We start from the raw sequence: 115343 nt of genomic DNA, 5'->3' as shown, positions 1-115343 counted from the left end.
TGGGGAAATCACGTTTAATCCCCCTTCTCAGGAATGCGACAAGCTCATCCCTCCCCCCGTACCTGTAGGTCAGTATAATAGCAGCAAGAGTTGGCCCGAATGCCGCAGGGTTGTAGGGGCTCCTGAGAAATGACTGGATGGGTTCAGGGAATGTGAAACCTGCAGAGATCATTGCAACAGGTATCCATAATATCCACGAAAACAGGAACGTCACTATAAAAAATTCCGATAGGCGTTCACTCCTCACAAGAATCTCCTCCTGAAGACACGAAATCATCCATGAAAATAACAGGGTATCTTAAATCACCTTCCATCAAGACACACATTATAGGTTCCACTGATACCGCATTTATAGTTTTTCCAGTTAAAATAAACCTTAACCTGAAAACCGGTACAATAACCCTCCCATCCACATTCATGGCCTCAGCCGTGTATGTACAATCAACAATCCTCATAAATCCCACCGGTTCATGAAAATTCCCTTAGTCCCAGAACAAATTCCCTGAAGGGTCTCTTTAAAAGAAGCATGATAAACACCAGAACAGGTTTCAGGGGTCTTAAACTCAGTTCAAGTTCAAAGTTTCCATTCACATCCCCACTGAAGAAATCGGGGGCCGCATTTATTTCAATATTCCTTAAAGATGACGTTAATGCTGAAATGGCCCATAAGTATCCTGTTATGATTGCGGTATCTGAAGCCTCCCCAAGGCCCACTGAAACACTTATCCTGGCCCTCCTTATTGTGATGGATGACAGCAGGGCACCGATGAGATCCATTATACACCATCTGGCCTTTAACCCCAACAGTAAAACCTCTCTCAATGGCCTGGGCTTCGCTTCAACCATGGTTCCCTCCTTTATTTCGCTTTTAAACCTTTTACTTAAAAATTTCATCCCCCAGAGCATTAAACTTATCCTTAACTCGGTTCTTCCGGCATCTCTTACTCCGCTTAAAATAAGCCTGTAGGGCAATGCAAGGAGAACCAGGAGAAGTACCGCCAGAAAAATTAATGGCAGAACCAGAAGGAGCCCATTCATTGTCTATTCAGTCTCCACTCTCACCTTCAGGTTCACCCTTATCTGCAATCTCCTTTATTATGTCCGTGACAGTGGACCCAAGCTCCTGTATTATCCTCCCCGTGCTCCCGGCGCGGAGGTCAATGACCCTCACACCATCGGGGCCTTTAACTCCCCTGAGAAGGACTATCACCGCAACGGGCTCGGCTCCTGCAGCCGCACCTGCCCCGCTTCCAGAGCCTCCCTCAGACTCTGAGGAGGTCCCCTCACCCATACCAGCCCCAAAGCCAACCCCCATCTTCATGAGGGGTATCAGCACCTTATCCTCCGTCTCGATGGCCTCACCCACAAGGTTCTTAACGTCCAGGAGTCTGCGGAGCTCCTCAACGGTTGTTTTAATTGGTTCCTCAATTTTCATTTTAAATCACATTAAACTATGTGTATGTTCAACCATATCACAGTTTGCATCAAAACACTTATATGGTTGGATCCATACTTATTCAATCTGGAGGCGGTAAAGTGGATATGAAACCAGTGATTTTAATTGCGGTGATTCTCATTGCTGGAGTATCAGCAGGAGTCTACATTCTCACCGCAACAGATGGTAACGATAAAACGGAAGTGAAAAATTTAAACGGGAAAAATCAGACCACAGGCACGGCCAGGATTGTAGCAACCCAGAGGGGTCCTGAAACTGCAAGACCCGGCTCAAATATTACAGTGACGTGTAAGATAAAAAATGAGGGTAAAGGACCGGCTAAAAACGTTAAGGTATTGTCTCAGGACTTTGAAAGGTCCTTTGATGTCATAGAAGCGGGTGAAGAGGTGGAGTTTCAGGTCCAGATATACATACCGACCGAGGAGGAGGTTAAGGAGGACTTCGGGGAAAACGCCACACTATCGAACCCATTCTTCATAGGTGGTTTCAGCGTCACCTACACTGATTTAAGTGGAAAACACAGTTTAAATTCCAATTCTCTGGAGATACCCCTCCAGATCTAATTTATTTTACGAAAGAAAATAACTTGTATCCTCTAAAAAATTAAAAGGAAAGAATCAATCAGGTCTTCTGACGGGGAGTTGAACCTCCGTGAGAAGTTCAGATTCATCCACCTCCAGTGGACTGTTGAGGTAGACCTCGGTTATGGGACCTGCAATTTCATAGCCATTTTCAGTGGCATGATCGATGAGAGCATGGATGGCAGGGCCAACCTCAGTGTATGGTCCCTCATGAAGCGTTGCAAGGACCCTGTGAGCAGGTAAATCCTTTATCTTAATTTTTTCAGAGGGCTCCGCCTCACCTGCAATGGAGACACCTATCTCATAGACGAGGTCCTCCTCACTGACATCCTCTGGACTGTTGTAGTAGGTCCCGTATACACGTCCCGTCATCTGCAGCCCGTTCCCCATGACCCACTCTGCAACTTCAGCAATGTACCGGGGTATACGGTCATAGCTACCCCTGCAGTCCATATAGGCAACACGAACCCCCTCAACCATCTTCTCAGTTATCTCCATGAAAGACCTCCCCCTAAAGTTATATTATGTCTATATATCAATGATAAAGGTTTATCTAATTTGTTACTCCCCTTCAGATCCTGATAAGCACCACACCCCCAACCACCATGAGCAACCCGATGGCCTTTGCCACCGTTACCCTCTCACCCAGAAGAAATGCCGCAACTATCAGTGTGAACACCGGGAAGGCCGCAACCACAGGTACAACTATTGAAGCCTCCCCTGATTTTAGCGCATAATAATAGAATAGCTGCCCCAGAAGGGCTGCTGATATACCATCCAGTGCCAGGAAGAACCATCCCCTCGGATCCACATCTGAGAGAGCATCCAGTCCACCGCTTAACATGACCCATACGAGCATGACCATGGTTATGACAGAAGTTCTTATTGTAAGGGCGATCCCAGGGTTAACACCCTCAAGTCCCATCTTGCTGAAAACTGGGGCCAGACCAAACATCAACGCTGCAAGGAGCGCAAACACCAGATAGTTCAAGACATCACCTCAAATGATATAGGGATCAACGCTGCAAGGAGCGCGAAAACAAGGTAGTTCAAGACATCACCTCAAATGATATAGGGATCAACGCTGCAAGGAGCGCGAAAACAAGGTAGTTCAAGACATCACCTCTTGGATACGTATCATAACTATGGGATTTCCGATAAAAAAATTTTCAGGTAGGTAAGAGCATCAATGTTTATCTGCCTCCCAGACAGATAGAGAGATAGCTTAGTGTGTGGTGTTATAGATGATACTCATCGTTGGCGGAGCAGGTTATATCGGTTCACATGTCAACAAGTTCCTCTCAGAGAGGGGGTATGAAACCCTCATCCTGGATAACCTCACAAAGGGGCACAGGGAACATGTAAAATGGGGTGAACTCATTGAGGGTGACCTTGGTGACAGGAGACTTCTTAACAGGATCCTCACAGAATACGATGTTGAGGCAGTTATGCACTTCGCGGCTTTCACAGATGTCGGGGAATCAGTGCAGAAACCAGGGGACTACTACAGGAACAACGTGGTGAACACCATGAACCTCCTTGATTCCATGCTGGAGAATGGGGTCGGGAGGTTCGTATTCTCCTCAACATGTGCCGTCTACGGCAACCCATCAGAAATTCCAATAACCGAGGAACACCCACTCAACCCCATAAGCCCGTACGGGAGGTCCAAACTCATGGTTGAGGAGATACTGAGGGACTACAGTGATGCATATGACCTCAGCTATGTGTCACTCCGCTACTTCAACGCAGCGGGGGCTGACCCTGAAGTAGAGATCGGGGAACTTCACGAGCCAGAAACCCACCTCATACCCATAGTACTGGACGCTGCAATGGGCCTGAGGGACTCTGTGAGGATCTTCGGTACAGACTACCCCACTCCTGATGGGACATGCATAAGGGACTACATACACGTTATGGACCTTGCAGACGCCCACTGGAGGGCCCTTGAATACCTTGAGGGTGAAAGAAGTGGGGTGTTCAACCTGGGAAACGGGAACGGATTCTCTGTGATGGAGGTCATAGAAACCTGCAGAGAGGTTACAGGGGCCAGTATAAGGGTCGTGGAGGATCAAAGAAGGCCAGGAGACCCACCTGAACTTGTTGGAAGTTCAGAAAGGGCACGTGAAATCCTCGGGTGGAGCCCTGTTTTCACTGAACTGGAGGAGATCATTAAAACCGCATGGAACTGGCATAGAACCGCAAAAAATGATTGAACTCTCTTAAAATGGTGATGGAGATGAAAATTACCGTAACCGGGGATATAACGGTTGACTGGATCCAGTGGCCTGTGAGACAGGACTCTGAGGGATCAATGTTCAACTGGAAAACCCACCTTGGATTCAAGAGACGGGCGCTGGAGGGAGGCGCCCTGCTCACAGCAAGGATGCTTAAAAACCTTGCGGATGTCAACCACCCATCACTGTCGTGCCGACCTGAGAAAACAGACCCCTCCGAGTTCATACATTCATTTGCAGAGTTAAAACCCTCAGGTGATGGTTATCACGTGAAGAGGTTCATGGGCTACACAGGACCAGATGAGGGTCTCCCATCGATGCCATTCAAATTCAGGGACCAGGACGCAGATATTGTCGTTATAGATGATGCAGGGAATGGTTTCAGGGAAATGAAGGAGAGATGGCCCTCAGCCATAATTGATGGTGACCCCACCACGGTACTCAAGATGTCATCACCCCTATTCAGCGGCAGCCTCTGGGAGCACCTCCTGGAAAGGCAGCGTGAAAATCTTCTCCTCATAATAACCATGGAGGACCTCAGGGAGTACGGTGCCAATATAAGCAGGAGGCTCTCCTGGGAGAGAACAGCAGAGGACTTCATGTGGCAGATGAGAAACAACCCGACACTTAAGGACATCCAGGATCTCAGAATGATCGTTCGCGTGGGCCTGGAGGGCGCCATATACCATGATGGGGATGATGCCAGGTTATTCTACCACCCACAGATATTCGAGGGAAACCTCATCGAGAGGGCCCCTGGTAAAATGCAGGGGTGCGGCTGCGCATTCACGGCAGGACTCACAGCATCGCTGAGCAGGGGCCTTGAAATTGATGACTCAGTAAGGAGGGGGATGGCTGCTGCCGCTGAACTCCTTTCAATCGGGTTTTCCGAGGAACCCGACTACCCTGTAAGTGACATATTCCATTCAGGGGGTGAGAATATTGGGGCCGTTGACATACCCCTCCGCCCCAAGGGTTTCTGGACAATAGCTGACTCACCACCACTATTCGATATAGAGGCCGTGTCAAGGTACATCGTGATAAACGGGTACAGAAGAAGAAAGTGTCCGCTTCCTGTTGCACACTTTGGTAAACTCATAACAGCCGACCGGAGGGAAATTGAGGGCTATCAGAGCATAAGGAATCTCCTGATGGAATACATGAAAAATGAGAACCCTGAAAGACCCCTCTGCATTGGGGTTTTTGGTCCTCCAGGGGCCGGTAAGTCATTCGCCGTGAGCCAGCTGGCTGCAAGTGTGGATCCTGAGAGAATAAAACCCCTGAACTTCAACATATCCCAGTTCAGGGATGAGGATGACCTCATAGACGCCTTTCATCAGATAAGGGACGTGGTGCTTGAGGGTATGGTTCCCCAGGCATTCTTTGATGAATTCGACTCACCCATGATGGGTAAAAGGCTCGGATGGATCAGATACTTCCTGGCGCCCATGCAGGACGGGGAGTTCCGGGAGGGGGACAGCATGCACCCTCTGGGTAAATCCATACTTGTATTTGCCGGTGGTACAAGCAGCACATTCCAGGAGTTCGAGTCACAGGACCCTGAAATTCTGAGGGAAGCCAAGGTGAGGGACTTCATAAGCAGGCTCCGGGGCTATGTGAATATCATCGGTCCCGACCCACAGCACAGGCGAGACAAATTTTTTATGCTGAGGAGGGCAATACTCTTAAGGTCCATGTTTGAGAGGAAGACCCCACATCTCTTTGATGGTGATGGCCGCCTCAGAATCGATGATGGGGTGCTGGATGCATTCCTCAGAATCCCGGAGTACAGGCATGGTGTGAGGTCAATGGAGGCCATACTCGAGATGAGCATGCTACAGGACGTTAAGAAGTTTGAAAAGGCTTCCCTTCCATCAGCTGGGCAGCTGGACCTTCACGTTGATGGGGAACTATTCCAGAGGATGGTCATGAAAAATTAGGTGGTAACTTGGAGAGGCGAAGGATTCTCAGACCAGAGGATTACATTGACAGGATCAGGTACTTGAATCTAAAAGCTGAGGAGTATGCAGAGACAGGGGACGTGAAAAGAACCGCTGATACACTCTTCAAAATGGGGAGAGAATACCATAAACTTCAGAAGACTGATCTTGCCCTCGAGAGTTACAGAAACGCCCTTGAACTCTACAGGGAGGAGAACGATCCACGTGAGGCTGATGTATCATTCTGCATGGGTAAGATCTATGAGAGGAAGGGTAAGCTGAAACGGGCCCGATGGTTCTATAACCTTGCAGCATCAGGTTTCAGAAGGGTCAACGATCTCAAAAATGAATCAGAGGCTGTTCTTCACAGTGCAAGGATTCTTGAAAGGCTCGGGAAGCATGATGAGGCCATTGATGCATATAAACGCTATAATGAGATCTGTCTAAGGAACCAGGAGAAGGTCAAGGTGCTTGTTGCATATGCAAAGATGAAGGAGCTGGAGGATCAGCTCAGGGATGAGTTCCTGAGGTACAACACCTCCGTACTCCTCCTCTACCTCTCCATCCTTGTGATTGCCGAGTACACAACAACCTTTATAAGCATGAAGCTGGGCCTTGTGATTCACACAGTGCTTCTCTTTGCCCTCTTTATCCACTCATCACTCTCAAAGAAAAAGATGAAGGTTCTCCTTGCCGCCATGATGATGCTTCCCATTATAAGGATTGTTGGACTTTCAATGCCCCTCACAGTTGTAAAGCACCTCTACTGGTACATAATAATAGCGGTTCCGCTTTTTGCGGCATCAGCAGCCCTCATGAGAACCCAGAACCTCACAAGGGATGATGCAGGGCTGAACTTAAGGAAATTACGGTGGCAGGTTGCAGTTGCACTTACAGGTTTTCCAATGGGGTACATTGAATACCAGATACTCAGGCCAGAGGCCCTCATCCCCCATCTCTCATTTCAGAATTTTATTCTGGGCTTTGCTGTTATGATCATAGGGACTGGGCTTGCTGAAGAACTCCTCTTCAGGGGAATTGTTCAGAGAAACGCCGAAGATGTTATGGGAAAATTTCCGGGACTTCTCTATGCATCACTACTATTTACAGCACTTCACGTGGGCTGGAAATCCGGTTACGACCTTATATTCGTCTTCAGCGTTGCAATAGTCTATGGTCTTGTATTCCAGAGAACAAGGAGTATCGCTGGTATAACTGTATCCCACGGGATATCCAACTCCATACTCTTCCTCGTAATGCCTTTCTTATGACGGGATATCCAACTCCATACTCTTCCTCGTAATGCCTTTCTATGTAGAAAGACCTCAAAAAAAATGTAAACTCAGTACCTGGAGATGAGACCCCTCAGGTAATCAACCAGTTCCGGTCTTATCTCATCATCCCTCATGGCAAATTCAAGGGACGTTTTAAGCCAGTCCACCCTGTTACCTATATCATAGGTTTTACCCCTGAAAACACAGCCATAAACTGTTTTAAGTTCCCTCATGGCATCGGTCAGCTGGATCTCACCCCCGAATCCCGGGGGAACGTTCTCTATGTGATCAAATATTTCACTCTCAAGGACGTACCTTCCCATTATGGCGAGATTCGATGGAGCCTCACTGATAGGGGGTTTTTCGACCATATCATCTATGCTGTAGATACCCTCACTGACCTTCTTTCCGTCGATGATACCGTACCGTTCAACCTTATCCCTTGGGACCTCCTCAACGGCAATGGCAGAGGCACCGTACCTTTCATATATGTCCATGAGCTGACGGGTGCATGGGACATCAGATGAGGTTATTGTATCACCAAGGAGGACCGCGAAGGCGTCCTCACCATCTATGTGTTTTCTTGCACAGTATATTGCATCACCTAGGCCCTTCTGCTCCTTCTGCCTCACAAAGTATATGTCTGCAAGGTCCGAGATGGCCTCAACCTCGTCAAGGTACTCCTTTTTGTTGTTCTTCCTGAGGAAGTATTCAAGTTCAAATGACCTGTCAAAGTGGTCCTCGATTGACCTCTTACCCTTACCTGTTATTATGAGGATGTCGTCTATGCCTGAAGCCACAGCCTCCTCCACAACGTACTGGATTGTTGGTTTATCAAATACCGGTAACATCTCCTTGGGCTGTGCCTTGGTTGCAGGAAGAAAGCGGGTCCCAAGACCAGCTGCTGGTATAACTGCCTTCATGAAAAACCTCCATTTAATAAAAAAAAGAAAAAAGTTTTTTTAACCACCCGCTGCAAGTGTGCATAGAACCGGAGGCGCTAGCTGTGTTACTGTAACGGTTCCGTCCGCGTTTACTGTTATGAGAAGCTCAACATAAACTGACCTTATACCCTTGAGGAACTCAGCGCCCTTTGTGGGATCCTGTGTTACGTTAACCTGGTTTGATGTTATGCTGGATAATGGATAGAATACGTGTGAAGCTGTGAGGAGATAAGCGTTTGTCTCATCAGATATTTTATCCTCTGTACCCGCATTGACTGTCATATTGAGTGTTGCGTTTCCTGTTTTGTTTCCGTGCGGATCAAGCCACATCTTCATGGTGAATGTTGTTCCAGCGGGTAAGGATCCATTGTAGCCAAGTTCCTTGGATAGGTCCACTGAGACCTTTCCGCCAGGCTGGGTCCATGAGTCAATGTAAATGTTTGTAAGTGATCCATCAGCCTTTGATACGTTCTCCGCCACTGCCACGGCATGTACCTGGTGGTCAGTAGCGTGGTTGCTCATTGCAAGAAGTGTGTCGCCTGCTGCAGGGGGTGCCACCGTTGGATTCCTGGTCATAAGGGCTGCTGCGCCCACTATGACAAGAATAGCCACAATTACCAGTATTAAAGCGTTTCTGTTCATTTTAAACCCCCTAGACTATTGTTAGAACCCTGTATATTACGATAGCTGCGAATACTATGAGTAGAGGCAGGATTGCCACATTGGAGCCCGAAACCATTGCCTTTATTGTTTCATTTCCTGTTTCGTCCGCACTTAGGATTTCCCTGAGAGCCAGAAAACCGATCAGTGCAATCACTGCTATTATGCTGTATGTCATGACATCAGCGGTGGTTATGGTGGTGGTTGTTGTCGTTGTGACTGTAGAAATCATTTCTAACCTCCATTTACTTCTTTTTTTATGGTAATTAATAAAGTTTTCTATTTCTAACCTTAACTTCTCATTTTTTATGATAATATAATAAAGTTTTTCTATACAGTTAAAATCTTCAGTCTATGGAAAGATGAATCCAATTTTAGGTTTTTTTATATAAAGTTAACATCATCATGGAACTATAAGTCCAAATTTCTCTTCCAGAAGACCCCTAAATGTCTCAGCATCCATTCCATGGATCTTCAATGTTTTATGTCTGCTTTTATGACCTGATATTATGTCAGCCTTCGTGTTCAAGACAGTTGAAAACTCTTTTATTATCTCCCTGTTGGCTCTGCCTTTCTCTGGGGGTGCCCTGATCTTAACTTCAATTCTCTTCCTCCACTCATTGTAAGATCTGACCTCAAATCTACCTGAAGCAGGGGACACCTCAATATCCACAAGGAGATCATCCCCCACCTCTCTAAGACAGGACAAAATAATCACCTCCATTGATTCTGAAGCTGTATTCATAAAGGATTTCTTTCCGCCGCATCCTTAAAGAATGATCGCCTCTCTTTTACCCATCATACCGCAAAGTTTAAATAGTAAAACATAGATAATTTGTTCCACTCCCCGTTAAGCACTGATTTTTCCCATGCAGGGGTGGTCGAGCGGTCAAAGGCGCTAGGTTGAGGGCCTAGTGGGGGAGTCCCTTCGCGGGTTCGAATCCCGTCCCCTGCACTCTTATTTTCATGATTTACACTCTAAAATTTCATCTGAATTGCCATTAACTTTTTACTATTGAAAAAGTGGCAAAAGTATAAAAATCTAATCAGAATCATCATATTCAACTATTATTTCAACAGTGAGGTCCTTGCCCTCCATTAGATCCTTCACGAGCCTTCTGTCAAGGTCGCATGCAGCCTTATCAGCCCCTATCATGAGTGTTCTGCCACAGATGTAATTGCTCTTACGGCACACGATATCTGTTGGGTGATCCAGGGTGAGGTCAGGGTGCCCGTAACCAATTATTTCATCAAAACCATTTTCAGTGCGCAGAATGACCCTCACACGTGACGATTCCCCTGCTATGGCAGACCTCACCTCATCAGGGATTGTTGAAACAGAATCCGATGATGAAACACCTATGATACAGTCTGCGGTTTTACCTATTTCAGGGTCAGCTGTGACCTCAAATGTTGTCCTGTGCTCTGCAGTGACGTTGGGGTGGCCCCTCGCCCTCAGAGTGTACCTGACCTCAGCCATTCCACCACCACGTGAGCTTGAGGTCCCTGCAGGGCCCCGTAAAAAAAGTTCAAATGGCAAAATCTACTCTGCCTTGGTACCTCCCCATAGGGCTACAAGCCCAACGATAATTTTAAGGGCAGCGTGCCATACCGGGTCCTTGAGGGCCGGGTACGGGATCCCAAGGTAACCCAGTATACCCATGAGTACGAGTATTATACCAATTATGTAAAGCAACCATTTTGCCACTGCCATGGTATCACCCCCAATACCTGGGTGCCCTGCAGAAACCAGAATATAATTAAATTATGAAAAAATATAAATTTTACTAAAAATTTCTTGCAATGATAATAACAGGTGTATTTATTACTGGATCCTATGATGAGTGACGTTGATTGATAAAATAAATATTAAAATTATTATGAGGTCACATGAAGGGTACCTACTGTCTTATCATAAGGTGCAGCGGAACTGAAACCAGAATTGGAAGCCTTGGCAGGATAAGGTTTCCTCCAGGCTACTACGTGTATGTTGGATCAGGTTTTGGTTCACTTGAGGCCAGAATAAGAAGACATCTGAGGGCTGAAAAAAGGAGAAGATGGCACATAGACTACCTCCTGAGTGATGCAGAGGTTGTGGGGGTTCTCTACTCCACAGATAAGAGGAGGCTCGAATGTGCAGTTTCAGAAAAACTTGAGGGGGAAGACTCCATCAGGGGCTTCGGATGCTCCGACTGCAGATGCAAGTCACATCTCCACCACTTCAAAACCAGAGATGAAGCTGAGGAAGCCGTTGAAAGGGCATTCAGGGAGCTGGGTGCCGTCCCGGAAAAATGGGATGAAATCTAGGTCCTTAAAAGTTTAAATCCAGCGCCCACCATAAGGGCTCCGAATATGATTTTCAGGGCCGCATGCCACCCGGGTTCATATCCCATGGTGCTTGCAGGGTACAGTGCCCAGACTGCCATGAGAACTATCACAGCACCCACCATAAGGTGGAAGAGCCCAAGCTGCACATATCTCTCCATATCAATCATCTCCCCTGAAGTTTCTGAAGAACTCCTCAAACTCCTCAGGGTCCATGGGTTCAGGTACCACGAATTCCGTGTTAAGGTAAACCTCATCTGCCAGTTTCCTGTAAACCTCTGCCTGTTCAGATTCAGGGAACCTCTCAATCACGGTCTTTGCCTCAATCTCACTCTCCTGGACAAGGGGGCTTCTTGGAACCACACCAACAACACGTGAACCTATCCTTGAGGCGAATTCAGAGACAATGTCAACCTCATTTCTGATGCCACGGCAGTTACAGATGACACCGCCAAGTTTACCCCTAAGTTTCTTTATGCCCCTTGCAATGTTGTTTGCAGCGTAAAGGGACATGTACTCCCCTGAGGTTACTATATAGACCTCATCTGCAAATTCCTCACGGAGTGGCACCGCGAATCCCCCGCAGACCACGTCACCGAGTACATCGTATATGACCACATCAATCTCCTCCTCGAATACTCCGAGTTTTTCAAGGAGGTTCATTGCAACGATCACACCCCTCCCGGCGCATCCAACACCGGGTTCAGGGCCCCCTGACTCCACACACCTAACACCGCCAAAACCCTCATGGATAACCTGAGAGGCGTCAGGTTTACGGTTCTCCTTGAGGATATCAAGTACCGCAGGGAGCCTTTCACCGTAGAGTGTCCTGGTTGTATCCGCCTTTGGATCACAGCCTATAACGAGTACCCTGTGCTCAGAGGAATAGGCAGCAGCCATATTCGATACGATCGTGGACTTCCCTATACCACCCTTACCATAGATCGCTATCCGCTTCATTGAGACACCGGCTCAGATTTCATCACTTAACAAATGCGCCTATTATATCGCCCCTTGTTATGATGCCCACCAGTTCACCATCTTCAACCACAGGAAGCCTCTTTACATCATGCCGGTCCATGAGTTCCGCCGCATCAGAGATGGATGCATCAGGGTGCACCGTTACAACCCTATCACTCATTATCTCCTCCACCAGCATCATGGCCGCCTTCCTGATACCCTTTGCTATCTCATCGTATTCATGTTTCATCCTAACTGGAAGTTCAAGCAGGTCCAGGGGGGATGGCATGAGGAGGTTCAGACTGGGTGAATGGACTTCAATCAGCCTCATTATATCACCCTCACTGATAACACCCACGAGTTTACCCTCATCATCAACAACAGGGGCCCCGCTGATCCTGTTCTCCCTCAGTACCCTTGCAGCATCATGTATCTTACTGTTCCTCTTAACTGTTATGACATCGGTCTGCATGGCATCCTTTACCCTTATCATTAACTCACCCCTCTTTAATATGTGGAGCATCACTTTTAAAAATAACAGTTACCGGCGGATACCCTGGACATAACAGGATGCATAGAGCCATAACCCCGTTCCAGTTAGAGGAGTACATCAAAGACATTTAATGCACTGGACCAAACACCAGAACTACCACCCAAAGTCACGCACATCAGATAAATGTTTCCAGGCACTAACCTCAATCCCTTCTAACCCTGCGGTATACGAGGTCCCCGGGGCGGACCCTTTCCTCCACCAGTAGACCAGCCCTCCCAGATTCAACCCTTTCCACGGGATCGCCATCAACCTGAAGGGATTCAACACGCTGTATTAGGGCCCCCGTTGTTCTGCCCTGTATTATGATCTCATCCCCAACCTCAAGTGGCCTCCACAGCCTCACCTCAGCGGCCCCCACCTTCCTGTAGTAGTTAACAACCTCCCCCACATCCTGCTTCACATAACGGGATATGTTACCCCCACTACCGGTATCTGGCTCAGAGAAGTACAAACCTGTGCCAAAGCCCCGGTTAAAGACACCCTCGAGTCTTTCAAGCCAGCTGGAATCAAAGCTCCAGTCACCTGAAAGGTAAGTGTCAATGGCCTCCCTGTAAACAGATGTGACGGTTGCAACGTAATCAGCGGCCCTCCCACGGCCCTCTATTTTGAGGGCGTCAACACCGGCATCCAGGAGTTCAGGTATATGTTCAACCATGCACAGATCCCGGGGACTCAGGATGTAACTCCTTATATCACCGCCAGGGGTCACCTCAAGGTCAAATTCTCCGTCCTCAGATACCAGCTTCCACCTCTTCCTGCATGGCTGAAGGCAGTCCCCGCAGTTGGCACTTCTACCATAAAGGTATGAGCTGAGGTAGCATCTACCAGATATTGCTGTACAGAGGGCCCCATGGACAAAAACCTCGATTTCAATGGGTGATTCTGCCGCAATGTCTGAGATCTCAGGAAGGGAGAGCTCCCTTGATAGTATGGCCCTGGTGGCACCCATCTCCCCCAGTATCCTCAGCGTCCTTGTATTTGTAACATTCGCCTGTACACTGACATGGACGTCCAGGCCGCATTCAGATGCAAGCTCCACAGCCGCAAGGTCAGATGCTATCACCGCATCAACACCCGCCGAGTAAAGCTCAGGGAATAATTTCTCGAGTCTCTCAACATCAGAGTCCCTGAGGGCCGTGTTTGTGCATACATAGAGTCCCGCATCGTAGCCGTGGGTTATCTCCACTGCCTCAGCGACTTCACCGATGCTGAAATTACCGGCCCTTGCCCTCATGTTACAGCCCTCAAGGCCCACGTAAACCGCATCAGCACCCGACTTAAGGGCTGCCATCAGGGATGGGAAGTCACCTGCTGGTGATAGAAGCTCAGGCATTTAGATCACGTTGAAGGATTTATTGAAACAGAAAAAGTGAAATCAGACATCATGTTCACGTTAAATTTTTATGCTGAACTAGAGGCAGGGCCTCAGTGCCTCATATTCCTCTATATCCGAGGGGAGAGGTGTCGGGTAGTCCCCGTCCAGGCACCCTGTGCAGAGGAAACCCTTCTTGATACCTATGGATTCAACGAGTGACTCGATACTCAGGTAACCCAGGGAATCAACCCCTATTATTTTCCTTATCTCCTCAACATCCCTGCTTGATGCTATAAGCTCCTTCCTGGTTGCCATGGCTATACCATAGTAGCAGGGGGACTTTATGGGTGGGCATCCTATACGGAGGTGTATCTCCTCTGCCCCGGCATCCCTGATTATGTCGATGAGTGCCCTGGAGGTCGTGCCCCTCACTATGCTGTCATCGATGAGCACTATCCTCTTACCCTCAAGCTCTGACCTTATGGGGTTCATCTTGAGTTTAACCGCTGTTTCGCGTTCCTCCTGTGTGGGCATTATGAATGTGCGGCCAACGTACCTGTTCTTTATGAGCCCCTCACCGTAGGGTATCCCTGATGCGCGGGAGTAGCCTATGGCCGCCGGGATGGAGGAGTCAGGTACCGGTACAACCACGTCGGCATCGGCGGGGTGTTCACGGTAGAGGGCCTCCCCTATACTGAGCCTGACACTGTAGACGTTGCGTCCGTCTATGACACTGTCGGGTCTTGCAAAGTAGACGTACTCAAACATGCAGTGGGCCCTCCTGGTGTTGGGTGCGTTGGCAACCCAGCAGTAGGACTTGCCCCTGTTGAGGTGCAGTATCTCCCCTGGCTGAACATCCCTCACATGCTCGGCCCCTATAACATCAAAGGCAACGGTTTCAGAGGCAACCATCTGGGTGTTTCCCTTCCTTGCAAATGCCAGGGGCTTTATACCAACAGGGTCCCTTATGACGTAGAGGTCCCCATTGAAGAGGACCACGAGGGAGTAGGACCCCACAAGCTGCTCTGAAACCCTCTTTATTGCACCTATCATGTTGGGTTTTTTTTCGTATTCCCTGCTCAGAAGGTGGCATATCACCTCTGAATCGGTGGTTGATATGAATGAGTGGCCCTCATCCTCCAGTTCATCCCGAAGTTCCATTGAATTTATTATGTCGCCGTTGTGTGCTATGGCGATTTTACCTCCCTGGAATTCACTCCAGAATGGCTGGGAATTCTCAATCCTGGATTCACCGGTGGTTGAGTAACGGACATGACCTATGCCAACATTCCCCTCAAGTTCATCCAGTTTCTCAGGGTTGAAGACGTCACAGACAAGTCCCATCCCCCTGTGGGTCAGCATGTCACATCCGTTAAATGTTGAAATCCCTGCGGATTCCTGTCCCCTGTGCTGGAGTGCATAGAGTGCATAGTAGATCTGGGAGGCCACGCTGATGTTTTTATCCTGTGAGTAAATCCCTACAATACCACATTTGTCTCTCACTTCAGATTCTCCCAACAAGAAGGTTTTAAGTTCCCGGGTCTAAGATGATTCATCATCGGTTTCAGTGAACACCAGGGCCGATTTAACTATTCTAAGCCACTCAACAGCATCCTCCCTTGATGGTGCCGCGATGAAGCCCTGGCCAAGGATTATGCCTTCAGGTTTGATGTGATCAGTTACAAAATAAATCTTCTCAGGGTCATCTGGTTCCTCTCCAAAGGTTTCGCTCCAGAGTTCCCCTATTGAGAAGGTCTCAAGAAGTTCCTTATCTTTAATTTCAGAAAAACGAGTTTTGATCCGGGAATAATCCTCCTCGAGGACCTTTAATTTCTCCTCGAGGACCTTTATCTCCTCTTTGAGGGATTCTGCTTCCCTCTCACCATCCTCAACTTCACCGAGGAGTTTAATATTTTCATCCCTGAGGGCACTGTTTTCGGCTACCAGTTCATTAAGCCTCTCCTGACACTCTTCAAGGCTCTCCTTCATGTTCCTCAGATTTTTCACACTTGAGAGTGTCTGGAGTCCGGCCCTTATGATGGCGTTTTCTATTTCCTCCCTTATGAGGTCAGGGTCGAGGTACTCGACGTCATGACCATAGGGGAGTTTCATCCTCTCAATATGCCCAACGTGGCCCTTAAGGGCTTCGCGGAATTTATCAGCCAGTTCCCGTCCTGTCTGGTCAACGTCAGTGGCTATGAGGACAATATCCGCGCCCTCAACAGCCCTCATGGCTATTTCAAGGCTTGTTGTTGGCACTATGGATGATATGGTTATATGGTATTTGGCGCCGAGGGATACCCTCTGCAGTGCCCTTGAAACACTCTCAACGTCAGAGGCTCCCTCAACAATTATCCGCACATCAACAGGGCCCTTGTTATCCATTTATTTCAACCTTTGGCCTGTAATTTTTTTATTCTGCCAGCTGTAGCGCCTTATACGGCGTGATTTCCCGAAGCCGCATGCTGCACATACCTTCTTACGCACGTGGTATGAGTTCTTACCGCAGCGCCTGCACCTTATATGGAGATTCTTGTTACGCTTACCAAATGATGGAGTACCTTTCATGTTCTAATCCTCCTGAAAATCAGTTAAAACTTGTTAATTTAAATATATGCTTTCTTTATTCATATATAAATCAAAGCTGTATTCCCGGATCACCCTACGGGGATATGTAGACTATGTTATCTCCACGTATAAGGACGGTTCCGAGCCTCCTTGTAACCTCTCCGTCCTCCAGTTCCTCTGCATCATTCAGCACGAGGTTCATATGGAGATCAAAGCTTTTTAAAACTCCCCTGAATTCCCTGTCACCCTTAAGTTTGATGATCACAGGGGAATTCAGTGAATTGCCCAAAGCATCAAGTGGTCTCTGTACGTTAACTCTCTGTGAACTCACATCTATCACCTATCCTAGATTAAAATATGGTCAGATTATATTTAAATCTAACTAACAAGCCAGAATCTTCCAGTCAGATACTCCATTTTTCTATTTTACTAGTATATAAGTTTTCTCACAACGATAATGGCATAAATCTTACTCTTTAAATAAAGGTGATTGCAGATTAGAGGGTAAACTGGTTTAATGGATTAAACCATATAGATATGTAAGGTTCTCATGAAATTTCCAGGGTGTGAATGTGAAGATCAAAAAGAGGTACCATATAAAGAAAAAGAAGATGAAGGAGATTCTCGACCAGATAGGGGAATTCTCCCTGCTCATACCCAGAAAGGCCACCGTTGAGATAATAGAAACAGATGAAAACGACATAATACTCATCAATGGAGAGCCGCTCCTCATGTTCATGGATGAAAGGGTCGTTCCCACCCTGAGGGGAGCCATCCATATGAAGGATATAGAAAAGGGTTATGTGGTGGTTGATATGGGGGCCGTGAGGTTCCTTGCAAACGGGGCCGATGTGATGAGTCCAGGCATAGTTGATGCTGACCCTGAAATTGAAAGAGATGACATCGTTATCGTGGTGGACGAAAAACACCGAAAACCCCTTGCAGTGGGAATAAGCCTCATAAGCGGACCTGAAATGATAGAAAATGACTCTGGAAAGGCCATCAAAACCATACACCACATTGGAGATGCAATATGGAACCTAGAGGTGTGAAGGGTGGTTGAACTCAACCTTGATGCCGGTAACGTAATCTCAGGGGATGTTCACAGGGTGGGTATACTCGCCCTGGGGTCACACCTTGAGAACCACGGCCCGGCCCTCCCAATCGACACCGATGCCAAGATAGCATCATATGTGGCCCTGGAGGCGTCCCTCAGAACAGGGGCGAAGTTCCTGGGGGTAATCTACGGTGCAACCGAGTTTCCATACGTTAAGCACGGCATCCATATTGAAAGGGATGAACTTCTGGAAGGGGACCTGAAACCAGTCCTGAGAAAGGCCAGGAAACGCCTGAACATCGACGCAGCTGTTATCGTAAATGGTCATGGCGGAAACCAGCTTGAGGACTGCGTTGAGGATCTCATGGATGAACTTGACATGGAGATAATCTGGAATAACAGAATCGTTGAAATTGAGGGTCCCCACGCAGGAAGCGGTGAGGTGTCCGCTGGAATCATACTGGGCATAGCGGACCTCACGAGACTCGGGGAATGCAGACCAGAACTGTATCCCGAAATAGGAATGATAGGCCTCAGGGAGGCCAGAGAGGCCAATAAGGGGATTGATAGGGCCGCAAGAATCTGTGAAAAGGAGGGTATAAACCCTGACCCTGTTCTTGGCCAGAGAATACTTGATGATGCCATCGAGAGTGTCATATCCGATGTCAGGGAGCTCCTGGAGATGCTACCATAAATGGCTTCATATAACTCTTAATGATGATAAATTTAACAAAAACCGCCCTGAAGGTACTTGAGGAGAGGTACCTCCTGAAGAACGAAAGGGGTGAGGTTGTAGAGACCCCTGAGGAGATGTTCAGGAGGGTTGCCCGTGCAGTTGCATCTGCAGATGAGATGTATGGTTTCGACAGCTATGAGACAGAGGAACTCTTCTATTCGGTTATGCGGAATCTTGAGTTCCTCCCGAATTCACCCACCCTCATGAATGCAGGTACGCCCATAAACCAGCTCTCAGCATGTTTTGTCCTCCCTGTTGATGATTCAATTGAGAGCATATTCGAATCCCTCAGGAACATGGCAATAATCCACAAATCAGGGGGGGCGTTGGATTCTCATTTTCCAGACTCAGACCAAGGGGGGACACCGTTGCATCGACGATGGGCGTGGCCTCAGGTCCCGTGTCATTCATGAGGGTATTCGACGTTGCAGTTGAGGTTATAAAGCAGGGTGGACGGAGACGTGGGGCCAATATGGGGGTGCTCCATGTCAGCCACCCCGACATATTCGGATTCATAGAGGCCAAGACATCAGAGGGGCCCCTCAGAAACTTCAACCTCTCTGTTTCGGTCCCTGACAGGTTCATGGAGGACAGGAAGATTGACCTCATAAACCCCAGGACGGGTGAAACCGTTGACTCAGTACCATCCAGGGAGATATTCAGGAGGATTGTGAAGGCCGCCTGGAGGTCAGGGGACCCCGGAATGATATTCGAGGACAGGATAAACCGGCGCAACCCGACACCCTCCCTTGGAAGGATAGAGGCAACCAACCCATGCATATCCAGTGACACCCTGATAATGACCTCAGAGGGTCCCCTCCCGGTAAATGAACTTGAGGGCAGAGCATTCATGGCGGTTGTCAATGGCTCAGAGTATCCCTCCACTTCAGGGTTCTTTAAAACAGGTTACAGAGAGGTTTTTGAGCTTAAAACCAGGGAGGGTTACAGTTTAAAGTTGACCCATGATCACCCGGTGCTCGTAATGGAGGATAAACCAGTATGGAAGGCCGCCTGCGACCTTGAAAGGGGTGATATGCTTGTTATGGACTCGGGGAGCAGTTTTAACTCAGGGGAGAGGTTCTCCACATTTCTCTCCCTCAAAAGTAATGGTTATGAGGATGTCTATGATGCCTGTGTTGCAGGTGCAAATGCCTTCAATGCCAACGGTTTCATTGTCCACAACTGCGGTGAGCAGCCCCTACTCCCCTATGAGTCATGTAACCTCGGGTCAATCAACCTCTCATTAATGGTCTCAGCTTCAGGTGTGAACTGGGAAAGACTCAGAAGAACCGTCCATACAGCGGTGCACTTCCTTGACAACGTCATAGACGTCAACAGCTACCCGCTCCCTGAGGTCAGGGAGATGACGCTGAAGACAAGGAAGATCGGCCTTGGTGTAATGGGATTCGCTGATATGCTCATAAAGCTGGGTGTGCCCTACAATTCAGGGGAGGCTCTTGGGGTGGCTGAGCGGGTCATGTCCTTCATAGAGGGTGAAGCTAGGAGGGCCTCATCTGATCTTGCAGCTGAGAGGGGGTCGTTTCCGGAATTTTCAGGGAGCATGTGGGATAAAATGGGGTTCGAGGGGATGAGAAACGCCACACTGACAACCATTGCACCCACAGGTTCCCTCAGCATAATAGCAGGTACAAGCAGCGGGATCGAACCCCTCTTTGCGGTTTCATTCACAAGAAAAATTCTGGGCAGAAAATTCACCGAAAACAATCCCCTATTTGAAAGAATCGCAAGGGGGCGGCTGAAAAGGGATACATTTGAAATGATAATATCAAAGGGCACTCTGCATGGGGTGTCAGGGGTTCCAGGAAAAATCAGGAGGCTCTTCGTAACAGCCCATGAAATCGACCCTGTCTTTCATGTTAAGATGCAGGCTGCCTTCCAGCGCCATGTGGATAACGCCGTCTCAAAAACCGTTAATCTGCCGCCTGATGCATCCATAAATGACGCTGAGAGGGTATTCGGGGCAGCATATGAACTTGGATGCAAGGGCATAACCATCTACAGGTATGGAAGCAAAATGAATGAGGTCCTGAGGTTTCCTGAATATGCAGGGTCATGCCGGGATATGACCTGCCCCAATTGATGAGGAGGATTTCAAGGTGATAAAATGGACACTACAAACCCTAAATCCTCCCTATTTTGATCTAGTGGACAGTATATATAACCTTTCTCATTCAGCTAGACCACCCTGTAGACAACAAAGTCGCTGTTCTCATAAACCTTCTCAAGATAAGGGTATTTCAGGCTTGATACATCAACCTTTGATGGATTATAGAAGAGAAAACTGCTGGAAGCATCAAAAGTGAAATTTCCGTTCGCCCTAAGTCTTTTATCAAATACCAGAAAAACGATTCCATTTTTAGTCAGCTCATTCCTCTGAGGGATTTCAGGTTTCTCATATAATAAAGGATTCACGGGTCTGTTTGTATAAGCCATTATGAACCCTGCTGCGAAATAATTTGACATTGAAATGGTGCCCCCTTTATCCTGCTGGCTGAACCATTCTGCAAGTTCAACTTCTGAAGGTGTGGGAGGCGCGATCTTAATTCTTCCATGAGATGTCATAGCACCATAATCAACAACTTCTGTACTTGATAGGTTGCTGAACCCTTGGAAAACAGCAAATAAAAGTACAGCTGCCATTAAAATGCATGCAATATTTTTATTTTTAGTTTCAATGATTTCTGCAGTGTATCTTAACCCATGAGCCGCCAGAATGCTCATAGGAATCATTATGTAGATGAGTACCCTATAGGTTATGACATTAACCCCAAAGTAGTATGCCTTTGAGAGAAGGAACATCGAAATAACCCATAAAAGTATAAAACGATCTCTTAAACCGAATCTTTTAATGGAGGGTGTGAGACCAACAAGAGATAGTACTATAACAAGGTAACCCAAGAGATCAGGATATTTCATTATACTGAGGTTTCTTGAAGTCTGTAGTGATGTGCTTACACCACCAGGTCCACCAGTACTTTTAAGGTAAAATGCCGGTGCCCACCATACCGCTGCAATTAAGCCCGCAGTCATAATCAGGATCCCATAACCTTTCAAAGCCTTTTTTATGATACCGACATCTCTTTTAAAGTAGAGTTCAGTTATTATAATTCCGGCTGTGATGAAGGTAATTGCAAAGCCAAGGCAAAAGGTTGCAGCTGGGTGTATAAGTGCAACGATGCCCATTAAAACTCCTGATATGAATGAAGAGAGTAATTTATCCTCTTTAAAGAATTCATAGTAAAAGTAAATACTTAAAGGAAGGAATATAAGCGCCATATTCTCTGGCAATGGTGAAACAAGCCTCATTGCAATTGCTCCTGAGAAAAGTATTAAACCTGCAGCTAAACCCACGATTTTATCCTCATAGAACCTTGAGGCAACCAGAGTAACTGATAAAGCAACAAGACATGCCAAAAATGGCTGTATTATCCTTGCCACATCAAACATGTTCATTCTAAAGAGATATGCCAGTGCAAGAAGTGTCATGTGAAAAACTGGTGGGTAGTTAATAATAGCTCCCTCAGGTGCATTGTAAACAGGATCAAAAAATGTTAAACCCTTTAACATGTAAACCTTTGCCAGATGAATATGGTAGAATATATCCCACCCAACTGGCCATGGGTGCCTGAAAGTTACCATGAGAGCCATTAGGAATACTATGAATGACGGTACAAGGTATAGTACTCTCTGATTTGAATTTTCCATTTAATAATCCTCCTTCATAGGAAGTTGTGATCACGTTATATTTTAAATAAGGTCTATTACCGACGGCATTTAAGTTTTCTTCTTCAATGTGGAATTTGTTGTGCAAGCAGTTAATCGCAGATCAGGAGAAGTATGGCATATATCAATATGAAAATTAATCCACATCATAAGTTAAATAACCAGAAGGTTAATATTTACTCAACTCTAAATGTCTTCAACTGTAGCTGCAGACTCTTAAATTTCTGCAATTTACTGATAAGCAACTGCTAGAATACTGGAATGGGAGAGATAAAAAATGAAAATCGGTAAATTAACCGTGATCGATCTCGCAATCATTTTATTCCTCGCTTCACTTGTTTTATACGGATTTCTTAAAACCTCAGATATTGATTCAAACATACAGACATTCACCTTCGATTCTTCAGAAATGACCAAAGTCCAGATAAAGTACAACGATCTCTACAGTAAGGGAAAAATCATTAACAGTAAAATCAATGGTTATAACTCCTTAACACAGAAAAGAGGGGTAATACAGGGTGAGGTTCTATGGGTAGGAACCATCAATGGGAGGGTAGAAGTTCTCATGAATGTCAGTGGAAAAAAAATACTTGCAGGGGAATACCAGGACAAATTCGCAGATTATTACATAGACTCAATAACACTGGAAGCTACGGGAACCCGGAACGCCACTGATATTATCATAGAACCCATAAAAATCCGGAGAATGTCTGATCTGCTCCTTGATATTCCCTCAAAGTATGAAATGACAACAAACATACCCATAAGCAATGTGGATGTATCAAGATTTCAGGAGCTTTCAAGAGAACTGTACAGCAGAGAAAAACATGCGTCAATAACCCTAGACATCCAAAATGGTAGAATAGAGATCCTCCAGGCAACTCCCGAGGCCATAAAAATATCTGATGAAGTTCTAGGAAATCTAGATGGCCAGACAGATTTCATAACAATAAGAGTATACAATGCAGACAGTAATGTCCTAGAAAAAATAAAAAGCCGCTACAAGATCATCAAGGTAATTAATCTTAGCACATTATAAACTTTTAGCACAGTATAAACTTCGCAGGTATCTTTTATGAGTCATCTTTACAATACAGCAAGGAACCTATGCAGAAAGGTGGAATTTAACGTCAGGAAAGCATTGATATTCAAATTAATGCTGGGAGTCTTTCTAACTGTTGAAGAAATATGGTTAAAGAGCTTTTTCAGGAGGATATTCCCTTCAAGTAATTTTATGAATTTCCTCAAAAAGAGCAGAATACTTAGAAACCACATATTTTCACCTCCAGCTTTCATCGTGTTTTTCTCAGTATTCATGGGCCTCGCTGCCATTCCTGTCACAGGGCTCCTGCATGTTAACATAATAACTGGTTTTGTATGTTTCTTTGTTTTTTCAATGGTAATACCCGACAGAATTTTGAGGGGAAACAGATACTTGAAAGTTGACAGGGAAGATATAAGATCAATTGGCCTTACCCTCTTTCTTATTGGCTTCGCCTTTTTCGCCATAACCATCACATCCGTGAATGGCATTCCTCTCATGAAACCCGCCCTGAGATATCTCCTCAACCCCAGATTAACTATTCCCTCTTTTTTAATGATTCCTGGAACAGCACTGCTATCATCTTACATAATAGATGAAATGCAGAAGAAGCGTATAGAGAGACCAGCTGCTAGGTTTAGAGTCATGATTCTGAACATAATCTGCATTTTTCTCCTGGCTTTACTTGGGTACAGAACACCCCTTGTTGCAGTTATTCTCATAACTGTCATAATGGGCTATTACACAGAGTTATTTGAAGTATGGGAAGTCCTGGGTTTCTTGATGGTGACTTTACTTGTAATCATGGGTATAGGTTATTTCAGATCAGTCGAGGAGTATTCCTTAAGTAACTTGAGCGCTTTAACGTTTTTACAGATGCGGGCTGCCTTCACAATGGGTGTGCTCGACAGATTATCCACCCTTTCAGGGATGACTGGCGTTATGCATGGTAAATTAACCTTGAGTATGGTTCCCGGCCTTGGCAGTGGACCAAGAACACTAATCGGGAAACTGATCTGCTGGAGGACAGGAGTTACAATCACGCCCACAATATTTGGACAGATGATCGTGGAATTCGGCACAGCTGGTGTGGCAGCTGGAATGAGTTTGCTTGGCTTAATTTTAGGGTTGGGCTACAGAATAATGCAAAAAACAAGGGATTCCTTTTATGTCATGCTCTACTCCCTTATTATGGCCTACTGTCTCATCTCAGTTGAAACCGGAATCCTTGATCAGCTTGTGGTGATTTATATCCTATCTGCAGCTATCGTATACCTTTACAATATATATCTAAATTTATAATGTTCTAAATACGTTTACCCTTTTCGATGGCCCTCGCAATACCTGAACATTCCTTCAAAATAATTCTCTCTTTAAATGCAGAGGCAACCCTTCCAATGGACTCAACTGTTCTCACCATTTTGTCAAGCCAGCTGAAAACATCTCCAGGATACGCCTGAATCTGATATCTTGAGAGAAGCCCCTTACTTATATCCCTGGGGTCCCTGCCACTCATTCTCTCCCAAAGTATATATTCCGATAATTTTCGCTGAATACACCCACAGAAGGGTCTGTCCATGCATTCACAGGAAAGAAAATCCATCTGTATTCCAAGAACAGCCTCCTGTAGATTTTTATCAAGTTTTATGAGATTATCCCCATTGGATATTATATCAAGGGTTGAATCCGCTGTCAATCGGATTGAAACATTGGCGCCAACTGCCCTCGTTAATCCTCTATGCATTCTTCCTGAGAGATACGCGCCCTCAAATGGTTCAAGTTCAACCGCAATATCAAGAGGCTTTTTACTGGATTTGAGGTTCCTCCTTATGTACTCCGCATCCTCCACATTTAGAAATGATCTGGAGACGGCCATCCCATAATCAGTTGCCCTGAGTTCTCCTTTCCTGCTTATAAGATCAGATGACTCAAGGAAATCAAGCGCCATGTCTCCACCCATGGTCCATGGCACATCAGGGGTGATATCATGCTCTGATTCAATGGCCCCCGAGGTTATATCCGCCAGAAGATTTTCAAGAATGTTTTCATCTGTATGTTGAACCTCAACAGGTTCAGGACCGCTTTCAAGGAGCTCAAGGGCCACAGACTCCTCGGAATCACCATCAAATTCCATGCCAATTTCTGCAAGAACATAGACAACTCCCCGGTCATGGTAGGATGGTCTGCCTGCACGTCCAAGCATCTGTGAAAACTCATTGGGGGTGAGCCAGCGGTTACCCATGAGGAGAGTTTCAAATATAACCTGTGATGCCGGAAAGTCCACTCCCGCTGCAAGTGCCGCTGTGGTGACAACTGCGGCGAGTTTCTGGGATGCAAAGGCCTTCTCTATCCGCTGCCTTTCAGAGTAGGATAAACCTGCATGATATGCTGCTGCACTGACCCTGTTCCTTGTAAGGTACTCTGCAATGAGCCTGGTTTTCCTGCGGGAATTTGTGAATATTATTGTCTGTCCATGGAACCCCTTCCTTGACTTCAAGGAGAACTCACGTGCTGCAAGCCTCAGTATGATGTTCTTCTTTTCCTCACCGCTCCTTGAGAATATGAGGTGTCTTTCAAGTGGCACTGGCCTTTTATCGTATTCAACCAGCTTCAGTCCAAAATCTGATGCTATTTCCGCGGAGTTTTTGACTGTTGCAGAGAGTGCTATGACCTGGGCGTTCGGGAATAACCTTTTTATCCTCCATATCATCCCCTTGAGCCTTGCCCCCCTCTCCTCATCCTCAAGGGTGTGTATCTCATCAACCACGACCACACCCACATCGCCGAGGATACCTGCCTTCCCTGACCTCAGGATGTAGTCGATTCCCTCGTAGGTACCAACTATTATATCGGCGTCAGCCACATCGGTATCAGGAATCCGCAGCTCACCCTTTGCCTTTATCCTGCTCATACCAACCTTTATGGCTGTTTTAAGTCCAAGTGCAGAGTATCTCTTCTTAAAGTCCCTGTACTTCTGGTTTGCAAGGGCAACGAGTGGTGTGAGGTAGATGAACCTTTCACCCTTCATGGCCCGGGGGATGCCTGCAAGTTCACCCACAAGGGTCTTTCCACTTGCGGTTGCAGATACAACCATGAGACTAGCACCCTCAAGGAGACCAGCATCAACTGCAAGGACCTGCACTGGCCTCAGCACCCTGCTACCCTCCCTTCTGAGAATCCGCTTAAATTTCTCAGGAAGCTCAAGGCGGTCAAGGGGCACCTTTGGTGTTCTGTCTGCTGTTGCCGTCACCATATCATAGAGTGTCAGTTCCTGGTTCGCCAGTGGGTCGAACCTGGGTGACATCATCTCAAGGACCCTCTCAAGGCTTACACCCCTCCTGATCAGCCTCCTGAAGTTTCTGAATGCCGATTTATCCATGCCTGCCAGTTTGAGCTCCCTTCTTATTACCTCATCAACGCACCTTGAGCATATGATCTGGCCCTCATGCTTCGTTGATGCCTTTGAGCTCACAAGGGTCAGATAGCCCTCATGGAGGCAGTGCTGGCATACCCTTGCATACCTGTACCTGATACCGTGATTTTCAAGCAGTTCCTCAAGTTCTTCATCCCGCCCTGTTAGAAATACTGCCTGTTTCCTCAGGAGTTTTATGGCCTCTGAGGGTTTTCTAAGGGTTTCCCTTTCATCTTTCTCCACAGTGAACCTTGCTATTCTGGGGCCAGAGGAGGTTTTTTTGATTTTCAGCTTGCCCCAGTACCCTGGCTTTCTGCGGGTGTTGAGGACACCCCTGGGACTTCCGGCTGGTATAAAATCAACTGATCTTTTCCTTCGATTCAGGACTATCATTATATCTCTCAAAAAATTAAGGGTCAGGAGCCTTCCTTCCTCTTCTTGAGGAGTTCAACTGCCAGCTCCCTGAGTTTGAACTTCTGGACCTTTCCGCTTGCGGTGAGCGGGAACTCATCAACAAAGAAAACATGTTTCGGGACCTTGTACCTTGCTATCCTCTGGATTGCATAGTCCCTGACATCCTCCTCGAGTATATCTGCACCGTCCTCCCTGATCACAAAGGCACCGACTATTTCGCCGTACTTCTCATCGGGTATCCCCACAACCTGCACGTCCTTTATACCGGGCATTGTGTGGAGGAACTCCTCGATCTCCCTCGGGTAGATGTTCTCGCCTCCACGGATGATCATGTCCTTTATCCTTCCAACGATTGAGTAGTATCCGTCCTCATCCGTCACCGCAAGGTCGCCGCTGTGGAGCCACCCCTCCTCATCTATGGCCTCGGCTGTCATCTCAGGCATCTTGTAGTAGCCCTTCATGACGTTGTAGCCCCTGCAGCATATCTCGCCGGGTTCGCCGGGGCCCAGCTCCTCGCCGGTTTCAGGGTCCACTATCTTGACCTCAATGTGTGGCAGGGGAGTTCCAACGGTTTCGACACGCTTCTCGATGGGGTCATCCACACTTGTCTGTGTGAAGACCGGGGATGCCTCTGTGAGGCCGTAGGCTATGGTGACCTCCTTCATGTTCATGTCATTCATGACACGCTTCATTGCCTCTATGGGGCAGGGTGATCCTGCCATGATACCTGTTCTGAGGGATGAAAGGTCGAACATGTCAAACATTGGGTGTGTGAACTCTGCTATAAACATGGTTGGCACGCCGTAGAGTGCGGTGCACCTCTCCTTTTCCACCGCTGCAAGTACCAGGAGGGGGTCAAAGAGTTCTATCATGACAAGTGTCCCCCCATGTGTAAGGATAGCCAGCACCCCCAGAACTATTCCAAAGCAGTGGAATAGTGGTACCGGTAGACACAGACGGTCCTCCTCGGTGAATTTCTGTCTCTCACCGATGTAGTAGCCGTTGTTGAGTATGTTCCTGTGGGTGAGCATTACCCCCTTGGGGAAACCCGTGGTCCCTGAGGTGTACTGCATGTTTATGACATCGGTGTTCTTGAGGGTTGACATCACACTGCGGAGTTCACTGTCAGGGACGTGTTTACCCAGGAGCATCAGTTCATTGGTGTTGTACATCCCCCTGTGCTTCTGGGCCCCTATGTATATGACGCTTCGAAGTTCAGGGAACCTTTCACTCCTCAGGTGGCCCCTCTCCTGGGTTTTGAGTTCAGGTACCAGTTCATAGAGTGTCTGCACGTAGTCAACGTCCCTGAAACCGTCTATGATTGCTATTGCCTTCATGTCAGACTGTTTCATGACATATTCAAGTTCATGGCTCTTGTAGGCGGTGTTTACCGTTACAAGAACCGCCCCTATCTTTGCTGTTGCAAAGAGGAATGTCAGCCAGTCTGGTACGTTGGTGGCCCAGATACCCACGTGGTCACCCTTCTTTATCCCGATGGATAACAGGCCCTTTGCAAGGAGGTTGACCCTCTCATTGAACTCCCTGTAGGTGAACCTTAGATCCCTGTCAGGGTATACTATGAACTCCTTATCAGCGTACCTTTCAACCTGTTTCTCAAAGAATTCCCCTATTGTTTCCTCAGTGAAAACCATAAATCCACCCTTTATATGTTAATCCTCTTCCACAAGGTGTTCTTCAAGCTGTGACCTTATATCAGGGGGTATTGGCTTTTTCCTCTGTTCAATGAAATCGTAGTGGACCAGGACAGCCTTACCCTTTGCCTTTAGTTCACCGTCCTGCCATGCCTCGTGGCCTATGGTGAAGGATGAGTTTCCTATGTGTGTTATGTAGCTTCTTATCTCCACGTCACTCCCATAGTACATCTGTGCAAGGAAGTCGAATTCTGTCCTTACAAGGATGAGTTTCCACTTCTCATAGCTGAGGTCAAGGTCGGGTGTGAACATCCTGAAGATGGGGTTTCTGCCCTTCTCAAACCAGACCGCTAGGACAGTGTTGTTAACGTGTCTGAGACCATCTATATCCCCAAAACGTGGTGTCACCGTGATTTTGAACATCCTATCATCCACTAGAATGGTGTGTAGACAACTGCCAGTATCCTTGCATCATTTTCCCCTGCTGCGTGGAGGTGGTGGGGTACAACAGAGTCATAGTATATGCTGTCCCCTTCACCGAGCCTGTACTTCTCCTGTCCATAGATGACCTCTATTTCACCCTCCAGGACGTATATGAACTCCTCCCCCTCATGGGATGATAGTTCGAAGTCGTCGCTGTGGAGTTCAACGTCGATCAGGAACGGCTCCATGTGCCTGTCGCTTTTGCCGGCACCGAGGGAGTGGAAGTTGAGGTTGCTTGTATCTGCACTCTCCTCATAGCCTGAGAAGTGTATGACCCTCTGGGTTTTTCCCTTTCTGACTATAACCGGCTCATCCTGAACCCTGTCATCAAGGAGTGTGCCGAGCCTCACTCCAAGTGTCCTTGAGATCTTTATGAGGGGTGTAAGTGATGGTAGAATGTCTCCTTCCTCTATTTTCTTGATGAGTTCCCTATTAACTCCACTTCTTTCTGCAAGTTCCTCCAGTGTGATGTTCTGGTTATCCCTGAGCTGTTTTATTCTTTCTCCCACAGTGTTTGCTGGCACGTGATCACCTTAAAATATGGTCATATGTATCTATTTCTAAAATTTCAGTTTAAAAAAATTGCTGTTTAAAAATGTTCATGAACATAATCTGCCGGTGGATTACTGATCCTGGTTCTGGTCCCTGCTGGCCGTTGCTGTTCTGTTTGTTCTGTTATCAGTATAGAATGTGACCTCTGTTTCGTTTGTTGTGTTGTTGGTGACGTTCATTATGTGTTTCCTCAGGATTACCGGCTGAAAATCTGGGTTTCCCATGGGTTCTATCTTCTCATCGGAGGGAAGGATGTCTGTTGGAAATTCAACTGCAAAGGATGGTTTTATGAAGATACATACTGTGGATGAGAAGCCATATGCAACAAGAGCTATCATGAGCACTGCAAAGAGCCTTCCCTTTTTTGTTGAGTTCAATGAAACACCTCTTACTGTTTTTCTCATTTTTCTGATATTTTAATGTTGGCATGGTGCCCGGAAAAAGGTTACCGGCATCCTTATATAGTCTTGTTTATCATATGGATACCAAAAAAGGAGTGTGATAAGAAATGTTAAATTCCGGTGATACAGCCTGGATGCTGATATCAACTGCCCTGGTAATTCTGATGACTATACCCGGCGTTGCAATGTTCTATTCAGGCCTTACAAAAAGGGAAAATGTCCTTAATACAATTTTTCTATCATTTGTCTCCTTCGGAGTGGTCAGTCTGCTGTGGTTTTTATTTGGCTATGGCCTCATCTTTGGAGGGGACATTTCAGGGATATTAGGAACTCAGATTAGCAGCATAAGCCTTACATCCCTTAAATCAGCGTCAGAATATGCTCCAACAATTCCAGGGGGCCTTTTTGCAATTTTCCAGATGACATTTGCTGCCATAACCGTTGCGCTGATATCAGGTGCTGTGGTTGAGAGGATCAGGTTTTCGTCGTGGATCATCTTTATTCCGCTCTGGTTCACATTTGTTTACGTGCCCGTGGCCCACTGGGTATGGGGCGGTGGATTCCTGCAGAGCCTCGGTGTCTATGATTTCGCAGGTGGAATAGTGGTGCACCTCACAAGTGGTATTGCCGCACTTGCACTTGCACTGGTCATTGGCCCAAGGCACGACCAGAAGCTGATGCCGCACCATCTTGGATACTCTGTGATAGGCACCGGCCTTCTATGGTTTGGATGGTTCGGATTCAACGCAGGTTCAGCCCTTTCAGCGGGCAACCTTGCCACAGATGCCATGATTGTGACCAACACCTCTGCCGCCGCAGGGATGCTCGGCTGGATGCTGATGGACAGAATCAAAACCGGGAAGCCAACCCTCCTTGGGGCCCTTTCAGGTGCAGTTGCAGGTCTTGCATCAATAACCCCTGCAGCTGGCTTCGTGGATATAGGTGCATCGATTTTCATTGGGTTTCTGGCATCCATGATCTGTTACCTCGCTGTGTCCTGGCTCAAGCCCCTCCTGGGGTATGATGACGCCCTGGATGTTTTCGGAATTCATGGAGTCTCAGGTGTTATAGGAACGATAGGGGTGGGCCTATTTGCAATACCCGCACTTAACCCCGCCCTCAGTGGCAGTGGTCTCATAACAGGAAGCACCGCGCTCTTCACCAGTCAGGTTATCGGTGTTGTTACTGTGGTCATCTACACCTTCACAGTTACATACATTCTAGCAAGCCTGCTTAAGAAATGGAGAGGTCTCCGTGTTGAAAGGGAGGATGAGATTCAGGGACTTGACATAAACCTACACGAGGAAACCGGTTACAGACTGACATAATCAGTGATTTAAATAGGGGCAAGAGAATATACATAAAAGCTGTTCACAGAGAGAGGTGGAGACCAATGAAGAGGATCACAGCCATTATCAGAAGAGAAAAACTTGAGGATGTTAAGGATGCCCTGGAACTGGTGGGAATTCACGGAATGACCGTCACAGATGTGAGGGGAAGGGGCCAGCAGATGGGTATCCGTGAGAGTTACCGTGGTATGGATTACTGCGTTGACCTGATCCCAAAGGTCCAGATTGAGGTGGTGGTTGACTCAGGGGACCTTGAAAAGGTGATTGAAACAGTAACCGAAAACGCAAGAACAGGAGATATTGGGGACGGTAAAATCTTCATAACTGATGTGCTTGATGTTGTGAGGATAAGGACCGGTGAAAGGGGAAAAAAGGCCATATAATGGATCAAAAATCATATAAAACCCCTTTTTTAAGGATAATGACAGAAAAAAAGGGGGGAAAGGCTGTCCAGTGCCCAATTAATCCAGAACTCAGCCTCCCTGATCTCTATTTAACATTTTGCTGTAATTTACCTTTTAGCCCTGAACTTATTTTAGTTTAACCCACTTTACCTGAAATTTTAACCGAAATCTTTATATATGAGCATGATCTAAGTGATAGTGTCGGAAGTTGATTTCCGCCTTCCGGCATTGAAGTATAAGATTGTAAAAAACAGAATAATAACAACAGGTATATGGAGGATGACTCTGATGGACGCGGTTTTAAACTCCGGTGACACAGCCTGGATGCTGATATCAACGGCCCTCGTGATGCTCATGACGGTTCCAGGCGTGGCACTCTTCTATGGGGGTTTAACAAAAAAGGAGAACGTGCTCAACACGATGTTCCTGTCACTGATAGCCTTCGCAGTGACAAGCCTCATATGGGTACTCTACGGCTATCAGTTTGCATTTGGAGCAGATATAATGGGACTCATAGGAAGTCCGGCGAACCTATTCATGAACGGCATAGGTGTCGATAAACTCGCAGAACTCGCACCAACAATACCAGACTTCCTTTACATAGCATTCCAGCTAACATTCGCTGCAATAACAGTTGCACTCATATCAGGTGCGATAGTGGAGAGAATGAAATTCTCAGCATGGCTTGCATTCATTGCACTCTGGGTGAGCCTGGTATATGTACCGGTGGCCCACTGGGTATGGGGCGGCGGATTCCTTGCCCAGCTGGGTGCCCTTGACTTTGCAGGGGGTACAGTGGTCCACATAAACTCAGGTGTGGCTGCACTTGCACTGGTATACCTCCTTGGTAAGAGAAAGGATACAAGGCTGCTACCACACAACCTTGGGTACTCAGTGATAGGCGCTGCCCTCCTTTGGTTCGGCTGGTTCGGATTCAACGCAGGTTCAGCCCTCACAGCAGGTGGACTGGCAGCATCAGCCTTCCTTGTGACCAACACCGCTGCAGCAGCAGGTATGATCTCATGGGTGATAATAGACTACCTCAAAACAGGTAAACCCACAGTGCTCGGCGGCATATCAGGTGCCGTTGCAGGTCTTGTTGCAATAACACCTGCAGCAGGATTTGTAACGGTACCCGCAGCAATAATCATAGGCCTGGTCACAAGTGCCATATCATACCTTGCAATATCATACCTCAAACCAAGGATTGGATACGACGACGCCCTGGACGTGTTCGGAATACACGGGATGTCAGGTATATGGGGATCAGTGGCAACAGGTATCTTCGCAGCGCCATTCATAAATGAACTGGGAACAGGCCTCATCTACGGAAACCCTGGTCAGATGACGGCACAGGTAATAGCAGTTGTGATCGTCGCTGTCTACTCATTCATAGTTACACTGGTGATAGGAAAGCTCCTGGACCTCACGGTGGGCCTCAGGGTAACAGAGAAGGAGGAAATAGAGGGACTCGATACCCACCTCCACGAGGAGACAGGATACAGAATCTAGGGGTGATAGGATGAAAGAAGTGGTGGCCATCATAAGACCCGAGAAACTCGAGGAAGTTAAAAACGCCCTTGAAGAGGTAGGGTGCCATGGGATGACAGTGACAGAGGTCAAAGGGCGTGGGAGACAGCTCGGCATAACCGAAAGCTACCGTGGTAGGGATTACCGGATAGACCTGCTGCCAAAAACAAAGATCGAAATTGTGGTGAACGATGAGGACCTCGATAAGGTGGTTGACACCATAGTGAAAAGCGCACAGACAGGTGACATAGGAGACGGGAAGATATTCATCTCAGGAGTTGAAGAGGTTGTCAGGATAAGGACAGGTGAAAGCGGTAAAAAGGCCGTTTAACCCATAAACTTTATTTTTTCAGACTAACATACAACCCCCACCGATTTTAATCCCATAATTAAAACTTTATTTTTTCAGACTAACATACAACCCCCACCGATTTTAATCCCATAATTAAAACTTTATTTTTTCAGACTAACATACAACCCCCACCGATTTTAATCCCATAATTAAATAATCTAAGAAATTCCATACTTCGTATATAGAAAAAGGGGGCTGGGGGTTCTTGAAGGGTCAGATAATGCTCATTGCAGTTATCCTGTCAGTATTTTTCATGGGATGCACATCTGCAGAAGAAAATAACACCACAGCGAACATCACATCAGAAACCCAGCCATCAGTGGAACCACTTGCAACTGGCATTAATTTAAGCGTGGATCCCACAAGCCTCAACCTCGGAACTGTGGATCCGGATGGAATAGAAAGGGAATACTACACCGCAACAAATGTATCAATAATAACAAGGAGGGGGACCTTAGTGGTCTACCTGATGGCCAGCGGTGACCTTATAAGCATAAACAACAGTTCAAACACCATACCCCTTTCAAATCTGAAATACAGCATAAAATATGAGAGTCCCTATGGGCCGATCGAGGTCCCAAAAAGAAGTTTTACAACCAGTTACTATATGATATGGACCTACACAGGCCGTGTTAGTGTAGTGATCCCAGTTAATTACTACATAACTGTACCCCTCTACACGGACCCCGGCACATACACAGTCACCATAACCTACGTGGCAGTTTAAACTAAAAATTAATAATTGAGGGGGTCACCATCCCCTATCCTGCATTCTACCCTCTTCAGGGATCTCGCTGATTTCAAGGCCCCTCATGGCTGTGCCAAGGCCCCTTGAAACCTCCGCTATGACCTCAGGTTCGTCGTAGTGGGCTGTGGCCTCAACAATGGCCCTCGCATATCCCTCAGGGTTATCTGACTTGAATATTCCAGAACCCACAAAAACGCCATCGGCGCCAAGCTGCATCATGAGTGCTGCGTCTGCGGGTGTTGCAACCCCACCAGCTGCGAAGTTAACTACGGGGAGCTTTCCAAGGCGGGCTGTTTCCCTCACAAGTTCAAGGGGAGCCTCAATCTTCCTTGCGAATTCCCAGAGTTCCTCTTCCTCCTTGTTCTGGATCTCCCTGATCTCACCCATCATTATCCTCATGTGCCTAACGGCCTCAACGATGTTACCAGTTCCAGGTTCCCCCTTGGTCCTTATCATGGCTGCGCCCTCGTCTATCCTCCTGAGTGCCTCCCCAAGGTTTCTTGCACCGCACACAAATGGGACAGTGAACTTCTTCTTGTCTATGTGGAAGCGCTCATCTGCAGGGGTTAGGACCTCGCTCTCATCTATCATGTCAACCCCAAGGGCCTCAAGGACCTGGGCCTCCACGAAGTGTCCTATCCTGACCTTGGCCATCACAGGTATGGACACTGCGTCCATTATCTCCTGAACCTTATTGGGATCGGCCATCCTTGCAACTCCTCCAGAGGCCCTTATATCCGCGGGTACCTTCTCAAGGGCCATTACAGCGACTGCCCCTGAGTCCTCTGCAATTGCAGCCTGTTCAGCGTTGACAACGTCCATTATAACGCCGCCCTTGGTCATCTTTGCAAATCCCTTCTTGAGTACTTCTGTACCATGCAGCATGATCAATCTCCTCCTGTTAGAATAAACAGCACATTTATATCTGAAAACCAACTGTTAAATATCTTGCCCGGGTTGCTGCTCCCGAAAATATTTAAGATGAGGAATCATAACATAAGCAGAGGATGATGAATCATAGCTAAACCAGCAGGTTTTCCGTGATAAAAATGGTGGCAGGAACATTCACAGGGTCTGTGATTTACTCACATGCTGTACCCGCAATTCTTGGATTTACAGGACTGATACTCCTATGTAACGGTATGATGGATGATAAGAGGGACCAGGTGCTTGCAGGTCTCGGTTTATTCTTTGCAGCAGGGCTGCTTCCGTTCATCATACTGCCCCTGATCCTTGGTATCTGAAACCATTCCATTGGGAAGCGATTCACTTAAATTTTTCCCTCAAGCTTTCTTGTTGCCATGAGTGATGCAAAGTTTCCGGCAGCCTCAGGGTCAGAGGTCCTCCTCATATGGACATAGGCAGCCATGTATGTATCCCCCAGCCCTGTTGGGTCAAGTTCCCTTTCTGCAGTAACAGCCATTATCCTTATGAGGGACCCCTTATGGGATATCAGGGAGCCCCTGGGTCCACAGGTCACTATGACCTCACCGCAGTGTTCACTGAGTATCCCAATAGCCCCCATGATGTCACTGGAAACTGCTCGAAGTTCGTTGATATCAAGAAAAGCACCACTCCCCGCCTCCAGGACCCGAGGGATTTTCTTCCTGAATTTCAGTCTGACCATGTCTCCCGCAGGGTATCTCAGGTAGCCCTGAAGTCCTGTGTAGAGCCTGTGCCTTTTTCCCAGAAACTCCAGGGTCTCCAGGGGTATGTCTGAGGGCAGAAGAGGCCCTGCAAGGACGGCGGTCCACTCCTCCCTTGCAATTGTTTCAATATCCCCAATTTCAATTGGGTTACTGGCAAAATTGGACCTCTGGATCCTCCTCGAGGTATCCCCGTTATCATAGATATTCTCAAACTCAACCGTTGAGTCCCTGTAAAGGGGTATTATGTTTGTATTGGACGGGAATTCACCGAGAAGGCGCCTGTCAGCCTCTGACAGGGTTACAACTGCCGTGTGGTCAACCCCAAGGTGTGAGAGTAGCCGGGAATAGTAGTAAACGGCGCCCCCCACCCTGGACTCTGTGGAGTTCCTCCTCACTATCCGGTCCATGCTAACAGGACCAATAAGGAGGTACCTTTCTTTGTTCACCCGGGCCTCACCATCCCCTCATGGAGAGCCCTTCCAACAAGAACCTTCCTCACACCCATGGCCTCAAATTCAGGTATCTCGTTGGGTAGAACACCGCCACCGGGTATCACCCTCCTGATGATTGGCCTGAAGAGTTCAAGGAGGTCCCTGTTGAACCCTGAGGATGTGCCAACTGCCCCCAGGTCAAGGAGTATAACGTCAGACTCATAGCCGAGGAGGAGGTCCCTGAATTCTTCAAGTTCAAGGTCAATGTTCTCTGAGTGGAGTTTCATGTCCTTAACATCCACGCTTACAACGGTCCTCTCTGGGGGATATGTTTTAAGGATGTATTCAAGTTCCTCTGTACTCTCAAGGGTCTCTGTTGCGGCAACAACCCGTGATGCAAACTGGAGCATGAATCTGAATGTCTCCCTGTTTTTTACCCCTGCGTCGAGGGTTACCGGCAGCACATGGTTAACCCTTCCTACGCTATCAAGATTGGATCCTGTGCCCTCGATGGCGTCAAGGTCGGCTATGTAGATTGACCGTGCCCCGGCTGCCCTGAGGGAGAGTGCTATATTCACAGGGTCGGGGGCTGACGAGAACACAGTCTCGAGGGGTCTGTAATTTTCACGTTCACCTGATTTGCCGGCTACCGCTATACCTCCCCTCAGATCAATAACAGGTATGACTTCAATCATATGGATACCTCTAAGAAGAAGTGAAATATCAGAACTCATTTTGGGTTTGGGATATTTAAAGTTTTCAGAGAAAATGGGAATGGTAAGCCACATGAACCATATCATCTGAAGTTTTCAGAAAAACTAAAAAATGGGAACGGGTAAACTACCCCTGAACCATTACCATCAAACTTTCCAGAAAAAAACTAAAAATTAGAATGGTAAGCTACCCCTGAACCATTATAAGCTTACCTGTCTTGGGGTCCCTGTAAACTGTTCCCATCTCAACGTATCCCTGACCAGACCCCGAACTGGTCTCGGGAGTGTTGTTGAGCTCCTGGCCCTTCTGAACCTCAACTGCCTTCTTCATTGCCTCCATGGTTTCCTGACGCTCCTGTGGAGTCATGTCAGCGAATACGACATTCTGCATGTTCCAGGAGAGCACCAGGAATATGAGGAAGCCCACAGACAGGACCAGCATGGCATCAACCAGGTTTGCGCTTCCGGCCATCGGGTCCTCTTCATTTTGATCCGACAGGAGCCTTCGCCGGCGTCTGAGCGGCATTATCCATCACCTCCAGCACTGCCTCGGCCATGGTCTCAAGGTTTGAGAGGTACTCCTCATACCATCTGCGCCTGACCTTTGAGATTACGTAGGCTATACCCCCTGATGCCAGGCCCACGACTGTTGTGTCAAAGGCTATGATGATGGCCTGGGCCAGTGTATTTATATCCCCTGCACCGAGGGCTGCCAGGCCGGGCCCCATGGGTATGAGTGTCCCCATAAGACCAAGGGTTGGTCCGAGCCTTGTCACGATGTCCGTCTTCTCGAGGCTCTTTGCAGCCTTGAGCTCCTCGTTCTCTATGAGTTTCCTTGCAAGGGCCTCCCTTGATTTGGGTCCCAGTTCTGAAGTCTCCGCAATATTTGTAAGGACCTCCTTCTGGCTCTGTGGTATCTCCATTGAATTTACAACCTCAATTATCCTCTCAGGGGTTCCTGGATTGGAAATTGATTTTATAGCGGATTCCAGTTCCCTGATGTCAGTCCTTATTCTTCCAGAGTACTCTGACATTAGCCCGCCAAGAGTTATTATTGCATAGACCATGAATAACAGGAGCCCTGCTATAACAGGTATGAGGAGACTCTGGGAGACAACGTGTAGTGCGCCGCTCAGTATTTCACTGCCGGGTACTGCAACCATATCCTATCACCTCTCCTTATTCTATGAAAGTGCTCTTTCTCTTGTTAAGGTAAATTCCAAGTCCCATGAGCGCCAGTGTCCCCAGCACAACATATATTATGGTGTTTATGCCTGGAACCGTCAGTGGCGTCATTTTCATGCTCATGGCGCTGTTCACATTTGGAAGCACAATGGCAGCTGTCAGGAAGTAGAGACCGGCAAAAAGCATGAAGTTGCCCAGCAGAACAGGGTAGGGTTTATTGATTGCTGATGCGACTCCATTGGCAAATAAATAGAAGAACGCTATGAAGGCTACCAGAATTATTCCGGAATATTTGCCGAGTGTGATTGCTGATACACCGAGTATGGGTGATACAAGTATTATGCTGACGATCACCGCCCCGAAACAGCAGGGGCAGGGCGCCACCATTGCAACGCACGCAGTCTTTGCTGTGTCCCTCCTGTGTTCCTTCCACTCACGGAGGGTGTGCACACCGGCAAATATCAGAATGGATGCCATTATGATTGTTATCAGTGAACTGTAGGTGTTGAAGAAGCCCTGAATCGAGTTCATGTAGGCATTTGCAAGGGCTGCAAGACCATATATGCCAAGACCGTAACCCGCCGTTATTAGGGCGGCCATCTTCCTTGATAGCCCCGCGAAACCCATTGCCAGTCCAATCTTCACGCCGAATATCAGTAAAACCGATAGGATTCCCGCCTGCCAAAGTAGGTTTGCCATGTCCATGTTCCACACCTTCTCTTTTCAACTTTATAATAATTACTATATAAATTAAATTATTACTATTTCGCAGGATTAAAGCAGTATTTTAATACCATATTTCTTATTACTATTAGGCCCTAATGAGTAATAACTCATTCAAACAATTTTTATTAGAATTAAAGTAAATCTGATATTTAATGTTTTCTAAAAAATAAATTATGGTGGGCCTACCTCCTTCCAGGTCCAAGGAAGTATCCCACACCCACAAGTACCAGTATGGCTGCTATACCTGCCACTCCATATAACGGGAACTCTGTTCTCTGATTGACCGCTGAATGAGTTTCTTTCACCTCATAGGATTTCTGCTGACCTGCCTCTTCACCGGCTGAATCCTGTGAAGAATCTGAAACAACTGCCTGTGAAGCCGCGGAGGTTCTTCCAGCAGAACCATCAGCGGAAGTTCTTCCAGAGGATCCGCCACCTGTGGCTGAAGGGCCTGTTGTGGGTCCTGTGGATGGATTCTCACCTGGATTCACATCACCGGATGGTTCAGGTGCAAACACCGACGCCCCTGTTGCCGCATAGAGTGCTGCAGTGAATTTCTTCCTGAGATCAGAGGACATGTACTGGCTGATCCACTTCATCAGTTCCCTGTCACCGCAGACCGATCCTGAACATGAAACACCATTCTCGGCAACGTAATTTCCAAGGCACTCTGCAATGAATGCAAGCTGCTCACTCCTGGCATTCCACTGGCCCCTGTTTGCCATCTCGGCAAAATGTGCCAGTATGTCCATTGCGGCGTAGGGGTTCTTTGAATAGGCTGTCTTCAGTCCAAGATTGTATTTATCTGCAACCACAGCGTCATAGTACTCATCCCAGAAGCCACTGTCAAGGAGTTCAGGCACCGTGTATTCCCATCCCACCAAGTGGGATGTGTACTTGGCTATGGTCCTTGGCCCCTGATACCCCTCATTAATGATTGCCTTGATCCACTCGGGATTCAGGTACCTTGTTCTGTATTCAATGGCTATAAACTGCTTCAGTGACATGACCCGGGGATTGCCTGGGTTTGCATATCTCAGTACGTAGAGTTCCGGGGCCCTTCCATTGTTCATCATCTCGATAGCCATTGAAAGGCCGCCGAAGTAGTCGAAGTAGTCGTCGTTATCAACAACCCCATACAGGTTGGTGTTTCTGCTGTGGTATGCCGTTTGAATACCCTTGAGGAGTTCCTTGAAGGTTTCGGGCATTGAAACGCCCCAGGAACGTTCACTGTATGCATGGCTCATCCTGTTGAAGTAGATGTCTGCAAGTTCGCTTCTGTCGTTCCAGGTCCATGACACCTCTGTACCCTTACTGACACCGGCACCGTAATCACCAACAGGCGGTGCGAAGATCCTTGTGATGGCGATTTCACCTGCATCAGTGGCGTTAAGACCCGCCTGCATGTACCTCAGGGTATCATTGATCCAGTGGAGTGCAATGTAGTTGGTGCGCAGAGGCTCGCTTCCCCTGAAGTTTGTATACTTGGCATCAACAAGTGTCTGCAGCACATGGTCAAGTGATGTTTTAAGTGACGGATAGGCCGCGACTATCTCACTGTATGAAGCGGCAAGGGCAACCCTGTATGCCCTGTCCATGTTGATGAGGAGCCTCGGGAACAGGTCCCTGAAGAGTCCGCTTGTTGTTACGATTGGATCCACCCTGGGCCTTTCTGTGAAGTTTGAAAGTCCAGATGCGGACCTTACTGAATTGATATCTGCGAGTAACTGTGAGAGTGGTGTCGCCTTAAGGTTGGAAGCTGACCCCGTGGATGACCAGGTGGGCTCCACACCCATAAGCCTCAGGACAAATGAGACCATGGTACCGTCGTCACGCACCGTCTCAACACACCAGACAACCGCAGCCACCTTCTCAGGGATCCTGTCAAACTGTGCAAGTGCCATGTCAGCCAGGCGTTTACCCAGATTCCATGCTGTCTTTGTTGGCATCAGGTTTTCTGAGACCGCATAGAAGTTGCTGCCTGTTGGAAGCGCTGAGGGGTTCCTTACAGGGTCATTTCCTGGTCTTGGTGTTATAAATCCTCCGTTCAGTGCATCGAGAAGTGAGTCCATCTCTGAACTGAAGCTCTGGCTTATCAGTGCTGCGTACTCACGTGCCCTGTTGAGAAGCTCAATCACCTGTGAATTGTTTGTAAGGTCCGCTGGTGGTGTGCCACCCATGACCTGCAGTATCCAGCTTATGGTGATATTGTTGAGCTCCTCTGCCTGCAGTGCCGTGAGGTTGTCAAAATTCCATCCCTTCAGAGATGCTATGAGCCTCTGCAGTGAGGGACTTGATGGTCCGCCATCAGAGGATACCATTGCAGCTGCAAGGAGGGCTATCTCCTCATCGGTCCACCTTAACCCAAAGGTATGGAGACCGACAGGCATGAGTGTCTGCTGGAGCACCACAAGGTAATCCTCAACCCTTTCAATGTCCTCTGCAGTGAAGTTATCTGGACTGATACCAATCTCTGCTGCTATGTTGAGCTTTATGACTAGGTTCCTTATTGAATTGAAGTACTCCTGTTTGAGTGGGCTTGCATCGGGTGTCTTTGTATAATCGTCAATGAGGGCTCTGAGTTCTGAGAGGTCCCCGTAGAGCTGTGTTGTCTTCATTGGGGGTGTGAGGTGGTCCACTATAACCGCATAGCCCCTCCTCTTGGACTGTATGCCCTCACCAACACCGTCCATGATGTAGATGTAGACTGAGGGCTTTGTACCGGCACATATCTGTGAGAAGTCAAAGTTGCTGAGTGCGACCTGCTTTCTGGGGAGCCACTCGTATGTTGCATGTCTGCCTATGTGGACCTGGGCATCCGCATTGAACACCGTGTTAACCCATGCATACCATGCAAGGTACTGGTGTGGTGGTGCCACGACCGTGCTGTGGTAGAGTTTATCAACGTCTGCCTCCCATCCCCTCTGGGGTTCAGGGCCAATGAATACGTTGCCAAACATTATACCTGGTATGACGATGTACTTTCTGCCGTTTCTCTCCACTGTCATGACATTACCTGGCGGGGCACCCCATCCATTGAATCCGGGAACTGCAAGGGACTGGAATTCATTTTTGAAGTTATAGAACATGCTCCACGGTGCATCTGTGCTCTGACCTGTCCTTGCATTGTTGAGAACTGATTTCAGTGCTTCTGTCATGTTCCTTATGAGAACTGATGCCTGCTGTGCCTTCTCAGGATAGGTGTTTGCAAGTGATATCATCTCAGAGGACCACTTATCAAGGGTATTCATGGCTGCGGTGTATGCGGTGTCACTGGAGACGTAGCTGAGCGCGAGCTTAACCATCTCCTCAATGTAACCCACAGGACCCTCCACGACCTGTTTTCTTGCAATCGGGTTCAGGGTCTGGAACCATGCATAGTATTCCTCCGCATCCCAGAGGATGATGGAGGTTTTATTTGCAAGTTTCTCGAGTTCCCCTGGTGCCCATGTTGCAACGTTTATTCCCCTCTCAGTGAGGAGCTTCACAAGGTCGTCTGCACTCTGAGGAAAACCTGAAACATTGTACCCTGAGCTCTGGAGTGCCCTTAGTATTTCAACGAGAGTTTCAGGTACGTTGAGGTAACTGGCACCTATGTTACCCTTACCTGGAGGGTAATTGTAGTAGATGAGTGCTATTCTTTTCTGGGAGTTTGCCAGGTATCTGAGCCTGACCCAGTTGCTGATTCGCTGCACCAGGTAGTTCATCTGCTCATCTATCGGCGTGTATGCGACTATTTCAACCCCTGTTACACTGTCAATACTCTTTGCCGGTGCGGCAACGAATATGGGCTCTATTATACCCTGGGTCTCTGGAATGGCTATCTGGTAATAGGTGTCACTCCAGAGAAGCCCGTCCTCTGATACTAACCATTCGCCCTCTTCCCTCTTTGTTGATATCATCGCCCTGAATACAGGCACATTCATTCTCTCAAGAAGAGCTGCGGTCTGATTCACGAAGCCAGAACCCAGTGTGAATGTTGTGAAACTCACAAGGGCATCTATCCTGTACCTGTAGGCTGAGGGGTTGGCCTCATACTCCGCTGCTGTGACCACACGTGATGGGTTTGCAGGGTCATAGACGAAGAACTTTACCATTGCCGAATAGATGTTGAGTGGCTGTGTACCGTTAACACCAGAATATGCCCCAACAACGGGTATCACGTTCATTCCACTGGCTGTGAGCCTGGCTATTATGCTGTCAAAGTGGGCCATATCCCCTGAAAGGAGCACGCTATCAAGGCCAGCTATTCCAACAGTGGGTCGTGATGAGTTGAGTGGGTATGCTGCAAGGTAATCAGCGAGGCTGGTAAAGACCCTACCGTCACGGTAGAGCATCTCCGCTGGAATGGTTATGGGTGCTGCAGGTTCCCATTCAGATGGCCATGTTCCTCCATTCATCACCGTGAAGTTCTTAAGAAGCAGCTTGAACTGGTTTTCATAGTTCACGGTTCCCTTCTTTGCATAGTAGAGACCGTAGGTCACCCAGGGTGCAAGCTGAGGGTACGTATTAACATAGGCCCTCAGACGTGCCTCGTTGGAGTTTTTGAGGTCATAGAGGATTGTGTTCTTTGTATCGGTGTTACCAATCACCGAGGCATCTATACCCTGGAATATGCGTACACCATTGATCTGTGACATGTTTGTGAGGTCCGGGTCACTTTCAAGGACCAGGAATATCTTGTTTGGCCTGTTAGCTGCGATTTCAGGGTAGTCCCTCATAACATTCCTGAAGTTACCTGAGTCAAAGAGCCACTCTGCAATAACGATATCAGCAGACTCGATGAGGCTTTTAAGTTCAGAGGAGTTCATCCTTGATATCTGTGTGGTGGTTCTCACCTCAAACCTGACCGTCCATGTTGACCTGTTCTGGGGGTTGTACCCTGGCTGTGAAGGGTTTATGAGGTCCATGACCTTCTTTGCCGCGTCGTTGGTCATCTTGGAACTGGTTGAAGAGTGTATGACAAGTACGACAGGATCTCTGATTTCATGCGTGCTGTTCACTGTTAGGTTTCCTGAATCACCTCCTGCGGTGCTGTTATCTGCAGCTGCCACTGTCTGGCAGAATATAACCATGAAGAGAACTGCTATCAGTGTAAGTAGCTGTTTTCTCATGACTTTTCACCTCCCTTTATTTTTTTTAAATTTACGGTAACCCCTCTGAGTTATGTCATTAAAATAAATTATTATTACATTATACAGAATACTTTAAAAATAAATTATTATTTAACCTAAAATATTACTTAATTTAAATATCAATCAAGAAAAAGTAATAATCCTCTGGATAAAAAAATAAATAATTGGGGTGTTTATTTTCCTGCTCCGCCCCTGAGGAATCCGAAGGCCACAAGACCAGCAGCCACAAGGACACCCACGATACCATAGACGTACCATGACCCATCACTGCCAGAAGTTGAGGTTGCATTGGTAACCTCATAGGCCCTCTTACCCTCAGCTGTCGCAGGTTCCTCTGAAACCTCTGATGCTGCACTCACATCAGCCGGTGAAGCACTGTACTCCACACCTGGTGTGTAACCTGCATGACCTGCGGTACCATGGGAACCTGAGGGTAAACCACCGGTTGAACCACCCGTGGAGCCACCGGTTGAACCACCAGGTATACCGCCCTGGTTTCCGTTCTGGCTTCCGCCATTGTTCACCGGGATGAGGTCCTCAAGTGTCCTGTTTGCAGGGAGCCCCTTCACATAGGCTATTGGCTGACCACTGGCGCCTGAGAGGATCATCTGAAGTTCACTCTCAGTGATGTACCTCTCAGCGTCATAGGTTACAACCGGCCCTGAGATCATATAGCTTGGTGTTTCACCCTTGTAGAGGCTTATGAAACCTGCTATCTGTTTTTCCCTCTTCGCATCGCTGGTGACGCAGTCGCTCACATCGAAGGTCGGCCATTTGAAGTCCAGGACCACTGCCTTTCCAACCTTGTTCTTGTTGTCCCATATCACAAGGATTCCCTCAATGCTACCGCCGTATGCATACTCATTCTCAGGGTCGTTATCTGATCCAGGTACGCGCAGGTTGAAGTAGGTTCCCTGTCCAGGTGAGACCCCGAGGCGGTATACGATGGCGTCGTCCTTGCAGTAGATGGTGTTACCAAGGTAGATGTAGTTCTCGTTTTCCTTGAGGGGGTAGTTCTTGAATATGTACTCTGTTATCAGGTAACCAGGTGATACACCGGGACATGCGTGGTCGTGGAAGAGGAATGTCAGTATCTGGTCGTATGGTGGATCATTTCTCCATGCGTTTGCTATGCTCTGTATGTTGAACCAGCCATCCTTTGCAAAGACCTTTGAGACCTTGTTGCTGAGCTGTGTGCTGTTCAGGGTTCTTGGTCCGATGTCATTCACAAATTTACCGTCTGATGCATTGCTTGCGATTAGCTGACCGGTTGTTGGGTCATAGTAGATGTAGACTGCATCCATTGTCACCCCATCGTAGCCCCTCAGGACGAATGTGAACCAGAGTGGTTTCCAGAGCGGCCTGTGAACCGGGAGAAGTGTTGCCCTGCTGAGCCTTGAGCCGAGAACATCAAATACTCCGTCCCAGGCGGCACTCATATCCTGACCGTTAACCCTTGAGTAACCGGCTGATGTGAGTACCACGAGGTCCCTGTCGTCCTTTTCAAGGTTTATACCCTTCTCTGTGAGGAATAGCTGTTTTGCAAGGTTGGCTGCGTCAGCACCGATTTTCCTGATCTGCTCGTATGTCAGGTTACCCCATGTGAAGGTATTGCTTTCACGGGTTGCATTTGGAAGTCCAAGGCTGTCTATGTAGGCCATGTCAAGTCCATGGGCGACCTGTGGTGGAATCTGGTAGGTTATGTTGTTGACCTTATCTGTCACGTTGGCACCGCTTTCGCTTCCCAGGAGATAGTAGTAGTGGGTCGCATTGAGGCCCTTAAGTTCCCTTACTATGGTCACAAGGGACGTTGGGTCCTGTTTCACCTTGGATATGAGCCATGCGTTGAATTCAAGTTCTGTTTTTTTGCCTGTCTGCTGCTGGAACTGTTTCCTGAGTGCCTCCTTGTCGAACTTCATCACTATGAGGTCACCCTTGAGGGTGTTGGGGTTCCATCTTATGAAGCCAACCAGGTTTGTGTCGGCACCTGTGGCCGTGGTGTTGAATCCGCTGTAGGATCCTCCCTTACCTGGTGTGGTGTCAAGGAACATGAGCAGTGAATCGTCATCTGAGTCCCCTGGGACACCCACTGTCACGTAACTTGTTATCTCACCTGGTGAGCCAGGGTTGGTGAAGTCCATGACCGGTGGGTAGTACTTTAATAGTGTGAGACTCATTGCATAACCGCTGATGGTACCGAGGCACATGTGACCATGGAATGCTGCAGCCCTGAGGAGATCAGATGGTGCGCCCTGCATCCATGCGTTTGAAAGGCTTGCAACCGGAAACGCGTAGTTTCCGTATTTGCTTACCAGAAGGTTCCAGTTTGCCTCAGTCATGTTCTTCAGAAGGTCGATTGTGTAAACTGGTTTTCCGTTGACTGTTTTGATTACAACCGGTGATGTGCTTGCATTCTTGAAGTAAACACCCACCAGTGTGCTGCCCCTCTGTAGTATGAAGAACGTGTCCAGGGGGTCAACAGGTGACTTCCTTATTACAAGCAGGTTCCCCTTACCATAGGTTACACGGCCACCTGCTTGGTTAAGTATTCCCTCAATGACGTCCTCTGTGGTATCGTTCCTGTACTTAACAATACCGGCAGTTGTTATGACGAGCACGTTTCCCTTCGAGAAGTTCAGGATCTGATCTGCCCTCCTGGTGATCTCCCTTCCCAGTTTGTAGGCGTCTGTAGCGTTCATTTTAAGTGAAAGCAGTGCGTAGTATTTGGTATCCAGTGGATTCGCCGGGTTGGTTGATAGGGTGAATTCATGTACTAGGTCCCTGTAGCCCGGTGCTGTTACCTTTATCCGGAATTTCGTGGTGTTTGTGACGTTCTGGTAATTGAAGATGATCTTTGTCCTGTTGGCTGCCGGGTCAAAGGTCTTTGTGAAGTTGATCTTTGATCCGTTTGCATCGGTGATACAGTTTATGTCAGGGTTGATGCGGGGGTTGTCGTCTGCAAATTCGTACTTTACATCCACCCCCACCTCACATGCTGTGTCTACTGCGCTCACTGAACCCGTCAGTGCGACAGCAACGAGAAGAACCATGAAAACCATGAAATACTGTCTTCTCATAACATTTTTCACCTCCTTTAAGTTCTGTAATGTTTAATAATGTACAGAATGAGTAGGAGTAATAACATATATAATTATTTTGTTAATACTTTAGAGGCTGATAAAAGGCAAAATGTAATACTTAGTTTCAGTTAAAAAAGAGGGGATTCATGGGAAGGTCCCATGAACTGATTGCTGGAGGGAAAATTTATTATTAAACACCATGATGGTGTTATAGTTAAAATTGCAAACCAAACATATTTAATATTTTCTATTTTAATATTCATAATAATTATCGGGCCTAGACTGCCGGAATGGTAATAAAGAGATAATGTGATCTTTAAAAAAGTTCAAATGTTCCTGATTTGATCATACAGAAACATCACGGGCACTTAAAAACAAGCACTGAGGTATTGTTAACCTTACCTGAAGGCAGCACAATCCCCGCCCTTCTGAATCCCGCCACATCCTCATCAGTCACGGGGGCGTAGAGAATCGCCCTCATTCCCGTGTAAGTCCTGTATATAACCCTGGTATCAGGGTTCACATACCTGTGTATATTCCTGAAAACCCTCCTCTTGGGTTCTGCAAGGGCAGCCACCATAACAACGTCAAAGTCGAGATCCGCCAGTGCGGTCTCATCACCAGTGATCACATCCACATCTCCAGGTTCAAGTCTTTCTATCACTCCACGGGAGATATCAGCTATCTCAGGTTCAATCTCAACAACATGGACCCTCATACCATAGATATCTGCAAGGAGTATCCCTGTGAGTGGTAGTGGCCCTCCCCCAATGAATACAGCGCGCTCCCCACTCCTGAATCTACCAAGGGCAGCCTCATTTTTGAGGAGCTGGATGTACCTTGGGTAGAAATAGAATGATTTCAGGGTCTCCCATGGAGAATCTGAGTCTTTAACCTCCGCCGCCTTCTCCAGTTCAAGTCTCATGCCAAGGTTAACATAGAAGGTTCTTATGACCCTGAGGGCATGGTTCATATCAGCATCGTCAAGTATGTGCCTGGCTGATTCAAAGTCAATGGATGAATCATGGGCTATCTCCTCGATCTCGTCAAGGAGGGGTATGACCCTGAATGTGTCCATCCTGTCGAAGTGGTGGTCCATCCCCTCAAGCATGGATGCGATCCTCTTTATCTTATTCCAGTAGATGTAGCAGCTCATGTGGGGTTCTCCATGATGGTAATTAATTAAACAGCAGTCTTTATAAGACTTCACAGCATATATAATATGTGTACGAAATCAGGTATTACTATGGAGCATATATGCCCTTAAAAATTAATACTGAATGGTGGTTGATATTATTCTGATTACCATTCCCCAAACAGAAAGTGAAATTGAATCCATAAGAAGATTCCTGTTTGATATGATCAGGCGGGAATTTGGCTACGGGTACATACCCGACTACCACCGGGACATCATGGAATTCAGGGAACACTACCTAAATCCACCAGGTAATACCTTCATCTCTGCCTCTCTGGGTAGAAAAGTAATCGGGACCCTGGGACTCCGTGCCTATGACCGTGAATTTGAGGGCTTCAGTTATGATCCTGAGACAACAGCAGGTCTGTGGAGGGTCTTTGTGCATGAGGACCACAGGAGACGGGGGATCGCGTCACTCCTTGTTGGTATCGCAGAGGCCCATGCAGCCAGAATGGGATACAGGAGGATGTACCTCCATACGCACAAACATGTGCGGGGTGCACTTGAATTCTGGCTCTCAATGGGTTACCGGGTGACCCTTGACACCGGCAACGAACTCAACACGGTCCACATGGAAAAACCCCTTAAACCTGTTGGAAGCCCAGATAAACTCAGCACAATCCACATGCAGAAACCCTTTAAAACCCGCAAAGTACTTCAATACTGATTTCTGGAGTGGATATCAGGGAAATCTTATTTTGACTAGAAAAGAGGAGGAACAGGGCATCAGATGACATTTTTTTGAGCGAAAGGATTGTAGCTGGATGCCCTGTTGAGCTGGCTTACTCTGGTAAGCTAGGAGGAATTCATGCTCATATGATGGTTGGCACAGGATATATAAATACTTTTTGAAATAAAATTATTACTTATATTTAAATGATCCAGATCTCAGTATTAATTAATCAGCCTAAATAATTATGAAAAGCCCGTAGTCTAATCATTCCCTGTACCCTTCAAGGAATGACTCCAGTGCCTCGTAAGCAGCGTCCACTGCCTCGTCAACAATTCGGGGGTCTACATCTGAGAGTTCGTCGAGATGAAGCTCAGCGGTGATATCAACATCCAGCCTGTCGGTGTATTCAGCACTCACCGTTATCTCAATATCAACTATCTCCTTTGATGAGACCCTTTCAAGTATAAAATCAGAAATGGTGTTATAAAGGAAACTGGATATCTCATCCAGATCCCTGTCACTGAGTTTTTTAAGGCTCAATTAGTTACCCATCCCTGGATTGATCCCGGCGCCCTTCATGGCTTCCTGGATGTTAACCTGCATCTCCTGCAGCTTTTTCATCACACGTTCTTCCTGTCGCTGGATGGTTTTCTCCCTTAACTGGAGAGTTTCAAGTTTTTCCTCAAGTTCAGCTGTGATTTCACCCTTATCTACCTTTATAAGGATGTTTCCTGAACTCTTAAATACCTCAGCGTCATCTGCAGCCTTTGAGAGTTCATCAAGGGCCTTCTGTGTTTCATTGATCTGCATTTCAACCGTCTGTTTCTGCACAGATATTGCCTGTGCCTGCTGCTGCAGCTGCTGGAACTGGGCCAGCTGGTGCTGTACATTCTGTGGAAGTTCCATACTATCACCTTTCATTAATTCAATCATGAATCCTGTTTATCTGGAGGAATGAGTTCCATCATATCCATTGAGAGCCTCACCCAGCGGAGCGATGAGTTTAGGGCTGCCCTGAATGATGCCGGGTCCCGGGCACTGATTTTTATTGTTATCCTGTCATCCTCAAGGTCCACTGAAACTGAAGACCTTCCAGATGGAGAATCCATGAACTCTGGCTTAACTGCCCTGTAAACCACTGAAGCGGATTCAGGGTTTCCCGTGGATATGTCAATGAATCCCTGAATTCTCTTAAGACCCACATCACTCACCGGCCTTAAAGTCCCTTATCAGCAGTTTGAACCCTGCAGGCTCGCCAGTGGCATCAAAAAGCTCCATAACCCACGGGTAATCATCACCCTCCCTGAGTTCCCAGACGCTCCCGGATGCCTCGGGATCAACCTCAAGACCCATGAGCCTGCAGATACCTTTAAGCTCAGGGGGGCATGATCTTATCCCTGCAGCAGGAGAATCCCGCTCTGATCCCCTGATGTCAAAGGATGGGTTGAAAAGGATGTATCCCCTCTCGTCCCCCCTATCACCAAGGAACGTTATCCTGGAGGGGTTTCCGTGTCTTTCAGATACAAGAGCCACGGGTCCGGATGCCTCGATGAGCACGTCCCTGATACTCATCTTGCCCCTGTTGACATACCTCCAGCCCATTATCCTGGAGAGCCTCTGGGAAAACGACCTTGTTCGCTGGGAGGGCTTCCTGGATGTTGTAAGAAGCATCCTACCGTGCCCTTATGGTCCTCTTAACAGGAGGCACCTCCTTGAAGAGGATCCTGTACCTGCACCTCGGGCACTTATTCTCCATGTACTTCTTGGGGTCGATCAGGGTTCCGCACTGGGCGCAGCGGTACAATCTACTTACCTCCAACTATCCTCTTGATGTTACGGGCTGCTGTCTTACCCATCGGGGTCACAGGCAGGTACGCGCCGCCTGTGAATACAGCGCCACACTTTCTGCACTTCCATATGCCCCTGCTCTCCCTTTTAACACCTGGCCTGTCACAGCTGGGGCATACGTGCTTCCTCTTCATCTCTTCTTCAATCTTCTTGACAGCTCTTTTAGCTTTACGACCGTAACGTGGACCGAAACGTCCTGTAATACCAACTTTCTTTGTTCTTGCCATTTTATCACTCCAGTAAATATGATGTTATAGGTATTGTAAGGCGAGTATTTAAGATTTGGGGAGCCACCAGAATATGGTGACCTCCGATTCCTCCCAACCATAACTCCTCATGAGCAGAGCCACTGGAATATGGTGACCTCTGATTCCTCCAGGGGATTCATGGTGCCATTGACTTATCAAGGTACTCAATGAGCTGTGGCACCTTCTCCCTTGCAATGGAAACTGCCCTCAGGACATCATCCCTTGTGAGGGCCCCCTCACCACCCTTCTGCATGGCGCATATGGAGCCATCCTCTGTCACCCCTATGGACAGCCTTGCGGTGAGTATGTCCTCCTCCTCAAGGCAGGGGTCCAGTATTATCTCATCACCAATCTTTGCAAAGGTGCACATGAGTGCCTTTCTGTTGATGGGGAGTGGCTGCATGTTTTCCCTGTCAACCAGGACCTCACCATCCTCAACCTCCGCTTTGGGTATCCTTGTATCCAGGAGCGCTGCCACAGTTGCAAGTACCGCGGCATCAAAGAGGTTGCCATCGTAGTCGATTATGTGGAGGTCCAGGAAGAGCATCCAGACCTTGCTGCCCTCTATTATACAGAGTTTTTCAAGGTCTATCATCTGACTTTCCCTTATGCAGCGGTCAACAACCCTTGAGAGTTCAACCGAACGCTCATCGGGGGGTCCCGGCTCAAAGGTTGGTGATGCCATGGGTAGTAGTTCAGAGTTTGTGAGTATCACTCCCATCTCAGGGGTGTCAGGGAATGGTTCGCCTATCTGCGGCTTGACACCAACTATTATCTGTGTGTTGCCGAGTTTGACCCTTGAGGAACCCTCAGCCTTGGATATCACCCCTGTTTCAATGGATATGTCCCTGAACTCATGGAGTGACCTTCCATCAATTCTCTCCTTGTTATTTATAAGGTCTGTTATGCTTTTTCTTGTAATTTCAGGTATTATATCCATTTTATTCACCATACCTCTTTCTGAGGGCCTCTTTCTGAACCTCATGTATTCTGAGACAACCCTCCACTGCCAGGTCAAGGGCCCTTTCAAATTCATCCTCTGACAGGTTTCCATCGCTCTGGAGAAGTGTGATCTCACGCGTCCTTGGTAGGATTGCAACCGGTACATCTGCCTGTCCGGCCTTGTCCTCCTCCTCAGAGAGGTCAAGGACGACCTGGTCGTTAACCTTACCTGCGGCGCAGGCGACAACCATGTCCCTCATGGGTATCCCGGCATCTGCAAGGGCCACGGATGCTGCTGTGATACCCGCACACCTTGTACCGCCCTCTGCCTCAAGAACCTCTATGAAGACGTCTATGACGGACCTTGGAAACTTTTCAAGTATCAGTGCAGGCCTAAGGGCCTCTGCGGTTATCTTGGAAATCTCAACAGAGCGCCTGTCGGGACCCGGCCTCTTTCTCTCCTCAACAGAGAATGGTGCCATGTTGTACCTGCACCTTATAACTGCCCTGTCAGGTCGCTGCAGCTTCCTTATCTGTGCCTCTCTTGGCCCGTAAACAGCTACAAGTATCTTGTTACCTCCAAATTCAAGGTAGGATGAACCGTCAGCCCTTTCAAGTATTCCGGCCTCAATTTTCAGGGGCCTGAGTTCATCAAATGCCCTTCCATCCTCCCTGATACTGGGGGAGGTTTTCAGCTGATCCTGTGTGATGATACCAATCACCTCGGTTCTTCGGAATTATTTTCATCCTTAACTTCTTCATGCCCTGATTCTTCGCCCTCGGATAATTCCTCTTCATCTTCTTCTAGGTCATCAGGGTTTTCTGTTTCTTCTTCCAGCTCTTCAGCATCCTCAACTGGGGCTTCTGCTTCAACCGCTTCAGACCCATCATCCTCATCCATTGTTGTGGGTTCCGTGCCTGTTAGTCTGTCCAGAAGTTCCCTTACGCGGTCTGTGAGTCCTGATGTGTGGGCCTCACGGTCTATCATCAATATAACCCTCTCGGCTATCCGCTCCATGTCGGGTTCGCCCTTTATCCAGACGACTCCATTCTGGCCCACAACGATATCACAGTGGGTCTTCTCCTTGACCATGTTTATCATGGATCCCCTTTTGCCTATGAGCCTTGGAACCTTTGTTGGTGTTATGTATACCAGAATTCCGTCCCTGAACTTTCCAAGCCCGCGGCCCTTAAGGCCCAGTTTAACCTTTTTGACCTCGTCCACATCAACTACCCTTAAAAGGAGCACGTCGCCTATGTCAAAGACGTTCTCAAGTTCCCTTTTCTCCTTGCCGAAAACCTCTGACGCCGGCAGGAGCCCGCTGTAGGGGGAGTTTATATCCAGGCCCCACATTGAGAACCTTATATCCGTGATCTCACCGATCACCACATCTCCCCTCTTGGGGATGTACTTGCTCTGAAGTGGTATCACATTTATCTTCTTATTTCTAACAGAAACAAGTCCAACAAATGATGAACATATTTTTTTACCCTCTTTGAAGGTCCCCCTGCCCGGGTAGTAATCATTTTCTGCCAGAACCTGACCTGGGACAACCAGGTCCTTTTCATTTACGAGTAACACATTATGCCTCCCTGTTTTTTGAAGGCGAAAAAGGAGATGAGGGTTTACTTGATAATCCTGGTCTCAACGTTACCGCCGGTGAGTTCATTGATTTTCTGGTAGAAACTATCCTGAAGACCCCCTGGTATCTCAACCACCGCTATCCATGACCCATCACTCTGCCATTCCTCATTCTTTATTTTCCCGAAATTGGATATCACACCGTAGGCTGGGCCGGCCCTGTCGCCTGGTATCTTTATGGCAACGGTGACCTTCTCGAATTTTATGGGTATCTTGGTCCTTATGGCCTTCAGGACAATGTTGACCTGCTCATCAACTGTTTTGAATGGATCAACGTGAACCCTTGCTTCCTCCATTGCCTTTTCAATCCTCTTTGGAGGGTGAGGAAGTCCGTTCTGGGGATTTATAGCTTCACATGCAATCTTACTGATGATTTTTTTGCGTTTATCCTCTATCATCTGTCTTCTCTGTTCTGCAGTGAGCTGTATTGTCCCCCTCTGAAGTATTATGGGTGTTACCTCAAGAGGATCCGCTGTTTCAAAGACCTTCCTCATGGCCTCCTCAGATGCCTTATCACCCTTTCTGGCGTCCCTGAAGACCTCCTGGACCGCCAGAACATCCTCAACACTGACCTCTGAATCCTCCCTCCGGAATTCAGCTGCAAGGTCAGGGTCCACTAGAACTTCGAATCGCTCGCCATGGGATTCGAGCCGGGCGATAACCGCATCTTCAAGGCTGACCATTTTTTACTCCTCTTCCTCCTTTTCCTTCCTGATCAGGAGTTCCTCAACATGGTCCCTGATCTCATCATCAGGAAGCCTTCTGTACTTCTTATCTGCGGCTTCTATAACAGCTATCTCAACACTTTCAGGTGTTGTTTTACCCTCTGTTGCCTCATAGACCGCATCGAGGGCCAGTTCTATTGCCTGGTTCAGGTTCATATCATCAGTGTATTTCTTCTCAAATTCCTCCATGGCCGCTGGCCTACCGGCCCCTATGGCTGTGGCCTTGTACTCTATGAGGGCCCCGCTGGGATCTGTTTCAAAGAGCCTGCAGCCCTTCCCGTTTACACCACCTATTATGAGGGCCGTTCCAAAGGGCCTGACACCTCCATGCTGGGTGTACATCTGTTTCATGTCACATATCTTCTTGGCAAGGCTTTCAACCCTTATGGGTTCATTGTAGGTTATCCTGTTTATCTGGGCCTCGAGTCTTGCCTTTTCAATTATGGCCCTTGCATCTGCCACCAGCCCAGATGTTGCGGCCCCTATGTGTTCATCTATCTGGAATATCTTTTCTATGGATTTTGGCTCAACCAGTTTACTTGTGGGCCTTTTGTCCACAACAAGAACTATTCCTTCCTTTGATTTTACTCCAAGAGAAGTGGTTCCTCTCTTAACTGCTTCCCTTGCATACTCCACCTGGAATAGCCTGCCATCCGGGCTGAATACCGTAATGGCCCTATCGTATCCTGCACTTTGAAGTGGTTGCATTTTTCTAACCTCTCTTTATTGATGGATAAATCTGGTAATCATGAAACATGTGATACAAATCAGTCAGTATTTATCTTTCTTGGAAGGTTTAATAAACTTTTGTGTTGCAGAGCGCACCGTCCCGGAGAGTCCCAGTATATGGAATACCACCCTTGCCCCGCTGTTGTGGTGTGCCGCTGTGAGGGCAGCCATGACCTTTCCCTCGTAACCCCTCTGGCACTGAAGCACACCCCTCATCCTTACTGCATCCGGGAAATCACATCGCCAGAGTTTCATGAGCCATAGACGGAAATTCGATGTCTCACATTCACCGTGGAGTTTGAGGCAGCTGTCCCATATCAGGGATACGATTTCATCCCTTGAAAGCTCCCTCTCAGATATCAGTTCAAAGGCGATGTACCTCTTTGGGTTCCTGAGGGTGGGGGGTAGTATCTTCATCCTCATGTCTTCACCGGGGTTCAGTCCTGTTCTTCGTCATCCACAAGCCTTTTCTTCCTATTCCAGTTCTTCCGTTGGCTGTTTTCAGTCCTCTTCCTCATCATCCACAAGCCTCACACCATCTGCAATCATAAGGGGGCGTTTGCGTGAGTATTCGATTATGGAGGATGGTGTTGATGATAGTGCCCTTCCGGCCTCCTGGGTACTCATGCCAAAGCACCCTGCCAGGTTCATGAGGTCACGGGGTGTGCGGAGGTCATATATTGATGATGCCCTGCTTGAGAGTAAGAGTGGAAAATCGAATTTTCTGTGGAGTTTAAGGATGTCCCTGAAGTACTCAAGAACCCTCGCCCTTACCTTGAGCCATGAGCCCATGATATCAGTGGTGACAAGTTCAACTGCAACCCTGTTCCTTGCAGCCTCCCTTGCGAGGACATGGTTCATGCCAGCGTCTCTCCTTGAGGAGTAGGGTGCAGAGAGGACATCCACCCGGGGGTTCTCACAGGCGGCGCGGTTCACCTTCAGGTCACCCCCTGAAACGTATACAACGTCGGCCTTCCTCCTGAAACGGTTAACCTTGCGCCTCATATCCTGGGGGTTCGAGGCGTTTATCATAACACCGGCTGCCACCTCAAGGCCACTGATTGCAGGGTTATCCCTCAGGAGTTCAATCTCTGGCTGGAGCCTGCTGTAGGTCTCATCGGAACAGACCAGGACAGCCCCCTGGTAACCAAGACGGGAAGCCTCAGCAAGAAGTCTCAGACTGAAATCATGGTCACCTGCCTGAATATGGAAGTCAAAGAATTTCATCTGCCTAGATGACCCACTTATTCGAGCATCCTCCTTGAAGTCAAAGAATTTCATCTGCCTAGATGACCCACTTATTCGAGCATCCTCCTTGAAGTCAAAGAATTTCATCTGCCTAGATGACCCACTTATTCGAGCATCCTCCTTGAAGTCAAAGAATTTCATCTGAACCCGCTGAAATCGGTTATTTGAGCATCCTAATGGAAGTTAAAGAATTCATCTGGCTGGATGACCCACTTATTCAAGTAATTTCCTTATATTCTCAGCTGCAACATCCCTCTTTGCAGGGTAGGCCTCCACCTTGATCTTGAGGTGTATTGCATCACCATGCCTTACAGGTTTCCAGATCCCCTCAAGGGCCTCCTGTTTATCCAGTCGGATGAACAGGTTACCGTTTTCATCGAACCTGCCCTCGAGTTCATCCATTCTGCCCCTGAAGACCTCAATGAATTTTTCCATGAATTCTCTGAGAGCCCTTCTGCGGTCCACCCTGCCCCTTAAAACTGTGATGGGGTTTCCATGGTAGCCCTCTGCCATTTCCCTTTCAGGTGCTGCGCCGGGTATTATGTTCCTGAGGGCCTCAAGGACCTTTCCCTCGTCCTCGGTACCGTAAACCATCAGGCGGTAGGAGATGTTGTGTATCATTTTCCTCTAAAAATTAATTAAGTGGGGCTTTACCTTACCTTTTCAGCCCCTTTACCCCTGTTTCGGAGGCCCCTGTTCTTCTTACCTTCACTTGTGAGGCCCCTGAACACACGTCCCCTGTGCTGCTTTTCACAGATCCAGTTTATTTTGGGGTCATTCTTTATTGCTGGGTGGTTTGGATCAACGAGGATGACCTCATAGAACTTGTATTTTCCGTCCTCCCAGACCCAGTAGGAGTTGAGGACCTCCATGTTGGGGTATTTCCTTGCAACCCTTTCCTCTGCGATCCTCTTTATGCTCTTTGCAGTTGTGATTTTCTTAACACCCATTCTTTTGGGTCTTCTACCTGCCTTGAACCTGGTTTTTCTCTGGCTACCGCGCCTCACACGTGTCCTCACGATTATGTATCCAGGTTTTGCCTTGTAACCAAGTGATCTTGCACGGTCTATTCTTGTTGGCCTTTCAATCCTTTTAATTACAGGGTCCCTTCTCCATTTTGGGGCCCTTTCCCACATAAGCTCCATTACATAGGAGTCCTTTGGATTTTTCCATGCGTCTTTAACATATTTGTACATTGTTTACACCTCTATTCTGTTCGGCTTTACGCCACATCCATGGGATCGTATCCCTTAAAAATAGCGGTTTATGTACTACTACATTTGATGTGGTCACTTAAAAAGTTTACTGTTGGTTCCATGAATAAATCTGTTTATGCACGATTTTAGTGTCATTAACCATTTGTGTATGTCTGAATTTAAGTCCATTAAGCTAGATTAAGCTGGAATTTGATATCCGGTAAACATGATGCAGATAATCCAAATCAGAAAATCATGATATCATCACATATCTTACCGGCTATTGATTTTAGTATAATCTATATCTAAATGGAGGTAGATATTAATATAATATTTGTTTCGGGGGGTTGAATGTGAAGTACGTCAAATTTTGCTCTTTGCTGGCTGTGGCTTTTTTGTTTGTTTTGTTTTTTTCTGGAACTTCAGCAGCTGTTTCACGGAATGAAAGAACTGGAAAAATTTATATGACCATCCAGGAGGCTATAGACGATAGTGAAGTTCAGGATACTATAGTGGTGGATGCTGGAACTTATGAAGAAAACATAGTTATAAACAGAGAAAATTTAACTCTGAAAGCAAACGGAACAGTAATAATAGATGGATGGCGTGACAGAGAACCTGTAATAAATATAACGGCCAATGGGTCAAAAATAAACGGTTTTACGCTGATCAATGGTACTCATGGAATATATTCATCTGCTGGCTGGTGTAACCTGACAAAGAACGTCATAAGACACAACGATATAGCAATCTGGCTAATGGACTCCGATAACAGCGTGATCCAGGAAAATGAAATAACTGATAATACTGGTGGAATAGTTCTAATATCATCAAACAGGAACATTATATCCAGAAATAATATAAGCAGTGAGGGATCCGGAATTTCTCTTGAATCCTCAGCTGAAAACACAATTTCCAGTAACATTATAAGAAACTGTCTCAACGGAATCGAAGCTGGGTTCTCACCTTCAAATGTAATCAGAGAAAACAGGATAGAGGACATAACAGAGAATGCTATTTGCCTTCTGACCTCACTCAACAGTGTCTTAAGGAGTAACTCCATCATCAACGCATCTAGAGCCATTAAAATTGGGGGAGGGGACAACTCAGTTGGCCATTTTATCCAGAACATAGATACCTCAAATACCATTGACGGTAAACCAGTCTATTATCTCACTGGAATCTCCAACAGGGTCTACAATGGAATCCAAATGGGCTACCTTGCACTTGTGGGCTGCAGGAATGTAACCATAAAAAACGTTGCCCTCTCAAAATGTGGTAATGGAATAATACTTGCAAATACAAACAGTTCAAGGATCGAAAACTGCAACATAAGCGATGATGACTATGGTATCTTCCTGTTGCAGTCCAGTAAAAACACCATTCAGAGTAACAGGGTACACATGGCCAGATATGATGGTATTTTTATACACTATTCCAGTAACAACACCATTCTGGGAAATAAAATAAGCTTTAGCGGCAATAGGGGCATACATGTCACGGGTTCATTCAATACAATCTATGGTAATCTTTTATTGAACAATTCAGTGGGATTACTTATATCAGTTACAGCAAGGGCAACAGGGTCTATGGAAACAGCTTCATAAACAATGGTATTCAGGCGGAAAATGAAGGTGGTTTAACCAATGTTTTCAATCTCACGCGGCCCACTGGAGGTAACTACTGGAGCGACTACACCGGGGAGGATAAAAATGGGGATAACTTCGGGGACACTCCCTACACCTTTAGCGGTGGAGCCGACAGCCTTCCGCTCATCAGAGATCCTCTGCAGAAACTTAAAGTGGTATCCATGGATCCGCCAAACGGTTCCATGAGCGTTTCAAGGACAAAAAGCCTTGTAATAACCTTCAGCTCCATTATCATAGCCGGAACTAAATATTACAGTATAACAGTCAGAAAATCTACAGGTGCTCTAAAATCAATCATCCAGAGTATAAGCGGCAACAGGCTCATCATAACACCCGTTGGAGGCTGGGATCCCGGTGTCAAGTTCACAGTCAGAATACCTGTGAATGCCATAGAAAATATTGCAGGAACCACCCTATCAGTGGACTTCACATCAAATTTCACGTCTGCCATTGCAGTAACAGCCATTGATCCCAGAAGTGGTGCAACAGGTGTTTCAAGGACCAAAGTAATTGTCATAACATTCAGTAACAGCATACTTGCCGGCCCCAGCTACAGATCAATAACTGTAAAAACATCTGCCGGCCGGCTGAAGCCCATCAGTAAGAGAATAAGTGGCAACAGGCTCTACATAAAACCAGTTGGAAGCTGGAGTGCCCGTACAAGGTACATCATCACTGTTCCAAGGACTGCAGTTAAGACCAGCACAGGTAACATGATGGCAGTAGATTTCAAATCAACATTCACAACAAGATAAATAAAAAAATACTTCTTTTCTATTTTTAAATTTTAAGAATATTTATCTAATTTTTGCAAAAGGTGATTTTCAAGAGCTGATTAATAAAAAACTGAATACCTTAATTTAAAAAAGAATTTAATCAGTCCCCAAGGACCTCATAAAGAATCCTCATTGCCTTCACAAAGGGTGGATTACCTGATGTGAGGAGAACAACACGGAGAACGTCAACAATCTCATCCCTTGTAACCCCAAATTCATTTATGGCACTCTGTATCTGCTTTTTAACCGCACGGTCATCTGAGTTTGCAGCTGTTATCCCGAGGGCTATGAGTTTCTGTGTCTTGTAGTCAAGAACCTTCCCTGTGTAGGCGGCCTCGTTGAGTTTAACAACTGCCTCGTAGATGTCAGGATAGTCCTCCTTCACATGGACCATGCCCTTTCCATAGAAAACATCCTCTTTCATACCTTACACCTCCCGAATCTTATTATGTTCAGCTTGATATTTATAACTAACACCAGCTAAAAATAAAAGGTGATTATTCACTGTTTTTCCTGAAATTCTGGGGATGCTGGTTTTTTCTCTGCTTCTGATGGCTCAGATTTTTTCGATGTTTTTTCAGATGCCCTTGAGGGGTCAGAGAGCATCTCTGAGATCCCTGCAATTGAACCCAGAATACCTGTGGCCTCCACAGGGAGAAGTATCTTTGTGGCCCTTCCATCGGCAACCTTCTCAAGGGCCTCAAGGTATTTGAGTGCTATTATATCATTCGTCGGGTCCCCCTCGTGCATTGCCCTGAAAACCGAGAGTATGGCCTTGGCCTGACCCTCTGCTATGGCTATCTCCCGGTACTTGTTGGCGTCTGCAACCTTCTTTATGGCCTCGGCCTTACCCTCTGCCTCAAGGATGGCTGCCTGTTTATCACCCTCAGCCCTCTTTATCTCTGACTGCTTGTAACCCTCTGCCTCGAGGATGGCCGCCCTCTTCATACGTTCGGCCTTCATCTGCTTTGACATGGCCTCAACTATGTCTCCGGGTGGTTCTATGCGCTGTATCTCCACACGGACAACCCTGGTACCCCACTTGTCTGTGGCCTCATCCAGGACCTCGCGGAGCTGGGTGTTTATCATCTCCCTTGATGTGAGGGTCTGGTCCAGTTCAAGGTCCCCTATTATGTTCCTGAGGTTTGTCTGGGCCAGCTTGGTTATGGCCTGGTAGAAGTCAACCACGTTGTAGACCGCATTGAAGGGGTCAACCACCTCATAGAATATGACGCAGTCCACAACAACGACTGTGTTGTCCTTGGTTATGACCTCCTGTGGTGGTACATCAACCACCTGCTCCCTCATGTCAACCTTCTTTATGGCCTCTATGAACGGGATTATAACAACGAGGCCGCTTTCGACTGTCCTCTGATATTTACCGAGCCTTTCAACAACACCCTTCTCGTAGGGTCTGAGTATTTTCAGGCTCTTGAATGCCAGTACAAGGAGTACAAGTACAATTATTATTTCAAGAAGCATCTTTCATTCCTCCAGTTTTTCAACAACGAGTTTAACTCCCTCAATTGCCTTAACCTTCACCATATCTCCCTCTTTAAGATCCATGTCTGACCTTGCCCTCCAGGTTTCACCGTCGATCTTCACAAGACCAGAGCTCCGGGGCGTGATTGCCTCAGTAACAGTTCCCTCTTTTCCTATGAGTCTATCTGCAACCGCTCTCTTTGATGGCTCCCCCGTTATGCGTGCTGCGAATTGTCTTGAAATAGCAAGGAGAATAACTGAAACAAGGACGAACGTAACAAACTGTACCGTTGTATCGAATCCGAGGTATCCAAGTGCCGCTGCTACCAGTGCCCCGACGGCGAACCAGAGAAGAAAGAATCCCGCGGTCAGCATTTCGCCTATGAGGCATATGGCAGCTATTATCACCCATGACTCAGGTCCCATGATCCCACCACCAGTTAATAATCTACTCCATGTTTATATTATTTACTGTTACCCAGTGTTATTCAACTATTAAATATTGTCACAGTCATGGATATAATCATTTATAATATAATATTTTGAAATTTATTATTACGTTTATCGGATTAATTGAAATTTTAATAATAATTTTTTATAAAAAAGTATTTATAGTGGTGTCCCATAATAAATTCAACGGAGGTGGAAATCGTGAGTGGCGAAGATGAACTGAAATTTCTTGTGCTGGGTTACAGGATCAGTGAAGGTAAAACCCAGAGGGAACTTGCAGATGAACTCGGTGCCCATGTGGACATTGTAATAGCAATGGAGAACGGCACCTACAGGCACCCCACAAGGAGGCTTCTTAACAGAATCCATGAACTCACCGGGGAATATGAGGTGAAAAGAAGGTACTTCATAAACATTGGAAAGGGTTACAGGTTGAGGGAAAGGCTTGGACCCCAGTTCAGGTACTTTATCCGTGGCCTTGATAAAATGAAGTACATAAGCCAGGAGGAACTTGAGAAGATGCCTGAGGCCGAATGTTACAGCACAATCGGAGCTGTGGACATGGACGCATTTGAGGTCCTTAAGGCCGGGAAAATGTCCTGAACCCCACAATTTTATTTTTTTAAGATTATGCCAGTCAGTATTATTAGGGCCCAGATCCATATACCTACACATGAGGTTCATAACACTCGTTCTGAAGAATCCATTCAGAAGCCGCGCAAGGAGTCTCCTTGCAATTACAGGTATCGCAATTGGAATCGCGACCATTGTAACCCTCGGCGTGATAACCGAGGGTCTGAAGACGTCAACAGAGAACACCCTCAAGGCGGGTGGAGCGGACTTCACGATTGTGGAGTCCAATGTTTCAGACATGTTCTTCAGCAAGATAGACGAGGAATACGTGAATGGGGTGCGGAATGTAAGCGGTGTTGAGGATGCCGTTGGGATACTGATGGCTGTACAGCCCCTTGACGAGAACCCCTACTTTGTACTGATAGGTATAGATCCTGCGAAGATAAACATGAGCCAGATAAAAATAACAGATGGGAGGACCCTCACGGATCCAGATGCAGATGAGGTCATAATCGGTAAGGTCGCCTCAGAGAACCATGGCAAGGGCGTTGGTGATACAATAAAGATAAAGAACCGCGATTACAGGATCGTAGGGATATTTGAATCAGGTGACATGCAGCAGGACTCAGGTGCATTTATATCACTCAAAAAGCTCCAGAAGATAGAGGATAAGGAGGGGAAGGTCACCATGATCTATGTTAAGATGACCCGGAATTCAAGGGTTGAGGACGTCACAGACCGCATCGAGAAACGTTACAGTGACCTCACGACCATAGCATCACTTGAGGACCTCCAGAGCGTTGATCAGGGCCTGCAGACCATCGACACTGCGACCTGGGCCATATCACTCCTGGCCATAATAATAGGTGGAATTGGGGTTATAAATACCATGATAATGTCCGTATTTGAGAGGACAAGGGAGATTGGAGTCCTGAAGGCCGTCGGCTGGAGGGACCGCAGGATTCTCATCATGATACTCGGAGAATCTGTGGTGCTGACAGTTATTGCGGGTATTGTGGGTTCAGTTCTTGGTGTTGCAGCCATACAGGTGCTCCTTGAACTTGGGATGAGGGGATTCATAGAACCCGTATACAGTCCAGAGATCTTCATCAGGGCCTTTGCAGTCGCCCTGAGCGTGGGTGTGCTCGGCGGACTTTACCCCGCCTACAGGGCATCAAGGCTCGCCCCCACAGAAGCTCTGAGGTACGAGTAGGTGGTTCCATGAAGGCGATAGAGGTAAGAAACCTTAAGAAGAGCTTTGATGGGGGTAAGATAAGGGCCCTTAATGGTGTTGACCTTGAAGTTGATATGGGTGAGTTCATCTCAATCATGGGGCCATCAGGTTCAGGTAAATCCACCCTCCTCAACATGATAGGCGCCCTTGATGTCCCTGATTCAGGTACTGTCAGGGTCGCTGGAAGGGATCTCTCAGAGGAGAAGGACCTGAGCCGTCTGAGGGCTGAGGAGATAGGCTTCGTGTTCCAGCTCCACAACCTCATACCCAGCCTTACAGCCCTTGAGAACGTTGAGATACCCATGTTTGCTGTGAAGCACGGCAACATGGAGGAGCGTGCAATGGGGCTCCTTGAACAGGTTGGCCTCAGGGATAAGGCTGACAGAAAACCCACTGAACTCTCTGGTGGTGAACGTCAGAGGGTTGCAATTGCCCGGGCCCTTGCCAATAACCCGTCAATAATCCTTGCAGATGAACCTACAGGGGCGCTTGACTCAAAGACAAGCAGAAATATACTCCAGATACTTCAGAAGCTCCAGGAGGAGGGTGTTACCCTTGTTGTTGTCACCCACGAGCCCCATGTGGCCGAGATGGCCTCAAGAACCATCAGTATCCTTGACGGTGTCATTGTAGACTGATGTCCCTGAAGGTAACCGTGAATAATCATAGGTGGCAGGTGCAGTAAATCATAGCACCCCGATGGGCCTCAGTTACCCTGTGACCGACATTAATCATCTTCACCACAGAAGTGAAGGCTCCGGTGTCCGGTGGTCTATGTTCTTTGAATTTGGGATACATAATACAGCCTTTCTGGAATGTTCCAGCCAGTACAACCCATACGCGGGATTACATAATACAGCCTTTCTGGAATGTTCCAGCCAGTACAACCCATGCGTCTCAAGTGAAATTGCAGATGTGTCTCTGTATAGAATCTGAAAGATCTGCAGATAAACAGGTCCACCATGCAACTAAAAAAGGAATGAGGGGATCCCCTGCGGGAGGTGTCATCAGGTTATGCTGGAGTGGTGCTCCAGAACATTTTTTGATAGGGAGGTGACAAACTGGTCCGGACACCACTTCCTGGGGGTCCTTAGAAGAATTTCAGTGCCTTCCCCTCCCGCATGTCGATATAATCTAAAATGAATACTAATATTTTTTCCAGAATTATTCCATGGTCCCGCCCAAATCATGCCATGTTCCAGATCTTTAAGCCCAAATTTGATTAATAAGTTCCAACATATTATGATTCATGACTGAAAAACTGACTGTTGCCTGGTGTATAACCGGGGCCGGGGAGAAACTGACTGAAACCTACGGAATAATGAAGGATATTAAAAAGATCTATGGGGACCGTATTAAAATCGACGTCTTCATATCCAAGGCAGGTGACCAGGTTGTCAAGTACTATGGCCTGTACAGGGACCTTGAGACCAGCTTCGACAGGAAGTGGGTTGAGATAAACGCCAATTCACCATTCCTTGCAGGTCAGGTCCAGCTTGGTAAGTATGACTTCATACTTGTGGCTCCCTGCACCTCCAACAGCACAGCCAAGATATCCCTGAGGATAGGGGATACCCTGGTTACAAATGCCGTTATAATGGCCCAGAAGGCATCTGTCCCTGTCTACATCATGCCATCGGATTACAGTGAGGGGAAGGTTATCACGACACTTCCCAACGGTAAAAAACTGGAACTCAAAATAACCAGGGAGGATGTTGAACACGTGAAGAGGATATCAGGGATGGATAAAACAGAGGTTTTCAGTGACCCCAGCAGGATCTACAAGATCTTTGAGGAGTGGACATACCCCAAGGACCAGTGACCTGGATAAAAAAAGGATTAAAATTAGTTACTCATGCAGTTCCTGGATGGTCACACCATAGGTGTAGACCGTCATTCCCTCCTCTTCAGTCTGACTGAAGGGTGCTGTCCCCTTGAAGTAGGCCTTAACCTCACCTGTATCTGCTATGTTCATTGTGAGAGGTTCCATATCGGTCATTGATTCAAAGAAGGCCATAGCAGCCTCTATGTCCCCCTTATCCGGACTTTCAAAGGTTATTGAGAGTGTACCTTTCTGTTTTTCCTTCATCCGGACCCTGTTCTGGTTTATTTCCAGGACATTTTCATCCTTATTCTTGTTTCCGCTCTCCTTAACAAAAACCACTGTATCTGACATTTAAACAACCCCCATATTATTATTGGGCCTGCTGTTTAATATATTTTGACCCCTCCCCGATTATGTGACCCCACTAAAACTTGTATCCGATAATGCGGAGGAACCTCTTTCTCTCAGCGATATCCTCTTCATCCTCTATACCCTCAGGTCTGCTGCCATCTATGACCCCCAGAATTCCCCTTCCCTGCTCTGTCTCTGCAACGATGACCTCAACAGGGTTTGCGGTGGCGCAGTAGATGTTAACAACCTCCGGGACGTCCTTTATCCGCTGAAGTACGTTTATGGGGAAGGCGTCCCTGAGGAACACTATGAACGAGTGTCCGGCTCCAATTTCAAGCATGGTCTCTGCTGCAAGTTCCTCCAGTTCCTCATCATTTCCGGCATGCCTCACAAGGCAGTCCCCGGATGCCTCGGCAAATGCCACCCCAAATTTTGCCTGGGGAACCGTGTTCACCACGGCCTCATATATGTCCTCAACAGTCTTTATGAAGTGACTCTGCCCGAGTATCAGGTTCAGGTCCTCCTGGGGCTCTATTCTGACCGTCTTTATCTCCATGAAAAGACCTCCTTTCAATATATTTTTATTATGTGTAACTTAAATCATTAAAGGAGGAGAAATGTATTTAAGGCAGAAGACATTTATCATTAATAATCATTATTATTTTTTTCTGGCACTGATGAGGTGTAACCATGAAAGAGAAAAGTAAGGAGATTGGTTCCCGTGTAAGGGAACTGAGGGAACTCTCAGAAATCACGGAAGATGAAATGGCCAGTTACCTGAACATTGACGTGGATACCTACCGCCGCTATGAGACCGGAGAGGAGGACATCCCGGCAAGCATACTCTTTGAGATAGCCCACAAGATGGGCGTTGACATGGGACTTCTGCTCACAGGTGAGGAGACAAGGATGCACATCTTCACAGTCACCCGCAGGGGCAAGGGGGTGGAGGTTGAGAGGAGGAAACAGTACCGCTACGAGAACCTGGCAGAGAAGTTCATACACAAGAAGGCCGAACCATTCATAGTTACAGTGGAGCCCCGGGACGAAAAACCGAAGACCAACAGCCACCCCGGACAGGAATTCAACTACGTCCTTGAGGGGCGCATAAGGTTCTACATACACGACAATGAGATAATACTGAATGAGGGTGACTCCATATTCTTTGACTCATCCTATGAACATGCCATGGAGGCCCTGGACGGTAAAAGGGCCAGGTTCCTTGCAATAATAATGTAGAGGTGTGCCAATGACTGCTCTCATACATGAATTCGTTAACCGTGTTGAATTTGACTCCTACGAGGATTTCCGTGATAATTTCCAGATAAAGATACCTGAAAACTTCAACTTTGCATACGACGTGGTTGACCGCTACGCAGAGATTGAACCCGACAAGACAGCCATCGTCTGGTGCAATGACAGTGGAGATGAAAGGAGGGTAACCTTCGGTGAACTCAAGGAACTATCAGACAGGGCGGCCAGCTTCTTCAGCAGGGAGGGTATAGAGAAGGGTGACACTGTCATGCTGACCCTCAAGGCAAGGTACGACTTCTGGTACTCCCTCCTTGGACTTCACAAGATAGGCGCCATTGCAATACCAGCCACACACATGCTCAAGGAGAAGGACATCGTCTACCGTATAGGGGAAGCCAACATAAAGATGGTTGTCTGCATAGCAGAGGACGGTGTGCCTGATGTATTCGACCGCGCCATTGATGAACTGGGGGCCGACATAAAAAGGGTCATCGTCGGTGACGTGGAAAGGGAAGGCTGGATAAACCTCAGGGAGGAACTCAGAAACATTCAGGGGGAGTTTCAGGCCCCTGAAGACCGCCCCGGAGGAGAGGATACACTGCTTGTGTACTTCTCATCAGGTACAACCGGGATGCCCAAGATGATAGAACACGACCACACCTACCCCCTCGGCCACATAATAACCGCAAAGTACTGGCAGAACGTCAGGGAGGACGGTCTCCACTACACTGTCGCAGACACAGGCTGGGCCAAGGCCATGTGGGGACAGATCTATGGACAGTGGATAGCTGGAAGCGCCGTCTTTGTCTACGACTACGACCGCTTTGACCCGGAGAAGATGCTTGAGAAGCTTGAAAAGTATGACATAACAACCTTCTGCGCCCCCCCAACCATCTACAGGTTCCTCATAAAGGAGGACCTCTCACGCTACGACCTATCAGGCATAGAATATGCGGTGACAGCAGGGGAACCCCTCAACCCCGAGGTCTTTGAGAGGTTCAAGGAGCACACAGGCCTTGAGCTCATGGAGGGCTTCGGCCAGACAGAGTGTGTTGTGTGCATAGCAAACTTCCCATGGATGAAACCAAAGCCGGGTTCAATGGGCAAACCATCACCGGGCTACCATGTTGAACTTGTGGACAGGAACGGTGAACCCGTGGATGTTGGTGAAGAGGGTGAGATAGTTATTAAAACAGAGGATGGTAAACCGATAGGGCTCTTCAACGGCTACTACAGAAACCCCGATAAGACATCAGAGGTATGGCACGACGGTTACTACCACACAGGGGACACAGCCTGGATGGATGAGGATGGATACATGTGGTTTGTCGGGAGAACCGACGACATAATAAAGAGTTCAGGTTACCGTATAGGACCCTTTGAGGTTGAAAGCGCCATCATATCCCACCCATCGGTCCTTGAATGTGCAGTTACAGGATACCCCGACCCAATAAGGGGACAGGTTGTCAAGGCAACCGTGGTGCTTGCAAGGGGATATGAACCATCAGAGGAACTGAAGAAGGAGATACAGGACCATGTGAAAAGGGTGACCGCGCCCTACAAGTACCCCCGGATAGTTGAATTTGTTGATGAACTGCCCAAGACCATAAGCGGTAAGATAAGGCGTGTTGAGATCAGAGAACATGACCTTGAAGGAGACGGTGAAAACCAATGAAGAAGGCCTACCCGGTAATAAACAGGGTCGAATGCAAGGCATGTGAGCGGTGTATAATCGCATGCCCCCGGAAAGTGCTTTACATGAGCAATAAGATCAACGAGAGAGGTTACCACTACGTTGAGTACCGTGGCGAGGGATGCAACGGCTGCGGGAACTGCTACTACACCTGCCCCGAGATCAACGCAATAGAGGTCCACATAGAGAGGTGTGAAGATGGCGACACAGATGGTTAAGGGTAACACCGCCGTGATAATAGGGGCCATGTATGCTGGCTGTGACTGCTACTTCGGATACCCGATAACACCAGCAAGTGAGATACTCCACGAGGCCTCAAGGTACTTCCCCATGGTGGGGAGGAAGTTTGTGCAGGCAGAATCAGAGGAGGCAGCCATAAATATGGTCTACGGTGCAGCCGCAGCAGGCCACAGGGTCATGACAGCATCCTCAGGGCCAGGTATGAGCCTCAAACAGGAGGGAATATCCTTCCTTGCAGGTGCTGAGCTTCCTGCGGTCATCGTGGATGTCATGAGGGCCGGTCCTGGACTCGGGAACATCGGGCCGGAGCAGGCAGACTACAACCAGCTGGTGAAGGGCGGTGGACATGGAAACTACAGGAATATCGTCCTTGCACCCAACAGTGTACAGGAGATGTGCGACCTCACAATGGATGCCTTTGAACTGGCAGACAAATACAGGAACCCAGTTATAATACTTGCAGACGCCGTCCTGGGGCAGATGGCAGAACCCCTCCGCTTCCCTGAAAGGGCCGTGGAGCACAGGCCGGACACATCCTGGGCTGTATGCGGCAGCAGGGAAACCATGAAGAACCTCGTAACCTCCATATTCCTTGACTTCGATGAACTCGAGGAGTTCAACTTCTACCTCCAGGAGAAATACGCGGCGGTGGAGGAGAACGAGGTGAGATACGAGGAATACATGGTTGAGGATGCTGACATTGTACTCGTGGCGTATGGTATAAGCAGCAGGGTTGCGAAGAGCGCGGTTGACACAGCAAGGGCAGATGGCATAAATGTGGGACTTCTGAGGCCCATAACGCTATTCCCATTCCCATCAGAAAGAATCAGGGAACTTGCAGAGGGTGGCTGCACCTTCATATCGGTTGAGATGAGCAGCGGCCAGATGAGGGAGGATATAAAGATGGCCTCAGGCTGCAGGGATGTTGAACTCGTAAACAGGATGGGTGGAAACCTCATAGAACTGAGGGACATCCTCAGGAAAATCAGAGAAATCGCGGGGGAATCCAATGACTAAAAAGGTGATCAGGAAACCAGATTCACTCCACGAGGTATTCGAGAGGAAGGGTGGAAGCGCCCCCACAGCCACACACTACTGTGCAGGCTGCGGCCATGGAATACTCCACAAGCTCATAGGCGAGGCCATTGATGAACTGGGTATACAGGAGCGTTCAGTAATGATAAGCCCGGTTGGCTGTGCGGTTTTCGCCTACTACTACTTTGACTGCGGAAACGTCCAGGTGGCCCATGGAAGGGCCCCTGCAGTGGGGACAGGGATATCACGTGCAGAGGACGATGCCGTGGTCATACTCTACCAGGGTGACGGGGACCTTGCATCCATCGGCCTCAATGAGACGATACAGGCCGCAAACCGTGGTGAGAAAATGGCGGTCTTCTTTGTCAACAACACCGTCTACGGTATGACAGGCGGTCAGATGGCGCCAACAACCCTCATAGGTGAAGTGACAGTCACATGTCCCGGTGGGAGGGACCCCCGATATGCAGGTTACCCGCTACATATGTGTGAACTCCTCGACAACCTCCAGGCCCCGGTTTTCATAGAGAGGGTCTCCCTTGCAGACCCAAAAAGCATAAGGAAGGCCAAAAGAGCTGTTAAAAGAGCCCTTGAAATCCAGAGGGATGGGAAGGGCTACGCATTTGTTGAGGTACTATCACCATGTCCCACAAACCTCAGGCAGGACGCCGAGGGTGCTGAAAGGTTCCTGAAGGAGGAAATGGAAAGGGAATTCCCCGTGAAGAACTTCAGGGACCGCTCATCCGAGACAGAACCCCTCATAAGATCAGAGAGTGACTTCTCAAGGGAGAGCCTGGACCACATATTCCAGATAAAGGAGGACTCGGTGCCAGACCCTGTGGATGACCCGGAATTCCATGAGGTACGGGTGAAGATTGCAGGCTTTGGTGGCCAGGGAGTCCTCAGTATGGGGCTGACACTGGCACAGGCAGCCTGCAGTGAGGGAAGACACACATCATGGTACCCTGCCTATGGGCCCGAACAGAGGGGTGGTACATCAAGCTGCGGAGTAGTTATATCAGGTGAAAGGGTGGGCTCACCGGCGGTTGACACGCCAGATGTCCTCGTGGCCTTCAACCAGCCATCCCTAGATGAATTTGCAGGTGATGTCAGGGAGGGTGGTATTGTCCTCTACGACACTGCCACCGCAGATTTCAGTAAAAAAGAGAATCTCAGGGCCATAGGTGTGCCAGCCCTTGAAATAGCAAAGGAACACGGTACAGGGAGAGCTGCCAACACCGCCATGCTGGGTGTCATGATGGCCCTTGGAATCACCGGCCTCGATGAGGAATCCTTCAGGGAGGCAATAAGCTTCACCTTCTCTGGTAAGGATAAGATAATAGACATCAACCTTAAAATACTCGAGGCAGGGGAAGAGTGGGCCAGGAAGAACCTTGAGGGGGAATTTTAATGACATACCATGGATCAGCCAGGAAATTCCTTGAATCAGCCTCCATAGATGTGGGGGACACCGTTAGGGTGGAGAAACCCGATGTGACCTATGAGGGTATGGTGCTGGACCGTGCAGATGATGCAGATGACCGGCACATCGTCCTGAAACTCAAAAACGGATACAACATTGGGGTTGAAATAAGTGAAGCAAAAATAGAACTCATTGAGAGGGGTTCAGAACCAAAAATAGAGCTACCCCCGGTTGATGTGAGTGAGGACCCCAACCTGCCAGATGTGTCCATAATATCAACGGGAGGTACCGTTGCGTCAATAATAGACTACCGTACAGGGGCAGTGCACCCGGCCTTCACCGCAGACGACCTCCTCCGGGCCAACCCCGAACTCCTGGACATGGCAAACATAAGGGGTAAGGCCGTCCTGAACATCCTCAGTGAGAACATGAAACCCGAATACTGGGTTGAAACTGCAAGGGCCGTATACCGGGAGATAGATGATGGTGCAGATGGCGTTGTTGTCGCACATGGAACCGACACCATGCACTACACATCCGCCGCCCTGAGTTTCATGCTCAAAACTCCAGTCCCTATAGTTCTTACAGGCGCCCAGAGGAGTTCAGACAGGCCATCATCGGATGCAAGCCTCAACATACAGTGCTCGGTGAGGGCCGCCACCTCTGATATAGCTGAGGTCACGGTCTGCATGCATGCAACCATGGATGACCTCACCTGCCACCTCCACAGGGGCGTGAAGGTGAGGAAGATGCACACCTCAAGGAGGGACACCTTCAGGAGCATAAACGCCCTCCCCCTCGCAGAGGTAACACCAGGGGACATCAAAATACTTGACGCTGACTACAGGAAGAGGGGTTCAGCTGAACTGGAACTCCATGACAGAGTTGAGGAGAGGGTTGCCCTCATAAAGAGTTACCCTGGTATGTCTCCTGATATCATAGAATGGCACCTGGAGAGGGGCTACAAGGGACTGGTCATGGAGGGTACAGGTCTCGGGCACTGCCCCGACACACTGATACCGGTACTCAGGGAGGCCCATGATATGGGGGTCCCTGTTGCCATGACATCCCAGTGCCTAAACGGAAGGGTCAACATGAACGTCTACAGCACAGGAAGGAGGCTCCTCCAGGCGGGTGTCATACCCTGCGCAGATATGCTCCCGGAGGTCGCCTACGTCAAGATGTGCTGGGTCCTGGGACAGACATCTGAACCAGGAAGGGTGCGTGAAATGATGATGGATAACATTGCAGGGGAAATCAAGGATAGGACATCAATAGCATACTTCAGGGGTTGATCAGATGAACTGGGATGAGATAGGACTCAAAATGGGCCTCGAGATACACCAGCAGCTTGATACAGAGAGCAAACTCTTCTGCCCTTGCAGAACAGAACTTATCGATTCAGAACCTGACCACGACATAGTGAGGAACCTCAGGCCAACCCAGAGCGAACTCGGGAAATTTGACAGGGCAGCCTTTGAGGAGGCCATGAGGAAGCTCCACTTCCACTACGAGAACTACGATGATGGAACATGCCTGGTTGAGGCAGATGAGGAGCCACCCCACCCCCTCAACAGGGAGGCCCTTGAACTTGCAGTTACAATCGCACTCCTCCTCAACATGAGGGTTGTGGATGAATTCCACACCATGAGGAAGCAGGTCATCGATGGCAGCAACACCGGGGGCTTCCAGAGGACGGGCCTTGTTGCAACCGACGGCCACCTTGAAACACCACAGGGGACTGTTAAAATAGAGAACCTCTGCCTTGAGGAGGACGCCGCAAGGAGGATCAGGGAGACAGAGGATGGTGTTGTATTCAGACTGGACCGCCTGGGCATACCCCTCGTTGAGATAACCACAGACCCATCCATCAGTGACCCCCAGCAGCTCAGGGATGTCGCATACCAGATAGGCCAGGTGCTCAGGAGCACCCGTGTTAAGAGGGGCCTCGGGACCATAAGGCAGGACCTCAACATATCCATACGTGAGGGGGCCAGGGTCGAGGTGAAGGGTGTCCAGGACCTTGACCTCATCCCGGAGATAGTTGAGAGGGAGGTCATGAGGCAGCTGAAACTGGTTGAGATAAGAAACACCCTCAGGAAGAGGGGAGCCTCGGTTGATGGGGATCTGGTTGATGTCTCAGAGGTCTTCAGGGATACGGCCTCCAGGATAATATCCTCGGCAGAGTCAGTACTCGCTGTTAAACTGATGGGCTTCCATGGACTGATAGGAACTGAAATACAGCCCGGAAGACGTTTAGGTACAGAGATGGCTGACTATGCAAAGAAGAGGGGCGTTAAGGGGATATTCCACACCGATGAACTCCCTGCCTACGGTATAACCCCCGAGGAGGTTAAAGCCCTCAGGGATGCTGTTGATGCCTCAGAGGATGATGCGGTGGTCCTGGTGGCCCATGATAGGGAGACAGCAGAGAATGCCCTCAGGGAGGTCACTAAACGTGCCAGGATGGCCATTGATGGCGTTCCAGAGGAGACCCGGAAGGCCCTCCCCGACGGAAACACCCAGTACCTCAGGCCACTTCCAACCTCAAGCAGGATGTACCTTGAAACAGACATACCGCTCTTCAGCATAGAAGAGGAATTCATCGCCGGGATCCGGGAGAACCTCCCTGAGCTTCCATCAGAGAAGAGGGAGAGGCTCATGGGGGAGTATGGCCTCAGTGGGGACCTTGCATCCCAGCTTGTTAAGAGAAACCTTGTTGAGGAATTCGAGGCCCTCGCAGAGTTCAGGGTTGATGTGACCGTGATAGCATCACTCCTCGCCTACACCCTCAGGGAGCTTGGAAGGGAGGGCCATGATATGGACGTTATTGGCATTGATGAACTCAGAGACGCCATAAGACTCCTTGAGGAGGGTAAGGTGTCAAAGGATGCCCTCAGGGACATAGTTGCCTGCATGGCCGATGATGGTGTAACAGCAGGTGAGGCTGCAGAGAAACTGGACCTCCTGCTCCTCACAGAGGATGAGGTTGAGGCTGTGATAGATGAGATCATTGAGCTTAACCATGAAATGATCCAGGAGAGGGGTATGGGTGCAATGGGACCCCTGATGGGTCAGGCCATGGGTAGGCTGCGTGGTAGAGCCGATGGTAAGATTGTAAACAGGATACTGAACTCAAAAATCCGGGAAAGACTCTAGAAACCTCATTTTACATTTTTAGTTCACAAAAATATATTACCTTTTTCAATGCAAACTTAAATCCAGCTTAGTCCCCTTAAACAACCTCATAATCACAATATACCATTAATTTTTTTAATGTAGATAGGTCATTTACTTAAATCTTTATCTCAATCAAAAACCAAGATAAAACCTGAAGGTGGTATGATGACTGATTACGACATAATAGTTATAGGGGCTGGCCCCGCAGGACTAACAGCAGGTATCTACGGTGGAAGGCAGGGAAGTCGTGTTCTCATGCTGGATAAGGGCCCTGCAGGTGGACTGGGCCTTGAGGTCCCCATGATGGAGAATTACCCTGGATTTGAAATGATAGCCGGGATGAGCCTTGTCACCAAAATGAAGAAACAGGCCACGAAGGTGGCTGAGCTCAGGGAAATGGAGGAAGTGAAGGAGATAGAGAAGGATGACGTGTTCACAGTCAGGACCTCAAGGGACACCTACACGGCCTCCGCACTGATCTTTGCAACAGGAAGCAGGCACAGGCAGCTGGGTGTGCCAGGCGAGAACGAACTCCTTGGAAGGGGTGTGTGTTACTGTGCAACCTGTGACGGCCCACTCTACAGGGGCAGGAAGGTCCTCATGGTTGGTGGAGGAAACAGCGCAGCCCAGGAGGCAGTGTTCCTCAAAAACATAGGGTGTGACGTCAGCATAGTCCACAGGAGGGATGAACTGAGGGCCGACAGGTACCTTCAGGAAAAGCTGAAGGAAATGAACATCCCTGTGATATGGAACTCTGTTGTAACCGAGATAAGGGGTGATGATAGGGTTGAGGAGGTCATGATACACAACCGTGTAACAGGTGAGGATGAGGCCCTGAAGGTTGATGGGATATTCATATCCATAGGTGAAGAGCCCCTCAATCAGCTCGCAGTTGAACTGGGTGTTGAGGTGGATGATGGCGGCTACATCATAACAGATAAAAGGCAGAGGACAAACATCCCCCTTGTATACGCGGCGGGGGATATCACCGGGGGCCTGAACCAGTGGGTAACAGCATGTGCAGAGGGGGCAATTGCAGCAACCTATGCCTACAGTGAAATACAGAGACTCTGAAGGGATTCTCCTCATTCAGAAAAATAATCATTATCAATCTTTTTAACAGAATAGGAGGCCACCTCAGTTACACCCACACCATGTTCAATCATATAGTTCGCCATCTGCATCCCATCAACAAGCACTATCCTGCTATCAATTTTGGAAACGTATTCTCTTGCACCTTCCGTAAAATTCGATGTGGTTATGAATATGCCCTTCGCTGCCCTCTTACCCTGCAGTGCACCCGCAAATTTCTGGATCTCGGGACGGGACACTGAACTGTTCCACCTTTTAGCCTGTATGTAGATAACCTCAAGTCCCAGTCTGTCCTCCTTTATTATTCCGTCGACTCCACCGTCCCCCTGCCTGCCAATGGCACTCCCTGCATCCTCCCTGGATCCTCCATAACCCATCCTCACAAGTAGATCCACAACAAGTCGTTCAAAGAATTCAGGTGAGCTGTTCCTGACCATATCCAGGATTTCGGCTGCGAGGCCCTTCCTGAGTTCATCATAGGCCCTTTCAAGTCTCTCCTCAGGGGTGAGCCTCTCCCTACTCGAATTGGTCCTTTTTTGAAGCTTTTTACGGGTCTTCCTTGGTTTCCCTGATCCCCCACGAAACTCTGCAAATTCAGGGAACTGCATCAGAAAATCAACGTCAATGGCATGCGGATCCCCCTTAAGAATCTCCAATCCGCGCTCTGTGATATTAAAAAATCCCCTTTTCCTTGATTCAAGAAGACCCGCCTTCTTGAGGTATGTCTTGGCCCATGAAACCCTGCCTTTGAATTTTGGCGAGCCACTCGGCATAAGTTCGTTTAAATCGTCCTGGGATAACTGGAACTCCTCTGCAAGTTTTTCTATGGACCCATTTAAACTCTGCTCTCCCTCAGCTGCCAGCCTCAGGATGGGTAACATTATATCCTGAAAATCAGGGACCGCCATATGCACCCCTCCGGTGTCATCTTCCCTCTCTGAGGAAGACATATATCACATAGGCGATTATAAGAACCACTATAACCGGCAGCAGCCAGACAAGAACATAGAATGCCACAACCGCAAGTACAAGTGCAACCAGAATGTAAATTATATCCATGGCCTCCATAATATTTAATTATCCAATGAAATATAAATAGATTTTCAGAATCAGACAGGGAGAATGTTTATGATACTCATCATCAATAATCACGGCCAGTACAACCACAGAATACACAGGACACTCCGGTATCTCCAGATACCATCCAGTCTCGTGCCCAACACAACACCGCTGGATGAGATCATCTCAATGGAACCAGATGGCCTCATACTCGGTGGCGGCCCATCACTTGAGATGGCAGGTAACTGTGTTGAGTACATCCAGAAACTCGATATTCCGATACTGGGTATCTGCCTGGGCCACCAGCTCATAGCCATGGCCTACGGTGGGGAGGTTGCAACCGCCGAGGCAGAGAGCTACGCCCAGATAGAACTGGAGATACTGGACGAGGATGACATCTTCAGGGGCCTCGGCCCCAGGATGAGCGTATGGGCCTCCCACAAGGATGAGGTTAAGAGGCTCCCCGAGGACTTCAATGTTCTTGCAACCTCAAGCATATGTGAGGTGGAGGCCATGAAACACCATGAAAGGCCAGTATACGGTATACAGTTCCACCCTGAGGTACACCATACACAGGATGGTCACCGGGTCTTCGAAAACTTCCATGAGGTCTGTGAAAACCTCCAATAGAAACACCTTCAAAAAAAACCTCTGAAAACTTCCATGAAGTCCGCAGAAACATCTAATATAAAGGTTTCATAAGAGACACCCAACATCAGGCAAAGATTTCATGGAAAAGGCTGACCTTAACATTAAATAGGAGCCACACAAATAATTAAACCAATCATTTTTATCCGGTGATATTAATGCTGAATCCATCTGATTTTATCCAGAAAGCTGTGGAAGAGATAAGAAATACCGTGGGTGATGAAAAGGCAATAATAGCACTCTCAGGAGGAGTTGACAGTTCAGTGGCCTCTGTACTTGCAGGTAAGGCCATAGGTGATAACCTGACAGCGGTCTTCGTTGACCATGGACTCCTCAGGGAGGGCGAGGCAGAATACGTGAAGAAAACCTTCAGTGATAGGCTTAACTTCCGATACATTGATGCATCAGACGAGTTCCTGGGGGAACTTGAGGGTGTGACGGACCCTGAGGAGAAACGCAAGATAATCGGGAGGGTCTTCATTGAGGTCTTTGAACGCGTTGCAGAGGAGATAGGCGCGAGGTACCTGGTGCAGGGTACCATAGCCCCCGACTGGATCGAGAGTGAGGGTAAGATAAAATCCCACCACAACGTTGCACTCCCCCATGGACTGGTGCTTGAGATAGTGGAACCAATAAGGGAACTGTACAAGGATGAGGTGCGGGAAATTGGCCTTGAACTCGGCCTTCCCCGTGAGATGATCCAGAGGCAGCCATTCCCTGGTCCTGGACTTGCGGTGAGGATCGTGGGTGAGATAACCAGGGAGAAAATAGAGATATGCAGGAGGGCCAACGCCATCGTGGAGGAGGAGGTCCTTGAAAGCGGACTCCATGAGAGCCTCTGGCAGTACTTTGCTGTGCTCACAGACACCATGGTGACCGGTGTTAAGGGTGATGTGAGGGACTTCGGCTACCTCGTGGTCATAAGGATGGTTGAATCCCTTGATGCAATGACCGCCAGTGTCCCTGAACTCCCCTGGGACCTTGTGAAGAGGATATCAAAGCGTATAACCTCCGAGATACCTGAGGTTACACATGTGGCGCTTTCTGTGAGCGATAAGCCGCCAAGCACCATTGAATTTGCCTGAATTAGATTTGAAATTTGAGACATCCTCCATTATTCTTTCCATTATCACCATCCCGGTGAGTTTCCCGCAAATACCATCTTTTTATCATCTATCATGTCTGAATGGGGAGTTCCATTGTCTTTTAAATGACACGCAGACGATCCCTTATCATCCATCATTGGACGGTCATGAAACACTGCAGTCATGGATCTGAGATCCCTCTAAAAAGATGAATGATTATAATATAATCTAATATACATTTAAGAACATATTTCCACTCATGAGTGAAAAAATACCCATATTCTCCGCTGCAGGTGGAAATGTTGAGATGGTTGAAAAGATCGAATTAACCGTTGAGGAGTGGCGGGAGATACTCGAACCCGAGGCCTTCCGTGTTGCAAGGTGCGGAGGCACAGAACCTCCATTCACAGGCGAATACCATGACTTCCATGGTGACGGTATATACCGCTGCGTATGCTGCGGCACAGACCTTTTTGACTCAGAAACCAAATTTGATTCAGGCACAGGATGGCCAAGCTTCTATGACACCATATCAGAGTACAATGTGGAACTCAGGGAGGACCGGAGCCTTGGAATGGTGCGCTGTGAGGTCCTCTGTGCGAGGTGCGGCGCCCATCTTGGCCATGTATTCGATGACGGCCCCCTGCCAACAGGTAAGAGGTACTGTATGAACTCAGCGGCACTTAAATTCATCCCAAGGAGCCAGATACGCTGAGGTTCAAATATAGAGGCCTGGAGGCATTTAATGGCTGAGGACTTTGGAAGGTACTGGGTGGCCGGACTCATAATGGCCGTTGCCGGTGGTATGCTGAACACCCTCACCTACATCATAGGAACCTGGAGGCCGGAACAGTATCCCGAGTGGCTACTGGGAATACTCACAGGTGCCATAGGTATCACCATGTTCATCCTGGTACCCTGGATCTACGGGAGGCTAGTGGAGTTCATATACATGAGGTTCATAGCCAGGAGCTGAAGAAAAACCCTAGCTAAACACCCCTGAGTAAGGCCACCCCTCAAGAGATAGAAGAAACAGAGCTGAAGAAAAACCCTAGCTAAACACCCCTGAGTAAGGCCACCCCTCAAGAGATAGAAGAAACAGAGCTGAAGAAAAACCCTGGCTAGACACCCATCATTGAAGCTGCCTCGTTGAGGAGCTCATTGGCCTCATTTATCATGAGACCCGCATGGACAAAGTGGTCATCATCACCATCATCATAGAACCTCATGAACTCCCTCAGAGAATCCCTGTAAATCCCCGCCGCCCTGAGGATCGTGCTGTGCGCACCCTCCAGTCCAGGATCCGGGACTTCAACCCTTATATCATTGAATATTTCACTTAAGGAACGTTCGATATCCATAAATTCCTCTTTGAGTTCCTCAGGATTCTTCCCGCCCTTCAGAAGGAGAAGGTTACCCCTGAATCGGTTCACATTGTACCCTATCCTCTGGACATGCCTCTGCATACTTTCAGTGTACATAGGACCTCCCCATTTCAATCTAAGTGTCCTTCTGAAAAATAGATTTCCATTTATTCCCTATATTCAAGTGTACCATGTTCCTGCAGTAGTATCATACGGATGACGTGTATGAGAAGGAGGATATGTTGTGCCGTTCAATCTTATCCCCATCATTTATTTTTTTTGATCCATATGAGTGTTATGGCGATTATTGTGCCGAACCATACAGCTGCAGGCACTATAGGCTATAAGGCCTGATAAATCCATCTCATTTTTAGGTATGTGAGGAAGGCGAGTGTTCCTGCGAAAACCATCACTGGAATCATTATGTCTATGATTTCATCGTCTGGGTCGCTTAGAACCGCCATCTTATCTAGCAGCCTATTATGATATCTGTCTGTTCTTCTCTGATACTGCAGAAAACTTGTACATGTTCTATACAAGAATATAACGAAATAAAATACACCTGAAAAACCAACTCCATAACTCACATGTCAGTAATGGCCGTTATACCCGCCCACCCGTCCAATAGTATAGTCTGCGTCCTCTGCTCCGGGCGCGGGATTTTCATCTATAAAGAGTATCTTATGTAACTTTGTATTTGTCATAAAATGATTCTTGTTTACATAATGATTCTTGAGGAGTTTATTTTGTCATGCTTGAAAATAAAATATGTGGAGGCCGAGAAGAAAACTTTGATAGTCGCTTTTTTGGGAACCTGATATCCCCTTTTGGGTTTGTGTAGTGTGGTGTTTGATCCACTTTCAGGTTATCTGGGAATGGGGGATGAGATTGGAGGCTGCTATTTGGAGGCTAGAAATGCCCTGAACCTCTTTATTTTGGTATTGGCTTGTTGGTTTGTTGTTGGGTTTAACGCTCCTCAAATATATGGCATAGAAAGGAGAAGTACACCTACTAGGAGCATTATAACAAAAAGTGTTTCGAGCACACCTTTTTCCTCGCCTCTAAACACCTTCTTCGACAGAAAATAGATTATCAAAAACATATTTCCCAGTAAAAGACACGTTAACAATATAATAGGTAGTTTAGGCCTAGTATGCAGTAAAGCCAACCTACTACACGTAAACAGTAAAACCAAGAAAATTGTAAAACACGATAACGACCCCAAAAACTGAAAAAGCTTAGATGTATACTGCATCCTCCCACCTCAAACTACCATCAGGATTCTTCGGTATTTCAATATAGTGTATACAATGATCCTCACCAACATAACTTCTCAACTCATAACCATAAATCCAGGTACGATGAATCGAAATATACTTCCAATATTCTTGGGGAAGATAATGATCTCTAAATGTAAGTATGCCATCACCTATCCGCATACACCATCCAATTGGTTGAAATATTTCACCACCATACCTTACTAACACATATGCCAAAACCTGGATCAAACAGTGAGCAGTATCTTCTGAGATGTATGTTTGGTGTTCTATGATGAATTTTTTGATATCGTCTGTGATGTTTAGGAGGCCTGTGTAGGCTATTATTGTTGCATATGCTGCCATGTTGAGTCCTATAAATCCCTCCACAAGAGCATAATTGAGGATATCAACAAAAGCCATCGGACCTTCCAGGGCAATGTACATGGAGATTACAAGGCCAATATAAGCCTTCTTAATACTATCATCTAAACCTTCAAGGTTTACTGTGCCATTACCATCCAAGAGCGAATCTAACTTTTCAGAGAATATTATAGTCTGGCCAAGTTCCCGAGCCCATTCTGTCTGTTGGTGGTAGTAGCAGTATGCTCCCATGAAAGCATAGATCATGTCCCTTACTATCCCTGTTACATGGTCTATGATGAGGTATCTTCCCTGCCCGTCACTGATAAGCGTGTAATTCTCGCTTTCGAGGATGTTTAGTGACCCGCCGTTGAGGAGTGTTAGGCCTATTCCTGTTGTGTGGAGGTTTTGATCCTGGGATTTGGGTTTATGGTTGATTTTTTTGGATGGTGAGTTCTTTCAGGGCTTTTTTGGCTTTTTTGTATTCTGGGTCTATTTTCAGGGATTTTTCGTAGCATTTTAGTGCTTCTTTGTGTTTGCCGAGTTTTTGTAGTGTTTTTCCTTGCATGTACCATAGTGTTTTGTTTTGCGGGTTTAGTTTGAGGGCTTTCTTGTAGCATTTCAGGGATTCCTCTGGTTCTTTGAGGTCTTCTAGGATTATGCCTTTCCATTTCCATGCATCAGCGAATTCTGGGTTTATTTCAAGGGCTTTTTGAAAGCATTCCAGCGCATCCTCATATTTTCCAAGTTCTTCGAGGACTAGTCCTTTGTTGTTCCATGTTTTGTCGTCTTCTGGATCTATTTCCAGGGCTTTTTCATAGCATTCCAGTGCCTCCTCATATCTCCCAAGTTCACTGAGGACTACTCCTTTATTGTTCCATGCTTCTGCAAGTTTGGGGTTTATCTGTAATGCTTTTTCATAGCATTCTAGTGACTCATCATATCTCCCAAGTTCATTGAAAACTAGTCCTTTGTTGTTCCAAGCTTTATCATCTTGTGGATTTAATTGGAGAACTTTGTCATAACATTTTAATGCTTCTTCATATATCTTAAGGTTATGTAATGTTATTCCTTTAGTTCCCCAAGCTCTATAATTTTTTGGATTTAGCTCTATGGCTTTTTCGAAACATTTTAGTGCCTTTTTGTATTTTTTAAGGTAAATTAGAACGGAGCCTTTATTGTACCATGCATCTGCAAGTTTGGGGTTTATCTGTAATGCTTTTTCATAGCATTCTAGTGCCTCATCATATCTCCCAAGTTCTTTGAGGACTAGTGCTTTATTGTTCCATGCTCCTGCATACTTTGGATTTATTTTTAGTGCTTTTTCATAGCATTCTAGTGCCTCATCATATCTCCCAAGTTCTTTGAGGACTAGTCCTTTGTTGTTCCATGCTTCTGCAAGTTTTGGATTGTTTTTGAGGATTTTTTCATAGCATTCTAAGGCTTTCTCTGGTCTTTTGAGTTTTAGTAGTGTTATTGCATTGTAGTGGAGGATTTCTGGGTTGTTTGGTCTTGCTTTGAGGGCTTTCCTGAATTCTTTGAGGGCTTCTTTGTATTTTCCCTGTTTTAGGCTTGATCGGCCCCCAGCAAGGTGCCATCCAGCCTTTCCCTCGGCTATCCAATCCTTTATTTTCTTAAGGGGGTTCATCCTCCAGCCTCTCTCAACTTCTTTTCTAGGTAGTTTTTGAATCCTAGTATGCAGGCTTCTATTGCTTCACGATTCTCATAGGCCAATAGGCTTCCAATAGCCATCCCAGTGCCTATTATAGTGCCTCCATGTTTTATGGCGCCCACAACATCCCCATCCTTTAAAGCCTCCTTGAACAGATCCCATTCATCCATCATGAGTTTACCTAAATTATTTATAGCCCTTCCTATATCGTCGGGATCGCCACCAACACCACCACTGCTAATCACCCTTAGAGTATCTACGGCTTCTCTATACTCATTTATCGCTTGACTCCATTCGTCAGACTGTCTTGATAGTATTTCAAGATAGTTTTGTATTGGTTGTGTGTCTCCTGTTAGTAGTGTGTAGGCGATGAATGTTGGCAGACCAGCGGGTGAGAGTAACATCATGGCATCTTCGATGTATGGGAGCCACTCAGGATGTTCGATGAGGATATAAGCGACTATTGCAACAACTATTCCTATGCCAGCTGTCGCCGGCGCTGACAAGGCTCCTGCTTCGAGGATGGCGACTTCAGCTCCTCCTTCGAAGCCGACGACTTCAGCTCCTGAAACACCAGCAAATCCAATGAACTTCCACAAACCGGTCTCATTCAGTAGTTCTTTTGCGAGGTTGGCTGCCCATTCTGTCTGCAGGTGGCTGAAACAATATGCCCCCATAACATTCTTAAAGATATTGACATCCCTCACTATCCCTGTTGCAGTGTCGATGATCAGGTAGTCATTATCATAGTTTATTATGGTGTAGTTCCCAGCTTTTGTAATATTTAGTTTTTCTCCGTTCAGGAGCCTGTATGCTATGCTTGTGATCGCAGCACCTTCCATGATATCCCCTATATTGTCGAGGCTTCCATTGTATGGGAATAGGCGTTGCATTGAACTCTGAGGGGTTTGATGTCCCGACAATAATTAAATAGCCCTGTTATACCCCTGGAGATGCAATTAAACCCACTATAAGGAGCATTACCATCATCCATCTTATTTCATACTCTTTTTCCTTCAACTCGTAGTAGAGCCAGCATAAAAGGAGAAGAGTGAACAAGCCTAAAGGGGCTGCTATTAGGGACAAAACAACACAATGATACTTAAGCGCAAGAATACATAGGAACATAACTATGCAGATAAGAGGATAAGCCCTCTTATACCAAGATTCATAATCCAATAAGATCCCCTCCACTTTAGATATATACTGCTTCATCCCACCTCAAACTACCATCAGGATTTTCCGGTATTTCAATATAGTGTATACAATGATCCTCACCAACATAACTTCTCAACTCATAACCATAAATCCAGGTACGATGAATCGAAATATACTTCCAATATTCTTGGGGAAGATAATGAGTCCGTATCCTTAAAATCAAATCACCTTCAGCCACTATCACACTTATAAAACCCAAAGGACCCATAACAGCAGTGACACCGGCAACAGTTGCAATATCTAATACCATGGAAAACATCCTCTGGAATGTATGTCTGGTGCTCTAATATGAATTCTTTGATATCGTCTGTGATGTTTAGGAGGCTTGTGTAGGCTATTGTTGTTGCATATGCTGCCATGTTGAGTCCTATAAATCCCTCCACAAGAGCATAATTGAGGATATCCTGGAATGTAAATCCACATAGACTTCAACATTATCATGAGTTGTGATATTTTTTATAGGTTTTTTCTAAGATTTTCCAGTTTTTTTGGGCGTGGGGGGCTGCTTTTCTTTTATGCAAGGCCAAAGAAGCCTATAATTACAAGCAAGCCTCCAAGTGCTCTGACAGTTTCATTTTCAGTTTTTCCCAACTCATCCTTGCCTAATAGGTAAATTAAGAGAAACATGTTCACTATGTAAATGGAATAGACAATTAATTTGCTGATAATATAGGGGAAACGGAGACTAACCACAACCAATGCAGCAGTAAAATAAGAAAGGAAATAACTAAAATAAAAAATGTACTTTACCATCATATCATCCTCCTAATCAGATATACACTGCTTCATCCCATCTTAAAGTACCATCTGGGTTCTTTGGGATTTCAATGTAGTGTATGCAATGGTCTTCGCCAACATAAATTTTAAGTTCATAACCATGCCGCCAAGTTCTATGGTAAGAAACATATTTCCAATATTCAGTTGGAAGATAATTCGTTCTTACATTCACAATTAAATCACCTTCTGCTAATAGTAGAGAAGCAATCGAAAAAATACCACTTGCCAAGGTGACACCTTCACTACTAAGCTCTTTTAAACTCCATATAAAAAGAATCCCATCTATAATGTCCCCTCCAATGCATGTTTGGTGTTCTATGATGAATTTTTTGATATCGTCTGTGATGTTTAGGAGGCCTGTGTAGGCTATTATTGTTGCATATGCTGCCATGTTGAGTCCTATAAGTCCCTGACCCACAAGAGCATAATTGAGGATATCAACGAAAGCCATTGGACCTTCCAGGGCAATGTACATGGAGATTACAAGGCCAATATAGGCCTTCTTGATACTATCATCTAAACCTTCAAGGTTTACTGTGCCATTACCATCCAAGAGCGAATCTAACTTTTCAGAGAATATTATGGCTTGGCCAAGTTCCCGGGCCCATTCTGTTTGTTGGTGGTAGTAGCAGTATGCTCCCATGAAAGCATAGATCATGTCCCTTACTATCCCTGTTGCATGGTCTATGATGAGGTATCTTCCCTGCCCGTCACTGATAAGCGTGTAATTCCCGCTTTCGAGGATGTTTAGTGACCCGCCGTTGAGGAGTGTTAGGCCTATTCCTGTTGTGGGCGCGCTTGTGGGGTCTGATCCTGGGAAGAGGGCCTCCATCACATAGTATTCTATTGGATTTATAGCTGATGTTCTCGCATAATTGAATGCTTTAATGTTTTCAGGTGTGCCTTCTGCTTTCACGGCCATGTTGTGGTTGCATTCGAGGCTTATCCATGTCCCTGGGCTGTGGTCTCCTGCTGAGACCATCACTGGCATGGTCCTGGTCCATGTTACATTATAGCGCGTGGCTGCTTCTTCTGCGATGAGATCGTGGAGGTATATTACTTCAAGGCCTGTTAGGAATGTTCCGTAGGCTGCCTTTAATGGTCCGGGCTCGTATGTCCTGTTTAGCCACTTTTGTAATGTCTGGTTTGTTATCTTCCCTGTGGCGAGGGTGTAGGTTATGATGGCGTCGTAGTTGCTAGCCTCCCAGATGAGAGTGTCGTTTATTATGATATTGGGTCCTGTTTCTCCTGGTGGGTGTATGTATTGGCCGTTTGTGTAGAGTAGGAGGAGTGTTCTTGTTGATTTGTTCCCTGGGAATGTTATATTGGCTATTGTCACCTTTTCCTCGCCGGGATACTCCACACTGACCTGTAAAGGGTCTATGCACTTGTTATAGTTTGTGAGTATGAATGTCTTTTCTGCCTGGGTTAAATTGAAGTTGTTGAGATATTCATTCACTTGAGGTTCTGCTCCGAGTTTTGTGTAAATTTCTATGAGTCTGTTCAGGCCAGCTATGACTTGCCAGACTATTTCTCTTTGACTCTGGCTGTTAGCCTGGTAGAATGGGTTAGTGACCTCGGCTAGTTTGTATGCTATGCCATCCTCCACAAGGAATATTGTTTCATTGAATAGGCCCGAAGATATAGCCCCTATACTAATCCATTTAACCGTGTCATTGAGCGGAATTTTAAATGTTAAATTTAGGGGCTTCCCAGAGGATGTTGCCGTGGAATTAACATGGACCGTTGCAAGCATAACCTCCAATGTAATAGTCTTCGTGTCTGTTATGCCATAGGCTTGGACTGTTAGGGTTGCTTTGTAGGTTCCTGGTTTGTAGGCGTGTACTGGATTCTTCTGGGTGCTTGTGCTTTGGTCTCCGAAGTCCCATTTGTAGTATTGTATTGTCCCTGTACTTTTATCCTGGAACTGGACATTATAGCCTTGTATTGTGTAGGTGTAGTCTGCCCTTGGCCTTGTCAGGGTTCCGGCCTTACCTGTAACATATTTTACTGTTACATGGTTTGGTAGTCTTCCTGTGCTGTTGTAGAAGTTTATTATCCTTGCATTGGCATATATTAGGCTTTCTGGGCGGATTTGTCCGATGGCTGTGCTGGCATAATTCGGCGACCTCCCATAGGATTCCATGAAAGCCTTAACATTCTTTGCCACCTGCAGGTATCCTGCTTTTTGGAGTGTTCCTGTTCCTGTTCCACTTGGACTGGGCGGGGAGGCCATACTATTGAATGACAAGCCAACTCTCCTAGCCTGATCGAGGTTTATGATGGTTGTGGATGAGGCGTAGAGGTAGTCGTCTGCCGACACATTCTTACCGTTAATCACAACCTGTGATGGTATTTTTTCATGTTGTGCGGTGTAATTTCCGATCAGCTTTGAAGCGTCACAAATCTCATTATAGGATAAACTCACAGCTGAAGAACTGCCCAGAAAACAGAAAAAGGACAGGATCGCCAGAAAAAACAACAACCTCCTCACAGCCACCACCATAATATGATAACACATTATAGTATAAAAAGATTACTATCTCTTTTAGGGGCGAAAAATATAAAAGGTGGGATTTAAGACAAGAGCATGAATCCCATCATTACAAGCTTAAACAGGAAAAATAGGCACTTACCATCCCCCCCAGATGGGCAAAGAGAAACCTCATTTCTTTACATAATGATTCTTCTAAGGGAATACAGAATTTTTCCTGCTCCCCCATTCTTAGGTGTTCCTACAATATGCAATGGAGAAGTATGAAGTAGGAAGGAAAACACAGGGTAAAAAGATATTATTGGTGAAACCGTGAAAAACACCTATACAAAAATATACTATAAACGATATTGTACATGAGATCAGAAGAAAAAACAAAAACAGGGAAATACTCATTATCTTTAACGAAGTACAGCAGATGTCAAAAAGCACAATGCGAATTTTCTTGATATAAAGAATAAGTTTCAGTGAGGTGTCATAAAAACAATAAACCCAGTCCCTCCAATGGGATATGATGACGGGTCAGGTGTACCATAAAAACAATAAATATCCAGAAACAGAGCTTTAACAATGATACGGTCAAAGTACGCCTTCCTCAAGAGGCTCACCAGGGACCTCAAAATGAGGTCCGTGGAGGTGGGAGAGGAGTTTGAGGGGGCCACACCCCCATCGGTATTCATAGGGAGCTGGAACTACCCCAGGGTCTACGCTGGACCCATGATAGCACCCATCCAGGGTGAGGTCGAGATATTTGACTCCCCTGAGAGATGGATACCCGAGAGTAAAACACAGGAGGAAATCATAGACTACCGCCTCAACCTCATAAGGGGCAAGCAGCTAGTGGGAGTCAGGGACCTTGATAACCATCTCGTGGAGAAGCTCCAGGAAATATCCCTCTCATCAGGGGCCATTGAAAGCGAGGCCCAGTTCAGGAGAAAACCAAGAGGCCTGTTTTTCAGTGAGGAGCAGACACCCCACGGCCCCAGCGCAGTCCTTGAAAACTTTGAGATAGAGAACGTCAAATGGGACCGTGAACTTGAAAGGGCCCACTACGACACCGACCTCAGGGCAGATGAGGCAATAGTGGAACTCCACAGAAAGGGAACCCCATTCTCTGCCATCCAGAAGGCCCTCTCGGTGGGTGCACTTGGTGATGCCAGGAAAAGGAGGCTTGTCCCCACAAGGTGGTCAATAACAGCCTGCGACAGCACCCTGGCGGACCACTTCCACAGGAGGGTTCTTGAATATGATATCCTGGACATCTACAGGGTCCATGAATTTGAAAGCCTCAAAAACAGATACCTCATACTCCTCACACCCTCAGAGTGGCAGTATGAATGGATGGAGGCCTTTATAAAGCGTGACGGGCGTGCAATGATATTCTCAGACCATGAAACACTGAAGGGTAAGAGGGAGTACTCAAGGGTTGGTGGCTGCTACTACAGCGCCAGGATGGCTGTCCTTGAGGCCCTTGACAGGGAAGAGAAACAGGCAGGTGCAATCATACTCAGGGAGGCCTACCCGGGCTATGTGCCCCTGGGTGTCTTCAACGTCAGGGAGAACGTTAAAAACGCCATGAATGTAAGGCCACATGAGTTCAACGGCCTTAAAGAGGCCCTTGAATTCATGGACAGCAAACTTAAACTTGGACTTGATGCATTCAGAAGGAGGAGTAACCTGCTGCGGGACATCAGTTCTTCAAGGCAGACAACCCTGGACTCCTTCTTCAGGTGATATCATGAATTCAGAAACCCCAGCAGAGATGATGGAGGATCTTGAACCCCTTAGACTCAGATTCAGAGAACCATCACCTGAAACAAAAAGAGCCATCTGCAAAGCCGCACTCTACAGGGAAATACCAGACCCTGAAAAGAAAATCAGGAGGATCACAGGACACAGATACGCAAGACTCCTCAGCAGCGGGAATGCCGCAATCCTCCTCACTGTATCCCGGCTCGATGGTCCCATCCTCGTGCCTGACCAGGGCGGATGGCGGGGCTTTAAGAGGATACCTGAGATCCTTGGCAGGGAGGTTTTCACGGTCAAGACAGAGATAGGAATCATTGACCCTGAAGTCCTGGAATCACGTCTTGAAGATACAGGGGCCAGGGCAGTTTTTGTCACAAGCTTCGCCGGTTATACAGCGGAGCAACCCATCGCAGAACTCTCAGATATCTGCAGATCCCATGATGCAATCCTGGTTGAGGACGCATCCGGGAGCGTCTCTGACCCCCTTGAAAGGTTATGCAATGGTAAAAAAAGTCACATTATAATTGCATCCACTGGCTCTCCAAAAACCGTTAACGCGGGTGGTGGCGGGTTCATCTCAACCTCCATTCCAGAGTTTGTGCAGCAGGACATGCTACTATCCGCCCTCAAGGCGGATCCATATGTGAGGGCTGCCGTTGCCGCCGAACTTGATGTCGCCAGGAGGAACCTCACAGAGACCCTCAGGGCATGCAGTTACCTCAAAGAAAAACTTGAGGGGGCATTCCACCCTGAAAAAAGAGGTATAAATGTTATAATCCCATCCAGCACCCCCAGGGAGGATGTTAAAACTCTGAGAAAACTTATAACAGCAGATGGCAGGAGCATATTCACAGCATGCCCCTCACCTGACAGGATACTTGAGAGTGCAGTTGCAGTGGAGGTTAAGAACCTGGATGTGGGATGCCTCACCCATGAGAACCTTGAGAGGATGGCGGAGATCATCTCCTCTGTTATATGAAGGTGGAGTATCCTCAAATCCCCATCATAAACTATAAAACCTGGAGCATCGTCGTCCTCTCTATGAGTGCATTCTCAACTCCAACTGTTTTTACCTCCTCCCCAAGACCATAGAGGCTTCTGAGATAATCCTCATCTGGTTCAAGGACCCTGTCATCCCTCTGGAACCGGGAATCAAGGAATTCCTGGACATCAGTCTCGCAGTCCACAAGGATCGCGCAGATCTCCATTTCACCCTTCCTGACACCTAAAAGTTCAAGGGCCCGGCTTATCTGCCTGATACCTGCAATACGTAGGCATATCTCAATTCCAGGGTCGCTGGAAATATTCTGACCCCTCTCAAAGGCCCTGAGGGCGTGGAGTGCACCATGGAGTGCATGGTCACTCCCTGCAACGGCCCTGGCATCAACAAGCTGGAGTGTGCATGGGAACCCTCTTATCTCATTCAGGAGTTCATCCAGGTCTTCAATGGTTCCACGGTATCCCCTGATATCTATATTCACCTAACCACCCTTCTGATTCTGAGCTGCCTCATTTGCCAGCAGCCTGTTAACACCGCTGAGGAAGGCCTCCACACTGGCCATGATGATGTCAGGCTGGGTGCTCCTGGCACTTATTATCCTGTCACCGTGCCTCAGCTTTATAACAACATCGATGAGGGCATCTGTACCCCCTGTTATGGCGTCCACATGGTACTCCTCAAGGGTGATATCTGCAAAGTCCTCAAGGCTCTTCTTTATGGCAACTATGGCAGCATCCACCGGACCAACCCCTATACCTGCCTCAAGGACCTCATTACCATCCACCCTAAGTTTGACCGATGCTGTGGGTGTCACCCGGTTACCTGAGACTATGGTGACCTCCTCAAGGTCCACAACCTTGTCCTCCATGACCCCGAGAACATCCTCTGCTATGGCCTGGAGGTCCACGTCGGTGACACATTTACCCATATCCCCCAGTGCCTTGACCCTCCTGAATATCTTCATCAGCTTATCCTCATCGACCTTCATTCCAAGCTCATCAAGCCTCTGTCTGAGGGCATGGGTCCCTATGTGTTTGCCCATGACGAACCTTCTCCTGTGGCCAACCATCTCAGGTGTTATTGGTTCATAGGTTTCCGCCTTCTTGAGGACTCCATCTGCATGTATCCCCGATTCATGGGCGAATGCGTTTTCACCGACTATTGCCTTGTTTGGCTGCAGGTATACCCCGGTCATCCTTGCGACCATTCTGGAGGTCTCATAGAGCATCTCGATGTTGATGTTTGTATCAACATCATAGAGTGATTTGAGTGCAACCACAACCTCCTCAAGGGCTGCGTTACCTGCACGTTCACCTATGCCATTGATGGTTGCGTGGACCTCGGATGCTCCTGCCCTTAAACCGGCGAGGGAGTTTGCAACTGCCAGTCCAAAGTCGTTGTGGCAGTGGACACTCAGCGGGACCCCAAGTTCTGAGAGTTCACCGTAGAATTCATAGGAGCGTTCAGGTGTGAGCATCCCCACGGTGTCACAGGCGCATATCCTCTCTGCCCCTGCAGCTATACCCTCAGTGAATACCCTCCTGAGGAATTCCATGTCGCTACGTGTTGAGTCCTCTGCTGAGAGTTCAACCAGGAGGCCATGGTCAACTGCGTACTCTGTGCAGTCCACCGCCTGTTCAAGGACCTCCTCCCTTGTTTTTCTTAGCTTGTGTTCAAGGTGCAGGTCAGAGGTGGGCACAACCAGGTGCACACTGTCAACTTCACATGAGAGCGCGGCGTCTATGTCATCCCTGACAGCCCTTGAAAAGCTGCAGATCTCAGCGTTCAGACCCTCTGATGTGATTCTCCTGATACCTTCTCTTTCACCCTCTGATGTGATTGCTGAGCCGGCCTCGATGATGTCAGCCCCCAGATCATCGATTTTTAGTGCTATTCTGAGTTTCTCCTCCGGGGTAAGGGAAACCCCTGGTGTCTGTTCTCCATCCCTCAGTGTGGTGTCAAGTACTCTAACCTGCAAATTAATCCCTCTTTCAGGTGCTCAGAAAATAGTTATTTTAGATTTTAGTTCCGACACTTATATATGGTTAAGTGTTCAGTTCTGTGCAAAGGATGACTATGGTTAAGTGTTCAGTTCTGTGCAAAGGATGACTATGGTTAAGCGTTCAGTCCTCTGCGGTGGAGGGCGCCAACCCGCACCTGTTCACTTCATAAAATGTGTTGATACCGTTACACGGTTTCAATAACCCTTATAATCCTTGTGAGGCTCCTGTGCATCCTCATGGAGTATTTTTCTCTTACTGTGAACCTATCATCGATGAGTCCCTCAAGGTCAATGTAGTGGGGTGCTGCCATGCATATCACACCATCCTCTTTAAGATTTGAGTATGCTGAGTTCAGGAACTCCCTGTAGAGTTTCTCGCTCCTCTCACCTGCAGTTGATGCTGATATTCCATATGGGGGGTCTGTCACTATTGCATCCACCCCTCCCTCAAGCCTCAGATCCCTGGCATCGGATCTTATAACCTCAAAATCAGTTATACCATAGTGCTGAAGGTTTTTCCGTGTGCCCTCAACCATCCTCCAGTCTATATCCGCACCCATCACCCTCACACCCATGAGGCCTGCCTCTATGAGTATCCCCCCTGTACCGCAGAATGGGTCTAGGAGTCTGTCACCGGACCTCACACCTGCGAGGTTCACCATACACCTTGCAAGTTTCGGACTCATCGAGCCCGGATAGAAGAATGGTCTTCTGTGTGGTTTGGCCTTGTTGAAGTGATCCTTACTTATCTCTGCAAGGCGCAGTGTGAGGATGAATCTGTCGTCAATGAGTACCGGCCTTACAAGGGTCCAGGGATTCTCAAGATCAACCCTTGCTCCTGTCTTATTTTTTATGATGGCCCCAAGTTCTCTCTCAAGTTCCCTTGCATCAACCTCGCCCCTGAGCTTTTTTATCCTCACCGCAAAGCTACCCTTAATATGACTCTTCCAGTCAATTTTCTCTGCAGTCCCTTGAACCTCACCGGTGGTGGAATATCCGGCGACCCGGCAGATTTCATGGGCGTATGCAAGCCTCCCCTTAAGGATTTTCCATGCAGATGGGGGGGCATCCAGAATCACATATCCCATTCCATCCTCAACCAAACTGAATTCTATACCCTCTGACCTCAGAACAGATTTGAGTTCAGCAGAGGGGAGTTCAGGGTGTTCCTGTGAGAGTATAACCATCATTTCCATATGCTGGCCACCTTCCTTGAGAGGATGGATGGTATTATCCTGAAGAGCAGGCCCCTCTTAAGGAATTCCCTTATGAGTGGTGTCTGTATGTCCATGTCCCCGTACCTCGATATTATCTCCTCTGCACCGTACTCCCTCATCTTGAGGAAGATATGGTCGAGGTCCTCATCAGACAGTATCCTGAAGGTCCTCTGCACCCTCATCTGGTTCTTCATCTCACCCATATAGAGCTTCCTGCAGGCTTCCTGGTAGTTCTCAAGTAGCCCCATGTCATCCTCGAGGGCCATCTGGATGACCTCCGCCGCCACGTGGGCAGCCCTGGATGCAAGAACTATGCCTCCGCCGGTTGTGGGTTTAACCTGTCCTGCGGCATCACCTATCCTGATGCATCTTCCCCCTACAAGTTCCATATCAGGGTCTGGTTCCGGTATGAATCCATGGTGGCTCTCCATGATCCTGAAATCTGTGCTGAGATCTGAAATGAATCCCTTAATAAGATCCTTGAGATTTTTATGGTGTCCGAATGCACCCACACGGGCTGTTTTCTCATCAAGGGGTATTCTCCAGAGGAAACCTGGTGAGAGGCGTGAGTCGACCCTGAGGTCAACAAAGTCTGTGTCCATTTCCTGGTCCCTGAACCTCACAAGGAACTGCCTTGCCGGGTACTTGTCGCGGATAGCGACCTGACCCCTTGCATCCACAAGCACACTGGCCCTAAGAGTTCTTCCATTTACCTCAACCTCGCCTGTGGCCTCACTGAAGTCCCTAACGGCTGTTCCTGTTCTCAGCTCAGCACCTGCTTCGCATGCAAGGTCTGCAAGGTACTGGTCATAGGCTGTCCTGTCAATCACATGTGCCTCGGGCCTCTTCCTGGAAACCCTGAGTTTTATGCCTGATGGTGAATGCAGCACCGCACCCCTTACACTGTTCAGTATTAAGTTGTCCGGGAGTACATTTGCCTCGGTTATCCTATGGGATATGAGTCCTGCACACTGGAGGGGAACACCCAGTATTTTTTTCCTGTCAAGGACGCCCACCCTGAATCCCATGCTGGCAGTGAGCCTTGCAATCGTTGAACCCGCCGGCCCGGCTCCCATGATGATGACATCGTATTCAGTCATTCTCACCCTCCTCTCTGGACCTCCTGAATTTCCGTGAATGCCTCTCCATTACAGACTCTTCACTGCCTCCCATTTCATGGGGGGATTCTTCAGGAGTGTTTTCATCAAATTCATCTGTATCCTCCCAGAACTTGGGGTCTGCGAATCCCCGCCCTTTCTGTCTTTCTGATGATAGTTCCCTGAGTATCTCCTCTGCCTCATCAACTGATCGGTGTTCTGTGAAGCGGTTAATGTGGTACTCGATCCTGGCCGGGAATGGGGCATCCTCAAGGATTATGTGGGTATCCTCATGGCCGCCGCGGATCTCTATATCCGCAGAGTCCAGGAGCCTCTCCATGATACCCTGTGAGAAGGATATGTCCACTATCTTGCTGTGGTTCATGTAGAACCTCCTCTTCCTTAAAACTCCACTCTCAACTATAACCCTGTGGTCGGTGATTATGTAGCGCCTGCTCCTCCATGAGATCACATCCCAGAGCACACTGAGCACCAGCAGGATAAAAGCAGCAGTTAAAATCCAGACAACCTTATCTGCAACCGTGAACCCGTACCTCATAATGAGAAGGTTATCAAGGTCCCCTGCAAATTTAACCGCCGCCGGGAAGATGTATATGATGAGTGCAAGGAACAGGATTTTTATGATGGATGACTTTGAGTTGAGGATGAACCTTGGCCGTGTTTCATATAGAACCCTTTCACCTGGATATAACCTCTCCCTGCCAAACATGTTATCACAGTGAACTTACATAGATTAAAAGGAGTTAACTTCACTGTACATAATTGTTTGCATGTGTTTTTATATCTAATGGTTGGTTCAGAAAAGAACTTCAGGAATTGAGCATAGAAGAGGGGCACTGATTAAATGACAGCGGAGAATATAAACATCGGGGAAACCCATATAAGGCTCAGAACCGATATCGAGGACCATGGAGTTGCTGGTTTCATTTTGGGGGAGAGAATGAAACTCATAGGTCATATACAGAGAAATCACGAGTTTTTAACATCCCTTGAACCCATCCATGTGAGTGAGGGGCCCCTTATAGTGAGAATGATGTCCCGTGCATCAGGGAAGGCTGATGTGGGACCAATGGCTGCTGTGGCGGGAACAATAGCCCAGCTATCCCTCATGCACCTCATGGGCCTAGGCTCCAGGTGCAGTATAGTGGACAATGGCGGGGACATCGCCCTCGTGAACAACCGTAAGGTTACCGTGGGACTTTATGCCGGTTCATCATCACTTTCAGGGACCGTGGGTTTTCTCCTGAAGCCAGGTTCCCCCAGGGGTATATGCACGTCCTCTGGTACAGTGGGTCACTCCATAAGCTTTGGCAGGGCCGACTCTGTGACGGTATTCGCATCTGAGGCCAGCACCGCAGATGCCCTTGCAACCTCAATAGCCAACAGTGCGGATGGCCCCGATGATAGATCCGCGGTTGAGAGCGCGCTTGAGAGGGCTGATGACTTTCGTGAGCACTTCAGAGGGGTTATGATTGTGGTGGGTGAGCATGCAGGCACGGTGGGGAAGATACCGAAACTCGTAATGACCGATAGAAAAGCCGTGCTTTCAGACCTCTGGGAGGAAGTCTAACTGAAGATCCTAAAACTAAGCCTTACTCTGGAAGAAATCCAGTTGATAATCAATTAATCTCAGAAAAAAATAATAGGATTACAGCCTCAGATCGCCCATCATTCATCACCTATTCAGAGCTCATAGGGTTCATCACAGGCTGCGGTGTGTTTAGCCGAACATCACGCCGGTTTCCTGCTTGTATTCCTCTTCCTTCTCAACACCCATTATCTTATCAACGGCGTCCATGAAGTCATTCATTGTGACCTCATCACGTTCCTCCCTTATGGCGAACATACCTGCCTCTGTACATATCGCCTTGAGGTCCGCGCCGGATGCACCGTCTGTGATCCTTGCAAGGAGTTCAATGTCAACTTCCTCTGCAAGGGCCATTCCAGATGTGTGTATCTTGAGGATCTCCCTCCTGCCGTCCTCATTTGGCAGTGGAACCTCAATGAACCTGTCAAATCTTCCAGGGCGGAGAAGTGCAGGATCCAGGATGTCAGGCCTGTTGGTTGCAGCGACTATACCAACATTACCCCTGGATTCAAAGCCATCAAGCTCTGCAAGGAGCTGCATCAGTGTCCTCTGAACCTCCCTGTCCCCGCTTGTTGAACTCTTAAGTCTCTTGGCTGCCACAGCGTCAATTTCATCTATGAATATTATGCTGGGGGCCTTCTCCTTGGCCAGCTCAAAGACTCCCCTCACCAGCCTTGCACCTTCACCTATGTACTTTCTGACGAACTCTGATGCAACTATCTTTATGAAGGTGGCGTTGGTTTCATGTGCAACGGCCTTTGCAAGGAGTGTTTTACCTGTACCCGGGGGTCCGTAGAGCAGTACACCCTTTGGTGGTTCTATACCTATCTTCTCAAATAGTTCAGGTTTTTTAAGTGGTAATTCCACTGTCTCCTTGACCTCACGTACCTGTTCCTCGAGGCCACCTATCTGCTCATAGGAGACGTCCGGTTTTTCTTCAACTTCCATACCCGTTACCACGGGGTCCTTCTCTGATGGAAGCACATCCACTATGCTGAATGTCTGCTGGTTGAGTGCAACCCTGGCACCTGGCTCCAGCTGCTTCTTATCAATGAATCTTGAATAGTTTATTACGAAGTGAGGGCCTGTGCTGCTCTTAACTGCGACCCTGTGATCATCAAGAACCTCTGTGATGGTGGCTATGACCAGTGGCGGGGTTCTGAATCTTTCAATCTCACCACGGAGAGATTTAACCTCCCTGTCAAGCCTTGTCTTCTCATTTTCAATTAAAAGTTTATCCTTCTCAAGCTTTCTGATCTTCCACATCAGATTCCTTTTTGTCTTTGAATTCTCCTCTTTAAGCATTCTAATTTCTTTTTTGAGGTCCTCAATCTTTTTTAATACATTCTGGGAGTTATTTTCCATGATTTTAGAACACTCCTATTTAAATTTTGTTGTATACTATCTTGTTTCTAGTAATATTTAAATATTGGGGTGGGATAAAACTAGTATAAAATAAAAAGGGATCTTCATGAGATGCGAGATTTGCGGCAAAAAGATTGTTGGAAAACCTGTGAAGACCAAAATCGACAGTTCAGTGATGGATGTATGCAGAGAATGCTCTAAGTTCGGTAAAATCATCAGGGAACCTTCCAGACCAAGACCCACCAAGGCGGGTGTTAGGAGAGCCCCTAAGAGGTCAAGGAGGCCAATGGAAACCCTATATGAGGTTGTTGAGGGTTACGGTGAGATCATAAGGGCTGAGAGAGAGTCCCGGGGATGGTCAAGGGAGGATCTCGCAGAGAGAATCAATGAGAAGGTCTCAGTCATAAACAGGATTGAATCTGAGAGAATGGAACCCGACATCAAACTTGCAAGGAAACTCGAGAAGCTCCTTAAAATAAAGATCCTGGAGAAATTCGAGGCCGGTGAAGAGGAAAGGATTGAGGTTGGAGGGTTCCGCGGAGCAACCATAGGTGATATAGCAAGAATAAAAAGGGGTTGAATGATTCCCCCTGTGGACACTCACCTCTTTTTATATGAATAATAACCCTTGAGGACCTTTAGAGTGCCAAACATTTCCCTGAGGTCCTCATATTCATCATATTCGCTGCTCACAACAATTATGTGGGCCGGTGGATGTATCCTCCTCACAGCCATTATGGTCTCTGTATCACCCTCCTCCACCTCAACTGCAGCTGCAACCGTGGACCTGGTCCGGAGGTTACCTCCAAGAATGGATGCTGCCATTTTATCTGCGATTTCAGGTTTCATTATGCGGGGCCTGCCCCTGACCCTCATACCAGCATGTCTTTCAAGATCCGCGAGGGCATTCAGGATCTTATCCCTGCTATCAGCCCTTAAGATTACTAGAGACACATTAACCACTTCTTTTAAGGATTTAATCCCTTCTGAATGAACTTATCAGGCTGCTCCTGAAGAGTACCAGGAGTACCATTACAAATCCCAGGGCGGTCTGTATGTTGCCCAGGAGATCCAGGAGATCTGAACTTACAGGCAGCTCCATGGGGGGTGCTGTCCGATCATCTGGTAGTGGTGTGTAGTAGACACCAACAGCCCTTGAACTTGGTTTGACGTTTATATCCTTGGGTTCAACATAGTTCACGCCCACAAGGAAGCCGTTCTTTATTGCCCTGTTTATGGACCTTGCTATGGCCTCTGCACTGTAACCATTCTTTCTGACCGATGCCCTCACAATCTCCTGGGTGGTCTGCACAACACCTGCCTCCTCTGTTCCGTACACCGAAACTGAAACAGAGCCGTTGGTCACTGTTATGGCGTCCTTGAGGGCCTCATAGGCGTATATCACCTTGAGTTTACTCCCATCAACCGGGCAGACCTGATAGCTTTCGGCTGCGGGGTAACCTATACTCCATCCGCACTCCTCGCATACCTTGACGTAGGGCTCATCCATTGGATAACCCGTCTCATTGAGGTTTTCAGGGGTGAACATGTCCCCGGTGGATACCCCTGAGGCAAGGTTCACTGCACCACCACCGTATTTTTCACCTGCGTCCTTTGCAACCTCCTCGAAGACCTTACCAACTATGTAGGTGGCTGAGTAACCATCCCTTATCATCTTACCGATGTTCACCGCTGTCTCCTGGCGCACCCTTGTTGCGGTACCGTACTTGGGGTTACCATGGGTGTTCCTGAGGTGTATTATTGCACCCTTCTTCCCTGGTGGGAGGACAGCGAGCCCCCCTGAGTAGGGTGTCACTGTTATTGTACCGTCATCCTCCACTATAACCACGTAGGCATCGAAGGATCCGCCAACAGCCGCACCTATACCCGGGCCTCCGCACATGACCCTGATCCCAGGGTAACTGTTGGCTGCTGATGCGGCCTCTGCAGCTGTGGCCCCATTCTCAAGGCGGTTTATAACATCCATTATCGCCATGAGCCTTGGTATGGACTCACCTTCACCCCCTGAGAGGACAGCGAATCGTTTCTCCTTGGACATGAGAAATGTGGACTGGAACATGTTCTGTGCAAATGACATACTCCCTGCTGCTGCGCCGTTGGGATCTGCGCCGTTGGGGTCCGTGATTACGATGACGTTCATCGTGGCGGATACAGGACCTATGAGAAGGTTGAATATGAATATAAGGGCGATTAGCCTTGAAATTTTATGCACCGGTTACCCTCCTGTTCTGTTAGTGATTTTAACTGTTGAAAAGTCCTCAATGACATTGACAGTCACTATACCCGTTCTGGTGTCCACCTTCACATCTGCAGCCGCTATTGGCGTGACACGTGTACCTGGAATTGTTGTTCTTTTAACAAATTTCTCCGCGTTTTCTATTGCCTCGCTCAGCGGAACCTTCCTCTTGGATGTTACGAGTATATCCCCCTTTATGTAGCTCCCCGGTCTGAATCCAGCAGCATACACGTTGGTCTTTATGGATGAGAGTGGGACTATATCGTTACCCTTCACTATGACACCAGATATTGGAACTCCCCCCTCATCCTCCATCGATGAGGCATAGGCAAGGTATGTCATCACGCGCCCCGACAGGATGAGTATGAATGCCAGGAGGAGTATCACAAGCGTGTCCCTTCTGATCTTTATGAGCATTACACTTCACCTTTAAACTGCAGTTTCTTACAGTTACTGAATATTAATTCTTGGCTCAAGGTTTATAAAGATTGAGCAACGGCGAGTAACCACCATCAAGTACAAACTGCAAGGCAGCCATGTAAGGGTTTATAAAGATTGAGCAGCAGGAGATGGTGCTGATTGAGATGCTGACAAAATATCCAGCGCCCCTGAAAAGTTAATTCAGGAGCTTTTACGGGTTAAATCTCCTATAACATCCGCTGCAGGGTCCATTCCCTGGGCACCAAGGAGGAGAACCGTGTCAGAGGGTTCTGCATTTTCCAGGACTCTTCTGAGTGCGTCCCTCAGATTTTCAATATGGGTATACCCTATCCCGTTCTCATCCAGGACATGCAGGAAGACCCTCCTCTCGTTTTCAAGTACCCTGTTCTGCTCATCAACAAGGTCGCTGCTTGATGTTACTATGAGCTCCACATCAAGGTCCTTCAGTGACTCTGCCAGGGCCTCCGCATTCATGATGTTGATGTCCTCTCCCCTGGATCCCCTGATGGCATTCACGACCCACAGTCTCCCCTTGAGGTCACAGGCTGCGCTTCTGACCGTTGCCCTTATGCCGTCTGGGTTGTGGGCGAAGTCATCGATGACCCTGGGATTATCCATGAGATGGGTGAATCTCCTTTTAAGTGCCCTGTAAGTTTCAACACCCCTCCTCACATCCTCATATGAGAATCCCAGTTCCAGTGCTGCTGTGATCGCTGCAAGGGTGTTCTGTATGAAGTGTTCACCTGTGAATGGGAGTTCATCTGTCTGAATTATAAGATCATCTCCGCAGTGGATCCCATTCCCAGTGTACCTCACAGGTCCATGGGATCCATAGAAGACCGTCCTGAGGAGGGGGTTGATATCTGCCATTGCCCTGACCCTCTCATCATCAGAGTTCAGTACAGCAACCCCTGAATCCATCGCCCTGAGGGCTCCTGAAACCTCCCTGAAGACGTCATCCACCGATTCAACCAGTCCTATGTGGTCCATAGCAACGTTGGTTATGACAACCATCTCTGGCTGTATTGCTGAGGTCATGAGTTGGGCGTGGTCCCTCATAACCCTTCCAAGCCAGCCCTGAACCTCTGAAACCTCGATGACCATGAATTCCAGCTGCTCCCTGCTGGCGGCCTCTGCTATATGCTGCGCGACTACAGGGTCGATGAGGGTGTTGAACTCGGACCTTGAATCTGTATTGGTGTAGGATGACCTGCCGGCTGTGGTTATGATGTGGTTGATCATGTGGGTGGTGGTTGATTTCCCGTTGGTACCTGTTACAGCTATCCTCCTGGAGGAAGATGCAAACCTGTTTATCGTCCATGATAGTGCAAGGGCATTTGCGATTTCAATACGATCCACAAGGATGATGGGGACATCAAGAACCTTTGAGGCATCGGACCTCAAATCCTGGGTTATTATGGCTGCAACACCCCTTTCTGAGGCAATCTGGATCCCCCTATCGTCAATCCAGTGCCTTATAACAATGTCACCTTCCTCTGCAGCCCCCAGGGTTGTGAATTTACCCCTGAACTCCCCGCCATTTCCCAGGAGTTTTCCTGAAATCCTTCCTGCGATTTCCTCGATGTCCATCCTATCCACCATCCTCTGAGATTTCTGATGAGGGGGACAGCAATCTTGAGAGTTCCACAATGTCCACCCCATACACCATCAGAACGTGAACCCCTGAGAGTTCCACAATGTCCACCCCATACACCATCAGAACGTGAACCCACTGAGGTAGAGTCCAAGTCCGCAGACCGCTGCGGTTATCAGCCAGTATAGTAGCACGATTATCCTTTCAGACATTCCACGGTAGTGGAGTGTGTGGTGCAGTGGCTCCACCGGCAGTCTGATGACCCCTGCACGATGAAGGAGGCTGATTATAACTGAGACCACAGGTACAGCTATGGCAAGAACACCGAAGTAAACCGTATCTGTGAGCATCACCGCGGTTGCATAACCTGCCCCCAGGGCAAATGAACCTGTGTCCCCCATGAATATGCTGGCTGGGTGCCTGTTGAATACAAGAAAGCCTGCAGAGATTCCTGCAAGAACCAGAAACGGAAGAGCGGCTGCAGATAATCCCAGGAGCAGTGCACAGGATAGGGAGGCTATGAGCATTATCCCCGAGGCCATCCCATCCATACCATCTATCAGGTTGACGGCGTTGATCGCACCCACCATCCCCCCAATAACAATGGGTGCCGCTGCAATACCCAGATTAAATCCTCCAAGTTTGGTGAATGATCCTCCAAGAACCAGGAACACCCCTATCATGAGCTGGGCAAGTATCTTCTCACCCTCACTCACCTCGCTCTTTATGGGTGCCTCACCCACCACCTCAACAAGACCACTCTCCAGTAGCTCCTCAACATCCCTTTTTGCCTTATCTGTGGCTGCCCTTGCCTCTTCCCCTGGCTTCAGCACCAGCTGCCCCACCTCAAGGGGACTTTCAGATACGTTCCTGATTATCCTCTGGACCTCCCTGACCTTAAGCCCAATGAGGTCATCCAGGAGTCCCACAATGGCTGCTGTGAGGATTATGAGTGCTGTGAGGACAAGGTAGGGGTTGTTGCGGTAGATAATGGTCACAAGAAGCACTGCGAGGAGCATGCCAAGGCCCCCCATTGTGGGTGTACCTGCCTTGTGGCTGTGCTCTGTAACTATTGGCCTGTCCCCGATACCTGCACTTCTCAGAACGTTCCTTATAAAGAGTGTGAAAGCCGCCGAAGCAGCCGCACTTACAATGAATGCTGTTAACCCAATCTCCATCATATCACCCTGAGTCTCTTCATGATCAGATCAAGCTTCTCCCTATTCGCAGCCCCTGCTGTGAGCCTCACATGATTCTGAGGCCCGTGCAGCAGCCAATTTACCCCATCAGGCATTAGGGATTCAATATTCCCCGGATTGCCCAGAGGTATCTCCACCGCATTGTAATCCTCTCTTTTAAGTTTATGGGGATTCCAGTCCCCGGTTGCCATGTCCACAAGGCTGTGCATTGGATTTATACCTGTGGCGGCCTCAGAGATGTACCTTGTCCCACTGGGCCTTGTGTTAACCTCTATGGCATAAAGGATACCGTCATCGGAGAGTATCATGTCAACATCCGTGTTCCCCTCAGCTCCAAGGAGTTCAGTTATTCTGGAGGCCATTTTAAGGGCCTCATCTCCATTGAAACCCTCAATGACTGCAGGGGCCCTCTTCACCTTTCCCAGGGGGTGCAGTCCATCCATACTTGTGGGGCCCTTGTCCACAGCCACAAGGGGGAAGGTTTTCCCATCCCAGCGGAGGACCTCCACTGAGATCTCAACTCCCTGTATGTATTTCTCCATGATTGCGGAGTCATGGGAGCTGAGGTATTCCTCCACATCAGCACCTGAAGATGCAACCTTTATATTTGAGCCTCCCTGTCCTTCCCTCTGCTTAAGGACCGTGGGAAACCCCTTTACTTCATCTGCAGTCCCTATCAGACCATAGGCCGGTGTGTTTATAGCGTTTTCAGTGAAGAACTCCTTGGTTTTGAGTTTATCTGTGGAGATCTCCGCCGCCCTTTCGCCAGAGGCAACCACTGGAATCCCATAACTCTCCTCAAGTTCCATCTTAAGCCTGGCAACGTCCCTCAGGGGACCGTCGACACCTATGAGGGGTACAACCGCGTCAACATCCTCCCTCAGTGCAATTTCCATTGGTGCCTCCATGCCACGGGGCACTATGAAGTATGAGTCTGCGAGTTCAAGGTTGGGTGCCTCCGGGTTTGACTCTGAGAGTATGGTGGTAATTCCCCTTGATGAGGCATAGTCTGCAACGTCATTGAACAGCCTTGAGCCAATGAATAGGATTCTCATGTTATCACTTAAAGAATCAAGAACTGATTTACTGTTTGGGAAGCTATTATAAATAATTTAATACCCCTTAACGGGGGAGGTTATGAGCCCGGATCTTGTTTAAAATAGGGGGTCTTCCCGCAGCATACCTCATCGATTGCCGAGAGGAGTAAATCTCTGAGTTCATATGCAGCCCCCCTGACCCCTTCAGATAGTTCCATTCCAAACTCAAGGTTTTCTGGCTGAACCCCTATCAGGGTTATCCTGCAGTCGCCCTGCTCCTCAAGGTACCTCACCAGGAATGAAAGGGGCATGGCATGGGTGGATATGCTGTAATCTGATATTCTATCCCTATCAATCAGCATGATGGTCCCTGGCTCTTTACCCATCTCCACCGCGTCGACTATGATTATGTGGCTGGGCTTCTCTGACCTTATCATTCCTGTGAAATTTTCAGGGACGGTGCCTGCATTTATGAGTAGATGGCCCCTTTCCATCACATCCCTGGATATTATTGATGCAAGGTATGGTCCGAATCCATCGTCGGACCTCATTTCATTTCCAACTGTAAGTATAAGGAGCCTGCTGCAGCCCTTCAGAAAGTCACTTAAGCTCTGCTTTAACTGAATCAAGACCACCGCCCATTTTGTATGAGAGCTTCACCCTGAAATAGCCAGCTTCAAGGGTATCCCCCAGGGGCAGGATGAGTGGAGGGTTCATCATGGGTGTTGGGCCACAGATTATATTCTCTGCGGGGACTGTGAAGGAGGTTATCCTTATGGCGTTGAAGGAGTCTGATGCCAAAAGTTTCAGGGTTCCTCTGAATTTTTCAGGTATCCTCCCCCTGAAATCAACCCTGTCATAGACACATAGAGGGCCCGATGAGGGGGCTCTGATGTTTTCATCATATGATATGCTTCCACCCTTAATCATCACAGGCTCCGCCGCATTTATAACCGCGGCGGGTATGACGTTACCTCCATCCTTAAGGAATCTGAGGGCCCTCCTCAAAACCGGGACCTGCTCCTCATCTATCAGTGCAGTGTCCAGCATTTCGCAGATGATTGTATCTGCCCTCTCCTTGAATTCATACTCCAGGGCATCCTCATTCACGACCGTGACATTCTCAAGACCCGAGAGATTCTCCCATGCACATGCCGCTATTCTTGGGTCCCTTTCAATTGCAATGACATGATCCGCGTATTCTGATGCAAAGAATGAGAGGACGCCGCTTCCAGCGCCAAGATCATATGTGAGTCCATGGGCAGCGGAGGCTATTGCCTCATAAAATGCTGAAAGGCGTTCATGGTCCCGCAGGAGGTGCTGGTGGTACGCTGTGACCCTGAATTTCATCCGACCCTTGCCTAGTGTTCATGCTCCACTTTCTGTTCGGTTGATGTGCTTGTGAGCCTTACGTGTTCAACACCCTTGAGCCTCATCATCTTCTCTGTGAGTTCACGGATCTTTGAAACGTCACCCTTGACAACGATCACCTCAAGGCAGTGCTTCTCTGTCATGTGCACATGCATAACCGCATTGATGTATTCACGGTAGTCGTGCTGGATATCCGCAAGATCCTCCATGACCCCGGTGTAGTGGTGGTCATAGATAACTGCAATTATACCGATTCGCTCTCCTTCCATTTCATTCATCCACTGGTACCTGACAATGTAGTCCTTCAGGGCATCCCTTATACCCTTGGACCTTGACTGGTAACCACGATCCCTTAAAACTTCATCAAACTCATTCAGGAGCTTTTTTGGTAGAGACATGCTTATTCTCATCATGGCTATTACCCCACAGGTAATTTTATATGAATTTATTATAGTATTAATCTAAAGTCATATTTAAACTTTTTTTAAGGCATGCAGTATTGTCTGTATGGAACAATCAGTTATTACATGAATAATTAACCTGAATATTTAAATGCATCGGAATGAAGGTCCGGTGCAGCGTCAACTCCAAGGGGCATGCATGGTATCCCGCCACCGGACAGTGCCAATGGAACAACAAAACATAAAAAGATGCCCCATCATAATATTATCCAGTGGAGTTTTTTGAGGGATTATCAATGAAAGTTAAAGAAGCAATGAACCCCGAAATAATAACGGTGAGCCCCGAGACAAGGCCCCTTGAAGCCTTTGAAAAGATGTACAAACACGGTGTCAGAAGACTCTTTGTGCTTGACGATGACGGTAAACCTGTTGGCGTTGTATCCTACACAGACCTCATAGGGGTCCTCGGATCAATAAAACCCGACAGCGAACACCCTGAGAGGGACCTCAAGGTGAGTAACATCATGGTGGATGAGGTTATAACCATCTCAGCCGACGACAACATAGAGGACGCCGCCAACCTCATGCTGAGGGCCGATATTTCAGGCCTCCTTGTGATGGATGACGATAAACCTGTGGGTGTGATAACAAAAACAGATATCTGCCGGCTGGTTGCGGCGGAGATACTGGTACCCTCCTGATTCAGAGGTACAGCAGAGGTTAATACACGATTCCCCTTTCATGATCGGAGATAATCCATACAGAGAATGGTGTGGACACTCCACACATCCATCCCCCTCTGATCAGAGATAATCCATACAGAGGAGGTAACCCTTGAAGATTATAACCAGAAAGGAGAACATGGTCTACAGGGAAATAAGGTACATGCAGCTTGATCTCAACGCCCCTGTATCAGAGGAGATGCTTAAGAGGAACCTTGACCTCCCTGAACACGAGTATCATGACATAGTAGTAAGCCTTGAGAAAAAGGGACTCATATCAAGAAAAAACGGGAGGATAACTGCCGGGAACCCTGGTGAAGATGTGAAGGTAATGGAAAATCAGGACGAAGTCAGGGAAGCTGAGCTGAACCAGATAGAGGAGGAAACCCTGAGGACCATTAAGGAACTCGGAGGCGGAGGACCGGTTCCCCGTTACCTCCTTGAGGGCCACCTTCTCTATGGTCCCCTCAGGCTCAGCACAAGGCGCATGTACAACGTACTCCTTTCACTTGAAAATAAAAAGCTCATAGAGATGGTGGTGCTGGATCAAGGTGAATATTACCGCCCCTCAGCCCCCCATGATTCCTGAACACCTTCTGAACCATCATTTTCTCTGCAGATCTAAACCATGATTCCTGAACACCTTCTGAACCATCATTTTCTCTGCAGATCTAAAGTTTCAGATCATCCGTCACCGGAAGGCCCCTGAGCCAGCCAAGGTCGCTCTGGTAGAGCATCCTTATATCCTTTATATCAAATCTTATCATTGCAAGCCTCTCGATACCCAGACCAAAGGCAGCCACAGGGACCTCAACACCAAGCGGTTCGAGGACTTCAGGCCTGAACATACCTGCCCCTCCAAGTTCTATCCAGCTCTTCTTCTCAGGGAGGTATATTTCACATTCTGTTGAGAGGTAGGTGTAGGGGAAGTAAGCCGGCCTGAACCTCACCTCAAATCCCAGTTTTCTGTAAAACTCCCTCAGTATACCCAGGAGGTTTCTGAAGTTAACATCCTCCCCTGCGACGATACCCTCAACCTGGTGGAACTCTGGCAGATGCTTGTAGGTTATGGTCTCCCTCCTGAAAACCCTCCCAACAGAGAACATCTTGAGGGGTGGTTCATTCTCCCTCAGGAACCTGGCGGATACACAGGTTGTGTGGGTCCTGAGTACGCTCTGCATTGCAACGTCCCTGTCCCATTCATACTGCCAGCCCTCTGATCCAGTGGAGCCCCCTGTTTCATGGGCACTCTGCACAGCCCTCACAAGATCCTCATCCGGGAGTTCAGTTACCGGGGGATTTTTAACGTAGAAAGTGTCCTGCATCTCCCTTGCAGCGTGGTCCTGGGGCTGGAAGAGACAGTCAAAGTTCCAGAAGGCTGATTCAAGAAGGGGGCCCCTGGACTCCGTAAACCCCAGTTTAAGGAATATGAGCCTTATCTCATCAATTATGCGCCTCAGCGGGTGCATCTTACCCGGGTAAACCACAGGGTACTCTGCATCAATGTTGTAGCCCCTGTAGTGAAGCCTCCTCCAGGAGCCTGTCTTCAGGTGCTCGTGGGTGACCTGGGTAGCCTCCTCAGCGATCTCCACACCCCTCTCAAGGAGTCTCCTGCCCCCGGGTGTGAGTTCAATCCTGTGCTTCCTGACCTTTTTAATATCAACAATACCCTTTCTTCCTGCAAGGTCCTTAAGGGCCCCCTTCAGGTGTTCAGGAAGTTCCACGACCCTTATGGACCCTTTATCCAGGAGCATTTTAAGGAGTTTCTCATCATCTCCAGTTTCAGGGGGCCTCTCCTGGATGGCGGAAACCTTCCCGTCGGCTATCCTTGCCCATCCCTTTCTCACAAGCCAGCCTATTGCTATCCCTGATTCAGCCTTGTCAAGACCCGCCCTTCTGGAGATTTCGGACATTTCAAGTTCCCCCTCCCTGGAGAGAATATCCATGACCCTCCTCTCTGGAAGACCCTCAATTGCATAAACTTTCCCGTCATCTGTGAGTGATACTGCTTCCTCTACCTCCTTGATGACCCTCACAAATCCCCTTGATTCAAGGGCGCCCGCTGCACTCATCACGGATTTGATATCCATCTTCTGTGACTCTGCTATCTCCTCTGGTTTAAGTGGTTTATCTGAATCCTCAAATGCCTTCAGGACCTTTTTTTCGTAAATGTGAAGCTGATCGATTATTCTGTCAGGATCCATATTGATTCCTCCCTAATCCTCTTAATCCGGGTTTCATCTTTCTGAATAATAATCAAGAAGACCCACCATTATCGATGATGCCGTAAGATCCGCTGTTGTACCCGGGTTTAAACCGCTGCTGTGGAGTTTTCTGTCAAACCTTTCAGCACGTTTAAGCCCGGCCTCTGTGAGCACACCTCCTCTATCAACAATTTCAGCGGCCTCCTCTGAAACCTCCTCTGCTATTTTTTCATCATATTTCCTTGCTATGAGGGTGTCAGGGAACCTTGCAAGTATTGTGAGGAATGTCTGGACAACCGCCCTGTTCATTCCATGCTCCCCCACAGTGGCCTTGAAGACCGGAAACCCGACATTGAATGTGACTGGCATTCCTGATGTCAGCTCCCTTGCGATGAGGTCCCACTTGGAGGATATCTTCAGTGTATCAAAGAGTGTTATTTTCTCATCAAGTATCCTCTGCTGTGATCCGGGGTCATTGACATCGAGGCTTTCGTGTTCACCCATACCCCCTGGATTCGCAACAGAAATGGCTCTGTAAAGATTAACAGCATCATCAGGTGTTGTCTGAAGTATCAACCTGTTCACCTGTTCTCTTAACCCCTGCAGATCCCCCTCATCAACCATCCCTGCAGCTGCAGAGAGTGGTGCAAGGAGCATGACTATACCAAGGTTTGTGTTGGTGGAAACCCATTTCCCGGTATCCTCCACAGCCCTCAGTATCAGTTCCCCCAGTCCAATGGATGAGAGATCCAGGCTATCCCTCAGCTCGGTCCCCCTTCTGGCGGCGATGCGCATTGTATCCCCTATAACTATCCCGCTCACCAGAAAGTCCTCATAGACCATGTCATCAAAGTCACGGGTTCTGTGGACGTTACCTGGTTTCGGATAGCCGCTAACCTCCAGTACAGATGCTATCTGGGCTATCCTTGAAACATAGAGGGGATCCACTAGATCACCCCCAGAAGTTCCGGTGCGAAGTGTGAGATTATAAGGTCAGCACCCGCACGTTTTATTGATAGGATAGACTCATATATCGCCTCTTCAGTGAGGTAACCGCTGTTTATGGCTGCCATGAGCATTGAATACTCCCCGCTCACATTGTAGGCTGCAAGGGGGACCCTGAACCTGTCCTTCACAGCCCCTATCACATCCAGGTATGCCAGGGCGGGCTTCACCATCAGTATATCGGCGCCCTCCTCAAGGTCGAGTTCCGCCTCCATGAGGGCCTCGCTGACATTTGCAGGGTCCATCTGATATGATCTGCGGTCACCGAAGGAGGGGGCTGAAGAAACCGCATCACGGAATGGTGCGTAGAATGCAGATGCATACTTGATGGCATAGGACATTATCAGCGTGTCACTGAAACCTGAATCATCCAGGGCCCGCCTTATAGCTGCAACACGCCCATCCATCATATCTGAGGGGGCAACCACATCTGCACCGGCCTCTGCATGGGAGAGGGCTATCCTTGCAAGGACATCCAGGGTCTCATCATTGACCACCTCCCCCTCCACGACGATGCCACAGTGTCCGTGGGTTGTGTACTGGCAGAGGCAGACATCTGTCATGACAACGAGTTCAGTCTCCTCCTTCAGCCTCCTCACGGTCCTCTGCACAGCGCCATCAGGGTCATATGCTGATGAGGCAAGCTCATCCTTGGCGGAGGGCATGCCAAATAAGAGGACAGATGAAAGCCCCTCATCCTCAAGTCTGGATGCCTCAGAGACCGCATCATCCACAGAGTACCTGTACTGTCCAGGCATTGTATCTATGGGCTCAGGTTTACCCCCTTCAAGTTTTTCACTCACAAAGATGGGGTAGATGAGGTCCGATGGGTGCAGCCGTGTTTCTCGGAGAATTTCACGTATCTGTGGACTCTTCCGCAATCTTCGCATCCTTTTTGTGGGAAACTCCATAATATCACTCACTGGTAACTCTTAAAAGATTGAAGAGGATGATATTTATTACATTTTCACCGCTAAAAAACATAACGCCCTGATGCTGTACTGACCTGAAGAATGCTTCATTTGGCATCACGATTCCACATCCACCAGGACCTCAACCCTCCTTACCGCCTCATCAACAGCATCGGGGTCCATAACTATTTTCAGAGCACCTCTGGGGCACCTCTCAGCGCATCTTCCGCATATGAGGCACCTCCCGGTATCATGCTGTGCTGTGTCTCCACTGATGGCACCTGTAAAACATGCCTCCCCACAGCGACCGCAAAGAACACACCTTTCAGGGCCCCTTACCATAGTGACCCCCTCCATTGGTGTTATGGAGGACGCTATGTCCTCAGAAAGAAAAGGTGTCATCCTCCAGAGACAGCAGCATTCACAGCAGTTGCAGATAGAAAGTAATTCATCATGTGGACCTGAATTGAGCCAGACAGAGTCTATCCTGTTTCTACCTATTATGTGAACCAGACCTGCCTCCCTGCACCTTTCAATGTGATCAAGGGCCTCCTCCTTTGATATGAGGCCTCCAACCTTATCCGATATCCTCAGTGCCCCGGGGCCCAGGAAGAGACAGCCGAGATCATGGGGATAGTCACTGCAACCGGATGAAACCCTGCATATACAGAAGTCCATCCTGAATATGTGCTTTGAGCGAAGTATCATCCTCCTTAAAACATCTGATGGCAGCACGGTACTCTCCGGTGGCTGAAAACTCCTATTTACTTCAACCGACGCGTCCCTGGGTATGACCTGTATATCGTCCCCCTCAAAGAACAGTCTCCTGACAATTTTCCTGAAGGTATCTGACCTTTTGGTGATCCTTGCAAGTTCAAATCTCCTCTGGAACGTTCTTTTTATTATTGCAATACTCAGATCAGTGAAATCAATCACCCAAATCACCATAGAGTTTCCCTGGGAGAGGATCCCCCTCACCATGAACCCGCCCCCTGTAATACAGTTTTCCGTGTCTCACAATGAGGGCATGGTACTCCTGAAAGACCCTGAAATCAGGTTCAAGGTTTTCTTCAAAGATCCCCTTTATCACCGAATAGCCCTCATCCCCCTCTATAATGCCGGTATGGGATAACATCCTCCTTGTGTACGCATCAACCACGAATTCAGGTTTTCTGTATCCATAGAGGAGGATGGAATCCGCGGTCTCATATCCAACACCCCTTACCCCCAGGAGCTCCTTCCTGGATGGGCTGGTGCCCTCAAGGGAGATGAAGAACTCTGAAATCCCCCTCAGGTATGATGCCTTCTGTCTGTAGAAACCGGCACATCTGATGGCACCCTCAAGTTCATCGTCATCAGCTGCAAGTATATCCTCAGGGTCAAGGGCACCCATTGATGCGAGGTTGCGGAGTGCAGCTGCAGCTGAGTCCCATGACGTGTTCTGGGTGAGTATTGTCCCCGCCATCACCTCAAAGATTTCGGTCTCAGATGATGGTGGAGTGTAGTCGCCAGGGTGGTACCTGAGTTTGAGGGTATCCCTATCAAGGAGCGGCCACCACCCCTGGGGACCATAGAGTTCCATGAGCACCCTGTAGATATCCATGAGCACCTTCATGTATAGGGATAAGTATGGAGACCACAGTTAAAGGTTTAGGTTACAGGCACTGATAGCATGTGGAGGTGTCGCGCCGACTCACCATACTGGAATAGAATGCTGCACCATCACACACCACACACCTCAGATTCTTCAGATCCACAAACACACCGGCCTCAGCTAAGTCAGTTCACAAATTCTCTGGAAAATCTGCACACATCGGCTTCAGCTGATCAGTTTATTAATTAAAAGCTACACAGATAAGTGCATGAAATATGAAATCATAAACAGACCAAGTTACAGTATGGCAAATATCCAGCTTGCAAGCGGTGAAGCCATAAAGGCAGAGGCCGGTGCAATGGTGAGTATGAGCTCCAACATAGAGATCCAGACCGAAACAGGGGGTCTTCTGGGGGCTGTTAAAAGATCCATGCTTGGAGGGGAAAGTATCTTCCTCAACACCTTCCGGTCACAGGGAATGGGTGAGATACAGCTTGCACCATCATATCCAGGAGATGTTGAGGTCATTGAAACCCATGAGACACTCTATGCTCAGAGCGGCTCATTCATGGCGGCTTCAGAGGATGTGGAGATAGATACCAAATTTGGGGGTTTCAAAACATTCTTCGGAGGTGAGGGCCTCTTCCTGCTTAAAGTGAGGGCCTCCGGACCCATATTCCTCTCAAGTTTCGGGGCAATATACCACAGGGAACTTGTGAATGAGAGGTTCGTTGTGGACACAGGCCACATCGTAGCCTTCACAGAGGGCCTTGACTTCCATGTGCGAAAGATCGGAGGACTTAAAAGCACATTTCTCAGTGGAGAGGGACTTGTAGCCGAATTTGAAGGTACAGGAACCGTTTACATGCAGACAAGAAGTGTTGATAGCTTCGTTGGATGGTTAATACCCATGCTCCCCTCAAGGGATTAGGTTGATGAATTCATAACTCATGGTGGTGATTCGGTGGCTGGGAACAGTACCGGCAAAGTATTCAGGGTTACAACCTTCGGGTCCAGCCATGGACCTGCACTTGGGGCGGTTATCGATGGCTGCCCCGCAGGCCTTAAACTGAGTGAAGAGGACATCCAGAGGGAACTGGACAGGAGAAGACCCGGTACGAGCAGTTTAACTACCCCCAGGGGTGAAATGGACAGGGTTGAGATACTTTCAGGGATATTCGAGGGTAAAACAGACGGGACCCCCATAGCAGGAATTGTCAGGAACCGTGACGTTGACTCTGCAAGTTACAGTAACCTCAAGTCGGTGCCAAGACCCGGCCACGGCGACTACACCTGGAGGGTCAGGTTCGGCCACTATGACCACCGTGGAGGTGGCCGTGGAAGTGGAAGGGTAACCATTGGACACGTGATTGGCGGGGCGGTTGCAAAGAAACTCATCGGAACCCATGGTATCCAGGTGAACGCACACGTGGTACAGGTGGGTGACATCAGGGCAGACCGGGTAAACCTGAAACTGATAGGGGAGTACGCAGAGAGAAACCCTGTTAGATGTGCTGATCCCGCTGCGGCCAGATTGATGGAGAAAGCCATCCTTGATGCTAAGGAAATGGGTGACTCCATTGGCGGAGTCGTTGAGGTTGTGGCGCTGGGGGTGCCCGCCGGGCTTGGAGACCCTGTCTTCAGTAAACTTGACGCTGAACTCGCAGCCGCACTCATGGGTATCGGGGCTGTGAAGGGTGTGGAGATAGGAATGGGATTTGAGGTTGCAGAGCACCATGCCAGTGAAATAAACGACGAGTTCTACATCTCTGGCGGTGAAATAAGGACAACCACCAACACCTCAGGGGGTATACTCGGGGGTATATCCAGCGGCATGCCCATAACTGCAAGGATAGCTGTGAAGCCCACACCATCAATATCGCTGCCCCAGAGAAGCGTCGACCTTGAGATGATGGAGGAGACCGGGATTGAGATCCATGGAAGGCACGACCCCTGCATATGCCCGAGGGTTGTGCCTGTGGCCGAGGCCGCAGTCGCGATGGTCCTTGCAGACCACATGATAAGGGCCGGTTTCATCCACCCCACAGATATAAGCAAGAAGGAAAATGACGGATAAACTGGTTGAATTCCTTGAGGAACTCAGCAGGGCGCTTATAGCCTCAGGAAACTCTGTTTCTGAGACTGAAAGAATTTTAAGAGGCATTGCAGAGTCACAGAATGTGGAGGTTGAGGTTTCGGTCCTCCCAACCATGTTGATAATCAAGGCTGGCGGGGAGACATCACGGATGAGCCTTGCAGCCCAGTCACCAGGTGTGATGCCTCTCCACCAGGTTACAAAGATTTACAGGCTCATTGACGCT

At 47.9% G+C, this 115343-nt stretch carries 129 protein-coding genes, 1 tRNA gene and 1 pseudogene (2 of these 131 cut by a window edge); 46 read left to right on the top strand and 85 right to left on the bottom strand.

Features of this window, described 5'->3' with window-relative positions:
- The 4 genes from FVF72_RS08445 to FVF72_RS08430 all read right to left on the bottom strand — a co-directional run.
- Positions 1–277: the start of a type II CAAX endopeptidase family protein gene (locus tag FVF72_RS08445; RefSeq protein WP_255503707.1), read on the bottom strand. It extends 551 nt beyond the left edge of the window; 277 of the gene's 828 nt are visible here — the first part of the coding sequence; its start codon is at positions 275–277; its stop codon lies off the left edge, out of view.
- Positions 237–455, bottom strand: coding sequence for a hypothetical protein (locus tag FVF72_RS08440; RefSeq protein ID WP_013295823.1), 219 nt, complete (start codon positions 453–455; stop codon positions 237–239). Before FVF72_RS08440 ends, FVF72_RS08445 begins: the two co-directional genes overlap by 41 nt.
- Before the next feature lie 13 nt (positions 456–468).
- A complete protein-coding gene (locus tag FVF72_RS08435; RefSeq protein WP_160323123.1) occupies positions 469–846 on the bottom strand; it encodes a DUF2953 domain-containing protein in 378 nt (125 codons plus the stop codon).
- Between the two features lie 199 nt (positions 847–1045).
- Positions 1046–1435 carry a GerW family sporulation protein gene (locus FVF72_RS08430; RefSeq protein ID WP_147671850.1) on the bottom strand — a complete coding sequence of 130 codons (390 nt, stop codon included), beginning with the start codon at positions 1433–1435 and terminating at the stop codon, positions 1046–1048.
- A gap of 107 nt (positions 1436–1542) precedes the next feature.
- On the opposite strand from FVF72_RS08430, the gene FVF72_RS08425 reads away from it, so the two are divergent.
- Complete coding sequence (locus FVF72_RS08425; RefSeq protein ID WP_255503824.1) at positions 1543–2019, top strand: CARDB domain-containing protein; 477 nt, start codon at positions 1543–1545, stop codon at positions 2017–2019.
- A 54-nt stretch (positions 2020–2073) separates the two neighbouring features.
- Here FVF72_RS08425 and FVF72_RS08420 read toward each other — a convergent pair whose 3' ends face one another.
- Entirely contained in the window at positions 2074–2535 is a 462-nt protein-coding gene (locus tag FVF72_RS08420; protein ID WP_147671848.1) for a GyrI-like domain-containing protein, read from the bottom strand.
- A gap of 73 nt (positions 2536–2608) precedes the next feature.
- Entirely contained in the window at positions 2609–3028 is a 420-nt protein-coding gene (locus tag FVF72_RS08415) for an EamA family transporter (protein ID WP_147671847.1), read from the bottom strand.
- A 253-nt stretch (positions 3029–3281) separates the two neighbouring features.
- On the opposite strand from FVF72_RS08415, the gene galE reads away from it, so the two are divergent.
- The 3 genes from galE to FVF72_RS08400 are packed head-to-tail and all read left to right on the top strand — an operon-like array spanning position 3282 to position 7485.
- On the top strand, positions 3282–4253 hold the full coding sequence (galE, locus tag FVF72_RS08410) for a UDP-glucose 4-epimerase GalE (RefSeq protein ID WP_147671846.1): 972 nt from the start codon (positions 3282–3284) through the stop codon (positions 4251–4253).
- A 23-nt stretch (positions 4254–4276) separates the two neighbouring features.
- A complete protein-coding gene (locus FVF72_RS08405; protein ID WP_147671845.1) occupies positions 4277–6214 on the top strand; it encodes a hypothetical protein in 1938 nt (645 codons plus the stop codon).
- Between the two features lie 8 nt (positions 6215–6222).
- Positions 6223–7485, top strand: a complete 1263-nt coding sequence (locus FVF72_RS08400) for a type II CAAX prenyl endopeptidase Rce1 family protein (RefSeq protein ID WP_147671844.1) — start codon at positions 6223–6225, stop codon at positions 7483–7485.
- Between the two features lie 71 nt (positions 7486–7556).
- Here FVF72_RS08400 and galU read toward each other — a convergent pair whose 3' ends face one another.
- From galU to FVF72_RS08380, 4 genes are all read right to left on the bottom strand, one after another.
- Entirely contained in the window at positions 7557–8411 is an 855-nt protein-coding gene (gene galU, locus FVF72_RS08395) for a UTP--glucose-1-phosphate uridylyltransferase GalU (RefSeq protein ID WP_147671843.1), read from the bottom strand.
- A 39-nt stretch (positions 8412–8450) separates the two neighbouring features.
- Positions 8451–9074, bottom strand: coding sequence for a hypothetical protein (locus tag FVF72_RS08390; RefSeq protein ID WP_147671842.1), 624 nt, complete (start codon positions 9072–9074; stop codon positions 8451–8453).
- Positions 9075–9084: 10 nt separating this feature from the next.
- Complete coding sequence (locus FVF72_RS08385; RefSeq protein WP_147671841.1) at positions 9085–9324, bottom strand: hypothetical protein; 240 nt, start codon at positions 9322–9324, stop codon at positions 9085–9087.
- A gap of 171 nt (positions 9325–9495) precedes the next feature.
- Positions 9496–9837: a DUF167 domain-containing protein gene (locus FVF72_RS08380; RefSeq protein WP_255503706.1), complete on the bottom strand. Its 342-nt coding sequence runs from the start codon at positions 9835–9837 to the stop codon at positions 9496–9498.
- A gap of 126 nt (positions 9838–9963) precedes the next feature.
- Between FVF72_RS08380 and FVF72_RS08375 the strand changes: the two genes are divergently transcribed.
- Positions 9964–10047, top strand: a tRNA-Leu gene (locus FVF72_RS08375).
- 87 nt (positions 10048–10134) lie between these two features.
- Here the strand turns inward: FVF72_RS08375 and FVF72_RS08370 are convergent.
- Both FVF72_RS08370 and FVF72_RS09280 read right to left on the bottom strand, forming a co-directional pair.
- Positions 10135–10572 (bottom strand): DUF371 domain-containing protein, encoded by a 438-nt coding sequence (locus FVF72_RS08370; RefSeq protein WP_147671840.1) that lies wholly within the window; start codon positions 10570–10572, stop codon positions 10135–10137.
- Positions 10573–10635: 63 nt separating this feature from the next.
- Positions 10636–10806 carry a hypothetical protein gene (locus FVF72_RS09280; protein WP_187239630.1) on the bottom strand — a complete coding sequence of 57 codons (171 nt, stop codon included), beginning with the start codon at positions 10804–10806 and terminating at the stop codon, positions 10636–10638.
- A gap of 176 nt (positions 10807–10982) precedes the next feature.
- Here FVF72_RS09280 and FVF72_RS08365 point away from each other — a divergent pair, with 176 nt between their 5' ends.
- Complete coding sequence (locus FVF72_RS08365; RefSeq protein ID WP_147671839.1) at positions 10983–11399, top strand: DUF123 domain-containing protein; 417 nt, start codon at positions 10983–10985, stop codon at positions 11397–11399.
- Here FVF72_RS08365 and FVF72_RS08360 read toward each other — a convergent pair.
- The 8 genes from FVF72_RS08360 to FVF72_RS08325 form a co-directional block, all read right to left on the bottom strand.
- Entirely contained in the window at positions 11396–11578 is a 183-nt protein-coding gene (locus tag FVF72_RS08360) for a hypothetical protein (RefSeq protein ID WP_147671838.1), read from the bottom strand. The genes FVF72_RS08365 and FVF72_RS08360 overlap by 4 nt on opposite strands.
- A 1-nt stretch (position 11579) precedes the next feature.
- Complete coding sequence (gene cfbC / locus FVF72_RS08355; protein ID WP_147671837.1) at positions 11580–12377, bottom strand: Ni-sirohydrochlorin a,c-diamide reductive cyclase ATP-dependent reductase subunit; 798 nt, start codon at positions 12375–12377, stop codon at positions 11580–11582.
- A 22-nt stretch (positions 12378–12399) separates the two neighbouring features.
- Positions 12400–12870 (bottom strand): CBS domain-containing protein, encoded by a 471-nt coding sequence (locus FVF72_RS08350; RefSeq protein ID WP_147671836.1) that lies wholly within the window; start codon positions 12868–12870, stop codon positions 12400–12402.
- A 202-nt stretch (positions 12871–13072) separates the two neighbouring features.
- A complete protein-coding gene (locus FVF72_RS08345; protein WP_147671835.1) occupies positions 13073–14263 on the bottom strand; it encodes a peptidase U32 family protein in 1191 nt (396 codons plus the stop codon).
- 78 nt (positions 14264–14341) lie between these two features.
- On the bottom strand, positions 14342–15748 hold the full coding sequence (gene purF, locus FVF72_RS08340) for an amidophosphoribosyltransferase (protein ID WP_147671834.1): 1407 nt from the start codon (positions 15746–15748) through the stop codon (positions 14342–14344).
- 39 nt (positions 15749–15787) lie between these two features.
- On the bottom strand, positions 15788–16630 hold the full coding sequence (locus FVF72_RS08335; protein WP_147671833.1) for a toprim domain-containing protein: 843 nt from the start codon (positions 16628–16630) through the stop codon (positions 15788–15790).
- Positions 16631–16813 (bottom strand): 50S ribosomal protein L37e, encoded by a 183-nt coding sequence (locus tag FVF72_RS08330; protein ID WP_013295845.1) that lies wholly within the window; start codon positions 16811–16813, stop codon positions 16631–16633.
- A gap of 94 nt (positions 16814–16907) precedes the next feature.
- Entirely contained in the window at positions 16908–17144 is a 237-nt protein-coding gene (locus tag FVF72_RS08325) for an LSm family protein (protein ID WP_013295846.1), read from the bottom strand.
- A gap of 235 nt (positions 17145–17379) precedes the next feature.
- Between FVF72_RS08325 and FVF72_RS08320 the strand changes: the two genes are divergently transcribed.
- Genes FVF72_RS08320 through FVF72_RS08305 form a run of 4 tightly spaced genes read left to right on the top strand, consistent with a single transcriptional unit; the run spans position 17380 to position 20707 of the window.
- Entirely contained in the window at positions 17380–17865 is a 486-nt protein-coding gene (locus FVF72_RS08320) for a DUF1947 domain-containing protein (RefSeq protein ID WP_171770397.1), read from the top strand.
- A gap of 3 nt (positions 17866–17868) precedes the next feature.
- The gene (arfB, locus tag FVF72_RS08315) at positions 17869–18564 is read left to right on the top strand and encodes a 2-amino-5-formylamino-6-ribosylaminopyrimidin-4(3H)-one 5'-monophosphate deformylase (protein WP_013295848.1); all 696 of its coding nucleotides are present in this window, start codon (positions 17869–17871) and stop codon (positions 18562–18564) included.
- Positions 18565–18587: 23 nt separating this feature from the next.
- Complete coding sequence (locus FVF72_RS08310) at positions 18588–19019, top strand: ribonucleotide reductase N-terminal alpha domain-containing protein (protein ID WP_187239629.1); 432 nt, start codon at positions 18588–18590, stop codon at positions 19017–19019.
- Complete coding sequence (locus tag FVF72_RS08305) at positions 18920–20707, top strand: ribonucleotide reductase (RefSeq protein ID WP_255503823.1); 1788 nt, start codon at positions 18920–18922, stop codon at positions 20705–20707. Before FVF72_RS08310 ends, FVF72_RS08305 begins: the two co-directional genes overlap by 100 nt.
- Positions 20708–20802: 95 nt before the next feature.
- Here the strand turns inward: FVF72_RS08305 and FVF72_RS08300 are convergent, their stop codons facing one another.
- A complete protein-coding gene (locus FVF72_RS08300; protein WP_147671831.1) occupies positions 20803–22332 on the bottom strand; it encodes a hypothetical protein in 1530 nt (509 codons plus the stop codon).
- A 295-nt stretch (positions 22333–22627) separates the two neighbouring features.
- Here FVF72_RS08300 and FVF72_RS08295 point away from each other — a divergent pair, with 295 nt between their 5' ends.
- Together FVF72_RS08295 and FVF72_RS08290 are read left to right on the top strand one after the other, a co-directional pair.
- On the top strand, positions 22628–23389 hold the full coding sequence (locus FVF72_RS08295) for a hypothetical protein (RefSeq protein ID WP_147671830.1): 762 nt from the start codon (positions 22628–22630) through the stop codon (positions 23387–23389).
- A gap of 78 nt (positions 23390–23467) precedes the next feature.
- A complete protein-coding gene (locus FVF72_RS08290; protein WP_255503705.1) occupies positions 23468–24694 on the top strand; it encodes an oligosaccharide repeat unit polymerase family protein in 1227 nt (408 codons plus the stop codon).
- A 4-nt stretch (positions 24695–24698) separates the two neighbouring features.
- On the opposite strand, the gene FVF72_RS08285 is transcribed toward FVF72_RS08290, so the two are convergent.
- From FVF72_RS08285 to FVF72_RS08265, 5 genes are all read right to left on the bottom strand, one after another.
- On the bottom strand, positions 24699–27197 hold the full coding sequence (locus tag FVF72_RS08285) for a DUF5814 domain-containing protein (protein ID WP_147672034.1): 2499 nt from the start codon (positions 27195–27197) through the stop codon (positions 24699–24701).
- 23 nt (positions 27198–27220) lie between these two features.
- Positions 27221–28870 (bottom strand): AMP-binding protein, encoded by a 1650-nt coding sequence (locus FVF72_RS08280; RefSeq protein WP_147671828.1) that lies wholly within the window; start codon positions 28868–28870, stop codon positions 27221–27223.
- Positions 28871–28888: 18 nt separating this feature from the next.
- Positions 28889–29293 carry a thioesterase family protein gene (locus FVF72_RS08275; RefSeq protein WP_147672033.1) on the bottom strand — a complete coding sequence of 135 codons (405 nt, stop codon included), beginning with the start codon at positions 29291–29293 and terminating at the stop codon, positions 28889–28891.
- An 11-nt stretch (positions 29294–29304) separates the two neighbouring features.
- Complete coding sequence (locus tag FVF72_RS08270) at positions 29305–29877, bottom strand: helix-turn-helix domain-containing protein (protein ID WP_013295857.1); 573 nt, start codon at positions 29875–29877, stop codon at positions 29305–29307.
- Positions 29878–29976: 99 nt separating this feature from the next.
- A complete protein-coding gene (locus FVF72_RS08265) occupies positions 29977–30282 on the bottom strand; it encodes a hypothetical protein (RefSeq protein WP_147671827.1) in 306 nt (101 codons plus the stop codon).
- Positions 30283–30413: 131 nt separating this feature from the next.
- Between FVF72_RS08265 and FVF72_RS08260 the strand changes: the two genes are divergently transcribed.
- From FVF72_RS08260 to FVF72_RS08240, 5 genes are all read left to right on the top strand, one after another.
- Complete coding sequence (locus tag FVF72_RS08260) at positions 30414–31634, top strand: ammonium transporter (protein WP_013295859.1); 1221 nt, start codon at positions 30414–30416, stop codon at positions 31632–31634.
- Between the two features lie 65 nt (positions 31635–31699).
- Positions 31700–32038 (top strand): P-II family nitrogen regulator, encoded by a 339-nt coding sequence (locus FVF72_RS08255; RefSeq protein WP_013295860.1) that lies wholly within the window; start codon positions 31700–31702, stop codon positions 32036–32038.
- A 309-nt stretch (positions 32039–32347) separates the two neighbouring features.
- Positions 32348–33571 carry an ammonium transporter gene (locus FVF72_RS08250; RefSeq protein WP_013295862.1) on the top strand — a complete coding sequence of 408 codons (1224 nt, stop codon included), beginning with the start codon at positions 32348–32350 and terminating at the stop codon, positions 33569–33571.
- Between the two features lie 10 nt (positions 33572–33581).
- Positions 33582–33920 (top strand): P-II family nitrogen regulator, encoded by a 339-nt coding sequence (locus FVF72_RS08245; RefSeq protein WP_013295863.1) that lies wholly within the window; start codon positions 33582–33584, stop codon positions 33918–33920.
- Between the two features lie 226 nt (positions 33921–34146).
- Positions 34147–34668 carry a hypothetical protein gene (locus FVF72_RS08240; RefSeq protein ID WP_013295864.1) on the top strand — a complete coding sequence of 174 codons (522 nt, stop codon included), beginning with the start codon at positions 34147–34149 and terminating at the stop codon, positions 34666–34668.
- A 24-nt stretch (positions 34669–34692) separates the two neighbouring features.
- On the opposite strand, the gene pdxS is transcribed toward FVF72_RS08240, so the two are convergent.
- A complete protein-coding gene (gene pdxS / locus FVF72_RS08235) occupies positions 34693–35574 on the bottom strand; it encodes a pyridoxal 5'-phosphate synthase lyase subunit PdxS (RefSeq protein WP_013295865.1) in 882 nt (293 codons plus the stop codon).
- A 164-nt stretch (positions 35575–35738) separates the two neighbouring features.
- On the opposite strand from pdxS, the gene FVF72_RS08230 reads away from it, so the two are divergent.
- Positions 35739–35933, top strand: coding sequence for a hypothetical protein (locus FVF72_RS08230; protein WP_048901204.1), 195 nt, complete (start codon positions 35739–35741; stop codon positions 35931–35933).
- A gap of 26 nt (positions 35934–35959) precedes the next feature.
- Here FVF72_RS08230 and FVF72_RS08225 read toward each other — a convergent pair whose 3' ends face one another.
- The 8 genes from FVF72_RS08225 to FVF72_RS08190 all read right to left on the bottom strand — a co-directional run bounded on the left by FVF72_RS08225 (position 35960) and on the right by FVF72_RS08190 (position 48764).
- Positions 35960–36784: a PfkB family carbohydrate kinase gene (locus FVF72_RS08225; protein WP_013295867.1), complete on the bottom strand. Its 825-nt coding sequence runs from the start codon at positions 36782–36784 to the stop codon at positions 35960–35962.
- Entirely contained in the window at positions 36781–37464 is a 684-nt protein-coding gene (locus FVF72_RS08220; protein ID WP_013295868.1) for a HisA/HisF family protein, read from the bottom strand. Before FVF72_RS08220 ends, FVF72_RS08225 begins: the two co-directional genes overlap by 4 nt.
- Positions 37465–37669: 205 nt before the next feature.
- The gene (locus FVF72_RS08215; RefSeq protein ID WP_013295869.1) at positions 37670–38008 is read right to left on the bottom strand and encodes a DUF2149 domain-containing protein; all 339 of its coding nucleotides are present in this window, start codon (positions 38006–38008) and stop codon (positions 37670–37672) included.
- Positions 37965–38645, bottom strand: coding sequence for a MotA/TolQ/ExbB proton channel family protein (locus tag FVF72_RS08210; protein ID WP_013295870.1), 681 nt, complete (start codon positions 38643–38645; stop codon positions 37965–37967). Before FVF72_RS08210 ends, FVF72_RS08215 begins: the two co-directional genes overlap by 44 nt.
- Before the next feature lie 16 nt (positions 38646–38661).
- Positions 38662–39372, bottom strand: a complete 711-nt coding sequence (locus tag FVF72_RS08205) for a DUF2162 domain-containing protein (protein WP_147671826.1) — start codon at positions 39370–39372, stop codon at positions 38662–38664.
- Positions 39373–39575: 203 nt separating this feature from the next.
- Complete coding sequence (locus FVF72_RS08200) at positions 39576–44507, bottom strand: cobaltochelatase subunit CobN (protein WP_147671825.1); 4932 nt, start codon at positions 44505–44507, stop codon at positions 39576–39578.
- Between the two features lie 194 nt (positions 44508–44701).
- Positions 44702–47605, bottom strand: coding sequence for an FmdE family protein (locus tag FVF72_RS08195; protein ID WP_147671824.1), 2904 nt, complete (start codon positions 47603–47605; stop codon positions 44702–44704).
- A 361-nt stretch (positions 47606–47966) separates the two neighbouring features.
- Positions 47967–48764: a nicotianamine synthase family protein gene (locus FVF72_RS08190; RefSeq protein WP_147671823.1), complete on the bottom strand. Its 798-nt coding sequence runs from the start codon at positions 48762–48764 to the stop codon at positions 47967–47969.
- Between the two features lie 202 nt (positions 48765–48966).
- Here FVF72_RS08190 and FVF72_RS08185 point away from each other — a divergent pair, with 202 nt between their 5' ends.
- Positions 48967–49470, top strand: a complete 504-nt coding sequence (locus tag FVF72_RS08185) for a GNAT family N-acetyltransferase (RefSeq protein WP_147671822.1) — start codon at positions 48967–48969, stop codon at positions 49468–49470.
- 270 nt (positions 49471–49740) lie between these two features.
- Here the strand turns inward: FVF72_RS08185 and FVF72_RS08180 are convergent, their stop codons facing one another.
- The 15 genes from FVF72_RS08180 to FVF72_RS08110 all read right to left on the bottom strand — a co-directional run bounded on the left by FVF72_RS08180 (position 49741) and on the right by FVF72_RS08110 (position 58054).
- Positions 49741–50016, bottom strand: a complete 276-nt coding sequence (locus FVF72_RS08180; RefSeq protein ID WP_147671821.1) for a DUF3194 domain-containing protein — start codon at positions 50014–50016, stop codon at positions 49741–49743.
- On the bottom strand, positions 50017–50382 hold the full coding sequence (locus FVF72_RS08175; RefSeq protein WP_147671820.1) for a prefoldin subunit beta: 366 nt from the start codon (positions 50380–50382) through the stop codon (positions 50017–50019). It abuts the gene before it with no gap.
- A gap of 23 nt (positions 50383–50405) precedes the next feature.
- Positions 50406–50678 carry a KEOPS complex subunit Pcc1 gene (locus FVF72_RS08170; protein WP_255503704.1) on the bottom strand — a complete coding sequence of 91 codons (273 nt, stop codon included), beginning with the start codon at positions 50676–50678 and terminating at the stop codon, positions 50406–50408.
- Between the two features lies 1 nt (position 50679).
- Positions 50680–51147 carry a Brix domain-containing protein gene (locus FVF72_RS08165; RefSeq protein ID WP_147671818.1) on the bottom strand — a complete coding sequence of 156 codons (468 nt, stop codon included), beginning with the start codon at positions 51145–51147 and terminating at the stop codon, positions 50680–50682.
- Position 51148: 1 nt separating this feature from the next.
- Positions 51149–51280 (bottom strand): DNA-directed RNA polymerase subunit P, encoded by a 132-nt coding sequence (locus tag FVF72_RS08160; protein WP_048901205.1) that lies wholly within the window; start codon positions 51278–51280, stop codon positions 51149–51151.
- A 1-nt stretch (position 51281) separates the two neighbouring features.
- The gene (gene rpl37A, locus FVF72_RS08155) at positions 51282–51551 is read right to left on the bottom strand and encodes a 50S ribosomal protein L37Ae (protein WP_010876320.1); all 270 of its coding nucleotides are present in this window, start codon (positions 51549–51551) and stop codon (positions 51282–51284) included.
- Positions 51552–51708: 157 nt separating this feature from the next.
- Positions 51709–52524 (bottom strand): exosome complex protein Rrp42, encoded by an 816-nt coding sequence (gene rrp42, locus FVF72_RS08150; protein WP_147671817.1) that lies wholly within the window; start codon positions 52522–52524, stop codon positions 51709–51711.
- A complete protein-coding gene (gene rrp41 / locus FVF72_RS08145) occupies positions 52514–53236 on the bottom strand; it encodes an exosome complex exonuclease Rrp41 (protein WP_187239628.1) in 723 nt (240 codons plus the stop codon). Before rrp41 ends, rrp42 begins: the two co-directional genes overlap by 11 nt.
- Positions 53233–54096 (bottom strand): exosome complex RNA-binding protein Rrp4, encoded by an 864-nt coding sequence (gene rrp4 / locus FVF72_RS08140; RefSeq protein ID WP_147671816.1) that lies wholly within the window; start codon positions 54094–54096, stop codon positions 53233–53235. Before rrp4 ends, rrp41 begins: the two co-directional genes overlap by 4 nt.
- Positions 54097–54140: 44 nt before the next feature.
- Positions 54141–54839, bottom strand: a complete 699-nt coding sequence (locus FVF72_RS08135) for a ribosome assembly factor SBDS (protein WP_147671815.1) — start codon at positions 54837–54839, stop codon at positions 54141–54143.
- Positions 54840–54842: 3 nt separating this feature from the next.
- Positions 54843–55589 (bottom strand): archaeal proteasome endopeptidase complex subunit alpha, encoded by a 747-nt coding sequence (psmA, locus tag FVF72_RS08130; RefSeq protein WP_013295890.1) that lies wholly within the window; start codon positions 55587–55589, stop codon positions 54843–54845.
- 63 nt (positions 55590–55652) lie between these two features.
- Entirely contained in the window at positions 55653–56027 is a 375-nt protein-coding gene (rnp2, locus tag FVF72_RS08125) for a ribonuclease P protein component 2 (RefSeq protein WP_147672031.1), read from the bottom strand.
- An 84-nt stretch (positions 56028–56111) separates the two neighbouring features.
- Positions 56112–56999, bottom strand: coding sequence for a ribonuclease P protein component 3 (gene rnp3, locus FVF72_RS08120; RefSeq protein WP_147671814.1), 888 nt, complete (start codon positions 56997–56999; stop codon positions 56112–56114).
- 72 nt (positions 57000–57071) lie between these two features.
- Positions 57072–57479 (bottom strand): RNA-binding protein, encoded by a 408-nt coding sequence (locus FVF72_RS08115; protein ID WP_147671813.1) that lies wholly within the window; start codon positions 57477–57479, stop codon positions 57072–57074.
- Positions 57480–57508: 29 nt separating this feature from the next.
- The gene (locus tag FVF72_RS08110; RefSeq protein WP_013295894.1) at positions 57509–58054 is read right to left on the bottom strand and encodes a 50S ribosomal protein L15e; all 546 of its coding nucleotides are present in this window, start codon (positions 58052–58054) and stop codon (positions 57509–57511) included.
- A gap of 464 nt (positions 58055–58518) precedes the next feature.
- Between FVF72_RS08110 and FVF72_RS08105 the strand changes: the two are divergent.
- Positions 58519–59696, top strand: a pseudogene (locus FVF72_RS08105) (nitrous oxide reductase family maturation protein NosD); the annotation flags it as partial.
- A gap of 159 nt (positions 59697–59855) precedes the next feature.
- Positions 59856–60458, top strand: a complete 603-nt coding sequence (locus tag FVF72_RS08095) for an Ig-like domain-containing protein (RefSeq protein WP_255503702.1) — start codon at positions 59856–59858, stop codon at positions 60456–60458.
- Between the two features lie 121 nt (positions 60459–60579).
- Here FVF72_RS08095 and FVF72_RS08090 read toward each other — a convergent pair whose 3' ends face one another.
- The 3 genes from FVF72_RS08090 to FVF72_RS08080 form a co-directional block, all read right to left on the bottom strand.
- Entirely contained in the window at positions 60580–60903 is a 324-nt protein-coding gene (locus tag FVF72_RS08090; protein ID WP_013295896.1) for a carboxymuconolactone decarboxylase family protein, read from the bottom strand.
- Positions 60904–60980: 77 nt separating this feature from the next.
- Positions 60981–61961 (bottom strand): SPFH domain-containing protein, encoded by a 981-nt coding sequence (locus FVF72_RS08085; RefSeq protein WP_013295897.1) that lies wholly within the window; start codon positions 61959–61961, stop codon positions 60981–60983.
- Between the two features lie 3 nt (positions 61962–61964).
- Positions 61965–62387, bottom strand: a complete 423-nt coding sequence (locus FVF72_RS08080) for an NfeD family protein (RefSeq protein WP_147671810.1) — start codon at positions 62385–62387, stop codon at positions 61965–61967.
- 225 nt (positions 62388–62612) lie between these two features.
- Here FVF72_RS08080 and FVF72_RS08075 point away from each other — a divergent pair, with 225 nt between their 5' ends.
- The 4 genes from FVF72_RS08075 to afpA all read left to right on the top strand — a co-directional run bounded on the left by FVF72_RS08075 (position 62613) and on the right by afpA (position 66040).
- Positions 62613–63014, top strand: coding sequence for a hypothetical protein (locus FVF72_RS08075; RefSeq protein WP_147671809.1), 402 nt, complete (start codon positions 62613–62615; stop codon positions 63012–63014).
- Positions 63015–63084: 70 nt separating this feature from the next.
- Positions 63085–64197, top strand: coding sequence for an ABC transporter permease (locus FVF72_RS08070; protein ID WP_147671808.1), 1113 nt, complete (start codon positions 63085–63087; stop codon positions 64195–64197).
- 8 nt (positions 64198–64205) lie between these two features.
- Positions 64206–64856 (top strand): ABC transporter ATP-binding protein, encoded by a 651-nt coding sequence (locus FVF72_RS08065; RefSeq protein ID WP_147671807.1) that lies wholly within the window; start codon positions 64206–64208, stop codon positions 64854–64856.
- 611 nt (positions 64857–65467) lie between these two features.
- Complete coding sequence (afpA, locus tag FVF72_RS08060; protein ID WP_147671806.1) at positions 65468–66040, top strand: archaeoflavoprotein AfpA; 573 nt, start codon at positions 65468–65470, stop codon at positions 66038–66040.
- 27 nt (positions 66041–66067) lie between these two features.
- Here afpA and FVF72_RS08055 read toward each other — a convergent pair whose 3' ends face one another.
- Complete coding sequence (locus tag FVF72_RS08055) at positions 66068–66394, bottom strand: hypothetical protein (protein ID WP_147671805.1); 327 nt, start codon at positions 66392–66394, stop codon at positions 66068–66070.
- A gap of 73 nt (positions 66395–66467) precedes the next feature.
- Positions 66468–66950: an adenosine-specific kinase gene (locus tag FVF72_RS08050; RefSeq protein ID WP_147672030.1), complete on the bottom strand. Its 483-nt coding sequence runs from the start codon at positions 66948–66950 to the stop codon at positions 66468–66470.
- A gap of 134 nt (positions 66951–67084) precedes the next feature.
- On the opposite strand from FVF72_RS08050, the gene FVF72_RS08045 reads away from it, so the two are divergent.
- The 8 genes from FVF72_RS08045 to trxB all read left to right on the top strand — a co-directional run bounded on the left by FVF72_RS08045 (position 67085) and on the right by trxB (position 76293).
- Positions 67085–67633 (top strand): helix-turn-helix domain-containing protein, encoded by a 549-nt coding sequence (locus FVF72_RS08045; protein WP_147671804.1) that lies wholly within the window; start codon positions 67085–67087, stop codon positions 67631–67633.
- 10 nt (positions 67634–67643) lie between these two features.
- Positions 67644–69323, top strand: coding sequence for an AMP-binding protein (locus tag FVF72_RS08040; protein WP_147671803.1), 1680 nt, complete (start codon positions 67644–67646; stop codon positions 69321–69323).
- A complete protein-coding gene (vorC, locus tag FVF72_RS08035) occupies positions 69320–69559 on the top strand; it encodes a 3-methyl-2-oxobutanoate dehydrogenase subunit VorC (RefSeq protein ID WP_013295907.1) in 240 nt (79 codons plus the stop codon). The genes FVF72_RS08040 and vorC overlap by 4 nt, the downstream gene beginning before the upstream one ends.
- Positions 69540–70598: a 3-methyl-2-oxobutanoate dehydrogenase subunit VorB gene (gene vorB, locus FVF72_RS08030; RefSeq protein WP_147671802.1), complete on the top strand. Its 1059-nt coding sequence runs from the start codon at positions 69540–69542 to the stop codon at positions 70596–70598. Before vorC ends, vorB begins: the two co-directional genes overlap by 20 nt.
- Positions 70591–72027, top strand: coding sequence for a 2-oxoacid:acceptor oxidoreductase family protein (locus tag FVF72_RS08025; RefSeq protein WP_147671801.1), 1437 nt, complete (start codon positions 70591–70593; stop codon positions 72025–72027). The genes vorB and FVF72_RS08025 overlap by 8 nt, the downstream gene beginning before the upstream one ends.
- Positions 72027–73334: a Glu-tRNA(Gln) amidotransferase subunit GatD gene (gene gatD, locus FVF72_RS08020; protein ID WP_147671800.1), complete on the top strand. Its 1308-nt coding sequence runs from the start codon at positions 72027–72029 to the stop codon at positions 73332–73334. The genes FVF72_RS08025 and gatD overlap by 1 nt, the downstream gene beginning before the upstream one ends.
- 4 nt (positions 73335–73338) lie before the next feature.
- Positions 73339–75198 (top strand): Glu-tRNA(Gln) amidotransferase subunit GatE, encoded by a 1860-nt coding sequence (gene gatE / locus FVF72_RS08015; RefSeq protein ID WP_147671799.1) that lies wholly within the window; start codon positions 73339–73341, stop codon positions 75196–75198.
- Between the two features lie 186 nt (positions 75199–75384).
- Positions 75385–76293, top strand: a complete 909-nt coding sequence (gene trxB / locus FVF72_RS08010; RefSeq protein ID WP_013295913.1) for a thioredoxin-disulfide reductase — start codon at positions 75385–75387, stop codon at positions 76291–76293.
- 11 nt (positions 76294–76304) lie between these two features.
- Here trxB and FVF72_RS08005 read toward each other — a convergent pair whose 3' ends face one another.
- Both FVF72_RS08005 and FVF72_RS09275 read right to left on the bottom strand, forming a co-directional pair.
- A complete protein-coding gene (locus FVF72_RS08005; RefSeq protein ID WP_013295914.1) occupies positions 76305–77219 on the bottom strand; it encodes a restriction endonuclease in 915 nt (304 codons plus the stop codon).
- 16 nt (positions 77220–77235) lie between these two features.
- Complete coding sequence (locus tag FVF72_RS09275) at positions 77236–77379, bottom strand: hypothetical protein (RefSeq protein WP_013295915.1); 144 nt, start codon at positions 77377–77379, stop codon at positions 77236–77238.
- A 60-nt stretch (positions 77380–77439) separates the two neighbouring features.
- Between FVF72_RS09275 and FVF72_RS08000 the strand changes: the two genes are divergently transcribed.
- From FVF72_RS08000 to FVF72_RS07985, 4 genes are all read left to right on the top strand, one after another.
- Positions 77440–78000 carry a GMP synthase subunit A gene (locus FVF72_RS08000; protein WP_013295916.1) on the top strand — a complete coding sequence of 187 codons (561 nt, stop codon included), beginning with the start codon at positions 77440–77442 and terminating at the stop codon, positions 77998–78000.
- A 176-nt stretch (positions 78001–78176) separates the two neighbouring features.
- Positions 78177–79103: a glutamine-hydrolyzing GMP synthase gene (guaA, locus tag FVF72_RS07995; RefSeq protein ID WP_013295917.1), complete on the top strand. Its 927-nt coding sequence runs from the start codon at positions 78177–78179 to the stop codon at positions 79101–79103.
- A gap of 259 nt (positions 79104–79362) precedes the next feature.
- Positions 79363–79818: a peptide-methionine (R)-S-oxide reductase MsrB gene (msrB, locus tag FVF72_RS07990; RefSeq protein ID WP_048901208.1), complete on the top strand. Its 456-nt coding sequence runs from the start codon at positions 79363–79365 to the stop codon at positions 79816–79818.
- A 30-nt stretch (positions 79819–79848) separates the two neighbouring features.
- Positions 79849–80079 (top strand): hypothetical protein, encoded by a 231-nt coding sequence (locus FVF72_RS07985; protein WP_013295920.1) that lies wholly within the window; start codon positions 79849–79851, stop codon positions 80077–80079.
- A gap of 145 nt (positions 80080–80224) precedes the next feature.
- On the opposite strand, the gene FVF72_RS07980 is transcribed toward FVF72_RS07985, so the two are convergent.
- The 8 genes from FVF72_RS07980 to FVF72_RS07945 form a co-directional block, all read right to left on the bottom strand.
- Entirely contained in the window at positions 80225–80584 is a 360-nt protein-coding gene (locus tag FVF72_RS07980) for a hypothetical protein (protein ID WP_013295921.1), read from the bottom strand.
- Between the two features lie 1121 nt (positions 80585–81705).
- Complete coding sequence (locus FVF72_RS09445; protein ID WP_238523348.1) at positions 81706–82338, bottom strand: hypothetical protein; 633 nt, start codon at positions 82336–82338, stop codon at positions 81706–81708.
- Between the two features lie 175 nt (positions 82339–82513).
- Positions 82514–83734, bottom strand: coding sequence for a tetratricopeptide repeat protein (locus tag FVF72_RS07970; protein WP_013295928.1), 1221 nt, complete (start codon positions 83732–83734; stop codon positions 82514–82516).
- The gene (locus FVF72_RS07965; RefSeq protein ID WP_238523350.1) at positions 83731–84600 is read right to left on the bottom strand and encodes a hypothetical protein; all 870 of its coding nucleotides are present in this window, start codon (positions 84598–84600) and stop codon (positions 83731–83733) included. Before FVF72_RS07965 ends, FVF72_RS07970 begins: the two co-directional genes overlap by 4 nt.
- A gap of 97 nt (positions 84601–84697) precedes the next feature.
- The gene (locus tag FVF72_RS07960; protein WP_255503701.1) at positions 84698–84937 is read right to left on the bottom strand and encodes a hypothetical protein; all 240 of its coding nucleotides are present in this window, start codon (positions 84935–84937) and stop codon (positions 84698–84700) included.
- Positions 84938–84953: 16 nt separating this feature from the next.
- Positions 84954–85226, bottom strand: coding sequence for a hypothetical protein (locus FVF72_RS07955; protein WP_255503700.1), 273 nt, complete (start codon positions 85224–85226; stop codon positions 84954–84956).
- A 263-nt stretch (positions 85227–85489) separates the two neighbouring features.
- Entirely contained in the window at positions 85490–85729 is a 240-nt protein-coding gene (locus FVF72_RS07950; protein WP_013295925.1) for a hypothetical protein, read from the bottom strand.
- Between the two features lie 16 nt (positions 85730–85745).
- Positions 85746–88274, bottom strand: coding sequence for a pseudomurein-binding repeat-containing protein (locus FVF72_RS07945; RefSeq protein WP_147671797.1), 2529 nt, complete (start codon positions 88272–88274; stop codon positions 85746–85748).
- Positions 88275–88817: 543 nt separating this feature from the next.
- Here FVF72_RS07945 and FVF72_RS07940 point away from each other — a divergent pair.
- Positions 88818–89981 carry an Nre family DNA repair protein gene (locus tag FVF72_RS07940; RefSeq protein ID WP_013295932.1) on the top strand — a complete coding sequence of 388 codons (1164 nt, stop codon included), beginning with the start codon at positions 88818–88820 and terminating at the stop codon, positions 89979–89981.
- Positions 89982–89985: 4 nt separating this feature from the next.
- Complete coding sequence (locus FVF72_RS07935; protein ID WP_147671796.1) at positions 89986–90975, top strand: DegT/DnrJ/EryC1/StrS family aminotransferase; 990 nt, start codon at positions 89986–89988, stop codon at positions 90973–90975.
- A gap of 31 nt (positions 90976–91006) precedes the next feature.
- On the opposite strand, the gene cgi121 is transcribed toward FVF72_RS07935, so the two are convergent.
- The 5 genes from cgi121 to FVF72_RS07910 all read right to left on the bottom strand — a co-directional run bounded on the left by cgi121 (position 91007) and on the right by FVF72_RS07910 (position 96042).
- Positions 91007–91477 carry a KEOPS complex subunit Cgi121 gene (gene cgi121, locus FVF72_RS07930; RefSeq protein ID WP_013295934.1) on the bottom strand — a complete coding sequence of 157 codons (471 nt, stop codon included), beginning with the start codon at positions 91475–91477 and terminating at the stop codon, positions 91007–91009.
- Positions 91478–92974, bottom strand: a complete 1497-nt coding sequence (locus FVF72_RS07925; protein WP_013295935.1) for a 2-isopropylmalate synthase — start codon at positions 92972–92974, stop codon at positions 91478–91480.
- A 209-nt stretch (positions 92975–93183) separates the two neighbouring features.
- The gene (locus FVF72_RS07920) at positions 93184–94194 is read right to left on the bottom strand and encodes a TIGR01177 family methyltransferase (RefSeq protein WP_147671795.1); all 1011 of its coding nucleotides are present in this window, start codon (positions 94192–94194) and stop codon (positions 93184–93186) included.
- Positions 94185–95315 (bottom strand): geranylgeranyl reductase family protein, encoded by a 1131-nt coding sequence (locus FVF72_RS07915; protein WP_147671794.1) that lies wholly within the window; start codon positions 95313–95315, stop codon positions 94185–94187. Before FVF72_RS07915 ends, FVF72_RS07920 begins: the two co-directional genes overlap by 10 nt.
- Complete coding sequence (locus tag FVF72_RS07910) at positions 95308–96042, bottom strand: PH domain-containing protein (RefSeq protein ID WP_013295938.1); 735 nt, start codon at positions 96040–96042, stop codon at positions 95308–95310. The genes FVF72_RS07915 and FVF72_RS07910 overlap by 8 nt, the downstream gene beginning before the upstream one ends.
- Before the next feature lie 135 nt (positions 96043–96177).
- Between FVF72_RS07910 and FVF72_RS07905 the strand changes: the two genes are divergently transcribed.
- Complete coding sequence (locus FVF72_RS07905; RefSeq protein WP_013295939.1) at positions 96178–96903, top strand: UPF0280 family protein; 726 nt, start codon at positions 96178–96180, stop codon at positions 96901–96903.
- Between the two features lie 150 nt (positions 96904–97053).
- Here FVF72_RS07905 and FVF72_RS07900 read toward each other — a convergent pair whose 3' ends face one another.
- Entirely contained in the window at positions 97054–98286 is a 1233-nt protein-coding gene (locus FVF72_RS07900) for a proteasome-activating nucleotidase (protein WP_013295940.1), read from the bottom strand.
- Between the two features lie 106 nt (positions 98287–98392).
- On the opposite strand from FVF72_RS07900, the gene FVF72_RS07895 reads away from it, so the two are divergent.
- On the top strand, positions 98393–98866 hold the full coding sequence (locus tag FVF72_RS07895) for a multiprotein bridging factor aMBF1 (RefSeq protein ID WP_013295941.1): 474 nt from the start codon (positions 98393–98395) through the stop codon (positions 98864–98866).
- Positions 98867–98886: 20 nt separating this feature from the next.
- Here the strand turns inward: FVF72_RS07895 and FVF72_RS07890 are convergent, their stop codons facing one another.
- The 9 genes from FVF72_RS07890 to nikR all read right to left on the bottom strand — a co-directional run bounded on the left by FVF72_RS07890 (position 98887) and on the right by nikR (position 106598).
- On the bottom strand, positions 98887–99240 hold the full coding sequence (locus tag FVF72_RS07890) for a DUF356 domain-containing protein (RefSeq protein ID WP_147671793.1): 354 nt from the start codon (positions 99238–99240) through the stop codon (positions 98887–98889).
- A 22-nt stretch (positions 99241–99262) separates the two neighbouring features.
- Positions 99263–100447, bottom strand: coding sequence for a hypothetical protein (locus FVF72_RS07885; RefSeq protein WP_147672029.1), 1185 nt, complete (start codon positions 100445–100447; stop codon positions 99263–99265).
- A 75-nt stretch (positions 100448–100522) separates the two neighbouring features.
- Positions 100523–100960 (bottom strand): hypothetical protein, encoded by a 438-nt coding sequence (locus tag FVF72_RS07880; RefSeq protein WP_013295944.1) that lies wholly within the window; start codon positions 100958–100960, stop codon positions 100523–100525.
- A gap of 204 nt (positions 100961–101164) precedes the next feature.
- Positions 101165–102574: a Mur ligase family protein gene (locus FVF72_RS07875; RefSeq protein ID WP_013295945.1), complete on the bottom strand. Its 1410-nt coding sequence runs from the start codon at positions 102572–102574 to the stop codon at positions 101165–101167.
- A gap of 126 nt (positions 102575–102700) precedes the next feature.
- Complete coding sequence (locus FVF72_RS07870) at positions 102701–103759, bottom strand: glycosyltransferase family 4 protein (protein WP_048901211.1); 1059 nt, start codon at positions 103757–103759, stop codon at positions 102701–102703.
- Positions 103756–104832 (bottom strand): acetyl-CoA carboxylase biotin carboxylase subunit family protein, encoded by a 1077-nt coding sequence (locus FVF72_RS07865; RefSeq protein WP_013295947.1) that lies wholly within the window; start codon positions 104830–104832, stop codon positions 103756–103758. Before FVF72_RS07865 ends, FVF72_RS07870 begins: the two co-directional genes overlap by 4 nt.
- 80 nt (positions 104833–104912) lie before the next feature.
- On the bottom strand, positions 104913–105449 hold the full coding sequence (gene hycI / locus FVF72_RS07860) for a hydrogenase maturation peptidase HycI (protein WP_147671792.1): 537 nt from the start codon (positions 105447–105449) through the stop codon (positions 104913–104915).
- Positions 105415–106164: a methyltransferase domain-containing protein gene (locus FVF72_RS07855; protein ID WP_013295949.1), complete on the bottom strand. Its 750-nt coding sequence runs from the start codon at positions 106162–106164 to the stop codon at positions 105415–105417. The genes hycI and FVF72_RS07855 overlap by 35 nt, the downstream gene beginning before the upstream one ends.
- A gap of 11 nt (positions 106165–106175) precedes the next feature.
- On the bottom strand, positions 106176–106598 hold the full coding sequence (nikR, locus tag FVF72_RS07850) for a nickel-responsive transcriptional regulator NikR (protein WP_013295950.1): 423 nt from the start codon (positions 106596–106598) through the stop codon (positions 106176–106178).
- Positions 106599–106882: 284 nt separating this feature from the next.
- On the opposite strand from nikR, the gene FVF72_RS07845 reads away from it, so the two are divergent.
- A complete protein-coding gene (locus FVF72_RS07845; protein ID WP_013295951.1) occupies positions 106883–107287 on the top strand; it encodes an HPP family protein in 405 nt (134 codons plus the stop codon).
- 133 nt (positions 107288–107420) lie between these two features.
- The gene (locus tag FVF72_RS07840; protein ID WP_013295952.1) at positions 107421–107897 is read left to right on the top strand and encodes a hypothetical protein; all 477 of its coding nucleotides are present in this window, start codon (positions 107421–107423) and stop codon (positions 107895–107897) included.
- 82 nt (positions 107898–107979) lie between these two features.
- On the opposite strand, the gene FVF72_RS07835 is transcribed toward FVF72_RS07840, so the two are convergent.
- The 5 genes from FVF72_RS07835 to FVF72_RS07815 all read right to left on the bottom strand — a co-directional run bounded on the left by FVF72_RS07835 (position 107980) and on the right by FVF72_RS07815 (position 113043).
- Positions 107980–109512: a phenylalanine--tRNA ligase subunit alpha gene (locus FVF72_RS07835; RefSeq protein ID WP_370511829.1), complete on the bottom strand. Its 1533-nt coding sequence runs from the start codon at positions 109510–109512 to the stop codon at positions 107980–107982.
- Positions 109513–109545: 33 nt separating this feature from the next.
- Complete coding sequence (locus FVF72_RS07830) at positions 109546–110460, bottom strand: triphosphoribosyl-dephospho-CoA synthase (protein WP_147671790.1); 915 nt, start codon at positions 110458–110460, stop codon at positions 109546–109548.
- Complete coding sequence (hemB, locus tag FVF72_RS07825) at positions 110460–111428, bottom strand: porphobilinogen synthase (protein ID WP_147671789.1); 969 nt, start codon at positions 111426–111428, stop codon at positions 110460–110462. The genes FVF72_RS07830 and hemB overlap by 1 nt, the downstream gene beginning before the upstream one ends.
- 117 nt (positions 111429–111545) lie before the next feature.
- Positions 111546–112364 (bottom strand): 4Fe-4S binding protein, encoded by an 819-nt coding sequence (locus tag FVF72_RS07820; protein ID WP_147671788.1) that lies wholly within the window; start codon positions 112362–112364, stop codon positions 111546–111548.
- Positions 112357–113043 (bottom strand): endonuclease III domain-containing protein, encoded by a 687-nt coding sequence (locus FVF72_RS07815; RefSeq protein ID WP_147671787.1) that lies wholly within the window; start codon positions 113041–113043, stop codon positions 112357–112359. Before FVF72_RS07815 ends, FVF72_RS07820 begins: the two co-directional genes overlap by 8 nt.
- Before the next feature lie 247 nt (positions 113044–113290).
- Between FVF72_RS07815 and FVF72_RS07810 the strand changes: the two genes are divergently transcribed.
- The 3 genes in view from FVF72_RS07810 to FVF72_RS09440 are tightly spaced (at most 33 nt apart) and all read left to right on the top strand, a layout consistent with a single transcriptional unit that may run on beyond the window.
- Positions 113291–113953, top strand: coding sequence for a TIGR00266 family protein (locus tag FVF72_RS07810; RefSeq protein WP_147671786.1), 663 nt, complete (start codon positions 113291–113293; stop codon positions 113951–113953).
- A 33-nt stretch (positions 113954–113986) separates the two neighbouring features.
- Entirely contained in the window at positions 113987–115099 is a 1113-nt protein-coding gene (aroC, locus tag FVF72_RS07805; protein ID WP_013295959.1) for a chorismate synthase, read from the top strand.
- Positions 115089–115343, top strand: partial view of a threonine/serine exporter family protein gene (locus FVF72_RS09440; RefSeq protein ID WP_255503697.1) — the 5' portion only. The gene runs 462 nt beyond the window's last position; the window shows 255 of its 717 coding nt (coding positions 1–255); the start codon lies at positions 115089–115091; its stop codon lies off the right edge, out of view. The genes aroC and FVF72_RS09440 overlap by 11 nt, the downstream gene beginning before the upstream one ends.

Origin of the sequence: Methanothermobacter sp. KEPCO-1, assembly GCF_008033705.1 — an archaeon.
Lineage (GTDB): Archaea > Methanobacteriota > Methanobacteria > Methanobacteriales > Methanothermobacteraceae > Methanothermobacter > Methanothermobacter marburgensis.
Note: the sequence above shows the minus strand (reverse complement) of the source record. Positions and strands in the feature narration are given on the sequence as shown.

Coding starts and splice junctions, on each gene's coding strand:
- FVF72_RS08440 (WP_013295823.1), bottom strand. CDS start 455: ATGAGGATTGTTGATTGTACATACACGGCTGAGGCCATGAATGTGGAT.
- FVF72_RS08435 (WP_160323123.1), bottom strand. CDS start 846: ATGGTTGAAGCGAAGCCCAGGCCATTGAGAGAGGTTTTACTGTTGGGG.
- FVF72_RS08430 (WP_147671850.1), bottom strand. CDS start 1,435: ATGAAAATTGAGGAACCAATTAAAACAACCGTTGAGGAGCTCCGCAGA.
- FVF72_RS08425 (WP_255503824.1), top strand. CDS start 1,543: ATGAAACCAGTGATTTTAATTGCGGTGATTCTCATTGCTGGAGTATCA.
- FVF72_RS08420 (WP_147671848.1), bottom strand. CDS start 2,535: ATGGAGATAACTGAGAAGATGGTTGAGGGGGTTCGTGTTGCCTATATG.
- galE (WP_147671846.1), top strand. CDS start 3,282: ATGATACTCATCGTTGGCGGAGCAGGTTATATCGGTTCACATGTCAAC.
- FVF72_RS08405 (WP_147671845.1), top strand. CDS start 4,277: ATGAAAATTACCGTAACCGGGGATATAACGGTTGACTGGATCCAGTGG.
- galU (WP_147671843.1), bottom strand. CDS start 8,411: ATGAAGGCAGTTATACCAGCAGCTGGTCTTGGGACCCGCTTTCTTCCT.
- FVF72_RS08390 (WP_147671842.1), bottom strand. CDS start 9,074: ATGAACAGAAACGCTTTAATACTGGTAATTGTGGCTATTCTTGTCATA.
- FVF72_RS08385 (WP_147671841.1), bottom strand. CDS start 9,324: ATGATTTCTACAGTCACAACGACAACAACCACCACCATAACCACCGCT.
- FVF72_RS08380 (WP_255503706.1), bottom strand. CDS start 9,837: ATGAATACAGCTTCAGAATCAATGGAGGTGATTATTTTGTCCTGTCTT.
- FVF72_RS08370 (WP_147671840.1), bottom strand. CDS start 10,572: ATGGCTGAGGTCAGGTACACTCTGAGGGCGAGGGGCCACCCCAACGTC.
- FVF72_RS09280 (WP_187239630.1), bottom strand. CDS start 10,806: ATGGCAGTGGCAAAATGGTTGCTTTACATAATTGGTATAATACTCGTA.
- FVF72_RS08365 (WP_147671839.1), top strand. CDS start 10,983: ATGAAGGGTACCTACTGTCTTATCATAAGGTGCAGCGGAACTGAAACC.
- FVF72_RS08360 (WP_147671838.1), bottom strand. CDS start 11,578: ATGGAGAGATATGTGCAGCTTGGGCTCTTCCACCTTATGGTGGGTGCT.
- cfbC (WP_147671837.1), bottom strand. CDS start 12,377: ATGAAGCGGATAGCGATCTATGGTAAGGGTGGTATAGGGAAGTCCACG.
- FVF72_RS08350 (WP_147671836.1), bottom strand. CDS start 12,870: ATGATAAGGGTAAAGGATGCCATGCAGACCGATGTCATAACAGTTAAG.
- FVF72_RS08345 (WP_147671835.1), bottom strand. CDS start 14,263: ATGCCTGAGCTTCTATCACCAGCAGGTGACTTCCCATCCCTGATGGCA.
- FVF72_RS08335 (WP_147671833.1), bottom strand. CDS start 16,630: ATGGATAACAAGGGCCCTGTTGATGTGCGGATAATTGTTGAGGGAGCC.
- FVF72_RS08330 (WP_013295845.1), bottom strand. CDS start 16,813: ATGAAAGGTACTCCATCATTTGGTAAGCGTAACAAGAATCTCCATATA.
- FVF72_RS08310 (WP_187239629.1), top strand. CDS start 18,588: ATGATAAATTTAACAAAAACCGCCCTGAAGGTACTTGAGGAGAGGTAC.
- FVF72_RS08300 (WP_147671831.1), bottom strand. CDS start 22,332: ATGGAAAATTCAAATCAGAGAGTACTATACCTTGTACCGTCATTCATA.
- FVF72_RS08295 (WP_147671830.1), top strand. CDS start 22,628: ATGAAAATCGGTAAATTAACCGTGATCGATCTCGCAATCATTTTATTC.
- FVF72_RS08285 (WP_147672034.1), bottom strand. CDS start 27,197: ATGATAGTCCTGAATCGAAGGAAAAGATCAGTTGATTTTATACCAGCC.
- FVF72_RS08280 (WP_147671828.1), bottom strand. CDS start 28,870: ATGGTTTTCACTGAGGAAACAATAGGGGAATTCTTTGAGAAACAGGTT.
- FVF72_RS08275 (WP_147672033.1), bottom strand. CDS start 29,293: ATGTTCAAAATCACGGTGACACCACGTTTTGGGGATATAGATGGTCTC.
- FVF72_RS08260 (WP_013295859.1), top strand. CDS start 30,414: ATGTTAAATTCCGGTGATACAGCCTGGATGCTGATATCAACTGCCCTG.
- FVF72_RS08255 (WP_013295860.1), top strand. CDS start 31,700: ATGAAGAGGATCACAGCCATTATCAGAAGAGAAAAACTTGAGGATGTT.
- FVF72_RS08250 (WP_013295862.1), top strand. CDS start 32,348: ATGGACGCGGTTTTAAACTCCGGTGACACAGCCTGGATGCTGATATCA.
- FVF72_RS08245 (WP_013295863.1), top strand. CDS start 33,582: ATGAAAGAAGTGGTGGCCATCATAAGACCCGAGAAACTCGAGGAAGTT.
- pdxS (WP_013295865.1), bottom strand. CDS start 35,574: ATGCTGCATGGTACAGAAGTACTCAAGAAGGGATTTGCAAAGATGACC.
- FVF72_RS08230 (WP_048901204.1), top strand. CDS start 35,739: ATGGTGGCAGGAACATTCACAGGGTCTGTGATTTACTCACATGCTGTA.
- FVF72_RS08220 (WP_013295868.1), bottom strand. CDS start 37,464: ATGATTGAAGTCATACCTGTTATTGATCTGAGGGGAGGTATAGCGGTA.
- FVF72_RS08215 (WP_013295869.1), bottom strand. CDS start 38,008: ATGCCGCTCAGACGCCGGCGAAGGCTCCTGTCGGATCAAAATGAAGAG.
- FVF72_RS08210 (WP_013295870.1), bottom strand. CDS start 38,645: ATGGTTGCAGTACCCGGCAGTGAAATACTGAGCGGCGCACTACACGTT.
- FVF72_RS08205 (WP_147671826.1), bottom strand. CDS start 39,372: ATGGACATGGCAAACCTACTTTGGCAGGCGGGAATCCTATCGGTTTTA.
- FVF72_RS08200 (WP_147671825.1), bottom strand. CDS start 44,507: ATGAGAAAACAGCTACTTACACTGATAGCAGTTCTCTTCATGGTTATA.
- FVF72_RS08195 (WP_147671824.1), bottom strand. CDS start 47,605: ATGAGAAGACAGTATTTCATGGTTTTCATGGTTCTTCTCGTTGCTGTC.
- FVF72_RS08190 (WP_147671823.1), bottom strand. CDS start 48,764: ATGAGCTGCTACATCTACTGGAATAAGATAAAGAGGATCGCATCCATG.
- FVF72_RS08185 (WP_147671822.1), top strand. CDS start 48,967: ATGATCAGGCGGGAATTTGGCTACGGGTACATACCCGACTACCACCGG.
- FVF72_RS08175 (WP_147671820.1), bottom strand. CDS start 50,382: ATGGAACTTCCACAGAATGTACAGCACCAGCTGGCCCAGTTCCAGCAG.
- FVF72_RS08165 (WP_147671818.1), bottom strand. CDS start 51,147: ATGCTTCTTACAACATCCAGGAAGCCCTCCCAGCGAACAAGGTCGTTT.
- rpl37A (WP_010876320.1), bottom strand. CDS start 51,551: ATGGCAAGAACAAAGAAAGTTGGTATTACAGGACGTTTCGGTCCACGT.
- rrp42 (WP_147671817.1), bottom strand. CDS start 52,524: ATGGTGAATAAAATGGATATAATACCTGAAATTACAAGAAAAAGCATA.
- FVF72_RS08135 (WP_147671815.1), bottom strand. CDS start 54,839: ATGGTCAGCCTTGAAGATGCGGTTATCGCCCGGCTCGAATCCCATGGC.
- psmA (WP_013295890.1), bottom strand. CDS start 55,589: ATGCAACCACTTCAAAGTGCAGGATACGATAGGGCCATTACGGTATTC.
- rnp2 (WP_147672031.1), bottom strand. CDS start 56,027: ATGAAGATACTACCCCCCACCCTCAGGAACCCAAAGAGGTACATCGCC.
- rnp3 (WP_147671814.1), bottom strand. CDS start 56,999: ATGAAATTCTTTGACTTCAAGGAGGATGCTCGAATAAGTGGGTCATCT.
- FVF72_RS08115 (WP_147671813.1), bottom strand. CDS start 57,479: ATGATACACAACATCTCCTACCGCCTGATGGTTTACGGTACCGAGGAC.
- FVF72_RS08110 (WP_013295894.1), bottom strand. CDS start 58,054: ATGTACAAATATGTTAAAGACGCATGGAAAAATCCAAAGGACTCCTAT.
- FVF72_RS08090 (WP_013295896.1), bottom strand. CDS start 60,903: ATGAAAGAGGATGTTTTCTATGGAAAGGGCATGGTCCATGTGAAGGAG.
- FVF72_RS08085 (WP_013295897.1), bottom strand. CDS start 61,961: ATGCTTCTTGAAATAATAATTGTACTTGTACTCCTTGTACTGGCATTC.
- FVF72_RS08080 (WP_147671810.1), bottom strand. CDS start 62,387: ATGGGACCTGAGTCATGGGTGATAATAGCTGCCATATGCCTCATAGGC.
- FVF72_RS08070 (WP_147671808.1), top strand. CDS start 63,085: ATGAGGTTCATAACACTCGTTCTGAAGAATCCATTCAGAAGCCGCGCA.
- FVF72_RS08065 (WP_147671807.1), top strand. CDS start 64,206: ATGAAGGCGATAGAGGTAAGAAACCTTAAGAAGAGCTTTGATGGGGGT.
- afpA (WP_147671806.1), top strand. CDS start 65,468: ATGACTGAAAAACTGACTGTTGCCTGGTGTATAACCGGGGCCGGGGAG.
- FVF72_RS08055 (WP_147671805.1), bottom strand. CDS start 66,394: ATGTCAGATACAGTGGTTTTTGTTAAGGAGAGCGGAAACAAGAATAAG.
- FVF72_RS08050 (WP_147672030.1), bottom strand. CDS start 66,950: ATGGAGATAAAGACGGTCAGAATAGAGCCCCAGGAGGACCTGAACCTG.
- FVF72_RS08045 (WP_147671804.1), top strand. CDS start 67,085: ATGAAAGAGAAAAGTAAGGAGATTGGTTCCCGTGTAAGGGAACTGAGG.
- FVF72_RS08040 (WP_147671803.1), top strand. CDS start 67,644: ATGACTGCTCTCATACATGAATTCGTTAACCGTGTTGAATTTGACTCC.
- vorC (WP_013295907.1), top strand. CDS start 69,320: ATGAAGAAGGCCTACCCGGTAATAAACAGGGTCGAATGCAAGGCATGT.
- vorB (WP_147671802.1), top strand. CDS start 69,540: ATGGCGACACAGATGGTTAAGGGTAACACCGCCGTGATAATAGGGGCC.
- FVF72_RS08025 (WP_147671801.1), top strand. CDS start 70,591: ATGACTAAAAAGGTGATCAGGAAACCAGATTCACTCCACGAGGTATTC.
- gatD (WP_147671800.1), top strand. CDS start 72,027: ATGACATACCATGGATCAGCCAGGAAATTCCTTGAATCAGCCTCCATA.
- gatE (WP_147671799.1), top strand. CDS start 73,339: ATGAACTGGGATGAGATAGGACTCAAAATGGGCCTCGAGATACACCAG.
- trxB (WP_013295913.1), top strand. CDS start 75,385: ATGACTGATTACGACATAATAGTTATAGGGGCTGGCCCCGCAGGACTA.
- FVF72_RS08005 (WP_013295914.1), bottom strand. CDS start 77,219: ATGGCGGTCCCTGATTTTCAGGATATAATGTTACCCATCCTGAGGCTG.
- FVF72_RS09275 (WP_013295915.1), bottom strand. CDS start 77,379: ATGGAGGCCATGGATATAATTTACATTCTGGTTGCACTTGTACTTGCG.
- FVF72_RS08000 (WP_013295916.1), top strand. CDS start 77,440: ATGATACTCATCATCAATAATCACGGCCAGTACAACCACAGAATACAC.
- guaA (WP_013295917.1), top strand. CDS start 78,177: ATGCTGAATCCATCTGATTTTATCCAGAAAGCTGTGGAAGAGATAAGA.
- msrB (WP_048901208.1), top strand. CDS start 79,363: ATGAGTGAAAAAATACCCATATTCTCCGCTGCAGGTGGAAATGTTGAG.
- FVF72_RS07985 (WP_013295920.1), top strand. CDS start 79,849: ATGGCTGAGGACTTTGGAAGGTACTGGGTGGCCGGACTCATAATGGCC.
- FVF72_RS07980 (WP_013295921.1), bottom strand. CDS start 80,584: ATGTACACTGAAAGTATGCAGAGGCATGTCCAGAGGATAGGGTACAAT.
- FVF72_RS09445 (WP_238523348.1), bottom strand. CDS start 82,338: ATGGGAGCATACTGCTACTACCACCAACAGACAGAATGGGCTCGGGAA.
- FVF72_RS07970 (WP_013295928.1), bottom strand. CDS start 83,734: ATGAACCCCCTTAAGAAAATAAAGGATTGGATAGCCGAGGGAAAGGCT.
- FVF72_RS07965 (WP_238523350.1), bottom strand. CDS start 84,600: ATGGAAGGTGCTGCGATCACAAGCATAGCATACAGGCTCCTGAACGGA.
- FVF72_RS07955 (WP_255503700.1), bottom strand. CDS start 85,226: ATGGTATTAGATATTGCAACTGTTGCCGGTGTCACTGCTGTTATGGGT.
- FVF72_RS07950 (WP_013295925.1), bottom strand. CDS start 85,729: ATGGTAAAGTACATTTTTTATTTTAGTTATTTCCTTTCTTATTTTACT.
- FVF72_RS07945 (WP_147671797.1), bottom strand. CDS start 88,274: ATGTGTTATCATATTATGGTGGTGGCTGTGAGGAGGTTGTTGTTTTTT.
- FVF72_RS07940 (WP_013295932.1), top strand. CDS start 88,818: ATGATACGGTCAAAGTACGCCTTCCTCAAGAGGCTCACCAGGGACCTC.
- FVF72_RS07935 (WP_147671796.1), top strand. CDS start 89,986: ATGAATTCAGAAACCCCAGCAGAGATGATGGAGGATCTTGAACCCCTT.
- FVF72_RS07920 (WP_147671795.1), bottom strand. CDS start 94,194: ATGGAAATGATGGTTATACTCTCACAGGAACACCCTGAACTCCCCTCT.
- FVF72_RS07915 (WP_147671794.1), bottom strand. CDS start 95,315: ATGACTGAATACGATGTCATCATCATGGGAGCCGGGCCGGCGGGTTCA.
- FVF72_RS07910 (WP_013295938.1), bottom strand. CDS start 96,042: ATGTTTGGCAGGGAGAGGTTATATCCAGGTGAAAGGGTTCTATATGAA.
- FVF72_RS07905 (WP_013295939.1), top strand. CDS start 96,178: ATGACAGCGGAGAATATAAACATCGGGGAAACCCATATAAGGCTCAGA.
- FVF72_RS07900 (WP_013295940.1), bottom strand. CDS start 98,286: ATGGAAAATAACTCCCAGAATGTATTAAAAAAGATTGAGGACCTCAAA.
- FVF72_RS07895 (WP_013295941.1), top strand. CDS start 98,393: ATGAGATGCGAGATTTGCGGCAAAAAGATTGTTGGAAAACCTGTGAAG.
- FVF72_RS07885 (WP_147672029.1), bottom strand. CDS start 100,447: ATGAACGTCATCGTAATCACGGACCCCAACGGCGCAGATCCCAACGGC.
- FVF72_RS07880 (WP_013295944.1), bottom strand. CDS start 100,960: ATGCTCATAAAGATCAGAAGGGACACGCTTGTGATACTCCTCCTGGCA.
- FVF72_RS07875 (WP_013295945.1), bottom strand. CDS start 102,574: ATGGACATCGAGGAAATCGCAGGAAGGATTTCAGGAAAACTCCTGGGA.
- FVF72_RS07870 (WP_048901211.1), bottom strand. CDS start 103,759: ATGATGGAGATTGGGTTAACAGCATTCATTGTAAGTGCGGCTGCTTCG.
- FVF72_RS07865 (WP_013295947.1), bottom strand. CDS start 104,832: ATGAGAATCCTATTCATTGGCTCAAGGCTGTTCAATGACGTTGCAGAC.
- FVF72_RS07855 (WP_013295949.1), bottom strand. CDS start 106,164: ATGAAATTCAGGGTCACAGCGTACCACCAGCACCTCCTGCGGGACCAT.
- nikR (WP_013295950.1), bottom strand. CDS start 106,598: ATGATGAGAATAAGCATGTCTCTACCAAAAAAGCTCCTGAATGAGTTT.
- FVF72_RS07845 (WP_013295951.1), top strand. CDS start 106,883: ATGAAAGTTAAAGAAGCAATGAACCCCGAAATAATAACGGTGAGCCCC.
- FVF72_RS07835 (WP_370511829.1), bottom strand. CDS start 109,512: ATGGATCCTGACAGAATAATCGATCAGCTTCACATTTACGAAAAAAAG.
- hemB (WP_147671789.1), bottom strand. CDS start 111,428: ATGGAGTTTCCCACAAAAAGGATGCGAAGATTGCGGAAGAGTCCACAG.
- FVF72_RS07815 (WP_147671787.1), bottom strand. CDS start 113,043: ATGAAGGTGCTCATGGATATCTACAGGGTGCTCATGGAACTCTATGGT.
- FVF72_RS07810 (WP_147671786.1), top strand. CDS start 113,291: ATGAAATATGAAATCATAAACAGACCAAGTTACAGTATGGCAAATATC.